This window comes from Cupriavidus sp. FW306-01-F10A (assembly GCF_058782785.1).
In genome coordinates this window covers 1-112,109 of the sequence record NZ_JBYSYA010000019.1, presented here as the reverse complement: position 1 = coordinate 112,109, position 112,109 = coordinate 1, and the positions used below count along the sequence as shown (strand labels likewise).

Sequence of the window (112,109 nt, the reverse complement as noted above, 5' to 3'; positions counted from 1 at the left end):
GTCGGCGCGCAGGCCGGCCACGTCCTGGCCCTTGAACAGGATCTGGCCGGAGCTGGGCGCATGCGTGCCAGCCACCAGGTTGAAGAAGGTGGTCTTGCCGGCGCCGTTGGGGCCGATGATGGCGTTGATATGGCCTTGTTCGAGGGTCACCGAGACATCGTGCACCGCGGTCAGGCCGCCGAATTTCTTGGTCAGGTTGCGGATCTCAAGCATGGTCGGCTCCGGCGCGGGTGGTCGGGACAGCGGTGGCGGGTTGTGCAGGGGGCTGCGCCGCCAGCTTGCCGCGCCGTTCGGCCGCGGCCTTGCGTGCCTGCTTCTTCAGCCAGGAACCCACGATGCCGTCCGGCACGAAGATGATCAGCAGGATCAGCACCGGGCCGAACACCAGCATGCGGTAGTCCTGCATGAACTGCAGCGACTGCGTGATCCACGGCACCAGCACCGCGCCCAGCAGCGGCCCGAAGATGGTGCCGATGCCGCCCACCAGCATCGACATCACCATGTCGAAGGTCAGGTCGGTGCGCGCGATGTCCGGTCCCAGGAAGCGCACCTGCCCGGCGTACAGCGCACCGGCAAAGCCGGCGTAGCCCACCGACAGCACGAACGACAGCACCTTGGTGCGCATCAGGTTGATGCCCAGCGCCTCGGCCAGGGCGTCGCTGTTGCGCACCGCCATGAAACTGCGGCCCAGCAGCGAGGTGACGATGCGGTGCATCAGGAAGGTGCCGGCCGCCAGGAAGAACAGCACCAGGTAGTACTGCGCCTGCACGCTGTCAAAGCTGAGCGGCCCGATCGCCGCCGGCACCGGGATGCCGATCAGGCCCACCGTGCCATGTGTCAGGCTTTCCCACTTCTCGATCAGCAGGTAGATGATGTAGCCCACGCACATGGTGAAGATCGAGAAGTAATGGCCCTTCAGGCGCAGCGACACCACGCCGATCACATAGCCCAGCACCATGCAGATCACGCCGGCCAGCACGAAGGCCAGCCAGAACGGCACCTGGTGGTCCACCGTCAGGATGCCCAGCGTATAGGCGCCGATAGCCATGAAGCCGCCATGGGCCAGGTTGAGCTGGCCGGTGTAGCCGGTGATCAGGTTCAGCCCGAGCGTGGCGATGGCATAGATGAAGGCCAGCGTCATCACGGTCAGGTAGTAGCTGTTGGGCGTGATCAGCGGGAAGGCGATGGCCAGCGCCAGCAGCAGCGTCCAGCCGGTTTTTCCTTGCAGTGCTTTCATTGTGTTGTGCTCCTCAGGCCGTCTTGCCGGCAAACAGGCCCTGCGGCCGGATCGACAGGATCACCACCAGCAGCACGAAGGCGATGATGTCCTTGTAGTCGGTGGAAACGTAGAAGCCGCCGAAGCTCTCGGCCATGCCGATGATCAGCCCGCCGACGATGGCGCCGGGGATGCTGCCCATGCCGCCCAGGATGATGATGACGAAGGCCTTGGTGATCACCAGGTTGCCCATGCTGGGGTAGACCAGGTTGATCGGGGCGTAGAGCGTGGCCGCGATTGCGGCCAGCGCGCCGGAGATGGCAAACACCAGCAGGGTCACGCGGGTGGCGTCGATGCCGACCAGCGCGGCGCCTTCGCGGTTCTGCGCCATGGCCATGATGGTGGCGCCGGTCATGGTGCGCGTCAGGAACAGGTGCAGCATCACCATCAGCGCAAAGGCGGCGCCGATGATCAGCAGGCGCTGCAGCGGTGCGGTCAGCCCGAACACGTCGACGATCTGGCCATAGGGCGTGGGCATGCGGTGGAAGTCCGCGCCCCACAGCGCCTGCGCGCCGGCTTCCAGGAACAGCAGGATGCCGATCGCGGCGATCATGTCGTGCAGCTCGGGCGAGTTGCGCAGCGGGTGGAACACCAGCCGGTCGGCAGCCATCGACAATACGGCCACCACCAGCGCCGCGCCCAGCATCGCCAGCCAGTAGTTCACGCCCAGCGATGTCATCAGGAAGTACGACACATAGGCGCCAGCCATGTAGAAGGCGCCATGCGCGAAGTTGGGCACGTGCAGGATGCCATAGACCAGCGTCAGGCCAAGTGCCACCAGGCTGTAGACGCCTCCCAGCGTCAGGCCGTTCAGGAACTGTTGAAGGAACAATGCCACAGGGGTACCTCGTGCGGTTCGGGAAACCAGGCACGCAGCGGCAAAGGCCGTGCGTGTTCCGTCGCGGCGGCGCCAGGCGCGGCCACGGTCAGGAAGTCGGGGGTGGAACTCAGGCGGGCGGCAGCGCCGGCTCGCGCGCGGTGATGCGCGGGCGGGATGGCCTGGCCCAGGGCGCGCCGTGGCGGTCACGGTGCGGGTGTGCAGATGCGTGTTGCAGGTACTGCATGGTTGTCTCCTGTGCGATGCGGCACGCTGGCCGCCCGGCAAGCCGGGGCACTTGGCCGCGTCGGCGTGGACGGCGGCGTTGCGACCCGGTGACGAGGTGTCGGGAGTATTCCCGCACGATCGTTCGTTTTCACTGACTTTTGCATAGGCGTCGCGGCATCGTCAAGGAAAGCGGCGGAGTATTCCGCACCGCGAAATAGCAGTTGGCGCGTCTCCGGGTAAGCCCGGAGGCTTGCCCCGCCATCCATCGACAAGGCCGATGACCCCTATGCGTTCCCTGCATGGAGAGCAGCCCGCCATTCCTTGGTTGCTGACTTCATTGATGCGACTGCGGATTGCGTGCCCAGCACGTCCTGCGTTCTTTTTGAGAGCATCGCGCAGGCTTCCGTCTGCCGTGGCGGTTGCCTGGTCGGCTTCCTTTATCGCGTGGGCGCTGGTGTAGAAAATCCTAAAAATCAAGAGGAAGGACAGTTCTGTAAAGAGGCCACCCTTCGCCGCTGGTGGCGAACGATGTTTTCGATCGGCCACTACGCTGGGTGCCCGCTGCAGCAATGTCGTGCTTCCTAAATTCCGAGTCTTGACGGGACGCTGCTGGCGGCCGCTCTCTGCAGCATCGCGACAGTTACCCCACGCAGCGCTCAAGGAGCGCCTGGCCGCTGGTTACCGGTGCAGCACAGGTGCGATGCCGGCACACGTAGGCCGCCGGCAGGCCGTTGACCGGGTGCCGCCCCTGGCCGACTGGAACGTCTTCGGCAAATGCGAGGACGCGTGCCGGGAGGTACGTGCGGTGAACGCTCTCGACAAGCGCGGCGGCAGCCGCCTTATCGCCGGCAAGAATGATCCCGAACGGGCCGCGCTGTGCGAAATCCCTGGCGGCCAGGAGGTGCACGAAGCCGGCCGGGGCCGCGGTGGCGGCAGTCCGGTAGTGCTGGAATTCGTGCTCGGCAAGCTCGTGGTAGCGATCCTGGCCGGTCAGTTCATGCAAGCGCAAGCAGGCAAAGACGCTGGCTGACATGCCGGACGGCCAGGCGCTGTCGTACGGCGCCCGGGGCCTGTGCACCAATGGCTCGCCATCATGGGGCGTAAAGTACAGTCCGTCGTCCCAGAACTTGTCGAGGATAAGCGCCACGAGTTCGACCGCGCGATCGAGGTATCGCTTGTCGAAGCAGGACTCGTAGAGGTCAAGCAGAGCGTTGGCCAGGAAGGCATAGTCTTCAAGGAACCCCGGCACCCTGGCTGTGCCGTCCTTCCAGGACCGGTACAAGCCGCCGTCCGGCATGGTGAGTTGGTCCTGGATAAAGCTGGCGGCACGCCTTGCGGCGGCGAGGTGTGCTCCGTTGCCGGTCGCCTGGTAAGCCGCACAAAGTCCCTGGATCATCAGACCGTTCCAGCCGGCGAGGATGTTGTCGTCGCGGCTGGGGCGCACGCGTTGGGCACGTGCTGCAAATAGCCGCTCGCGCCAGCGTTCGAGTCGCGCCTCCTCCTGGGGAGTCAGCGTGACCGCCCGGTGGAGCACCGATCTGCCGGCTTCAAAGTTCCCGCTGTCGGTCACGCCGTAGGCGCGACACGCGAGGGCGCCCTCGGATTCGCCCAGCACCGCCTTCACCTCGGCCGGTGTCCAGACATAGAAGCGGCCTTCCTCGCCTTCGCTGTCGGCATCTTCGCCGGCATAGAAGCTGCCATCGGGGTGCGTCATGTCGCGCAGGATGTACGCGATGGTTCCCTCGAATACACGGCGCCAGGCTTGCTTGCCGCTCAGCCTGTAGGCGTTGGCGTACAGCGCGACGAGCTGGCCGTTGTCGTAAAGCATCTTTTCGAAGTGGGGCACCGCCCAGCGTTCGTCGACGCTGTAGCGGGCGAACCCACCGCCGAGCTGGTCATGGATGCCACCGGCCGCCATGCCGTCGAGCGTGCGCTCCAGCGCTTCAAGCAAGGTGGGTTCACCGGTACGTTGATGGATGCGCAACACGAGGTCGTAGGCGCTTGCGTTGGGAAACTTCGGCGCTCCGCCCAACCCGCCATGGGTCGGGTCCGTATTCCGTGCCATGGCGCGGGCTGCTTGCGCGGGCAGGTCCTCGACCTCGGTGGCGGCACGGCCCGGGTCCGCTTCGTCTAGCTGTCGGAACCCCTGCCGAAACTGCTCGACAGTTTTGCTCAGCTCCTGGCGGCGATGCCTCCAGGCTTCGCTCAGGCTCAGCAGCACACGCTCGAACCCTGGGCGACCGTAGCGATCATCCGGCGGAAAGTAGGTGCCACCGAAGAATGGTTCTGCTTGCGGCGTCAGGAACACCGTGAGCGGCCAGCCGCCGCCCTGTCCCATCATCTGCGGGACCTTCTGGTAAATGTCGTCGAGGTCGGGACGCTCCTGCCGATCGACCTTGATGCTGATGAAGCGCTCGTTAATCAGGCCGGCGATCCGGGGATTCTCGAACGATTCGTGCGCCATGACATGGCACCAATGGCATGCGGCGTAGCCGACGGAAAGCAGAACCGGTTTGTCGTCGTCGCGGGCGCGGAGAAAGGCCTCTTCGCACCAGGGATACCAGTCGACCGGATTCTCTGCGTGTTGTCGGAGGTAGGGTGACGTTTCTGAGGCGAGCCGGTTTCCCATCACAGTCTCCAGCCTGGTGCGGTAGGACAACTGTGGCGCAGAACAAGGCCCCCGGCAAGCGATCAGCGCGCCACTGCCACGCCGGCGCCCGGGAGTGCCGGATCAGGCATTCCGTCGTTCAATGTCCGCATAGCCTGGGCGCGCATGTCGCTGGCTCACGCCGGCAGTGCCATTGCGTGGGGAAACCGATTTCAGCGCGTCTTGGCGACTCTTCAGCCAGCCAGCTCGCGGTGCAACGCCACGTATTCCTGCGCCAGCTTGTGGCGCGGATCCAGATGGATCATGGGGGTGGCATGCTGGTGCGATTCGCGGATCTTCACCGATGCAGACAGCCGCGATTCAAGTACTGGCAGGCCCTCGCTTACCAGTTCGTCGACCAGTTTCTGCGGCAAGCTCGCTCGCGGCTGGAACTGGTTGATCACGATCCCCTCGACCTGCAGCCCGTCGTTGTGGTCCTGCTGGATTTCCTTCACGTTATCGAGCAGCGTGTAGAGGGCACGGCGCGAGAAGTCATCGCAATCGAACGGGATCAGGCAGCGCTCCACGGCGATCAGTGCCGAGCGGGTATAGAAATTCAGGGCCGGTGGCGTGTCGATGTAAATGGCGTCATAGACTGCCTCCAGCTCGAGCAGGGCGTCGCGTAGCTTGTAGATCTTGTAGCGCGATTCGAGCTTGCCGTGGAGGGAATCCAGGTCAGGATGCGCGGGCATCACATCGAGGTTCTCGAACGGCGTCGGGTGGATAAAGGACGTAAATTCCACCGGCCTGAAGTTGTAGGTCAGGGAGGTCTCGAAAAAATTCGCCGCGGTCGGACTTGCCTCCGCGGCTTGCGCGCCAAGCAGGTACTGGGTGGAGTTGCCTTGTGCATCCAGGTCAATGACCAGGGTGCGCAAGCCCTCGCTGGCGCTGATCGCCGCGAGATTGCATACAATGGTCGATTTTCCGACCCCACCCTTCTGATTGAACACGACGCGCCGCATATGCCCCTCTGGAGAGAATCGATCCGAAGGCGGCAGCATACCTTAGCGTGAGGTTCTCGGCAGCACCCCGCCTGGCTATGACAACGATTCCGGGGCCGCGATGAGGTGGCGCCTGCGGGCAGGCGGGTGCCAGAGTCAGCCGTCCGATTCCTGCTCGCTGTACCATTGGCGCGTTGAGGTGGTCCCGCGCTTGGGCACCTCGTGGACCAGCCGTGAGCTGCACACCATGCGGCTCACGCCACCGAAAGCATCGACATGGTTGCCGACCTTGCCCGCTCCTGGTTGACCTTCAGTGCGCCCGTGGCCGCTGCACAGGCTGCCGGCCGCCCGCTCGTGGCGCTCGAATCCACCATCATCGCCCACGGCATGCCCTACCCGGAGAACGTTCGCACGGCGCGCGAAGTGGAGGCCCTGATCCGCGACCTGGGCGCCGAGCCCGCGACGATCGCGCTGATTGGCGGGCGAATCCGCATCGGGCTTTCGAACGACGAGCTGGAGCTGCTCGGGCGCTCGGAGCGGGTGCACAAGGTGAGCCGCCGCGACCTGCCAGCCGTGCTGGCCGGCGGCGGGCTCGGCGCCACGACCGTGGCCGGCACGATGATATGTGCCGCGCTGGCGGGCATCGAGGTCTTCGTCACCGGCGGGATTGGCGGCGTGCACCGCGGTGCGCAGGAGACCTTCGACATCTCGGCCGACCTGCAGGAACTGGCCAGGACCTCGGTGGCGGTGGTCTGTGCCGGGGCGAAGTCCATCCTGGACATCGGACTCACGCTGGAATACCTGGAAACACACGGCGTGCCGGTGCTCAGTTGCGAGCAAGACAATGTTGCTGCGTTCTACACGCGCGACAGCGGCTTTCGTGCTGACTTCAGGCTGGACGACGCGGCGGAGCAGGCACGCTTCATCCGCACCAAGTGGGACCTGGGCCTGGCGGGCGGCGTGGTGTTGAGCACACCGGTGCCGCAAGCGGCAGCGATGGCGTCCGGGGAGATCGACGCGCTGACCCAGCAGGCGCTTGCCGAGGCCAGGGCGCAGGGAATCACCGGCAAGGCCGTGACGCCTTTCCTGCTGGCTCGCATCAAGGCGCTGACGAGCGGACGCAGCCTGGCGGCAAACATCGCACTCGTGAAACACAATGCCGAGGTAGGGGCAAGGCTGGCGCTGGCATTGGCACGCGCGGGGCGCGGGGCGGACGCAGCCTAGCCAGGTGAGCAGGCCGGCATCCGCAGGGTGCGGGCGCGCACCTGGCAAGCTGTGTCTGTGCGCCAATGTCGCCTAATCTTGTGTCTTAGCGATCAGCGAGTGGAAGACTCGCCTGAAGTCGCAGCGCGTACACTTTCGATCCGGGGCTGACGGCAGGAGTCATCATCATGCGACTCTCACTAATAGTCAGCGGCGCCATGCTGGCGCTTTCGGCATGTACATTGGAACCGGCCGGAACAGGCGCCTTTACCGTCATGGGGCCGGCCAGCTTCGATCGCACCTTCACGGCGGCTGCCGGGGCCATGCGTGACCAGGGCCTGGCGATCAGCGTCGAGGACCCGGTCAATGGCGTGGTTGTCGGCAGCCTGGATACCAGGACGGTGATGGCCGGGGTTCACCAGCAGGCAGACGGCCACGTGCGCGTGGAATTCGACGGCATGGCTGCACACGATCCGGCGTTGATGGCGCGCATTTCGCGCAGCTACAACCGCCGCATGGGCCGCTGAAGGGCGTCAGAGGCGTCCAGAATCCGCCGTGCGATGCCGTCAAGGGCGCGACGGGATGGACGCCCAAATGACGGGCGCCATCGCGCGTCGCCGCGCTCAGTCGTGGTGGCGATGCTTCTTGTGGCCCTTGTGCTTGCCGCGATTGCCGTTCTTGTGGTCATCGGCATAGTTGTTGCGCGACACATTGCCGCCCAGCGCCGAGCCCGCTGCACCACCGGCCGCGGCACCGACGATGCCGCCGGTTCGGCCGCCCACGGCATTGCCTGCCGCCGCGCCGGCACCACCGCCCAGCGCGCCACCCACGATGGCGCCGGTTCGTTCCTTCTTGTTGGCAGTCACCGCGCCGCCCGCGCCGCCGCCCACCGCGCCGCCGACCACGGCACCTGTGCTGCCGCCCAGTGCGCCACCGACGGCCGCGCCCGCGGCGCCGCCCAAGCCGCCGCCAACGGCGTTCTTCAGGTCATCGGCCAGCGCCGGTGTGGTGGCAGCGGTCAGCAGCAGGGTCAGGCACAGCGCACGAAGTGGTTGTCGAGTCATGTTTTTCCTCAAGGGGGATGGTTGGCGATCCGCCGATGGGGGAGTTTACACGGAGCGGTCCGTGGCGCAGGAAACAGCGACCCCCGGGATGGAGCCGCCACGAGCCGGAAAACAGAAAAGCCCTTCACAATTCGTGGAGGGCTTTTTCAATTCAGGCCGTCATGCGGCGCAGGGCGACTATAGCGGGCGAATCTTTGACGCTTGTGGGCCTTTCTGACCTTGCGTCACTTCAAATTCCACTCTCGCACCTTCCTCCAGCGATTTGAACCCGGTGCCCTGGATTTCGCTGTGATGCGCAAACAAGTCCTTGCCGCCATCATCCGGCGTGATGAACCCATAGCCCTTTTCACTGTTAAACCATTTCACGATGCCAGTCGCCATCTCGTCCTCGAAATTTGGTGCACACAGGTTGCGTGTTGAGAAACCCCGCCCCGGAATCGCCGCGTCGCCAAAATATGGTTGAACGCGGTACGGCGCGCCGAAACCCTAGCATACCGAAGAGGAGGGCGGGCAGCATCTGCGGGTTAACCTCTGGGTCGGAGCGCAGATGATGAGGCGGGCGAGTCGCGGTATGGGCTGAGTGCGCAAATTTCCGACCGCGGAATCCGGGAAAATCCCCTCGATCCAGCCTTACTCAGACCAAACGGCATCGACGTCCCGCAGCAGGTGCCCGGCCAGGATGTAGTCGCCGGCCTTCATGGCCTTGGTCTCCAGGGCAACCAGCTCGTTGGCTGCGAGCTGGTCCAATGCAAACTGGCAGTAAAGGTTCCGTTGCCGGAAGGACACCTTCGGCCGGCTGAGGCCGGCAATGAGCGCCGCGAGGGACTTCACGGCAATGCTCTCGTGTCCGCGATATTCCACCCGTATCCCTACCTTGTTACCAAGGCGCCCGAGCTCAATCGCATCCTGCCAACCTGACTCATAGTCGAGCTCGACCAGCGCGACCCCCTCTGCCTCCAGGAGCCTGATGGCTTCCCCTTTGGTTCCAGCCCGAGCCGTTGTCATTTCTGCCTCCACTCACACCTTCCCGCGCGCGGGTCGCCGGTCTGGTTCAACGTGCTACTGAACTCAACTCAACGTCGCCCCGCTCACCTTGACTCTTGGCTTCAGATTTGGAGTCAAGATCCAGCTTAATTCTGACGTAAGAAAAATCTAAGTCAATATAGAATCGCCCTGTAGTCCTGCTACCACCCGCGCAACCGCTCCGGCGACGCGGGTTCTTTTTTTGACACCGAGCGGTCCCCATTCGGCCTGAAGCTCAACGCCTTTTCCCCAGTAGCGACATATTGGTAGCAGACCTCGGCGAGTGGTGCTAATGCAAGCCGTCCGGCCGGTCGGCGAATGGCTGCTCCTGAACCTGGATGCATATCATGTTGCGATATTCGTTGAGCCGCCGCCGCGCACGTTTTGGCAAAGGAAAAAATGCCGGGGATTACGGCAGACATGCTTCCAATCGTATTGAACACAAGGTGGCGAGCAACTAAGATGAACGTTCCGGGTGCGAGACCAAGCACCCGCCAGCCAGAACCTCGCGTCCGAGGCGAAACAAGCGGCCTGTGCAACTCAGGCCGACTGTCACGGACGGTAGTGAAGTCCCGTAGCAAAAGTACACCTACAGCTTGGGAGACGACTGTGCTGAGTCATCATGAATTCGCCACGCTTGTGCTGGTAAGCGGCAGCTCCGACCCAATGGAGCTTGACCGCGCGGATATGGACGCGCTGCTCGCGCATCAACTGGTTACGCTTGAGCGCCTCGGGCCAAACCACAGCCGCCCTCGGGTGACAATCCAGGGCTACGCTTTTCTGAAGGCCGTCGACCAAGTTCGCGCAAGGGAAGGTCGAGCTCGCCAGGCCTCCTTATGAGCGTATGCCTTAGCTGGTAGCGCCTGCCGGCGTTGGTGCGCTTTCGCCTGATCGGCGTGGCCTGCCAGAGTCGCGATGCAGCAATCGTTATCCACTCGATTTCCGTCCCGTCGGAGCTCCATCGGATGGCTCAGGTGGCGGGTCGCACTTAGGAGACGCAACATGACTCAGTGGTCCCCCGAGCAATTCATGAAGGTCCAGATGGCAGGTATCGAAGCCTTGACCGGGCTGACCGGCAAGGCCTTTGAGGGCTTCGAAAAACTGCTGGAGTTGAATCTGCAGACGATGAAGACGGCGCTGGCTGATTCACGAGAAGGCGCAAAGAAGGCGCTTTCAGTCAAGGACCCGCAAGAACTGGTCGAACTGCAAATCGAGCTATTCCAACCCGCGGCCGCCAATGTATTGGCGTATCGCCGTCAACTGTACGAAATCCTCGCCGCCACCCGGGCGGAGTTCGAGAAAGTCGCCGAGGTTCAATACACGGCAGGCAAGCAGGGTCTGAACGACTTCCTTGGCAGCGTGGTGAACCAAACACCTGCCGGCACGGCGGCGGCGCCATTTGCTGCCTGGCAGGAGGCCGTCAACGCGACCACGACGCTCTATGAGTCGATGCAAACGACGGTAAAACAGGCCGCGCAAGTGGCCGAGAGCAGTTTCAATACTGCTGCGCAGGTGGCCTCGAAAGGCATGCAACGTCGTGCATCCCACGCCTCAAAGGCAGCTGCGAACTAAGTCGGCCTTGGCTCCTGAGGGAGCCAGACGAGGTGGAGCGCTGGGGGCGGTCATGTGCTTTGCACCGCCGCCGGCCTAAACTTCCTTCGTGTCGAATATAAGCATGTCAACGCCGGCCTGGGCAAAATTGGCCAGGTCAGCTGCTGCTGCGGCGCCCTCAGGCGAAGCCATCGCCTGCTGGAGCGCCGGCAGCGAATCGAAGCTCAGCACCGCAACCAGGTGAAACGGCGAAGCACCGGCCGGGCTTGCAACCGGGCCGCTGCTGACCTCGTAGCGTCGCAGGCCGGTGATCTTCTTTGCGATCGGAATATGGGTCGAGAAGTAATATGAATCAAACGCCGCCGTGTCCGCAGGCTTCTTGTAAAGCACCATTAGCTTTGCCATCGTTGTTCCTCAAAACGTGGGTTTGATATAGCGCAAGCTTGCAAGTGTATCGTCCCTATAGCGGGTGAACCCATTTCTGTCAGAGGATCGGGCTGGCCAGTTTCTTCATGCTACGATTTTCCTATCTGAAGCGGAGGTCGTCATGACAATCGAAAGCTACCAGGGCTACATCGTCCGCGGCTTTGCCAAGCAGCTTGGCGACGGATCGTTCGAGGCATCCGGTGCGGTTGAGAAGGACGGCCGCATCGAGGAGGGATCGGATCCGTTGGGGTACTACCCCTCGTTTGAGCGTGCTGCGGCAGCCGGCATTGCCTGGGCGAAAGCGTGGGTAGATGATCACGGCTGAACCCCTCCGAACTCACCAAGGCCGGCTTGCAGCCTTTTGCGGCTAGGCCAAATCGTTTCGATCGTCCCACCTGTCTCAGAAGGTGGCCGGCGAGTTCACCCACAGCACCCTGGCCACCACGTCGCCCACATTGCGGTAGCCATGCGGCACCTGGCTGGAGAACGTGAAAGCATCGCCCGGGCCGATCAGGTAGACGTCGTCGCCGAGCATCAGTTCGAGCTGTCCTTCGAGCACGTAGCCCACTTCCTCGCCCTGGTGCTCGATCTGCCCGTCGCTGGCCTCGCCAGGCCAGACGATGTGGATGTTGGCTTGGAGCAGGCCGCCACGTTTGGGCAGCACCACGCGTTCGAGCGCGACGCCGCCGGCCCGGATCACAGGGCGTTCACCATGCCGCAGGATCGGCGACTGGTTTGGCTCCCCGTCGCTGGTCAGCGCGCCGATATTGGTGTCCAGCGCCACGGCCAGCCGGTGCAGCGTGGCAAACGACGGGGTGGCCAGCCCGCGCTCAATCTTTGAAATCAGGCTTTCCGAGCAGCCCGCCTTCCCGGCGAGCTGCAGCAGCGTGTAGCCGGCCACCAGCCGGGCGTGGCGCAGCTTGACGCCAAGCGTCAGGGTGGCCGACTTGCTGTCGGCCGCTTCAGGTGTGGGTTGCTCGGTCTTTGCCATGCAGGCTCGGAATTGATTGGACTTGGATCGGCCGCCAGGCGCCGTACGTCAATGTGTTCAGCGGCTGGCCAGTTCGGCGACAGTGTAAGCCAGTGCCTGGGCCCCAAGGAACAGGTCGGCACCTGCCGTATCTTCGGCGGCATTGTGGCTGATGCCCCCTTTGCTCGGCACGAAGATCATCGCCGTGGGGCAATGGTCGGCCAGGTACATGGCGTCGTGGAACGCGCCGGAGGTCAGCCGCATCGGCAGCGCGCGGCCGGCGTTGCCGCTGGCACGCGCGCAGGCGCGTTCGATGGTGCCCAGCATGGCCTCGGGGAAATGCGTCGGCTCGCGATGGAAGAAGCGCGTGACCGTAACCGCTTCGGGCGCATGCGCATGCCTGACGCACGCCGCGCGCAGTGCCGCTTCGGCGCGGTCCAGCGCGGCGTCGTCAAGGCAGCGCATATCGACCGTGAACGTGACGTGGCCGGGAATGGTGTTGACCGAGTTTGGCGCCACGCTCCAGCGGCCCAGCGTCAGGCGCAGTTCGGGAGTGCCGGGGGCGGCCGCATGGCGCGGCGCCAGCGCGTACAGGTCTTGCGCGATGGCCACGGCCGCGGCCATCGCATCGCATCGTACCGCCATCGGCGTGGTGCCGGCATGGGCCATCGTACCCGTGCATTCCACGCGGAACCAGCGCACCGCCTGGATGCCGGTGACCACGCCCAGCGGCACATTTGCGCCTTCCAGCACCGGCCCCTGTTCGATGTGCAGTTCGACGCATGCCGCCATGGGCCGCGCCATCGGCACCCTGTTCACGTCGTGGCTTTGCGCCAGCGCGGCATCGAGCGCCTCGCCGAAGCGGATGCCGGCCGCGTCGGCCACGTCGCGATAGCCTGCCAGCCGGGCCGGTTCGACGAAGGCGCTCGAACCCATCGCGCCGGGACCGAAGCGGCTGCCTTCCTCGTTGGTCCAGGACACGACCTCGATGGGGCGCAAGGTCTCGATGCCGGCCGCGTTGAGCGCAGCAATCACTTCCAGGCCGGCCAGCACGCCGTACGCGCCGTCGTACTTGCCGCCCACCGGCTGGGTATCGGCGTGGCTGCCGGTCAGCACCGGCGGCAGGTCTTCGCGGCCGGGGCGGCGGAAGAACAGGTTGCCGCAATCGTCGATGCCGACGGTGCAGCCCAGCGCGCGTGCCTGGTCGATCAGGTGGCGCCGGGCGGCCAGGTCGGTCGCGGTCAGCGTTTCGCGGGAAACGCCGCCGTCGTGGCGCAGGCCAAAGCGGGCCAGGGCTGCCAGCGATGCGGCCAGGCGCCCGGCGCCCACATGATCCTGCGCGCGTTCGGCAATGGCTTGTGCGTTGACGAGGGTGGGCGGGTTCGATACGGTCAATTTGGTCTCCAGATATCAGGCAAGGCTGGTGCCAAGCGCCTGCTCAAGGCGATGAGCCACGCCGAGCACGCGGGCATCGGCATGGCGCGGCCCGGTCACGGTCACGCCAACCGGCATGCCGGTGGCGCCGGTGCCCGTCGGCACATGGACGCACGGGGTGCCCAGCAGCGACCACATGCGGCAGAAGATTGGATCGCCGGTGGCGCCCAGGCCAGCTGGCGCTTCGCCTTCGGCGCTCGGGGCCAGCACGACGTCGAATCCGGCCATCGCCATGTTGAACGCCGTGCGCGCCGCTTCCGCGTGGGCCAGCGCGAAGTGGAAGCGCTGGCCGGTGACGGCGCGGCCCGCTTCGAGCTGGCGCGTGAAAGCCGCGCTGAAGCCTTCTGCGTGCTCGCGTGCTTCCGGCGCGAATGCGGCGAGTGCCTCGAATGCCATGATGTCCATTTGGGCTTCAGTCAGCCCGTGGCAAGCCTGAGGCAGGTCGAAGTCGCGCACCGTGCCACCGATGCATTCGAGCGCACGGATCGCGGTGTCCAGCGCGGCTTGGGTATCGGCACTGGCGCGTTCCCAATGCGGCGTGCGGCAAATGCCAATGCGCAGCGGCGCGTGGTGTAGCGTGGACGCGTCCGCTACCGCGGCATCGCGCGCCAGGGTGCCGATGAAGAGGGCCGCGTCGTCCACGCGGCGGGCCAGCACGCCCACCGTATCCAGGCTCGGTGCCAGTGGCTTGATGCCGGCCAGCGGCAGCGTGCCATGGGTGGGCTTGTAGCCCACCACGCCGCAATAGGCGGCCGGCCGGATGATCGATCCCGCGGTCTGTGTGCCGAAGGCCAGCGGCACCATGCCTGCGGCGACGGCGGCGGCCGATCCGCTCGACGAACCGCCGGGGGTGCGGGGCCTGTCCGCCGGCGCGCGCGGGTTGCGGGTCGGCCCCGGCTGAAACGTGGCGAATTCGGTGGTGACGGTCTTGCCGACCACGACCGCGCCCGCCGACCGGGCCAGTGCCACCGCCGCCGCATCCACGCCCGGCCGATGTCCGGCGTATATCGGCGAACCATAAGTGGTCGGCATGTCGGCGGTATCCATCAGGTCCTTGACGCCAAGCGGGACGCCCGGCAACGCGCCTGACGCGCCGCCGGCATCCAGCCGCCGCGCCTGCGCCAGGGCGGTGTCGGCACCCACATGCTGCCAGGCCAGAATGCCTGAGTCTTGCGCCGCAATGCGGGCCAGTGCCGCACGGACCACCGCTTCGGCGCTCAGTTCGCGCCGGGACACCATCTGCGCCAGGGTGCGGACCGGAAGATCGAGGAAGTCGTCCATCGCCTGTTCTCCAGGTCAGCCGAAATAGGCCGCGCGAACCTCATCGTTCTCGCGCAGCGCCTGCGCGGTGCCCTGGGCCACGACACGGCCCTGGCTCAGCACATAGCCCTGGTGTGAGATGGCCAGCGTCTGGCGCGCGTTCTGTTCCACCAGCAGCACCGTCATGCCCAGTTCGTTGATCTGCTGGATGACCTTGAAATTCTCCTTCACATAGAGCGGCGACAGGCCCAGCGACGGCTCGTCGATGACCAGCAGCCGCGGCTGCGCCATCAGTCCGCGCCCGATCGACACCATCGCCTGTTCGCCGCCGGACATGGTGCCGGCGAGCTGGCCCGCGCGCTCGCGCAGCCGGGGGAAGATCGTGTACACGCGCTCGATGCGCTCGCGCACCCTGGCCGGGTCCGCCTCAAGGAAGGCGCCCAGCGCAAGGTTTTCAGCCACCGTCATGCGCGGGAACACCTTGCGGCCTTCGGGAATGCAGGAGATGCCGCGTGCGATGATGTTGTGGGTCTTCTCTCCCGCGATGTCCGTGCCGTCCCACAGGATGCGCCCCTGGCGCGGCGGCGTCAGGCCCAGGATCGAGCGGATCAGCGTGCTCTTGCCGGCGCCGTTGGCGCCAAGGATGCAGGTGATCTTGCCCGGCGGCACCTCGATCGAGACATCGTGCAGGACGTTGACCTTGTCATAGCCCGTGGTCAGCCCTTCCACGCGCAGTGTGCTGTCGCTCATGCGGCTTCCTCCCCCAGATAGGCGGTCTGCACGTCGGGATCGGCGGTAATCTCGGCGTAGGTTCCCTCGGCAATCTTCTTGCCGTAATTCAGCACGATGCAGCGGTCGGTGATGCGCTCGATCACGTTCATTTCGTGCTCGATCAGCACCACCGACAGGTCCTGCAGCTTGCCGCGCACCTGCAGGATGTCGTCCATCAGCTCGTGGGTCTCGTCATGCGTCATACCCGCCGAAGGCTCGTCGAGCAGCAGCAGGCGAGGGCGGCTCATCAGGGCCCGGCACACCTCGATGCGGCGGCGGTCGATCATCGTGAACGTTTCCACCGGCTCGAACAGCCGCGCCACCAGCGGCGGGCTGAAGATGCCCAGCAGCTCGCGCACCGACTCCACGTAGCGTTCGTACTCGGCGCGGAACGCCTTGCGCCGGAACAGGTTGAAGACCAGCCCGTGCCGCATGTTCTGGTAATCGCCGATCACGATGTTGTCGAACACCGTCAGCGGCAGCGACAAGCGCGAACGCTGGAACGTCCGCGCCACGCCGCTGCGGTAGATCTGCTGCGGCGTCTTGCCGATGACGTTGTTGCTGTCATAGGTAATGGTTCCGGCGCTGGCCTTGTACAGCCCCGTCAGCACGTTGAAGAACGTGGTCTTGCCGGAGCCGTTGGGGCCCAGCAGGCCCAGGATCTCGCCACGGCGGATCTCGAGCTGGAGGTTGTCCAGCGCGGTCAGGCCGCCAAAGCGCATGGTCAGGCCGCGCACCTGGATCATTGCGTCGCTCATTGCGCATCCTCCCGGGGAAAGAACAGGCGGGTCTTGCGCGGCATCAGGCCGTCCGGGCGGAACAGCAGGATGGCGATGACCAGCGCCGCATAGAACAGGAAGCGGTATTCCTGGATGAACTGCAGCTTTTCGGGCAGCACCAGCACGATGATGGCCGCCGGCACCAGGCCCACCACGTTGCCGAGGCCGCCCAGGATCACGATCGACAGCATCAGCAGCGAGTCGGCGAAGGTGAAGTTGTTGGGCGCCACGAACGCAGTGACCATGCCGTAGACACTGCCGGCGATGCCGGCAAAGAAGTTGCCGAGCATGAACGCAATCACCTTCCACCGGGCGATGTGCAGGCCGAACGCGGCGGCGGCGGTCTCGTCGGTGCGCACCACGTCCATCGCCAGGCCTACCCACGAGCGCTCCAGCGCCTTGACCACGGCAAAGGTGCCCGCGCAGATCAGCAGGCTCAGCAGCGCATAGCTGGCGTAGAACGACACGTCCACGCCGAACAGTGTCACGCCCTCATTGAACGCGAAGCCGAACAGCGTCATCCCGGGAACCTGCAGGCCCTGCGGCCCGCCCAGCACGTCGTTGACCTCAAGGAAGGTCTTGAACAGGATGCCGAACGCGATGGTCACCAGCGCCGCATAGTGGCCGCGCGTGCGCAGCACGGGCGCAACCAGCACCGAGCCGATCACGGCCGCTGCCAGGCCGGACAGCACGATCACCAGCACGTGGGGAATGCCCGTGTGCGTGGCCAGCACGGCCGTGGTGTAGGCGCCGATGCCAAAGAACGCCGCGCCCGCGAAATTGGACACGCCGGAAAACCCGAACTGGACGGTCAGCCCCAGGCAGGCGGTGGTGTAGAGCAGCACCGCGCACAGCATCAGCAGGACGAAATGGCTCTCATGGAACAGCGCGACCAGTGCCAGCGTGCCGGTCAGCGCCCATAGCCTGGACTGGCCTGGCCGCCGCGCTGCTGCCTGCTCCACGGCCTGCGTCAGGCCCAGCCGGCCCGCCGCGAACAGCGCGGCCCCGGCCAGCGCCAGCAGCACGGCTACCGCCAGTTGCGATTCCGCATGCAGGAAGAAGTAGAGATAGGCCACCATGGCGATGGCCGAGATGGCCAGCACCATGGCCGGGCGCCGCTGCGGGCCCTCGGCCGTGGCGGCGGAGGCCGCCGGCAGCGGCTTCGAGACGTTGTCAGACACGTTCACTGGCTTTCTCCGCGATGAGTCCGGTCGGCTTCCAGGCCATCAGCACGATGACCACGGCAAAGGCAAATACGTCCTTGTAGGCGCTCGGGATGTCGGGCACCAGGGCCGGCAGCATGGCACTGCCCAGTACCTGCAGCGCCGCAAACAGGAAGCCGCCGAGGATGGCGCCGTAGATATTGCCGAGCCCGCCCAGGATGGCAGCGGCAAAGCCGATCACCCCGAGCAGCAGCCCGACGTTGAAGTTGATCTCGTTGTAGTAGAGGCCGTTCATCACGCCCGCCAGTGCCGCCATGGCGGAACCCAGCGCAAACGTGACCAGTACCACCACCTCGAAGTTGATGCCCATCAGCCGGGCCGTTTCGCCATCCTGGGCCACGGCACGAATGGCCATGCCAAAGCGCGTGCGGGTGATCAGCAGATGCACGCCGAGGATGATGGCCACGCCGGCGGCCAGCAGGATCAGGTTGTCCGCGCGGATGGAGAGCGCGCCGATGGTGAACTCGCCAGCGGGCAGCAGCGCGGGAAACGGCTTCGGGTTCGAGCCGTCCGGGTAGAACAGCCGGACCGCCTCACGCAGCACCGTGCCCAGCATCAGCGTGGCCAGCAGCGTGTTCAGCGGCGGCGCACGGCGCAGCGGCAGGATCAGGACGCGGGCGATGCCGGCGCCCAGCAGGCCGGTCACCGTCACCGCGCACACCACGATGGCCAGCAGCTGCAGCCACGGGGAATCCACGTGCATCGCCACCACGCCGGCTGATGCCGCCAGCCCGGCAAACGCGCCCACCATCAGCACATCGCCATGAGAAAACTTGATCACGTCGAGCACGCCGAAGAACAGCGTGAACCCTACCGCCACCATTGCGTAGATCATCCCGAGCATCAGCCCGTTAAAGACATACTGCCCTAATACACTCATCGGTATCCCCCGAATTCCGGATGCCCAGGCGGGCGCGGGGCCGGGCGGGGGGCAGGAGCACCCCGAACCCGGCCGCCATGCTTACAGGCCGGTCAGCTTCTTCTTGCCCTTGCCGTAGGTGCTGTCTTCCCAGATCACCCACTTGCCGTCTTCCACCACATACTTGGTGATCAGCGGCACCACGTTCTGGCCGTGGTCGTCGAAGGTGACCTTGCCGATGATGGTGTTCACGTCCCTGGTGCCGTTCAGCACATCACGCACCTTCTTGCGGTCCGGGCCCACCTTTTCCACGGCGTCCATGATCAGGTTGGCCGCGGCAAACGCAAACGGTCCGTACGCTTCGGGCGGTTCACCGTATTTCTGCTGCGTGTAGCGTTCCATGAAGAACTGGCCGCCCGCCAGCTTCTCTACCGGCGCGCCTTCGATGAACGCCAGCGAACCCTCCGACAGCGACTTGCCCACGCCTTCGATATAGGCATCGGACTTGATACCCGACGTGCCCTCGAACTGGGCCTTGATGCCGAGCTTGTCCATCTGCGTGCGGATGCGCACGCCCAGCGGCGTGAGGCCGCCGAAATACACCACGTCGGGCTTCAGTTCGCGGATCTTGGTCAGCTCCGTGGTGAAGTCCTGCTGATCGGCTGTGACGCCGAACGTGCCGACGATGGTGCCGCCGTCCTTCTTCAGGAACTCGCTGAAATACTTGTTGTGGCCCTTGCCGTAGTCGGTGGTGTCATGGATGATCGCCCACTTCCTGTAGCCCAGCCCGGTCATGAATTTGGCCGCCACTTCGCTCTGGTTGATCATCGTGCCGTTGACGCGATGGATCTCCTTGAACTTGTTGCCGTAGGTGACCTCGGGCAGCACGGCGCCCCACACCACGGCGGGCATGCCGAAGCGGCTGTAGACGCCCACTGTGCCCATGGCCACGGCCGAGCAGAAGTGCGTCACGCCGGCAACAATGGACTTGTCCGCCGCGATCTTGGTCGCCACCTGCACGCCGACGTTCGGCCGGCATTCGTCGTCCTGCACCACCAGTTCATAGGTGTACCTGGCCTTCGGGTCCGCATTGCGCAAGCGCACGGCCAGGTCCGCGGAATTGCGTCCGCCCAGGCCGATCGACGACACGCCACCGGTCAGCGGACCGACAAAGGCAATCTTGACGACATCCTTGGCCTGCGCCGGTGCTGCCGTCAGGACCATTCCGGTCGCCGCGGCTGCCATGGCGGCGGCTACTGCAGTGTGTTTCTTGCGCACTCTCTTTCCCCCTGGGTTGCATGGACAAATTGGACGAACCGCTGGCGCGGCGTCACGGACCCGAACCGATGCAAGGCGCCCGCGGACGCCCGGGAAAGCTCTTGGAAAGCTGCCTGCACCATATTCAAGTCACTTGAATACTATGCAACAGACATGCCAACCTTCAACGAGCGAAAACCCGTAGCTTGGATGGGGGGCTGGGGAAATGAGGGGAGCCCGTGCTCAATCTGGGCGCATGGGCGCACGGTTGCGGTGCGCCGGGGAGCAAAACAAGGGAAGAAACATAGGGCCGTACGTAGGTGCTGTTTGGAGCACTTCCATTGCATCTCGCAGGCACCCACACAGATGCAGGTAGCGGTAGGTAGTGATGGCCGCCAACCGCGCGTCTGGCCGACACCCGGCATCGGCCAGCCCTGCGGCAACCGCCGTGCGCTACTGGTCTGCCTTCGCCCCCGACCGCCGCACGATTTCCGCCCATTTCCTGCCTTCGGAAGCGTTGTAGCGGGCAAAGTCGCCGGGTGAAGAGCCGACCGGCTCGGCGCCCATGTCGGCATATTGCTGCCGCACATCGGGCCGTTTCAGCGCGCTGGCCGCATGCGCGGCCAGCTTTTCCACGACCGGGGCCGGCGTGCCGCGCGGCGCCCACAGGCCGTACCAGGTGCTGATGTCGAAGCCGGGCAGGCCGGACTCGGCGACAGTGGGCACGTTTGGCAGCGCGCTCGCGCGGCGCTCGGTGGTCACGGCAACGGCACGCAGCTTGCCGGACTTGATGAAGGGCATCGCCGACGGCATGGAATCAAACATCAGCTGGATCTGGCCGCCCATCAGGTCCGTCAGCGCCGGCGCGCTGCCCTTGTACGGCACATGCTGCATCGGCACTTTTGCCGCCAGCTTGAACGATTCGCCGGCCAGGTGCTGGGCCGAGGCATTGCCCGCCGAGCCGAAATTGAGCGCACCGCCCTGGCTATTGGCGTAGGCGATCAGGTCCTGCACGGTCTTCACCGGCGATGCGTTGTTGACCACCAGCACCAGCGGCACGTCGGCCAGCTGCGTGATCGGCACGAAGTCCCTGAATGAGTCATAGCGCATCTTCGGCTGGATGCTGGGGTTGATCACATGCAGCGAGGCATTGGCCAGGATGGTGTAGCCGTCGGCGGGCGCGCGCGCCACCGCTTCGGCGCCGATCATGCCGCTGGCGCCGGGTTTGTTGTCGACCACCACGCTCTGGCCCAGGCTTTCGCCCATCTTGACCGCGACCACGCGCGCGAGCAGGTCGGTGGGGCCGCCGGCGGGGTAGGGCAGCACCATGCGCACGGGATGCTGCGGAAAGTCCTGCGCGCCCGCGGCGGCCGGCAGCGCGGCAGCGGCTGCCGCCAGCATCAGTGCGGCGCGCAGCCGCGGCCACGCAGGAAGTCGTTTCTGGTATCGGGTGTTCACGTCTCTGTCTCCTTGATTTTTATCGCTACCTTGCCCACCACCTGGCGGGATTCCAGCGCGGCCAGGGCGTCGCCCAGGCCGGTGATCGGATAGACCGCGGATACGGTCGGATCCAGCTTGCCCCGCGCGGCCCAATCGAACAGCGTCGCCATGACCTCCTGCAGCGCCGTTGCATGCTCGGCCCGCTCGTTGGCGGGCGTCCAGCCGATGTAGCGGCCAAAGAAGAACCCGTGCAGCGTGAGGTTCTTGACCAGCAGCAGGTTGACCGGGGCCTGCGGGATGGTGCCGCTGGCAAAGCCGATGCTGAGGATGCGCGCGTTCGCCGCCGCCGCGCGCAGGGCCTGGTTGAACAGGTCGCCGCCGACCGGGTCCACCACTACGTCCGCGCCACGGCCGTGCGTCAGCGCCTTGACCGATGCCGCCAGGTCCGCCGGGGCCAGCGCGTGCGTGGCGCCGCGCCGCAGCGCGTCGGCACGCTTGGCCTCGGTGCTGGCGCAGGCGATGACGGTGGCGCCGAGCTGGCGCGCAATCTCCACGGCGGCCAGGCCGACACCGGCCCCGGCGCCAAGCACCAGCACCGTGTCATCCGGGCGCAGCGCGCAGCGCCACACCAGCCCGCAATACGCCGTGCCATAGGAAATCGGGATCGGCAGCGCAGCCTTTGACGGCAGCACATCCGGGACGCGGTAGACGGTGTACTCGGGCACGATGACCTGCTCGGCAAAGCAGCCCCAGTCCGCGATCGCCACCACCCGGTCGCCGGGACGCAGCCGCGTGACCGCGTCACCGCAGGCCACCACGCGGCCGACCGCTTCGGTGCCGGGCACGAAGGGCAACGGGGGGCGGCGCTGGTACTGGCCGGCGATCATCAGGCCGGTGGCATGGCTGACGCTGGCGTACTCGACGGCAATCGTGACCGCATGCGGGTCGGCCAGCGCCGGTTCCGGAATGGCCTGCAGCGCCACGTCCTGCACGCCGCCGAACTGCTTGCAGACAAGCGCCTTCATTGCGCACCTGCCTTGGCCGCCGGGGCCGCCGCCTGTCGCACCACACCCTGCTGCAGCCATGCGTCGATGGCCTGCTGGCCGAAGCCGGCCTCGTGCAGGACCTGCACGGTATGTTCGCCGTTGGCCGGCGCCGGGCCGGCTGGCCGGCGCATGTCGCGCGCCGGGATGCCGGCGAAGGGCAGCGGTCCGAGCCCCGGCTGCGTGATTGTCTGGAAGGTCTGCCGGTGTGCCGCCTGCGGGTGCGCCAGCACGTCGTCATAGCTGCGCACCGGGGCATGCAGCACGTCGTGCCGGCTGAGGATGTCTTGCCATTGCGCGGTCGTGCGCGTGGCGATCTGCTCGGCCATGTGCTGGTTCAGCAGCGCGGCGTGGGCCATGCGCGCCGCATTGTCGGCAAAGCGCGGGTCTTCCAGCCAGTCGGTGCGGTCCAGCGCATGACATAGCTTGGCGAACTGCGCGTTGTTCAGCGCCAGCAGCGTCACGCTGCCGTCGCTGCTGGCATAGACGCCATTGGGCGCGCTCACCGGCCCGGCGGCCGCCGGGCCACCGATGGCATGCTCGAGCAGGTTGTTGGCCTGCAGCGCACAACAGGCATCGAACAGGTTCAGCTCGACGTGGCCGCCGCGCCCGCCGCGAAAGCGCCGGCACAGCGCCGCGGCGCAGGCCTGGGCGGCATAGAGGCCGGTGGCGGCGTCGGCCAGCAGCATGCCGATGCGGCGCGCGCCACCGTCGGCGCCACGGTTGGCGAACATCAGCCCGGAGTCGGCCTGCATCACCGAGTCCGAAGCGGGATAGTCGGCATAGGGACCATCCGGGCCATAGCCGCTGATCGACACATAGACCAGCGCGGGCCGTCGCGCGGCCAGTGCCGCATAGCCCACGCCCAGCCGTTCCGCCACCTGGGGGCGGAAGTTCTGCACGACGATGTCGGCCTGCAGCGCAAGCCCGAGCAGCACTTCCTTGCCCGCGTCAGTGGTGGCGTCGACGCAGACGCTGCGCTTGCCGGCGTTATAGGCGATCGCCAGCGCGCTGGTATCGCCGCGCACGACCCCGACCTTGCGGCCCCAGTCGCCCGCGGGCGGCTCGACCTTGATGATTTCAGCGCCTTGCTGCCACAGGATGTGCGCGCAGTACGGGCCGGCAATGCCCTGGCTGATGTCCAGCACGCGCAGGCCGGCGAAGGGCAGGTGGGTGTCGGACAGGTCGGAAGCGGGCAGTGCGGACATGGCGTTCGAAAGGTGGGTAAGCAGGAGGTTTATGCTAGGGTTGGCTTCCTGCCAGGACAATCCCTCGATTTGTGCCTACGGTGTTGACTCATGATTGACAATAATTTCGATCTCAACCTGGTGCGGCTGTTCGTCACCATGGTCGAGTCGCGCACGCTGACCGCCGCCGCCGAGCGCAGCGGCATGACCCGATCCAACGTATCGCGCCGCCTGAAATTGCTGGAGCAGCACCTGGGCGCCCAGTTGATGCGCCGCACCACGCGCCATGTCGAACTGACCGAAGCGGGCCAGTTGCTGTACGCGCATGGCTTGCGCATGCTGGACGAGCTGCAGTCGGCCAATACCTCGATCGACAGCCTTGGCCAGGTGGTGCGCGGCGATGTGCGTATCCGCCTGCCCACGGGATTGGGTCATCTCTACCTGACGCCATTGCTGCTGGAATTCGCGCGCAACTACCCGCAGATTTCGCTGCGCGTCGTCATCAACGACAACATTGGCGACCTGATCCCGGCCGAGGTCGACGTGGCGCTGAAGATCACCTCGCAGCCGCCCGATGACCACGTGGCGCGGCGCATCTGCGATGTCGGCTGGTGCCTGTGCGCGTCGGCATCGTTCCTGGACAGCCACGGGCCGATCCGGACCGTGGCCGACCTGGAACGCTGTGACATGATTGCCCCCGCATCGCTGGGGCGCCGCTTTACGCTGAAGATATGGCTGGCGGGCACGCCGATGACGTTGCGCGTGTCGCCCCGGATCCAGTCAGGCGACTATCCGTTCCTGTTCGAGTCGGTGATGGGCGGGCTGGGCGTGGCCCTGCTGCCGCGCTATGCGGTCTGGCGGCAACTGCAATCCGGACAGATGCGCGAGGTGCTGGCCGAGTGCGAAGCCGAAGGCGTGGGCGACAGCGTCTACATGCTGACCGCGCCAAACCGCTATCCCACGCTGGCAACGCGAACGCTGATGGACTTTATCCGCCTGCACCTGGAGCGGCAGGCAGAGAACTGGGGGCGCCGCAACCTGCCTGCGGCAACGGCCAATGAAAGCCGTGCCGCCCCGGCGTCCTGACCGATGGGGCGGCATGGCGGGCGCAGCGATTACTTCTCCTGCATCCTGGCGGCCTTGACGATCTCGCCCAGCCGCTTGCGCTCTGCCTCGACAAACTTCACGAAGTCCGCACGCGTGCCGCCGACCGGCTCGATGCCCACGGCTTTCAGCTTGGCGGCGGCGGCCGGGTCCTTCATGGCCTTGTCCACCGCGGCGGCCACCTTGTCCAGGATGGCGTCGGGCGTCCCCTTGGGGGCATGGACGCCGGCCCAATGCGCGATCTGCAGGTCCGGGAAACCTTGCTCCACCGCGGTGGAAAGCTGCGGGTAGGCCGAGATGCGCTGCGTCCAGGTGGTGGCGAGCGCCTTGAACTTGCCATCGTGCAGGATATGCGGAAGGGCGATGATGCTGGCCTCGGAGGTTCCTTCCACCTGGCCGCCCAGCACTGCCGTAGTGCTTTCCGACCCGCTCTTGTAGGGCACCGGCTGCAGCTTCGCGCCGTACTTCACATTCAGGATCTCCGCCACGAAGTGCGGGGTGCTGCCGGTTCCCGCGGTCGCGAAGTTGAAACCGTTCCCCTTCTTTGACGCCTCGACGAAGTCGCGCAGATCCTTGTAGGGCGCGTTCTTCGGCACCACGATGACCGAAGGCGCAAGGCCGATCATGGCCACCGGGACCAGCGCGTCATCCTTGAACGGCATGGACTTCTTGATCATGCTGTTGGAGATGACGCCGGCTGCGCTGATCAGGAAGGTATAGCCATCCGGCGCGCTCTTGGCCACGATGTCGGCGCCCACGGTGCCGCCCGCGCCGGGCCGGTTCTCGATCAGCACGGTCTGGCCCAGCGCCTTGGTTGCGCCCTCGGCCGCGGCGCGCGCCATCAGGTCATTGGCGCCGCCGGCGGCAAAGGGCACGACAAAGCGGATCGTCTTTGCTGGCCACTGTTCTTGTGCGCAAGCCGGGGCAACTGGGATGAGGGCTGCTGTTGCCAACAGGCCCAGGGTGAATCGGTTTTTAATGGTCAAGGCATGTCTCCGTCCGTGGATGTTGATATGGGCTGGTGAGTGCTACGAGAACCAGTCCATGCCGTGCTCGCGATTGAATGCTGTGGCGATCTGCATTTTACCGGCGCTGCGCCCAGCAGGCTTGACCGCTTACGGAGGCCGTGATCCTTGGACTTGCGCCAGCACCGGGTGATGCCGATGCTGGCCATCGGCGCCGAGCATGCGATTCCTGGAGGCGGGGTGGGCAGGGCAGGCGCGTGGTGGTTGATGGGGATCTCGCTCGCGTCCCGGCCTGTACTGGCGATTGTGGCAACTACAATCAAGCGGGGAACGACCGCAGATAGGAGCGTGCCATGGCTGCATACCTGATTGCCGATGTTGACGTCACGGACCCCGCCGTTTTTGAAGAGTACAAACGAGACGTACCCGCTACCGAGGTGCGCTATGGTGGGAAATATCTGGGCCGTGGCGGTGCAACCAAAGTGCTCGAAGGAGACTGGCAGCCGCATCGTCTCGTCATCGTCGAGTTCCCGGACATGGATGCCTTGATAGCCTGGTATGACTCGCCAGAGTACGCGCGCCTCAAGGCGATACGGGAAAGGTGTGCGACAACAAGGATTATCGCGCTGGAAGGGGTCGCGGCCGTCACCGTCTAGGAAATCGGCGCAAGCGTTGCCGGGGTCTGGCCTCGACCGGGTCGGCCTGGTCGGCGGTTTCCTGTTCGCGCGCCCGCGTGCGGGTGCTGTCTGATTCGTTCCGTGGCGATGCAACCGCGGGCCTGGCGCCCTTCACGCTGCACTCAGGCGCTTCGCATTCGCCATCGCACGGCCGTGGATCGGCGCGAGGATCTGCTGCATCAGGTTTGTCGCCAGGTCTGCCAGCTGCAGCGGGTTGCCGGGGAACCCGGCGGCCAATTGCAGAAGGTCGGCGTGGCGTTCGAACCATTGCGCGGCGGATCGACTGGACGCCAGCGTCGCCGCGGCCGCGGAGGTCGCCCAAAGATGATCGCTGGTGTCCTTTGCGAGGGTCATGGTCAGGTTGATCCATCCCGAACCCATCGCAAGCAACGATTCAGACGCGGCCTCTCCCTTCTCAATGCTCATCAGGCTGAATTCGCGCTGGTCCTGCTCGTCAGGCGCCGGACCGGCGATCGCCATGCGCGTGGTGCGAATGCTGACGACATGCATTGCTGCCTGGAGCAGTTCGCACATGTCACTAAAGAGGCGGGAGGCGTTTGCGGAAACGTCGAGGACAGGCTGCGGAATAACGGAGGAGGGCACGCGGGTTTTCCTTCGGCATCCGCTGAAAAACGGACACCTGGCAAATTCTTGGGAGGCGAGCGGCGTCCGGGTCGCTTTTCGAAGGCGTGGCCGGCCGGCATTCCTCCAAGCATAGGTGCATTTATGTTGCATTGCACCATTTCTTTTGGTTTTCTGCGCTGGATCGGGCACGACACGACAGGACCCGGCTTCCTCCGAGCCGCGCCACGCCAAAGCGCTGATTGGTGTCGAAGCCTCAACAGTGTGGGTACCTTGGCGCGCCTACCGCGTTGCGCCGCTGCGGTCTACGATTTGCTCCATGCCGCGGCACGCGGTGGTGAGTGCCCCGTCATCCCTTCAATATTCTCCTTCCTCAGGAGCCGTCATGACCCAACGCGTGAATGCCTTGAAGCAGTCCCCCGAACTCTTCAAGAAGTACCTGGAGTTCAGCACCCTGCTGCAGGACAGCGCGATCGAACCAACCATCCGTGACCTGGTCGAGATTCGCGCTTCGCAACTCAACGGCTGTGCCTTCTGCCTGGACATGCACGTCAAGCAGTCGCGCATCCATGGCGAGCGAGAGCTCCGCCTTCACCATGTCGCGATCTGGCGCGAATCGACGCTGTTCCAGCCGCGCGAACGTGCCGCGCTGGCGTGGACCGAGGTGCTGACCAACATCCCGGCGCACGGTGTGCCGGATGACCTGTACGAGCGCGTGCGCGCGCATCTGTCGGAAAAGGAACTCTCGGACCTGACCTTTCTGGTCATGGCCATCAATGGCTGGAACCGGCTGAACATGGCCTTCCGGACCGTGCCGGGCTCGGCCGACAAGGCCTATGGCCTAGATAAGGCAAAGCTGGAGTGACATCATGAAGATCACCAGAACGCTGGGCATGGCCCCGCTGCTGCTTTCCGTCCTGCTGGTGGCGCAACCGGCCATGGCTGCGCCGCCGGAGCCCAAGGTGACGCTGCTGTCGACAGAGGCGCTTCCGGAATATCCCGGCAAGGAGGTGCAGATGATCGTGGTGGAATACCCGCCCGGCGGCGCCGACCCGGTGCATCGCCATGACGCGCACGGATTCGTCTATGTCCTTGAGGGCAGTATCGTGATGGGCGTCCGGGGCGGCAAGGAAGTCACGCTGACTGCCGGGCAGACCTTCCACGAAGGCCCTGACGATATTCATACTGTCGGGCGCAACGCCAGCAACACCAGGCCCGCGAAGTTCATGGTGCTGTTGCTGAAGAACAAGGGCGCTCCGATCCTGACGCCAACGAAGTAGCACATTGGCCGGCTGCGGATGCGATCCCGAAGGTTCAGGGATCGCATCCGCGGGCCCGTCGTTGCGCGGAACTCAGTCAACCACTGCCACGACGCTGACAATACCCTGCCTGGCCATCTTCACATAGGGGCAGAAGCGCTCGGTATTGCGCACCAGTTCTTCCGCCACCTGTCGTTGCACGCCAGGCATCCTGACCCGGATGTCCGCGGCCAGCGCGAAGCCGCCGTCAACGGGATCGCGGCCGAACGCTATCTCCACTTCCACTGCGACGTTGTCGACGCTGACATTGGATCGCTGGGCCAGCAGGTTCAGCGCCCCATGAAAGCAGGCGGCATAGCCCGCGGCGAACAACTGCTCGGGATTGGTGCCGTGGCCGGGGCCGCCCAGCGCCGCCGGCAGCCGCAGGTCGATGACAAGATTGCCGTCATCGGAACGGGCCACGCCCGAGGCGCGGCCGTGTCCGGTTTCCCCGCCCGAGACGGTGACGGTCGTGGTGTAGAGGGCGTGGAAGCCCTGCCCGCGATACTTGTCGAGCAGGCTCAGCGGGGGGGCTTGCAGCCCCTTGTTGTCCATACGGCCCGCCCGCGTTGTCAGGCCTTCGGCTTCTGGCTCTGTCGCAGCCACGCTTCGAAACTGGTCTTGCCCAGGCGTGCCGGGCCTTCCGGTACCAGCGTATCGTCTTGCAGTTCGGCTCCGAAATAGCGGGCCTTGCCATCGACGACAACCTTGCGCGGATCCTTGGTGGCATCGAGATAGCGTTGCACGAGGTCGCTCAGGTGGAAGCGTTCCGGCCCGGCGATATCGACGATGCCGTTGACGGGACCGGCAAGGGCGTGGTCCGCCACGGCCTCGGCCACGTCATCCGAGGCAATCGGCTGGATCGATGCGGAAGACAGGCGCACGGAATCGCCATCGGCGCCCGACTGGACGATGCCGCCAAGGAATTCGAGGAACTGCGTGGAGCGGACAATGGTGTAAGGGATGCCGGCGTTCCGGATCAGCGCTTCCTGCGCGATCTTGCCGCGGAAGTAGCCGCTTTGTGAGAGCTTGTCCGTGCCGACCACTGACAGCGCCACATGGTGCGCGACACCGGCTGCCTTCTCCGCCGCCGCAAGGTTGCGGCCCGACGTCTCGAAGAAATGCAGGACGGCATCATCCGCGAACGATGGCGAGTTGGCCACGTCCACGACAACCTGCGCCCCGGCAAGTGCCTGGCTCAGGCCTTCGCCTGTCAGCGCATTCACGCCGGTCTGCGGAGACGCGGCAACGACTTCATGGCCTTGCCCGGCAAGCCGGGCGACGACCTTGCTGCCGATCAGGCCAGTACCTCCAATCACAACGATCTTCATCATGCACCTCGATTCTGGTGGAAGGGATGGGCATTCAACCCATGTCCCATGCTAGGCGAAGGGGTGCAGTGACGGTAGCGCCGGCGGCGGACGCATGGTGTTTCCCGTTCGGCACCAATGGTGCGGCCGGGTTGTGGCGTTTTCTCAGCCGGTCACCCTCGACCGATACTCGCTGGGCGAGAAGCCCAGGTTGCGCTGGAACGTAAGGCGCATCCGTTCCTCGCTGCCGAAGCCGCACTGCCTTGCGATCTGCTCCACCGGCAGATGCAGGTCCTGGAGCAGCCGGCGTGCGGCTTCCAGCCGGAAATGCTCAACCCCCTTGGCCGGGGTGCGCCCGGTCTTCTGCTTGTACACCCGGGCAAAGTTGCGGGGGCTCATTCCGACCTGTTCGGCGAGCTGTTCCACTGACAGCCCTTCCCGCGACAGGTTTTCGATGATCCATAGATGGAGCGCCTCGAACAGCGGCACGTGCCGGCTCTGCGCCAGCAGGATCTCGCTGATCTGTGGCTGCGTGCCCGGCCGCTTGATGAAGACCGCCAGCTCCCTGGCCGCGCTCAGCGAGATATCGTGGCCATAGTCGTCCTCGACCAGCGCAAGCGCCATGTCGATGCCGGTGGTCACGCCGGCCGAGGTCCAGATGCGGTCCTGGCGGACGAAAATGGCGTCCCGGTCCAGTTCGACCGCGGCAAAGCGCGCGCGGAACTGCGCATGCATCGCCCAGTGCGTGGCAGCGCGCCTGCCGTCAAGCAAGCCCGCTTGCGCAAGCAGGAAGGCCCCGCTGCAGACCGAGGCAACGCGGCGTACCTGTCCGGCGGCCTGCTGCAGCCAGGCGACCAGCGAGGAGGCGCTGTCGAGCACCCTGACCATCTCGGGGGCACCGGGGAGGATGATCGTATCGATGTGCTGCAGATCGATTTCCGAGAGCGCGATGGCCTGCACGGCGGTGCCTTCGGCCGAGGCAACCAGGCCGCCGTGCTCGCTTGCCAGATGGCTCCGGTAGCCGGCGAATCCCCGCTCGCGTGCGTACCGGGAGGCAGCCCAGAACACGGTTTGCGGTCCGGTGAGATCCAGCAGGCTCATGTCCGGGAAGGCCACGAACAGAAGATTGCGCGGCGGGTCGTCAATTGTCCGGGAAGAGGGCGCAGGCGCAGAGGGAACCATGGCAGGGATCTTGAAAGTCGGTGGATGTTATGCCGCTGGCGCGATTCCGCGCAAGGCATGTTGCCGGCAGGCACCCGCGGTGCGACGCCATCGCCACGGATCGCACCCGAAGGCTTTGTGGGCCGGCTCGTTCCGCTCCTCATGTCTGCATTGTCGCCGTTCGCGCCGGGCCGGCTGGCAGAAAACCAGGGGCATCTGTCATTTACTCGGGCATGGCGTGTCACTACGATCATGCCATGGTTGTGCACCGCACAGCGTGGACTCTCATTCGTTGCGCCGCTCCGAAAGGCATTGACATGGACATCGTCGTTCCAGACGTTCGCCCGGCGTCCCCTGTCAACCGCGGGGGGGCGGATAGAGACGTAACCGGTATGCCGCAGCGGGGCTTTCGCCCCGGCCCGCCGGATCGCGCGGACGGATTGTCCGCCAGTTTCGCGGCAAGCTACGCCGGCATCATCGCCTTCATGGCGGTCGCCACCGAGGGCAGCTTCTCCAAGGCCGGAGAGCGGCTGGGCATCGGCCGCTCAGCGGTCAGCCGCAATGTCCTGAAGCTGGAAACGCAGCTGAGCACCCGGCTGTTCCTGCGCACCACGCGCACCACCCAACTGACCCGCGAGGGCGAGCGCTTCTTCGAGAACTGCCACCAGGGCGTGGCGCATATCGTCGAGGCCATGAACGACATGCTGGAACTGCGCCTTGGACCGCCAAGCGGCCTGCTTCGCATCAGCGCGACGGCCGGCTTCGGGCGCAAGGTGGTGGCGCCGCTGCTGTCGAGGTTCTCGGCGGCTTATCCGGACATTTCCCTGGACCTGGTGCTCGATGACCGGCCAACGGACTTCGCGGCCGGGAGCATCGACGTCGCGTTCCGCAATGGCCGCATCGAGGATTCAAGCATCGTTGCGAAGCAGCTGATCCCGATGCAGATGGCTGTGTGCGCGTCTCCTGCCTACGCGGCGCGGCATGGACTACCGTCGACGCTGGAGGATCTCGCCCGGCACGAATGCATCAACACCCGCATCGCCGGCGCGCGCATCCTTGAATGGGAATTCAAGGTCGAGGGGCATGTGCGCAAGGTTGTGCCTGCCGCAAGGCTGACGTTCAATGACCCTGAGCTGGTGCTGGCGGCGGTGCTCGACGGGCTGGGCATCGCGCAGATGGCGGGCTACCAGGCCTGCGACCGCATCGCCCGCGGCGAACTGGTCATCGCCATGGGACGGTATGCGCCTGACGACCGCGGGCATTACATCTGTTACCTCAGCCGCCAGCACCTGCCCTCGCGCATCCGCGTTTTTGTTGACTTCATGACTGAAGAGATCCGGGCGCTCAATCTGCATTGCCTGGCGGATTTCTACACGGACTACTCGACGACAAGCTACCGGTCCTTCAGATAGCGTTGTTGTAAGGGCGCGGGCAATCGAATGTCCCGCCTCAGCTCCCGCACGCGTGAATCAGGAACTCCCTCAGCGCATCCGCCGGCTTGCCCAGCTTGCGCCCGGGCTGCCACAGCATGCCGACCTCCATGTCCGGCACCGCATTGGCAATCGGGCGGGCCTCGATCTGCTTTCCTTCCAGTGACCACGGGCGATACACCATGTCGGACAGCACAGTGACGCCGAAGCCATGCGCCACCAGCCCGCGCAGGGCCTCCATCGAGCCGGTCCGGAATGCGACCTTGGGTGCGAGCCGGTGGCTGCGCCAGTAACGCAGCGTGGATTCCTCGGCCTCGTCCACGGTGATGAGGATATACGGATAGGCCGCAATATCGCGCAGCGAAGGCCGCTCCACGGCCAGCAGCGGATGGCTGGACGAAGTCCACAACTGGCGCCGGGATCGCATCAGCGTATGGCGCCGGAAGCGCTTGGGCCGCTCCAGGTTCGACAGCAGCGCGATGCCCAGCTCGATCTCCCCCGCCAGCACGGCCCGCTCGATATCGGGCCGGTCCATGTCGAGCAGATCCAGTTCGATGTCCGGGTAGTTGGTGCGAAAGCGCGCCAGCAGCCCCGGCAGGAAGTAGCCCAGCACTGTATAGGAGGCGGTCAGGCGCACGCTGCCCTGCAACCCATGCACCTGGAAGCGCGGCTCGCGCAGCGCATCCTCGACCGAATCCAGGATCTGGCGGGCGTGCTGGAAGAAGAGGTGGCCTTCTGCCGTCAGCGTCACCCCATGGGGCCGGCGCTCGAACAGGCGTACCGCCAGGCGCTGCTCAAGCGCCAGCACGGCATTGGTGATGGCCGACTGCGAGACATGCTCGGCGGTCGCGGCCATCGAGAATTGCCCGGTCTCCGCGGCCGCGACGAAGTAGCGGAACTGCCTCAGCGTGACTTCCTTGGCCAGTCTTTCCGAGCCTTCGCGCGCCTTGAACATGGGAATCTCCGAGTTATCCGTTTTTCGGATATCAGGTGTTTGAATTCATGATTTTACGATGACGGCACGGATTTCTAAACTGCTCCGGATACAAGAGAACAAGCACGGAGACTGAGATCGTGAATGCCCCGCTGAACCCCGCCTTGCTCGAAGCCCTGGCCAGCGCCAGCCTGGACGACAAGTACACCCTGGAGCAGGGCCGCGTCTACATGAGCGGCGTGCAGGCCCTGGTCCGCCTGCCAATGCTGCAGAAGGCGCGCGACCGCGCCGCCGGCCTCAACACCGCCGGGTTTATCTCGGGCTATCGCGGCTCGCCGCTGGGCGGCGTCGACCAGGCATTGTGGAAGGCCAAGCAGCACCTGGCTGCCAGCGACGTGGTGTTCCAGCCCGGCGTCAACGAAGACCTTGCCGCGACCGCCGTCTGGGGCAGCCAGCAGGTCAACCTGTTCCCCGGCGCCACGCGCGACGGCGTGTTCTCGATGTGGTATGGCAAGGGGCCGGGCGTGGACCGGTCCATCGACGTGCTCAAGCACGCCAATTCGGCCGGCTCGTCGCGCCATGGCGGCGTGCTGCTGCTGGCCGGCGACGACCATGCCGCCAAGTCCTCCACCGTGGCGCACCAGTCGGAGCACGTGCTGCAGGCCGCCGGCATTCCGGTGCTGTACCCCGCCAATGTGCAGGAGTACCTCGACTACGGCCTGCATGGCTGGGCCATGAGCCGGTATTCCGGCCTGTGGGTGGCAATGAAGTGCGTCACCGACGTGGTGGAGTCGACCGCCTCGGTCGAGATCGATCCCGAGCGCGTGCAGATCGCGCTGCCGCAGGACTTTGTCATGCCGCAGGGCGGCCTCAATATCCGCTGGCCCGATTCCCCGCTGGAGCAGGAAGCGCGGCTGCTTGACCACAAGTGGTATGCGGCGCTGGCCTATGTGCGGGCCAACCGGCTCAATCGCGTCGTGCTCGATTCGCCGAACGCACGCTTCGGCATCATGACCGCCGGCAAGGCGTACCTGGACGTGCGCCAGGCGCTCGCAGACCTGGGTCTGGACGATGACACCTGCGCCCGCATCGGCATCCGCGTCTACAAGGTGGGTTGCGTGTGGCCGCTGGAGGCGCACGGCGCCCGTGAGTTCGCCACCGGCCTGGAAGAGATCCTGGTGGTGGAAGAGAAGCGGCAGATCCTCGAATACGCGCTCAAGGAAGAGCTGTACAACTGGCGCGAGGATGTGCGGCCCAAGGTCTTCGGCAAGTTCGACCAGCGTGGCAACGATGGCGGCGAGTGGTCGGTGCCGCGTGGCAACTGGCTGCTGCCCGCGCACTATGAATTGTCGCCGGCGCTGATCGCCAAGGCCATCGCGCGCCGGCTGGAACGCTTTGACCTGCCGGAAGCGGTGCGCGCACGCATTGCCGCGCGCGTGGCGCTGATCGAGGCCAAGGAGCGCGAGGCCGCGCAGCCGCGCATCGCGGTGGAGCGCAAGCCCTGGTTCTGCTCAGGGTGCCCGCACAATACGTCCACGCGCGTGCCGGAAGGCTCGCGTGCGCTGGCCGGCATCGGGTGCCACTACATGACCCTGTGGATGGACCGCAATACCGACACCTTCAGCCAGATGGGCGGCGAGGGCGTGGCCTGGACCGGCCAGATGCATTTCACCGGCGACAAGCACGTGTTTGCCAACCTGGGCGACGGCACGTATTTCCACTCGGGGCTGCTGGCCATCCGCGCATCGATCGCGGCCAAGGCCAATATCACCTACAAGATCCTGTTCAATGACGCCGTGGCAATGACCGGCGGGCAGCCCATCGACGGCGTGCTGACGGTGCCGCAGATTGCGCACCAGGTGCTGGCCGAGGGCGCGAAGAAGCTGGTCGTCGTCACCGACGAGCCGCAGAAGTATGGCGACGGCGCCATGCTGCCGTCCGGCGTGACTGTGTTCCATCGCGACCAGCTCGACGCCGTCCAGGTCGAGCTGCGCGATACCGCGGGCGTCACCATCCTGATCTACGACCAGACCTGCGCGACCGAGAAGCGCCGCCGCCGCAAGCGCGGCACCTATCCTGACCCGGCCAAGCGCGCCTTTATCAACGACGCGGTCTGCGAGGGCTGCGGCGATTGCTCGGCCAAGTCCAACTGCCTGTCGGTGGAGCCGCTGGAGACCGAACTCGGGACCAAGCGCAAGATCAACCAGTCGTCGTGCAACAAGGATTTCTCCTGCGTCAACGGCTTCTGCCCGAGCTTTGTCACTGCCGAGGGGGCGCAGGTGCGCAAGCCAGCGGCAGCGGGCGGCAAAGGCACAGGCGCCGACTTCGAGGCGCTGCCGCTGCCGCGGCTGCCGGCCCTGGAGCGGCCGTACGGCGTGCTGGTCACCGGCGTGGGCGGCACTGGCGTGGTCACCATCGGCGGCCTGCTGGGCATGGCATCGCACCTTGAACGCAAGGGCGTGACCGTGCTCGACATGGCTGGCCTGGCACAGAAGGGCGGGGCTGTGATCAGCCACGTGCAGATCGCACCGGGCCCGGACGACCTGCATGCGACGCGTATCGCGACGGGTGAGGCACGCCTGGTGATCGGTGGCGACGCCATCGTTTCGGCCTCGCCCGAGGTGCTGTCGAAGGTCCGGCATGGCCTGACCGCCGCCGTGGTCAACAGCGCCAACACGCCCACCGCGGAATTCATCAAGAACCCGAAGTGGAAGTTCCCCGGTGCCAGCGCCGAGCAGGACCTGCGCGCCAGCGTGGGCGATGCCTGCGCGTTCTTCGACGCCAGCGCATGGGCGGTGACCCTGCTGGCCGACGCCATCTACTCCAACCCGCTGTTGCTCGGCTTTGCCTGGCAGAAGGGCTGGATCCCGCTGCAGCGTGAAAGCCTGCTGCGCGCGATCGAACTCAATGGGGTGTCGATCGACAAGAACCGGCTGGCATTCGAATGGGGACGGTATCTCGCGCATCATGGCGAGGCGGCGCTCAAGGCGCACTTGCCGGGTGCTCCGGCGGCCCCGGCCGCACAGGTCGTGGCAATCCCGCAGACGCTCGACACCCTGATCCGCAAGCGCGAGACGATGCTGGCCGATTACCAGAACACTGCATATGCCGGCCGCTACCGCGAGGCCGTCGAGCGCATCCGCGCAGCGGAGCAGCAACTGGGCCTCGACCGCAAGCTGCCGCTGACCGAGGCCGTGGCCCGCAACCTGGCCAAGCTGATGGCCTACAAGGACGAATACGAGGTGGCGCGCCTCTACGCCGATCCCGCCTTCCTGGACAAGCTGCGCGCCCAGTTCGAAGGGGAGCCCGGCCGCGACTACCAGCTCAACTTCTGGCTGGCGCCGCCGCTGCTGGCCAAGACCGACAAGGGCCACCCGGTCAAGCGCCGCTTCGGTCCGCGCACGATGACGGCATTCCGCTTGCTGGCGCGCCTGAAGGGGTTGCGTGGCACGGCGTTCGATGTGTTTGGCAAGACTGCCGAGCGCCGCGCCGAGCGGGCGCTGGTCAACGACTATCTGGCCATGGTCGACGAGTTCGCAGCGTCCCTGAGCGCGGACAACGTCGACACCGCGCTGGCGCTTGCCGCGTTGCCGGAGGATATCCGCGGCTACGGCCACGTGAAGGAGGCCAGCATGGATGCGGCGGCAGTACGGCGGGAGGCGTTGCTGGCGCAGTATCGCGGCGCGGCCCGGCGGGCTGCTGCTTGAGAGGCGGGCGGTTCGAGCCCTGCGCCGAACCGCCCCTGTCTATGCCTCGCGCCGGGCCAACGCCAGGAAGGCGCCCAGGCCCAGCATCGTGACACCCGACATCCGGGTCATCAAGCGGGCGCGAGCTTCGCGGGCGGCGCCGGACTTGAGCAGACGATGCGCGGCAAACACGATAACAACGTCGACCAGCGTATTGAGCGCGACGCAAATGCAGCCCAGCAGCACCAACTGCGGCACCAGAGCTTCGCTCGCCGAGACAAACTGCGGCAGGAACGCCAGAAAGAACAGCGCCGTCTTGACGTTCAGGACCTCGACCATGATGCCCTCGACCAGAGCGCGGCGCGCACCTCTGGATGGCATGGCTTCGAGCGTGACCGGCGCCTGCTTGCGCATCAGCATGCGAATCCCCAGGTACACCAGATAAGCAGCACCCAGATACTTGAGCAGGTTGAATGCCGCGGCCGACTGGGCAATGACCAGCGACAGGCCCAAGGCTGCCGCGAGCACATGAAGCAAGCCTCCGAGGGCGGCGCCGAAGCATGAAGCCAGGCCCTCGGATCGGCCGCCAGCCACCGTTCGTGCAACGACGTAGGCGATTCCGGGGCCGGGGGTGATCGCGAGAACGATGGCAGCGATCAGGAAGGGCAGGAATGACATGGTGTGGTGTTCGTCAATGGTGAGGAAAAGCTGAGCGCGGGCCGGGGGCAATTCAGCCAGCCTTGCGCATGGACTGCGCAAGTTCGCCATACCCCCGCGCCTCCAGGGTCTCGGCGGCACCGAGGCGATCCCGCAACTCCCTGTTCTGGCTGAGCTTGACCTTGCCCACCAGCGAAGTGACGGCGATCTCGATGCCCACGATGTTGCGCAGCATGCTGTCGATGTACTCCGGCGCGGAGTCCCCCATCTTCCAGGGCCTGGGTTCGGCTGCCTCGTGTCGCCGTGTCAGGCGCGCAACCAGGCGGCGAACAAAACGCTCGTCGTCATGCACGGTGATCGTGCCGTGCGCGTGTACCACCTCGTAGTTCCAGGTCGGCACCTGGCGGTGCGCCTCATGCTTGCTCGGGTACCAGTTGGGCGAGATATAGGCCTCGGCGCCCCGGAACACGACCATGACCGGCGAGCCGGTGGGGCAACGCTGCCAAAGCGGGTTCGCGCGGGCCACGTGGGCTGTGAGCACGCCGTGAGTTCCCTCGCCGGGATCGAACTCGAACGGGATGTGGTCGGCATCCAGTCCGGCGCTGCCTTGCGTAACCAGCATCCCCAGCGGGTGCACGCGGATGATGCGGCCCAGTTCCTCTGGCCGGTTTTCAGCAAAGTGAGCAGGAATATACATGGTGGGGAATCGGAAGCGATGGAATGCTCGATACTCTCGCCGACAACTGGCACAATCGGAAGGTCCGGTTTTCATGATTCTTTATGGGCCAGTCACGCCAGCCAGCCGGTACCCGTGCCGGAGCCACGGGCGCGGGGCGCCGCATCTACGATCTTCTGCGTGCCCAGATCGCGGACGGCACCCTGCCGCCGGGCGCCCGGGCGCCGTCCACACGGGCGCTGGCGTCCGAGTTGGGGGTGTCGCGTACCACTGTCACCGCCGCCTACGAACAACTTGCTGCCGAAGGCTTCCTCGTCACGGCGGTGGGGCGGGTGGCCCGAATCGCCAGCCCCCTGGCGGCACCGGCACCAGCCGCGATGAGCGCAGGCCGGCGCGCCAGGTCCGCCCCAACCCTGTCCGGATTCGGGCGCCGCGTGGCGGGACTCGGCATGCCGGCACCGCTGCAGGCTGAACCGGTTCGTTTCGACTTCCTGTATGGGGCGGTGGCTTCGCGGGACTTCCCAACCCTGGCCTGGCGGCGTGCCTACCAGGCCGAACTGCTGCGCCAGCAAAACAGCCTGTCCTATGCCCCGCCCGAAGGTGAGGCGTCGCTGCGACGCGCCCTCCAGGGCTATTTGCGGCGTGCCCGGGGACTGGCCTGCGAGGCCGAGCAGGTTCTGGTGGTGCATGGCTCGCAGCAGGCCATCGACCTGTGCGCACGGCTGCTGCTGGATGCCGGCGACGCCTTTGCCTTCGAAGATCCCGGCTACCTGATGGCGAGGCGCTGCTTCGAAGCCACCGGCGCCAGGTGCCAGGCCACGCCGGTGGACGGGCATGGCCTGGATACCGCCAGCCTTCCCCAGGACGATCGTGTGCGCCTGGTGTACGTGACACCGTCGCACCAGTTCCCACTAGGGGGCGTGCTGCCGATCGGCCGGCGCCTGGAGCTGCTGCAATGGGCGCAGCGCCACGACGCCTGGATCATCGAGGACGACTACGACGGGGAGTTCCGCTACGGCCAGCGCCCGATCGACACGCTGCGCTCGATCGACACCGACGGCCGCGTGATCTACGTCGGCACTTTCTCCAAGGCGCTCTCGCCGCAACTGCGGCTCGGCTACCTGGTGCTGCCGCCTGAGCTGGTGCCGGTGTTCCGGCAGGCCAAGCGGCTGGCCGACCGCCATGCGCCCGTGCTGGAGCAGCGCGTGCTGGCAGCGCTGATCGAAAGCGGTGCCTACGAACGCCATGTGCGGCGCATGCGCCGGGAAAACGAGCGCCGGCGAGCGGCCTTGCTGGATGGCGTCGCACGTTTCCTGCCAGCGGACGCGGAAGTCTGCGGTACGGCGGCGGGGCTGCATGTGGTGCTGTGGTTGCCGTCGCTGCGGCCCCGCGACGAGACAGCGCTGGTGGCCGCTGCGCGCAGCCAGGATGTGGGGGTCTACCCGGTATCACCGTTGTTTGCAGGGGCCCGGCCGCACGGACAGCGTCGAGCGGCCGGGCTGGTGCTCGGTTATGCGAGTTTGACGGTGGAGCAGATTCAGCGGGGGATGCAGATTTTAGGGGTGGTGATTGCGGCGATGGGGCGGGCGCAAGGCCAGCCAAATCAGCTTGATGGCCGCCTGCCTACTGGTCAGGAGGCTCCAGGCGGGGGCCGCATCAATAGTTCATCGTCACGTTGAGCATGGCCACCCGCGGATTGCCCACTGGTAGCACGTTGTTGTTCAGGCCGCCCGCGTAGTACATTTTGTCGAACACGTTCTTGACGTTGAACGCCGCGCGCCAGTGCGTTGCCACGTAGCCGACGGCAAGATCGGCCACCGCGTAGCCCGGCACGGTGTAGTTAAAGCTGTAGCCGCGCTTGGCGCTCTCGCCGCGCACGCCGGCACCGACGTACCAGCCGGCCAGCGCGCCGCGGAAGCGGTACTGGCTCCAGACCGAGAAGCTGTGCCGGGGCACGCTGTTGAGCGGCTTGCCGACGTTCGCAGCCGTGGTGTCTTCGGTGACTTCGCTTGCGATGTAGGCATAGGCGCCCGAAACGCTGAGGCCATTGCCGAGATCCTGCGTCAGCTCCATTTCCAGCCCGCGCGAACGCTGTTCGCCCACGGCCACGCTGAAGCCTGTGTTAACCGGATCGGTACTGAGCACATTGGTGCGGGTCAGGTCGAACGCGGCCAGGGTCAGCAGGCCGGTCTTGTCCGGCATGTCGAACTTGATGCCCACTTCGTACTGGCGGCCCTTCTCGGGCTTGAACGTGGCGCCGTTGACGTCGGTGCCGGCGTTCGGCAGGAACGAAGTGGCGAAGCTCAGGTACGGACGCGCCCAGTGCGTCAGGTCGTACATCACGCCCGCGCTGCCGGTGACGGCGTTGTCGTCGTTGCCGGTACGCGACCGCGCCAGCCGGTCCGTCGTGCTCGTCTGCGCGGATTCGTAGCGCACGCCGCCGGTCACGGTCCAGCGCTCGGCGATACGGATCTGGTCGCGCAGGTAGAGACCAACCGCGTTTAGCGTGTCGGTCGCGTCCAGGCTATAGGCGGACGGGCAGTTGATGCTGGCGCCATAGACCGGGTTATAGACGTTCAGCGCTGCCACGCGGCATGTCTTCTGCAGGCGGTCTTCCTTCGTATGGCGGTAGTCGATGCCGAAGGTCACGCTGTGGGCATGCCCCGTGAACGCGAAAGTCCGCTGCACGTTAGTGTCGACACCGAACGAGTCCCCCGAGAAGCTCTGCTGCGTGCCACTGCGGTTCATCGCCTGGCTGTTGACGGCCATGGTGCCGGCCGACACCAGCGTGCCGGTCAGCGACGACGTCTGGTAGCGCAGGTTCTGGTTCAAGGTCCAGCCGGAGTCGAAGCGGTGCGTCAGCGCGTAGCCGATGCGGTTCTGCTCGCCGTCATAAGACGGCGCATTCGGCTCGCCGATGAAGCGGTTGCCCGGCACCACGCCATTGCGGTTCGGCACCAGGGTGCCATTCACTGGCAGGCCCTGCTGGCGCACGTAGTTGCGTTGGCTGTGGCTGGTCAGGATCGTGAAGTCCGTGCGCGTGCCAAGGTCGAGCGTCAGCGATGGCGCGATCCAGCGGTTGCGATACCAGACGTAGTCGGTCGGATCGTCGCTGTTCATCATCAGCGCGTTCAGGCGGAACGCGGCCTTGCTGTCCTTGGCCAGCGGCGTGCCGACGTCGACCGTCGCCTGCCGGAAGCCGTAGTTGCCGACGGTCAGGCCCAGTTCACCGAACAGTTCGGCACGCGGGCGCTTGCTGACCATGTTGACCAGGCCGCCCGGCTGCACCGCGCCGAACAGGATCGAGGCCGGTCCCTTGAGCACTTCCACGCGTTCCACGCCGAACAGCTCCTGCGCCACGCGGTTGTTGCTGTCGACGAGCAATCCGTCGGCAAAGATCGATTCCGATGCACGCTGGCCGCGGATGATGAAGTCGTCCCAGCCGCGCCTGCCATAGACGTTGGTGACCACGCCGGCTGAGTTCTGCAGTGCGTCGCTGAGGTTCTGTGCCTGCTGGCTGTCGAGCAGCTCGCGTGTGATGACGGTGATCGACTGCGCGGCGTCGGCCGCTGACTGATCCGACTTGGTCACTCCGGCCGGCCGCCGCGTGCTGAAGCCGATGTCAGTTTGCCCGTCGGCGGCGGCGCTGACCGTCACGGATGGCAGCGTGGTGAGATCTTCGGCGGCGTGGGAAACAACGGGAGGCAGGAACAGGCAACTGACGGCGGCGGGTATGGCAAGACGGCGGACAAACATGGCGGCCCAGGGCGAAAGCAACGAAAGTGGCGCATCATAAATGAGAATGGTTTGTATTTACAAGAAATTCGTCCGGCAAAAGTCGCACTAACTTACTGATTCGTATCCATCAACGGCGTTTCTAGCGCACATGCTTTCCCTACATAGCGGTCCCTGCGCAGCCCCGTTGCTGCTATCAATGTTCTCTTCCCGGCCGCCTGCCCATGAAACGCACCACCACCATTCCGACCCCGCCGCCCGATGCCGCACATATCCTGGTGCCGGCCGACGCGCAGGCGGGCCATGCCTGCGCCGACGACCGCAACTTCGTCACCGCGCTGGCCCGCGGCATGGAGTTGTTGCGCGCCTTCGGCCCGCAGGACGATTACCTGGGCAACGCCGAGTTGTCGCGGCGCACCGGCATCCCGCGCCCGACCGTGTCGCGGCTCACCTACACGCTGGCCACGCTCGGCTATCTCACCTACATCGAAGCCACTGAGAAGTACCGGCTGGGGCAGGGTGCGATGGTGCTGGGCCACCGCTATGTAGGCGGCGCCGGCATCCGCGAGATCGCGCAGCCGCTGATGCAGTCGCTGGCGTTTGCCTCCGATTGCACGGTGGCACTGGCCATGCCGGACCGGCACGCCATGGTCTACCTGGAAAGCTGCCAGCCGCGCGGGGCGCTGGTGATCCGGCTGGCGCCGGGCGCGCGCCTGCCGATGGCCACCTCGGCGATCGGCCGCGCCTGGCTGGCGGGGCTCGATGCCGATCACCGCGAGGCCGCGCTGGCCGAACTGGCGCGCCACTATGGCTCGCGCTGGCCCGCCGTGCGCACCGGCATCGACCGTGCGCTGCGCGACCACGCACGGCGCGGCTTCTGCGTGGCGCATGCCGAATGGGACCGCACCGTCAGCGGCGCCGCCGCGCCGCTGCGCCTGGCGGGCAGCAGCGAGGTGCTGGCGTTGAATATCGGCGGGGCCGCGACACGGCTGTCGCCCGAGATCCTGGAAAGCAACCTGGGCCCGCGCATCCGCGAACTGGCCGAGACCCTGCAGGCGCGGCTGTGGCAACCCGGCGGCGCGCGCGCGACCGCCCGCTTTGCTTCCGCGCAGCCGGACCCTGATACCCATACCCACGCGTCCAACGCATGACGCGGGCACTGAATTCAACGAGGAGACAACCCATGGAAGTACGCAACAGGACCGTCGTGGTGACTGGCGCGGCCACCGGCATCGGGCGCGCGCTGGCGCTGGCCTTTGCGCAGGCCGGCGCGCGCGGCGTGGCCGTGGCCGACCTGAACGCGGCCGGGGCCGCCACTGTTGCCGCCGAGGTCCAGGCCGTGGCGCCTGCGTGCCAGGTGTTCGCCCAACCGGTCGACGTGGCCGATGCCGCCGCCGTGCAGGGCCTGGCCGACGAGGCCACGCGCCGCTTTGGCCAGGTCGACATCTTCTGTTCCAACGCCGGCATCATCCTGCGCAAGGGGCTGGATGCGAGCGCCGACGAGTGGCAGCGCATCTGGGAAATCAACGTGATGGCGCATATCCACGCGGCCAGGGCGGTGCTGCCGCAGATGCTGGAGCGCGGCGACGGCTACTTCATCAACACGGTGTCGGCAGCGGGCCTGCTGTCGCAGATCGGCTCGGCGCCGTATGCGGTGACCAAGCACGCCGCCATCGGCTTTGCCGAGTGGCTGTCGATTACCTACGGCGACCGCGGCATCAAGGTCAGCTGCATCTGCCCGCAGGGCGTGCAGACCAACATGCTGTTCGGCGAGAAGGGCGAGCGCAAGGGCTTCCTGCAGGAAGGCTCGGTCACCGCCGAGCATGTCGCAGCGGTGACGCTGGAAGGGGTGGCCGACGAGCGCTTCCTGATCTTGCCGCACCCGGAGGTGCTTGAGTACTATCGCCGCAAGGGCCAGGACTACGACCGCTGGCTGCGCGGCATGCGCCGCCTGCATGACAAGGTGATGCAGGAGTTCGGCGGCATCGCGGTCTGAAGGCACGAGTAGTCCTGGCAGGTTTCGGCGGCGGCGTTGGCCGCCGTCTTCACAATGCGGGCAGCCATGCAGCCGCCGGCAACAGGAGGAAAATCCATGCGTTTCGGTACCGTTGCCGCGGCAGTGCTCGCCGCGTCCGCCCTGGTGAGCGCGCCCCCCGCGCTGGCACAAGGCTACCCCGCCAAGCCGATCCGGATCGTAGTCGGCTTCCCCAGCGGCGGCGCGCCCGACACGCTGGCGCGCATCGTCTCGGAAAAGATCTCGCCCTCATGGGGCCAGCCGGTGGTGGTGGACAACAAGCCGGGCGCGGGCGGCAATATCGGCGCCGAAGCCGTGGCGCACGCGCCGGCCGACGGCTATACGCTGGCGTTGGGCACGGTCGGCACGCACTCGATCAACGGCGCGCTGTACAGCAAGATGCCATACGACATGGTCAAGGACTTCGCCCCCGTGGTCCTGATCGCCTCGACGCCGAACGTGCTGGTGGTCAATCCCGGCGTGCCGGCAAAGAGCGTGGCCGAGTTGATCGCGCTGGCAAAGTCCAAGCCGGGCGGCCTGACCTTCGGCACCCCCGGCGTCGGCACCTCGCCGCACGTGGCCGGAGAAATGTTCAATTCGATGGCCGGCGTCAAGATCACGCACGTGCCCTACAAAGGCCGCGCCATGGCCATCCCCGACCTGCTCGGCGGCCATATCACCATGATGTTCGACAACCTGCCGTCGGCCCTGCCCGTGGTGCGCGAGGGCAAGCTGCGCGCGCTGGGCATTACCAGCGCGAAGCGCTCGGCCTCGGCACCGGATATCCCGACGCTGGCCGAGCAGGGCTTGCCTGGATTTGAGGCCGATTCATGGTTCGCCGTGTTCGCGCCGGCCAATACGCCCAAGGATGTAGTGGCCAGGCTCAACACTGAACTCAACCGCATCTTCACGCTGCCCGATGTGCAGGCGAAGCTGAAGACGCTGGGGCTGGATCCGATCCTGGGCACGCCGGAGAAACTGGCGGCGTACCAGCGCCAGGAGATTGCAAAATGGGCGCGGGTGGTGAAGGAATCGGGGGCGAAGGCAGAGTAGGCCGTTAAACCCAGAGAGGGTTTGCTCCCTCTTCCGCTTGCCGGAGAGGGAGCACGCAATCGCTGATCAGGCGTCCGGCTCCACCGCCCCCCGCGCAGGCTCCGCGCCGCTGGCATCGCGCAACCTGCTCAGGCTGATCAAGGCCCCCAGCGCCGCCACCACCGCCGCCAGATACAGCGCAATGCGCGCCGCGCCGGTCGGCGTCAGGCTGAACAGCAGCGCCACCACCGCTGTGCCGCTGGTCTGCCCCAGCAGCCGCGTGGTCGCCTGCGCACCGCTGGCGCCGCCGCTGCGCTCGGGCGGCGTGGCGCCGATCATGGCGCGGTTGTTGGGGGACTGGAAGAAGCCGAAGCCCGTGCCGCACATTGCCATGCGCCAGACGATGTCCAGGCTGCCGGCGTCCGGGCCCAGCGTGGCCAGCCCGACCAGCCCGCCCGCCAGCATGGCCAGCCCGATGCCGGCGAGGATGCTGGCCGGATAGCGGTCCGACAGCCGGCCCGATACCGTGGCCATCACCGCCACCATCAGCGGCCAGGGCGTGATCAGCAGGCCGGTTTCCTGCAGGGAGCGGCCGAGCTGGTATTCGAGATAGAACGGCAGCGCGATAAAGGCCAGCATCTGCGTCATGAAAGAGCAGAACGAGGTGCCCACTGCCAGCGTGAAGGAGCGGCTGGCAAACAGGTCCACCGGCACCAGCGGCGCGGGGCGCCCGTGCTGGCGCCGCACCAGCAGCCAACCCAGCGCCACAGCGGCGGCCATGCCGGCGGCGCCTGCGATGCGCCAGCGGGCGTGGCCCAGGCCGTCGACGCCGAGGATGAACATGCCGAACACCAGCGCCGACAGCAGCGCGCTGCGGTAGTCGAACTCGCGCGGCTGCGGCGGCGTCGCCGGCAGCGAAGTGCGGCTCAGCACCAGCGCGACGATGGCCACCGGCACGTTGACCGCGAACAGCCATTTCCAGCTGGCGACCGCCAGGATCAGCGCGCCCAGCGACGGGCCCACGGCGATGGTCACGCCGACCACCAGCGCGTTCAGCCCGATGCCGCGGCCCAGGCGCGTGGGCGGGTAGATAAAGCGCACCAGCGCCGTATTGACGCTCATGATGCCGGCGCCGCCGATGCCCTGCAGCACGCGCGCGGCCACCAGCATCGGCAGGTTGACCGCCAGCGCGCACAGCAGCGAGCCCAGCAGGAAGGTGGCCAGCCCCGCCCGGTACACGCGCTTGTAGCCAAGGATGTCCCCCAGCGACGAGAGCGGCAGCAGGCACACGGTCACCGTCAGCTGGTAAGCGTTGACCACCCAGATCGTGCTGGACGGATCGGCCTGCAGCTCGCGCGAGATCGAGGGCAGGGCGATGTTGGCGATCGAGCCATCGAGCACGGCCATGATCAGGCCGAAGAAAACAGTGAGGATCGCCCAGGTCCGCTGTGGCTGGGGAAGGCCTTGTTCTGGCTGCATGGGGAGAGACATTGAAGACAATGCCGCGCCAGCATTGCTCAGGCATGGCCAGGACGGCCATGGCGCAGCGTTGCCATTATCGTCCCGCGTGGCGATGCTCGCAAATTCGCTAATTGTGGTAAGGCGCAGCGCGCCGCGTGCGCTATTCCGCTGCGGCGGCCTGTGCATAGCCGCCCAGCCGTTCAAGCAGGGCTTCGGCCGCGGCTGCCGCGGCCGGGGTCCACGCCTGCGCGGCCTCACACAGTGCTTCCAGTGCCAGGCATGCCTCGAAGATGGGCTGGCGGCGCACGATCATGAAGGCGCCGGCCGCGGCATGGGCCCAGTGCCGCAATGCCGGCAGGTCCTGCTGCGCAATGATGTGCGCCAATGCTGGCAGGTCTTGCTGCAGCTGCCGGCGCAGCATGGCTTCGTAGCGGCGGCGATCAGCAGCTTCGGCCTGCGAAGCCGCAGCCGGATCGTCATTGGTGCCAGGGGGCGGGGCCGCGGCATCCCTGCGACCGGGCAGGCCATGCAGGCACGCCTGCAGGTCCTGCAACGACGCCGGCTTGGCGACAAAGCCGGAAAAGCCGCGCAGGCGCCAGTCTGCGCATGGCTCGCTGCCAGTGAATGCGCTGAAGGCCAGTACCGGCATGTCGGGACGCTGCGCGCGCACCGCGCGCAGCAGCGCATGGCCGTCCATGACTGGCATTTGGATATCGGTCAGCACGGCGTCGATGTGCGTGCTCTCCAGCGCCGCCAGTGCCTGCTTGCCGTTGCCTGCAACGATCGGGTGGCAGCCAAGTGCCTGCAGCTGTTCGGCGATCAGGGTCTGGTTCAGCGCATTGTCCTCGGCGACAAGGATCGTCAGCGGCGCCGCGGCCGATGCCGGGAGTGCCTGCGCCGCCGGCGCGCTGGCGTCTGCCGTCGCAAGCGCCGGCGTGGCGCCTTCGGCCGCCTGGGCCACGCAGTCGAGCAGCGCGCGGTGGCTGTAGGCCGTGACTTCGTGCATGCCGGGGGCGCACTGGCGTGGCCGATGCGGGCCCTCCTGCGTCACCCACACGACCGGGACCTTCGCCGCATCGCGCAGGCCGGCCAGTGCGGCCAGGGGGTACTCTTCCGTGGCGACGATAACGCGTGGCACCTTGACCTGGAAAGACGCCAGCGCGGCCGCCTGCGATGCCAGCACATCGGCACGCCAGCCTGCCGTGGCGAGCCACGCGGCCAGGGCCTCGCCGGTACGCATGTGCTGGCACAGCACCACCACGTCGCCGCACTGCGCCGCGGCGGGCGGGACCGGCGGCAGCGGCGTGCCAGCGGCCGGGGCCAGCGGCACCGAGACCGTGAACGCGCTGCCCACGTCCGGCACACTGTCCACGCTGATGCTGCCGCCCATCAGCTCGCACAGGCGGGCGCAGATCGACAAGCCCAGGCCAGTGCCGCCGTAGCGGCTGGCAGTTGCGGCATCGCCCTGCACGAAGGGCTGGAACACGCGCGCCGCCAGCGACGGCGGCATGCCGATGCCGGAATCGCTGACGCGGCAGACCAGCCGCTGCGTGCCGTGGTGGTCCTGGCGCAGCTCGCCGCTTAAGGTGATGCGGCCGCTGGCAGTGAACTTGAAGGCGTTGCTCAGCAGGTTGTTGAACACCTGCGCCAGGCGCATGCGGTCGCCTGTGACCTCAGCATCCAGCGATGGCGACAGCTGCAGGTGGAAGCGGATGGGACGGCCGGCCACCATCGGCGCATGGGTCAGCGCCACGCTTTCCAGCGCCTCGACGGGGCGGAAGGGCGCGTTGACCAGCCTGAGCTTGCCGGCATCGATCTTGGAAAAATCCAGCACATCGTTGACGATCCGGCGCAGCGCCTCGGCGGCGCTGTCCAGCGCCCTGAGCCGGGCCGCATGTGCAGCCAGGCCGCTGCCGCGCGCGAGCAGTTCCAGGTTGCCCAGCAATGCATTCAGCGGCGTACGGATCTCGTGGCTCATCGCGGCGAAGAAGGTCGAGCGTGCGCGCATCATCGCCTCGGTGGTCTGCTGGGCGGAGCGCAGCTGCTCTTGCAGTGCCTGCTGCGCAGTGCAGTCCTGCACGGCGCAGAACAGCACTGCCTCATCGCGGTAGCGCGCCGGCGCGTAGGTGATTTGCAGGAAGTGCTGGGTGGCGTCGCCGTGGCCGGGTGGCTCATCCGCCGGCGCGCGCGGCGGTGCCGCGACGGTAAAGCTGGAAATGGACGCTTGCCCGCTGCCGCCACCGCATGGCTGTCTTTTGAATGCCTCCGCTACCGCATCGGGCAGGTGCCCATGGGGCTGCCATTGCAGCAGTACGCCGGCCAGCGGGTTCGACGTCAGGACGGCGTAGTCGTGCTGGCGCACGATGCACAGGCCGATCGGCGTGGCATTGACCAGCACCTGGTTCATCAGCTCGCTTTCCAGCGCACGCGAGGCTTCGGCGTGCGTACGCCGCAGCAGGTGCCGGCTCCAGTGGCGCGCGGCCAGCCCGATGGCGCCGGTCAGCAGCAGCATGGCGCCGGCGATCACGGCCAGCTCCGCTGCCAGCGCCGTGCCCAGCATGCGATACGGCAGGTGGTAGACCAGCTGCCCGAAGCCTGCCGGCAGCGGCTGCACCAGCCGCATGCCCGATGGCGTGACATCCAGCATGCTGTGCGACAGCAGGCGCGTGCCGGCTGCCACATCGTGGACGCTGGCCGAGGTTGCCGGCCAGTCGCGCGGCGATACATCGATGACCTGACCGGCTGGATTGAGCAGTGCCAGCAGCGCCGGATCCTCCGCGCGCTGCAAGTCGGCCAGGAAGGCGTGCAGGGGCACGCAGGCGGCCACCAGCATGGTGGGCGTGTCGCCGGCATAGGCGGCGCCGGCCAGCACCATGACCGGGGTGTCGTCCACCGGGTGGCGCAGCGGACCCACCCAGACCTGCTGGTCGCGCGCCGGCACGCTGCGGCCGCTGCGCTCCAGCAGCGCCTGGGTCAGCCATGTGCGCAGCAGCGGGATCAGCGCCGGGTCGAGCGCGAGCGGTGGCGCGCCGGCCTCGGGCTGGCTGATGACCACGGCGCTGTCTTCGTTCAGCGCGACCGCGTAGGCCCCGTGGTCGAGATCGAACGCCTGTTGGGTGGCCACCGCAGCCAGGGCAATCTGCCGCAGCCGCACGTACTGCGCCGGCAGCCCGGCGCCCCAGCCCTGCCGCGTTGCCTCGGTGGCAAGCAGGTGATAGTCCTTGCGCACGGCATCGACGTGGAGGCTGGCGGTGCCGGTGCGCCGGAAGGCCCCGAAGCCGGCATCGCGCGACGGCTCCGGTGCGGGCGCATCCAGGTTGTAGCGGATGCCCAGCACGGTGCGCCGCAGGAACGAGGACTCGTTGTGCAGCAACTGCGAGACCGAGCTGGCGTACCGCGAGACGTCGCTGCGCCGGTAGTCCAGGTGCTGTTCCGTGGCCAGGCCGGCAAGCAGCACGCCCGAGAACAGCACGATGGCGATCAGCACCGCGATGGTCGCTGAATACAGGTGTTGCTGGCGGCGCGCATTGTCGGCAAGCGCATCGAAGGCGCTGGCCAGGGTTTCACGGGTACGGTCGACGGTTTGCTGCATCGGCGGGTCCGGCCATGTCAGATCAGGCGGTTTTCATAGGCGTAGCGGATCAGCCCGGTATTGGTCTGCACTCCCAGCTTGCGCATGGCCACGGTCTTCTGGCTGGAGATTGTGCTGACCGAGCGGCCGAGCTTGCCGGCGATGTCGGTCAGCTGCAGGCCCTGCGCATAGAGCCGGATCACTTCCAGTTCGCGCTGCGTCAGTTCGGTGGCCGGTGCACCGGCGAGCGTGGCGTGTTGCAGGATGGCGTGCACCGCAGGCGAATAGAAGCAGCTGCCGCTGGATGCGACGTGAATGCAGGCGCGCACGACCTCGTCCAGGTGGTCTTCCTTGCTGACGAAGGCGCGCACGCCAAGCTTCATGGAGCGGCGGATGATGGCGGGATTGGACTGGGCGCTGATCACCACCACGCGCGTCAGCGGATGGCGGCGTGCCAGGCGGCCCAGCAGGTTGAAGCCGTCCAGCGAGGTATCGCCGTGGCCCATGCAGAAATCGGTGATGGCGATATCGGCGGGATGCTGGTCCAGCGCGCCGAGCAACTCGGTGCCGTTGCGGCATTCGCAGCTGATCTGGACGCTGCCGCTGCGCTGCAGGCAGTCGCGCAGGGCGGCCACGACCAGCGGGTGGTCGTCCGCCAGGGCGACACGCAAGACTCCGTCGTACATAGCTATCTCCGGATGGGCGGCAACCGGTACACGCCGGTTGCACTGGGCGATTGCGCCACCACAAATCCGAAATTCTGGCTATGTTCCGCGACCCATTGAATCGTAATTCTGCTAGTTCAGGGAACTTGCATGAGGCGGGCATGGACACGGCCAGTTCGGCAAATGCGTGACCTGTCCATTGAACAGCGCCATGCCGCGATGCTTGACCTGGGTTTGCGCAGCATTGCGGCGCTTGTTCCGCGGTGAGCGCGACCAGCTATTTGCCTCATGTCAATGCGTGGCGGAAGACGCATTCACGTAGCGGCAGGCAGGAGCACGGGGAGAGAAAGTGAATTCGCGGTGACTTCGCCGCGTGCGCGCAACGCGCCGGCTCCGGGCGGCGCGAACTTTCACGCTTCGGGGCGCGGACCGCTGTCCTAGAATGAAGCTGACACGCGCCCCGCGGCGCGTGCACCGCGTTGGGGAACGCCATGCCCGTCTACCAATATCGCTGCGAGAAGTGCGGCCATATGTTCGAGAAAACCGAGCATCTCGCAGAACACGCCTCTGCCCATCCGAACTGCCCGAACTGCGGCAGCCAGTCCGTCCAGCACGCACCGGCCCCGTTCGTGGCAGTGACCCAGCGCAAGAGCTGAGTCCGCTGAGTCCGAACAACTACCTCCCAGGAGGGTTTGCGGCCCGCCGCACTTGTGCGGCGGCCGCGCGGGTGTGCCGCCGGCCGACGGCCGCGGCATGTCTTTCCAGGCGTGGTGCCCGTGCACCACGTGCGTTAGCGCTGCGCGCAAGCGGCGATCTCAACCTTGACGGAGGATGCCATGGCAACGAGACCGTTCACCGAATTTCCCGCCGACGAGCAGCAACAGGTCCTGCAGGTATGCAGGCATGTCGGGCTTGCGGCCGAGATGTTCGAGATTTTCGAGGAAAGCCGCGAGGCCGGGGTGCGGCGCATCAGCGTGCGCCGGGTCGGCACGGACAAGACCAGTATCTACGAGGCAGGCCCCGATTCGGTCTGGGTCGAGGAATTCGAGAGCGACCTGGAGTGCGGCCTGTTCGGCCAGGTGACGGCCTGACGGCGCGGCTCAGTGCCGTCCGCGTTCGCCGGTGCGCGACACCACTGACGCGCCGGCGATCAGCTCCTTGAGCAACGCCAGCGACGCCGCACCGCAGGTGCGGTACGGATCCAGTTCGGCGCGCGCCGAGAACTTGAGCAGGGTGGCGGTGTTGATGCGCGCCGCATTGACCTGGCCCATCGCCCAGCCGGCAAAGTCGCGCGTGCAGGTTTCCTCGAAATGCAGCAGGGTCACGTCGTGGTGGCGCGGGTCGCGTGCGATCGCCTGAAACAGTTGTGACACGTCCTGGCGGTCGCCTTCCAGCGCCTGCAGGAAGATGCCGTTGCCGTGGCACAGCACCCCGGTGATGCCGTGGCGCGGATTGCGTTCCAGGCTGGTGGCCAGGATGGCGTCGAGCAGGGCGGCGTCGATGGCCTGGCGGGCACGGCTGGCATAGAGCAGGCGGACTAGCATGGTCGTGGCGCTCGGTTGTGGCGGCTGGTGGGCGGGGCGTGCGGCCTAGCCGCGGTTGTGGTTCAGCAGCGTGAGGAACTCGCGGCGCAGGCTGTCGTCCTTCAGGAACGAGCCGCGCATCACGCTGTTGGTCATCTTGGCATCGGTGTCGCGCACGCCGCGCCAGTGCATGCAGAAGTGCTCGGCCTCCATCACGATGGCGAGGCCGTCGGGATTCATCTTTTCCTGCAGCAGGTCGGCGACCTGTGCCACCGCCTCTTCCTGGATCTGCGGCCGGCACATGATCCATTCGGCCAGGCGCGCGTACTTGGACAGGCCGATCAGGTTGGAATGCTGGTTCGGCATCACCCCTACCCACAGCTTGCCGATGATCGGGCACAGGTGATGCGAGCAGGCACTGCGCACGCGCAGCGGGCCGACGATCATCAGTTCGTTGAGCTGGCCGACGTTGGGGAACTCGGTCACCGGCGGGGCCTTGGCGTAGCGGCCGGCGAAGATCTCCTTCAGGTACATCTTGGCGACGCGGCGCGCGGTTTCCTGGGTGTTGTGGTCGTTGTCGACGTCGATCACCAGCGCGCGCAGCACGTCTTCCAGGCGCGCCTGCACTTCGACCTGCAGCTGCTCCATCTCGCCCGGCTCGATGTAGTGCGCAATATTGTCGTTGGCGTGGAAGCGCTCCTGCGCGGCCTCCAGCCGTGCGCGGATGCGGGCCGAGACGCTGTGGGCGTGGGGGTGGCCGGCATCGTCGCCGGCGTTGCTGTCCTTCGCGCGGTGCGCCGCGTCCTTGCTGGTCATGGTTATGCGTGGTGGGATGGATGACTGCGCAGCGGGTGTGCCGGATTCACTATATGGCAGATGCCGTGGCCTCACAACCCGCGCGGGGCGCGGCAGGATGCGGCGCGGTGGGCCGATTACGCCACAAGCCGGCGTTGCTCCGTGAATAGTTCATGACATCGCTAAAGCCCGCGCCGCACAACGCCGACAAGCGCACATAATGTCTACACAACGCCAGGCAGCCCGCCATAAAGCCGCCGGCACCCGGCCGCTGCAGCGCGGCCTGACTCTTTGTCGGGAATAACGTCATCATGCCGATTGCCTTTCCGTGCAGCAGCCTGATGCTGCTCCATGTGGTCACAGTGCCGCTGCCGGCCACGCCGGTGGAAACTGGCGTGGCGGAACACCACGCCAGTGCCGTGCGCCATGGCGCGACCGGCCTGCGCCGGTCCCTGCTGCAGCCCGCCGACATCCCCGCGGCCAATGACGCCGCCACCAGCTGAGCCAGCTGTTCAAAGAAGCAAGAGCGCCAGTGCCGGCAGCATCGCTGCCGGCATCACCACGGCCCCCACGCGCAGGAACTGGCCGGCGCTGACCATATGCCCTTCGCGCCGCAGCGCCGTGAGCCACAGCAGCGTGGCCAGCGAGCCGGTGACGGACAGGTTGGGGCCAAGGTCAATGCCGACCAGCACGGCACCGGTCACGGCATGCGAGGCGTGTCCGCTCGCCAGCGCCGAGGCGGCGATCAGGCCGGCCGGCAGGTTGTTGGCGATATTGCCCGCCAGCGCCACCACCGCGCCCACGCCCAGCAGGGCCAGCGCGCCGCCGTCGCGCGACGCCGCTGCGACGGCATCGGCCAGCTGGCCGATCACCACGGTCTGCTCCAGTGCCGCGACCAGCACGAACAGCCCCGCCACCATCGGCAACACCCCCCATGACACCTCGCGCAGCGCCGACACCAGCAACTCGCGCCGGGTCGCGCAGACCAGCAGCAGCGTGGCCACGCCCGCCGCGCAGGTCGGCCAGCCCAGGTCGTTGCCGCGCAGCGAGGCCACCAGCAGGATCAGGCCGGTCAGCACGATGCCCAGCGCGGCCAGCCGGGCCTGCGGCGACAGCGGCGGCACCGGCACGTCATGTTCGATGGGCTCGGCCAGTGCCGCGCGCTGGGTCCACCACAGCGCCGCCAGCGTGGCCAGCACCGCGGCCAGCGACGGCAGCGCGAAGCTCGCCAGCCAGCCCGCCAGCGGCGGCATGCGTTCGCCGAAGATGACCAGGTTGGCCGGGTTGGAGATCGGCAGCACGAAGCTGGCGGCATTGGCGATGAAGGCGCACGCGTACAGGTAGGGCAGCGGATGCCGGACCCGCGCGGCGCGGGTGGCGGCCAGCACCGCGGGCGTCAGCACCACGGCGGTGGCGTCGTTGGACATGAAGGCCGTCACCAGCGTGCCGAAGCCGTACACCAGCAGAAACAGCCGCGGCGCCGAGCCGCGCGCCCGGCGCACGGCGAGCGCGGCGACGTGGTCGAACAGCCCGGTCTTGCGGGCCAGCTCTGAGACCAGCATCATGCCCGCGAGAAACAGGTACACGTCGTAGCCGCGCAGCACTGCCGCCAGCGCGTCGGGCAGCGTCATCAGGCCGGTGACGCACAGCAGCAGGGCGCCGGCGGCGGCCCAGAAGGCTTCGGGCAGGCGGAACGGGCGGAACAGGACGCCGGCCGTGGTCAGCGCGGCGACCGACCAGATCAGCAGCGGGGCGTGGCTGGACATCGGGATCGGGGACAGTGGAAAGCCGGAAGTCTACAGCCTGGCGTCCGCGGGGACGGCCGGCGTGGCAGCGCCGGGCGCCGGCAGGCCAGTTGCCTCGCTGGTGACGGGTGTCGGCGCGGGGGCAGCCGGGGCCGGGGCCGCGGTCCCGCCGAGGTTGCTGGCGACCGGATCGACCACCGGCGCCGCCGCGGGTGCCGGCGGCGGGAAGCCGATAGCGGCGATGCCGTGGCTGCCATCGGCATACTCCGCGTACATCCAGTCATCGCCCACGCGGACCACGCCGGCGGGCGCTTCGGCTTCAGGCACGGGCGCGCCCGCAAGGCGGCCCTCCATATAGGCGGCCCACACCGGCAGCGCGGTGGTGGCGCCGAATTCATGCTCGCCCAGGCTGCGGTTGTCGTCGTAGCCCATCCACGCCACCGTGACGACGCCGCCGGCGTAGCCCGCGAACCAGCCGTCGACCGAGTCGTTGGTGGTGCCGGTCTTGCCGGCCACGTCGGCGCGGCGCAGGTAGCGGCGCACGCCGGCGCCGGTGCCGTCGTCGACCACGCTGCGCAGCAGGCTGTCCATGACAAAGGCGTTGCGGGCGCTGATCACGCGCGGCGGGGCCGGGCTGTCCGCGGCGTCGTCCGGCTCGGCAGAGAACAGCACCTTGCCCTCGCTGTCGGTGATGCGCGCGATCAGGTAGGGCTCGATGCGGTGGCCGCCGTTGGCAAAAACGCCATAGGCCGCGGCCAGGCGCAGCGGCGAAGTGGTGCCGGTGCCCAGTGCCAGCGGCAGGTAGCGCGGCAGCCGCCTGGGCGCGAAGCCGAAGCGGCTGGCGAACTCCACCGTGTACGGGATGCCGATCGCCTGCAGTGTGCGGATCGCCGGCAGATTGCGCGATTCGGCCAGCGCCTGGCGCACGGTGATGGGGCCGACAAAGCGCCCGTCGTCATTGGACGGCTGCCAGCGCGAACCATTGGGCAGCGGCGCGTCGTTGATCAGCGTGCCGGGCGACACGCCGCGCTCCAGTGCCGCCGCATAGACGAAGGGCTTGAAGGTCGAGCCCGGCTGGCGCTGCGCCTGGGTGGCGTGGTTGAAGCGGCTGGTGGCAAAGTCGGCGCCGCCCACCATCGCCTCGATCGCGCCGGTGGCGCTGTCCAGCGATACCAGCGCACCCTGCGGGCCCTGCGGCAGGTCCTTGACGAACTTGCGGTGGCGCCGCGCGTAGCCTTCCAACCCGCCGTGCACCGCATCGTAGGCCAGCGTCTGGCGCACCGACGACACCGTGGTGTAGACGTTCAGGCCGCGCGTGTAGGCCTCGTCGCCAAAGCGCTCGCGCGCCAGCTGGCGCGCGAGTTCGGCCACGTACTCGGCATGCCCGGCAAAGCTGCCGGGGCTGTCGTCGGAGACCGCCAGGCGCGCGGCGCGGGCCTCGCGGTAGTCGTCCTGGCTGATCATGCCCAGCGCCAGCATGCGGCCCAGCACATATTCCTGGCGCCGCTTGGCGCGCGCGAAGTTGACCACCGGGTTGATGGACGAGGGGGCCTTGGGCAGCCCCGCCAGCATCGCCGTCTCGGCTAGCGACAACGACGCCAGCGGCTTGCCGAAGTACGCATGCGCGGCGCTGCCGAAGCCGTAGGCATGCTCGCCCAGGTAGACCTGGTTCATGTACAGCTCAAGGATGCGGTCCTTGGGCAGGGTCTGGTCGATGCGCCAGGCCAGCAGCATTTCATACCACTTGCGCGCCAGCGTCTTCTCGCGCGACAGGTAGAAATTGCGCGCCACCTGCATGGTGATGGTGGACGCGCCCTGCGCATAGCCCTGGCCCAGGTTGGCCAGCGCGGCGCGCAGCACGCCGGGCATGTCGACACCCTCGTGCTCGTAGAACTGGTCGTCCTCGGCTGCCAGCAGCGCCTGGACCATGCGCGACGGCATCTGCCCGAAGGGGATGAACTCGCGGTGCTCGCTGCCGAACTCGCCGATCTGCACGTTGTCGCTGGTGTAGATCCGCAGGGGCACGTCGGGCCGGTAGTCGCGCAGGGCGTCGACTGGGGGAAGCTGCCGCAGGCTTACCACCGCGGCAAAGCCGGCAAGCAAGGCACCGGCTGCAGCCAGCGCCAGTACGGCACCGCCTGCCTTGACTGCGATTTTTTTCATGCGCGCATTTTACCCGCTGCCTGACTGACCTTAGCGGCTGGCCGCCAGCGGCAACGGGTTGCCGAGCTCGTCATGATCGATGGGCGGCGTGCCGGTGGTGGCCGGCGGGGTAGGCGGGGCGGGCTGGGCCGTAGCCACGCGCAGCCTGGCCTGGCCGTGATGCCGGGCAAATTCGCACAGCGCCAGCCAGGTTTCCTCGCGTTCGATAATGGTGAAGTGATTCGTGGCTGGCACGGTCTGCAGCGCCACCGGGCCGGGCCAGGCGGCCATGAGCCGCTCCGAGCATTCATGGGGCACGACTTCATCGGTCTCGGCCAGCAGCACCTTGGTGCTCTGCACGACCTTCTTGCAATGCGAGATCGAATCGAAATGGTGGCGCATCAGCTGGCGCAGCGGCACCAGCGGGAAGCGCTTGCGCACCAGTTCAAGCAGCGAGTCGTAGGGCGTGATCAGTTGCAGGCTGTCGAAGTCCTGCAGGTCCGCCAGCTGGATCGCGACGCCGGTGCCCAGGCTGCGCCCCACCACATGCACGCGGGTGTCGGGGAAGACACGCCGCGCATGCAGCAGGAACTGGCTGGCGTCGGCCACTGCGGCGCCCTCGGACGGCAGGCCGTCGGAGTGTCCCAGGCCGCGGTAGTCATAGGTGGCGAAGGCCATGCCGGCGGGCAGCCAGCGCGCGTACTGCAGCGTTTCGAGCACATCCTCGCCACGCCCGGGCAGGTAGAACAGCAGGTCGCGCACGTTGTCGCCGGGGCTATGGTAGATGTAGCCGCGCACCACGCCGCCGGGGATCAGGTGCGAGTAGCCAATGATGCCGTCGGGCAGGTCGCGCGGCGGACGCCGGCGCGCATCGAACAGCAGCCGCTCCTGGTTGAGCGTCAGGTAGGTCCAGTAGCAGGCGAAGCCACTGGCAGTCATCAGCGCGGCTGCCAGCGTACGGCGGGTGATCAATGGCATGGCTAGTCTTCAGTGTCGCTGCCAGGCGAGGCGCACCAGCGCCGGCCTTGCCGCCCAGCCGCGCAGCCTACCTCATTTTTGTCAGGCGCGAGCGTGTAGCGCAAGCCGGCCGGCGCAGTTCTTGTACGATATACCTCATTCACGCGCGCGCACCCCCTCCCGAGACGGCGCGCATACGGAGCAAACAGGCATGAGCGAGCAGAAACACGAGCAATACCGCGCCGAAGAGGCGCAGGCGATGGAGCGCGTGGTCGCGGCCACGCGGCAGGTGCAGGTGGCCTTCACCGCCTTGCAGGCCCACTATCCGCCGCAGGGCAGCGGCAAGCCATCCAAGCTTGCGCTGCAGACGTTCGATGCGGCGCTGCAGGCGCTGGAAGATGCCCAGGCCACCTTCGACGAGATCCTGAACGACCTGCTCGACGAAAAACGCTGACCCCGGCCCGGCATGGCGCGGGGGCAATACATGGCCGGGAGCCTGTGATAAGGTTGCCGGACTACAGCCGCCCGGCCTGCCGCCGCACCTGAGCTGCACGGCACGCGCCACGGGACGGCAGGCAGCGGCCGCGACGCGCGCCGCCTGCTGATACAGGAGACCCGCCGCCATGCACCGTGCCGCCCATCCCGCTGCGCTTTCCGATGTTGCCCGCCAGGCTGCCCATGTCGACCCGGCCGATGCCGACCGCGCTGGCCTGATCGCCCGCGCGCATGCGCGTTCGGCCGGCTTCGGGCTGGATGTGCGCCATGCGCCCGGCTTCGATGCCGTCAGCCCGCGCGCGCTGGGTGAGCTGGTGGACGCCAGCCGCGACCTGTACCGCCATGCCTTGCCGGTGATGGAGACCCTGCACGCGCAGATCGCCAATACCGACAGCATGGTGCTGCTGACCGACAGCAGCGGAGTGATCCTGCACAGCCTGGGCGACGGCGAATTCGTCGCGCGGGCGCGGCGCGTGGCGCTGGCACCGGGGGTATCGTGGTCGGAGCCGAGCAAGGGCACCAATGCCATCGGCACCGCACTGGCCGAGGCCCGTCCCACCCTGATCCACGCCAGCGAGCATTTCCTCGAGTCCAACCACCAGCTGACCTGCTCCTGCGCCCCGATCGCCAGCCCGACCGGTGCCATCCTGGGCGCGCTCGATGTCAGCGGCGATCATCGCGGCTTCCACCGGCACACCATGGCGCTGGTGCGGATGTCGGCGCAGATGATCGAGAACCACCTGTTTGCGAACCACTTCCCGGACGCGCTGCTGGTGCGCTTCCATGCGCGGCCCGAGTTCGTCGGCACGCTGTTCGAGGGCATGGCGGCGTTCTCGCCCGACGGCGCCTTCCTGGCTGCCAACCGCAGCGGCCTGTTCCAGCTGGGGCTGGCCCCGCACGCGCTGGCGGCGGCCAGTTTTGCCGGGTTGTTCGGCCAGCCCGTGCGCGTGGCGATGCAGGTGCGCAGCGGCGCGGCGGGGTCGCTGCAGACGCTGACGCTGCCCAGCCGGGTGCAGGTGTTTGCCCGCATCGAATACCTGGCCGCGCCCATCGCGGTGCGCCAGCCCAGCGCCGAAGACCCGCTGCCGCCGGCACTGGCCGCGCTCGATACCGGCGACGCCGCCGTGGCCGCGGTGCTGCGCCGCGTGCGCAAGGTCAGCGGGCGCGATATCACCATCCTGGTCCAGGGCCGCACCGGCACCGGCAAGGAGTGGCTGGCGCGCGCCATCCACGCCGCCTCGCCGCGCGCCGGCGGGCCTTTCGTCGCGGTCAACTGCGCGGCCATCCCCGAATCGCTGATCGAGGCCGAACTGTTCGGCTATGAAGAAGGCGCCTTCACCGGCGCGCGTCGCCGCGGCAGCGAGGGCAAGGTCGTGCAGGCACACGGCGGCACGCTGTTCCTGGACGAGATCGGCGACATGCCGCTGGCACAGCAGGTGCGGCTGATGCGCGTGCTGCAGGAGCGCGCGGTCACCCCGTTGGGCAGCGCTCGCGCGCTGCCGGTCGATGTGCGCGTGGTCTGCGCCACCCACCGCGACCTGCGCGCGATGATTGCCGATGGCGCTTTCCGCGAAGACCTGTACTACCGCATCAATGCGCTGGCCGTGACCCTGCCGCCGCTATGCGAGCGCAGCGACCTGCCGCTGCTGGTCGATCGCATCCTGCAGCGGCAGTGCGAAGAAGCCGGCCTGCCGTCCCCGGTGCATGTCGACGCGCAGGTGCTGGCGCTGCTGCGCCGGCACCCGTGGCCGGGCAATATCCGGCAGCTTGCCAACGTGCTGCGCACCGCGGCGATCCTGGCCGAAGGGGAGGTGGAGATCGGGGTGGAACACCTGCCGGAAGGGTTTGAGCAGGAGTGCGGCGATGAGGCGGAGCGCTGTGACGCGGCGGCTGCCGTGCAGGCGCCGGCGCCATCAAAGTCCGCCCGCATGCGCGACTGGGAAGCAGGCCTGATCCGACAGGCGCTCGCCAGGCACGGCGGCAATGTCAGCCACGCGGCGCGTGAGCTGGGGGTGTCGCGCAATACGATCTATCGGAGGTTGAGGGAGGGGTTGGAAGGCGGCGAGGAAGCGGAGCGCTGAAGGACTTCCTATCCTGCTTGTTTGCTCCCTCTCCCGCTTGCGGGAGAGGGAGCACTCCGTCGGCAAGCAACTACCGACATCAGCAAGCAATCATCCTCACAACCCCGGCTGCGCCGCGAGCCACGCGGCCTCTTCATCGCTGAACAGCTCCGACCGGGTCAGGAACCGCTTCCCCGTCCGTCCCTCCAGCGAGAACATCCCGCCCGCACCCGGCACCACATCGATCACCAGCCGCGTGTGCTGCCAGTACTCGAACTGCGCCCGCGTCATGTAGAACTGCGCGCCGCTGATCTCGCCCAGGCAGACATCGGCTTGCCCCACCAGCAGTTCGCCGGCGGGGTAGCACATCGGCGCGCTGCCGTCGCAGCAGCCGCCGGACTGATGGAACATCAGCGGGCCATGCCGCGCGGCCAGTTCCGCGATCAGCGCGAGCGCGGCCGGGGTTGCCACCACGCGTGCGACCGGCGCGGTGGCGGGAGCGGACGTCGAGCCCGCCATGGTCAGAAGAACCCGAGCGCGTTGGGGCTGTAGCTCACCAGCAGGTTCTTGGTCTGCTGGTAGTGGTCGAGCATCATGCGATGGTTCTCGCGGCCGATGCCGGACTGCTTGTAGCCCCCGAATGCCGCATGCGCGGGGTAGGCGTGGTAGCAGTTGGTCCACACGCGCCCTGCCTGGATGCCGCGGCCCATGCGGAATGCGCGCGCCCCGTCGCGTGTCCAGACACCCGCGCCGAGCCCGTAGAGCGTGTCATTGGCGATGGCCAGCGCCTCTTCCTCATCCTTGAAGGTGGTCACCGATACCACCGGCCCGAAGATCTCTTCCTGGAAGATGCGCATCTTGTTGTGGCCGGCGAACACGGTCGGCTTGACGTAGTAGCCGCCCGCGAGATCGCCGTCCAGCACGTTGCGCTCGCCGCCGGTGAGGCACTGCGCGCCTTCCTTGCGGCCCAGGTCGATGTACGACAGGATCTTCTCCAGCTGTTCGGCGGACGCCTGCGCGCCGATCATGGTGCCGGTGTCGAGCGGATGGCCTTGGCGGATCGCGGCCACGCGCTTGAGCGCGCGCTCCATGAAGCGGTCGTAGATCGATTCCTGGATCAGTGCGCGCGACGGGCAGGTGCAGACCTCGCCCTGGTTCAGCGCGAACATGGCAAAGCCTTCCAGCGCCTTGTCGAAGAAGGCGTCGTCGGCGGCCAGCACATCCTCGAAGAAGATGTTGGGCGACTTGCCGCCCAGTTCCAGCGTCACCGGGATCAGGTTCTGCGACGCGTACTGCATGATCAGCCGGCCGGTGGTGGTCTCGCCGGTGAAGGCCACCTTGCTGATGCGGGGGCTCGATGCCAGCGGCTTGCCGGCTTCCAGGCCGAAGCCGTTGATCACATTGACCACGCCCGGCGGCAGCAGGTCGCCGATCACTTCCATCAGCACCAGGATCGAGGCCGGCGTCTGCTCCGCGGGCTTGAGCACCACGCAGTTGCCGGCGGCCAGCGCCGGCGCCAGCTTCCAGGTGGCCATCAGCAGCGGGAAGTTCCACGGGATGATCTGGCCGACCACGCCCAGCGGCTCATGGAAATGGTAGGCAATGGTGTCGGCGTCGATCTCGGAGATGCCGCCTTCCTGCGCACGGATGCAGCCGGCAAAGTAGCGGAAGTGGTCGACCGCCAGCGGCAGGTCGGCGGCGGTGGTTTCACGCACCGGCTTGCCGTTGTCGATGCTCTCGGCCACGGCCAGCAGCTTCAGGTTGGCCTCGATGCGGTCGGCGATGCGGTTCAGGATATTGGCGCGCTCGGTGGTCGAGGTGCGAGCCCACGCGGCCTTGGCGGCGTGCGCGGCGTCCAGCGCGGCGTCGACATCCTGCTGGCCGGAACGCGGCACGCGCGTGAACGGCTTGCCGGTGATCGGCGTGATCGATTCGAAGTACTCGCCGCCGGCGGGCGGCACCCAGGCGCCGCCGATGTAGTTCTCGTACTGCTGCTTGTAGGGGTTGCTGACGCCCAGCTGGGCGATTTCCGCCATGTTCATGTCTCGCTCCGTTCAGAGATTTCTGTGGTGTCGTCACGGCATTCCGGCCGTGCGCACGGCAGGCAGATCGCAAGAGCTGTGCCGGGGCGTGAATCGAACGAAAAAACGGGGAAAAGCGAGGGGCGAGTGCGCGTGGCACGGGTGGGAGATGTCACGCGCCGGCACGGCTGTGCCAGCGCGTGACACCGGGTGTTCCAGAATGGAACACCCGGGGCAGGGCTTCAGTGCCCGGAGCCTGCAGCGCGCAGCGCCTTGACCGCGGCGGGCGTCACGTCGGCCGGCTGGCCGCCCCAGGTGGCGCGCAGGTAGTTGGCCAGCTGCGCCAGTTCTTCGTCGCTCATGCGCGCGGCAAAGCCCGGCATGTCCTGCATGGCCTCCAGGCCGGGGAAGCGCTGCGCCTCGATGCCGTCGAGCATCGACACGATCAGGTTGCGCGCGTCGGTGTTGCGCACGGTCGAGTTGCCGGCCATCGATACCGCCACGTGCGGCTTGCCTTCGCCCTCGCGGCCGTGGCAACCGGCGCAGACCGCCACATAGTGGCGGCGGCCCGGCGCCAGTTGCGCGGCATCGGCGTTGACGGGCTTGACCGGCTGCGGTGCGGGCGGCTTGTCGCCCAGCAGGTAGGTCGTCATCGCCGCCAGGTCGCCCTGGTTCAGGTACTGGCTGCTCAGATGCACCACCGGGTACATCTCGCCGAAGGCCGAGCCTTGTGGCGCGATGCCAATGGCAAAGAACTGCTGCAGGTCGGCCGCGGTCCAGCCGCGTGCGGCCAGCCCGGCCGGGGTGATTTCCGGCGCGCCCACGCGTGCCAGCGCGGCGCCGGCCAGCGGCTTCGACAGGTCCAGCCGGCCGAACGCGGCGCGCGGCGTATGGCACTCGGCGCAATGGCCGAGCGCATTGGACAGGTAGCGGCCGCGCTGCCACGACTCGGAATTGCCGGCGGAGGCATCGGGCAGCTTGTCCTCCAGGAACAGCAGGTTCCAGCCCGCCAGCGCAAAGCGCAGGTTGTACGGGAACTGCAGGTCGTGCGGGCGGTTCGGCACCGCGGCCGGCTTCACCTGCATCAGGTAGGCATACATGGCATCGGTATCCGCGCGCGACAGCCCGCGGTACGAGGTGTACGGCATCGCCGGATAGAGGTGCTTGTCCGGGGTCTTGCCGTCATGCAGCGCGGTGTAGAAGTCGTCTGCGCTCCAGTTGCCGATGCCGTGGGTCTTGTCGGGCGTGATGTTGGTGCCGTAGAACTTGCCGAACGGCGAGGCCAGCTCAACGCCGCCGGCAAACGGCGCGCCCTGCGACGCGGTATGGCAGGCGGCGCAGTCGGCCGCGCGCACCAGGTAGCGGCCGCGCGCGATCTGTTCGGCGGGCGGCAGCTGGCCCTTGGGCGCCTGGTCGGCGGCAGGCGCGACGGCTTCGGTGTTGCCGCCACAACCGGCCACCAGCGTTGCGGCGGCCAGCGCGGCAAGGGCCGCGCGGGCGAAATTCAGGAAGGCGGGGCGCTGCATCACTTGGCGCTCCCGCTGTCCTTGACCAGTCCAGGCGTGCTGGTGATCACGTCCTTCACGGCCTCGAAGTAGCGCACATAGCCCGTGCAGCGGCAGATATGACCGTCCAGCGCGGTGGTGATGGTCTCGTCTACCTTGTCCTTCGCCACCGGCTTGCGCTTGAGCTGTTCCACCAGGATGGTGGCGCCGTTGACGAAGCCCGGCGTGCAATAGCCGCACTGGAAGCTGAAGTGGTCCAGGAACTTCTGCTGCACTGGCGTCAGCTCCACCACCTCGCCTTTCTCGTTGCGCTTGCCGTGGCCTTCCACGGTGCGCACCTTGCGGCCCTGGAACCAGTGCGCGCCGGTGATGCAGCTGCGCACTTCCTCGCTGGTGCCGTCGGCCTTGTCGTGGATCACCACGCAGGCATGGCAGATGCCCTGGCCGCAGCCCAGGCGCGAGCCGGTCAGGTCCAGGTATTCATGCAGGAAGTCGATCATCATCAGGCCTTCGGGCACGTCGAGCGGGCCGACCTCCTTGCCGTTGATGTTCAGGGAAAGCGGTTGGGTGGCGATGCTCATGCCAGTACCTCCTGGATCTTTTCGGCCGTGACCGGCAGGTCGGTGAAGCGGTGGCCGATGGCATGCGCGATGCCGTTGACGATGGCGCCCACCACCGGGATCATCACCACCTCGGCGATGCCCTTGGGCGGGTCGGTTTCAGAGACGGGCGGCAGCACCGTGCCGGTCTGGGTCCACACCGCCACGTCGCTGGCGCGCGGCAGGTGGTAGCGGTTGAAGTTCCAGGTGCCGTTGCCAGGGCCGTCCTCGTAGAGCGGCAGGGTTTCATGCAGCGCGTGGCCGATGCCCATGGCGATGCCCCCCTGCAGCTGGCCGGACACCAGTTGCGGCGACAGCTGCGTACCGCACTCCATGATGGAGTGGTGCGACAGCACCTCGACCTTGCCGCTGGCCTCATGCACCGACAGCTCGACCAAGGTGCCGACCGCGCTGTAGTACGTGACCGAGGCATTGTTGCGCTGGGTGGTCGCGACGTAGACCTTCTTTCGGTCGAGCACGTCGTAGCCGCCGCTGGTGCGCATGCGCGCCTTGCGCGCGCCGTCGGCGCCATCGCCGTAGCGTACCGACAGGCCATCCACCGGCAGCCGCGCGGCGTGCCCGCTGATGTCGAAATCGGCCTCGCTCCACTGCCAGCGGTTGAAGACGTGCACGGTGGCGCCGGTGACCAGGCCCATCTCATGCGCCTTGGCTGCCAGCTGCTCCAGCGGCAGCGCCTGCAGGCCGCCGGCGCTGAGCTTGCCCTCGACCCAGCGCGCGTCTTCCACGCGCACTACCAGCGAGGCCGCCTGGCCGCCGCCGATACCCTGGCTCCAGATCGCCATCGCCGCCGGCCACAGGCCGTGCATGAAGATCACGCGCGCGGCTTCGCGCGTGCTGTGGGTGAAGTAGTAGGCCGAGTTGGTGGCGCTGGCGGGCGAAGCGTACGACGGCGACCAGCGCGGGTTGGCGCACAGCCGGTCCTGCTCGGCCTGGCTCATCAGGTACGGGTCGCCCGAGGTCACCACCGGCAGGTCGGCCCAATCGGTGACCGAGGTACGCACCTCGGCCGCGGGCTTGCCCAGCCAGCGCGCCACCGCGGCGGCCTGCGAGGTCGACATGCCGGTGCCGATCTCGGCGCCGGAGTGGTGCAGCGCGATGCTGCCGTCGGCCTTCATCTCGACCCTGGCAAACGAAGCTTCGGCACCGGTGCCGAAGTCCTTCTGCACGCAGGCAAAGCCCACGCCGTAGCGGCGGCCGGGGTTGGCGGCTTCGTACTCCGCCTTCTTCTTCGCGCGGCCGGTCCACAACGGATGGACCTTCGCGGCTTCCAGCACTTCATCGACACGGATCGCGCCGGCCGGGATCGCGCCCTGCGTGTTCTTCATGCCCGAGCGCAAGGCGTTCTTCAGCCGGAACTCGATCGGGTCGAGCTTGAGCTGCTCGGCGAACTCGTCGACCATCATCTCGGTCGCGGCCATGCTCTGCAGCGTGCCGTAGCCGCGCGCTGAGCCTGCGTCGATGGCGCGCGAGGCGATTGCCACCGCGGTCAGGTCGTTCTTCGGGAAGTAGTAGATCGATTGCGCGGCGGTGGCGCCCACCATCGCCACCGAGGGCGAGAAGTTGGCGCGGCCGCCGCCGTTGGCCTCCAGGTCGCCCTGGAAGGCCTGGAACAGCCCGGTCTTGCGGTCCACCGCGATGCGGTAGCGCATCTTGAAGGCGTGGCGCTTGATCGAGGTCTGGAACTGCTCGTAGCGGTCGTTGGCCAGGCACACCGGCTTGCCCTCGGCATAGAGCGCCGTGACCAGGCCGTAGAACGGGAAGTTGTAGTGGTCCTTGGAGCCGTAGCCCACGGTGTAGCACGGGTGCAGGAACACCTGCTTCACCGGGAACGCGCCCTTGGCCTTCGCCAGCATCTCGGCCGCGCTCTCGGCGACCTCGATCGGGGACTGCGTCGGCACCACCAGGTGCAGCGCCTGCGCCGCGGCGTCGTACCAGCAGTTGGCGTTGTCGGGCTCCAGCGCCGCGGTATCGACCGACTGCGAGTTGTACTCACGCTCCAGCACCAGCCAGTCCTCGGGCGGCCTGGCCAGCTGCGCGCGGATCGCGTCGGCGTGGTACATGCCCTGTTCGCCGAGCTGGCCGTGGTCCTTGCCGTCCGGCCACACCGGCTGGTGCTTGCGCATCATGCTGGGGAACACCGGCGCGTTCTTCAGGCTGGAGAACACGTCGTCGTCATACGGCGTGGTGCCGCCCACGCGCACGAAGCGGAAGGTGCCCCACGGATCGCGTTCCAGCGCGCCGGTTTTGGCGCCGTAGCGGATCACGTCGTCGCGGAACTTGAGCTTGTCCTTGGCAAAGCGGAAGCGCGCGAAGTCGTGGTAGATCAGGATCGCCACCGCATGGCCCAGGTAGGCCGGAGTCTTGCCCGCGGGCAGCAGCATGTCTGCGCCGTAGAACGCGGGGAAGGCCACGCCGTCGCGGGCGAGGTCTTCCGCGGTGACCACGCGGTCAGGCATCAGGTCGTCGCCGAGCGCGGCGAGGTCGAAGCCCTCATAGGTGCGGTCGGCCTGCGTGGCGCGCAGGATGAAGGCGTGCGATTGCTGCTGCGGCCAGTGCGGCATGTCGCGCGAGCGGATATCGCGCGCGAACACCTTGGCGCCGGTGACCTTGGCAATGCCGTCGATGCGGAATTTCGGGACGCCGGCCTTGGGGTCCCACTGGACCGGGGTCAGGAGCTTGTCTTCGAACAATGCCGCGAAGGCTTTGCCGCCGATGGGTGCGATATAGACCGACACCCCGGCCACGACGCTGGCTTTCAGGAAAGTGCGCCGTGAAGGGTTGAAGCTGGGCATAAGGATTCCTCGGGAATGCGCTGCTACTGCAGCCGGCGCGCGACGTGTGGGATCAACGGGGATCGTGACAAGATGGCCGAAGCAGTGCCTGGCTGCATGCGGCGATGCCGCGTGCGTGGGCCTGGCTGCGTAGCCGTGGCGCCGGAGAGGGCTGGTGAGAGGTGGGGCAATGTCTTGTTATCTGTCGTGGCACGGCCTGGCGCGCTGACCGGGCGATTGTGCGTTGACGTCAGGGTATACCGCAAGTCGAGGTGTGGAATAGCGGTTATCAGCAGGGGTTGATACCCGCGGCCGCGCGGTTGTGCATTGCGTCATGGCGCGGGCCGGTGCCGCGAGCCATGCCTGGAGCCGTTATCTGCACGAAGAGACAGGCAGATCCATGCCGCGCGGGCGGCGGCAGGGATCGAAAGAATTCAGATCGCCGCCAGAATCATTCATATCCTGGCGTGCGGCCGGCCGTGCAAAGACCGGCCGGACAGGTGAAGGCGTCTAGCCCTGCCGCTGGCGCCGGCTGTCGGGCACGAAGTGCTGGAGCGAACCGTCGCCATAGGCGCGCTGCACTTCGGATATCACCACGTGATAGCCGTCATACCACTTGCGGTACTGGCGCTTGGCGTCCAGGTGCCGCGGGTGGGTGGCGAAGGCCTGCAGGGAGTCCTTGTCGCGCCAGTAGTAGCTGGCGTTGGACAACTGGCCATCCGGCGAACGCCAGGACTCGGCACCGACAAAGCCGGGTATGCCGGCGGCGATCTCGTCGATCAGGGCGCTAAGGCGGTGGAACTCGTCATCGGCCTGGCCGGGCCGGTAAATAAAGGCTGCGATATACATCAGGGGCTCTGCGTGGGAAAAGGCTTCAGGCCGGGCGTGAGGTCAGCACCAGCCGCAGCGCCAGCAGCACCAGCACGGCTGCCAGGCCGCGCGACTGCAATGTTGCCGCCTTGGGATGGCGTGACAGGAAGCGGCGCACGGTGCCGCCAGCCGCGCCGAGCAATGCGTGAAACACGGTGGCGATCACTGTCAGGACCAGGCCGAGCACGAGCAGCTGCCGGGCCACGCCGCCCTTGCCGGGATCCACGAACTGCGGCAGGAAGACCATGAAGAACAGCAGCGCCTTGGGATTGAGCAGGCTGTTGAGCATGGCGCGCACGAACACCGAGCGCAAGGAGGCCTGCGTCACCACTGCCTCTTTCAGCGCAAGCGGCTGCCGCAGCGCCTTGGCCGCCATCCACAGCAGATAGGCCGCGCCGGCATAGCGGATCAGGTCGAACGCCGGCGCCCACGCCATCACCAGGGCGGTGATCCCGGTGGCTGTCAGGACCGTGAGGATCAGGTCGGCCACGGCAATCCCCAGTGCCGTCGCAACGCCGCCCCGAAGGCCATAGGTGATGCCATGTGCCATCACGAAGGCCATGTTCGGGCCGGGTGACAGGAGCAGCAGCATCACTGCCGCGGCGAAGATCGACAGGGTGGTCAGGGCAATCATGTGCAGGAAATGGTTAGCGTTGACTAGGCATGCAGGCTATTCTTCTGGCCTGATACACGCAAAGCATTGTTCTAGATACAAAGCATGGCCCACGCGCGCTACAAGATCATTGTTGACGAGATTGCCGCGCGCATTCATCGCGGCGAACTGCCTCCGGGCACGCAACTGCCGACGGTGCGTGCGCTGATGAAGCAGTACGGCGTCGCGCTGGCGACAGCGGCACGCGTCTATGTCGAACTGGAGGCCGTCGGCCTGGTGGTCGGCGAGACCGGCCGGGGCACGTTCGTGCGCGATACCTCGCTGCCGCGCGGCCTGGGGCTGGAGCAGCATCCGGTGCGCGCCGGCGCGGTGGACCTGACTTTCAACTATCCGTCGCTGCCCGGGCAGGTTGAACTGTTGCGCGATGGCTTGCGCAGCATCGCGGCTTCGGGCGACCTTGACGCGTTGCTGCATTCCGCGCCGCAGGGCGGGCGCCCGCACGAACGGCAGGCCGTTGCCCGGCACCTGCGCAACCGCGGCATCCGGGTGCCGGGCAGCCAGGTGCTGATCGTCAACGGCGCGCAGCAGGGCCTGGCGGTGACGGTGATGGGGTTGCTCAATCCCGGCGACGTGGTGGCGGTTGACGCGCTGACGTACCCGGGCATGAAGGCGCTGGCGCAGTTGTACCGGCTCGACCTGGAGCCGTTGCCGGCGACCGCCGCGGGCCTGGACCTGGATCGCCTTGCCGCGCTCTGCAAGCGGCGTCCGGTGCGGGCGGTCTACACCATGCCGACCATGCACAATCCGCTGGGCTATGTCATGAACGAGGCGGACCGCGGCCGCCTTGCGGCCCTGGCGCAACGGCATGATCTGCTGATCATTGAAGATGGCGCCTACGCCTTCCTTGCCGAACCGGCGCCGAAACCGGTGTTCACCTTCGCGCCAGAGCGGACCGTCTACGTCTCGGGCTTGTCGAAAAGCGTGGCATCGGGACTGAGGATGGGGTTCGTCGCGGCGCCCGCGCCGCTGGTGCCGGCCCTGGAACGCGCCATTCGCGTGTCAACCTGGAACACGCCGTCGCTGACCGTGGCGCTCGGCTGCCTCTGGATCGAAGCCGGCATCGTCGATGACCTGGAAGATCGCAAGCGCAAGGACGCCCGGCGCAGGCAGAGCCTGGCGCGGCGCATCTTGCGCGGCTGCCGCGTCACGGCGCACCCGTCTTCATACTACCTGTGGCTTGAACTCGAGGAGGACCTGCGCGCCGACCAGGTCGTGGCCGCCCTGGAGCACGAGGGTGTGCTGGTGACGACGGCCGAGCCGTTCGCGGTCGGCGCGAGCGTGCCGCATGCGCTGCGGCTGGCGCTCGGGTCGATCTCGATGGATGCGCTGGAGCAGGCGTTGCGCAAGGTCCGGCGGGCGGCAGCCGGCTGAAGCGGCGGCAAAGGCTGCCCGTTCAGCGGAACACCAGCGTCCTGCCGCCGTTGCGCAGGACTCGATGTTCCGCATGCCATTTCACCGCCCGCGCCAGCGCCACGCATTCCACGTCGCGTCCGATGGCGGTCAGCTGCGCGGCGTCCATGGCATGGTCCACGCGCGCGACTTCCTGTTCGATGATGGGGCCTTCGTCGAGGTCGCCGGTCACATAGTGGGCCGTGGCGCCGATCAGCTTGACGCCGCGCTCATAGGCTTGCGCGTAGGGGCGCGCGCCCTTGAAGCTGGGCAGGAAGGAATGATGGATATTGATGGCGCGGCCCTCCAGGCGGCGGCACAGGTCGTCGGACAAGACCTGCATGTAACGGGCCAGGACCACCAGGTCTATACTGTAGTCGCAGACCAGATCCCACAGCCTCGCTTCCTGCGCGGCCTTGCCTTGCGGCGTGGCATTGAGCAGGGGCAGGTGATGGAACGGGATGTCGTAGCTCGCCGCAAGCTGGTAGAAGTCCTTGTGGTTGGAGACGATGGCCGGAATCTCGATGGGCAGCTGGCCAGTGCGGTAGCGGAACAGCAGGTCGTTCAGGCAGTGGCCGATCTTTGACACCATCAGCATCACGCGCGGCTTGCGCGCGGCGTCGTGCAGCGCCCAGTCCATCTCATGCGCGGCCGCCACGCCCGCCAGCGTGCTGCGCAGGGCGGCGAGCGCATCGCCGGCATCCTGGCCTTCTGGCAGCGGCCGCTGGAAGTGCACCCGCATGAAGAACCGTGCGCTGTCGCGATCGCCGAACTGCGCGGAATCGACGATATTGGCGCCGGCTTCCACCAGCAGCGCCGAGACGGCATGGACAATGCCGAGACGGTCGGGGCACGACAGCGTCAGGATGTAGCTGGCGGTTTCGGTCTGGACCACTGGCATGGGCACTCCGGTATCTGCTTGCATCATCAGGCCTTGGTCCGTTCGCTGGCCGGATCGTATGGCGCACGCAGGTGGATGCGTGCAGGCAGCAGTTCCCCGGCCAGGTCTACGTGATACTTGCCTGCCTCGATCCATGCCGCGTCGGCGGGACCATCGGCGCGTGCCAGAAGCCCCATGCCCACCGGACACCCAAGGGTGTGGCCGAACGCGGCCGATGTCACGAAGCCGGCGGGGCGCACGGTGCCGTCCGGGGCAGTGCGCAGGATCGCCTCGCCGCCCCAGAGCATGGCCTCGCTGGCACCGTCCAGCCTGACCACGGCAACGCGCCGCCGCACCTGCGCGGCACCGCCGGCAGCGCGCAGCTTCAGCAGCGCCTCGCGCCCGCGGAACGGGATGTCGGTGTTCAGCTTGCAGGCAAACGACAGTCCGGCCTCGAACGGATGGATGTCGGTGTTCAGTTCGCGGCTCCAGGCGCGGTAACCTTTCTCGATACGCAGCGATTCGATGGCGTAGTAGCCGGCGTTGACCAGTCCGAAGCGTTTCCCGGCCTCGTGCAAAGTGTCATAGACGCCGACGGCGAATTCCACCGGGACATACAGCTCCCAGCCCAGTTCGCCCACATAGGTCAGGCGCGTGGCGCGCACCGTGGCATAGCCGAGATCGATCTCTTTCGAGGTGCCGAACGGGAACGCCTGATTGGAGAAATCGGCGCGCGACACGCTCTGCAACAGCTCGCGCGAGCGCGGGCCCATCACCGCCAGCACAGCGTACTGCCCGGTGACATCGACGATCGCGCAGCGCTTGTCGGCGGGAATCAGGCGCTCGACATAGTTGAAGTCGCGCGTGGTCTGCGCCGAGCCGGTCACCAGCAGGTACTGGTCGTGCGCCAGCCGCGTCACGGTCAGGTCGGATTCATAGGTGCCGCGGTCGTTGAGCATGGCGGTGTACACGGTCTGCCCCGGCGGCACGGCCACGTCGTTGCTCATCACGTATTGCAGCACGGCCTCGGCATCGGCACCCTTGACGATGTACTTGGAGAACGAACTCATGTCGAACAGCGCCACCGCCTCGCGGCAGGCGCGGTGTTCCGCGCCGCTCCACGGCAGCCAGTTCTGCTGCCCGAACGAGTAGCGGATCTCGGGCGATTGTCCGGCAGGCGCGAAGAAGTTTGGCCGCTCCCAGCCCATCTTGCTGCCGAAATTGGCGCCGGCGGCGTGCAGGTGGGCATAGAGCGGCGAGCGGCGGAACGGCCGCGCCGTATCCAGTTCCCGGTTGGGCCATGGCATCGCGTAGTGCAGGCCCAGCGTTTCCCTGACGCGGTCGTGCAGCCAGCTTTGGTTGCCGTTGAAGCCGGCAAAGCGGCGGATATCGACCGGCCACAGGTCCATGGTCGGCTCGCCCGCGACGATCCATTCCGCCAGCGCCATGCCGGCGCCGCCGGCGGACGCGATCCCCATTGAGTTGAAGCCCGCGCCCACGTAGAAATTGCGCAGCTCGGGCGCTTCGCCGAGGATGAAGTTGTTGTCCGGCGTGAACGACTCGGGTCCGTTGTAGAACTGCTTGACCTGCGCCGACTCCAGTGCCGGAACGCGGATCAGCGCGTTCTCCATCAGGATCTCGAACTGGTCCCAGTCATCAGGCAGCAACTGGAACTCGAACGGCTCAGGAATGCCCTGCATGCCCCACGGCTTGGCATTGGGCTCGAAGCCGCCCATCACCAGCCCGCCCACTTCTTCCTTGAAGTAGATGAAGCCGTCCGGGTCGCGCATCACCGGCAGGTCAGGGTGCACGCCGGCAATGCGCTCGGTGACGATGTAATAGTGCTCGGCCGAGTGCAGCGGCACGGTCACGCCGCACATCTGGCCGACCTGGCGCGCCCACTGGCCGGCGCAATTGACGACGATCTCCGCCTCGATGCGGCCTTCGTCGCCGGCCTTGTTGCGCCAGCTCACGCCGGTGGCGCGGCCATCGCGGGTATGGATCGCGGTGATCTTCGTATCCTGCGCGATGACCGCGCCGCGGCTGCGCGCGCCGCGCGCCAGCGCCTGGGTCAGGTCGGTCGGGTTGGCCTTGCCGTCGCCCGGCAGCCAGACCGCCCCAAGCAGGTCGTCGGTGCGCATCACCGGCCACAGTTCGCCGGCCTGGGCGGGCGAGATCACCTCGCAATCCACGCCATAGGCCCGCGCCACCGCCGCGGTGCGGCGCAGTTGCGTCATGCGTTCCGCGGTGCGCGCGACCGACAGCGAGCCGCATTGCTTCCAGCCGGTGCCGAGGCCCGTTTCCGCTTCCAGTTCGCTGTACAGCTGGGTGGAGTAGCGGATCAGTTTCGTCATGCTTTCCTGCGAGCGCAGTTGCCCGACCAGCCCGGCCGCGTGCCATGTGGTGCCGCAGGACAGTTGTCCCTGTTCCAGCAGGACCACATCCTTCCAGCCGAGCTTGGTCAGGTGATAGGCGACGCTGCAACCGATGATGCCGCCGCCGATGATGACGACGCGGGAGTGGGAAGGGATGACAGGGGACATGGCGGGAAAACCTCGGCAGGGAAGTGGTTGGCGTTGCCTGCCATGTTATGCAAAAAAACGCCAACAAACAACACAAAATGCAACATGCATCGACGGATCAGCGCGCCAGTTGCAGTGTCAGGATCCCCGCCAGGACCAGCGCGGTCGCAATCAGCCGCCGCCGGTCGAAGGGCTCGCGCAGCAGGAAGTGGCCCAGCAGCGCGGCAAAGATCACGCTCGATTCACGCAGCGCCGCCAGCTTGGTCACTGGCGCCATGGTCATGGCCCACAGCATCAGCGCATACGAGCCCACCCGGTTGATGCCGCCGATCCACGCGCGCTTCCATTCCGTGCGCATCAGCGTGACCAGCGCGGTGCCGCGCCGGCTGAAGGCGTAGGTCGGCATGAAGATGTGCGACATCGCCTGCAGCCAGACGATATAGGTGAAGACCTCGCCGTAGCGCTTGACCGCGGTGCCGTCGATCACGGTACCGGCCGCCAGGCAGGCCCCGGCCAGCAGCGCAAAGCCGAGCAGGTCGGGCGATTGCCGGCGCCAGCGCACCAGGCTGACCAGCCCGCAACAGATCAGCGCGATGCCGGCATAGCCGCCTGGCCCCAGCCGTTCGCTGCCGGTCAGCAACAGCAGGATCGCCACCATCATCGGCGCCGAGCCGCGCATCAGCGGATAGGCCTGGCTGAAGTCGCCACGGTTGTAGGCGGCCACCAGCGACAGCTTGTAGCCGACTTCCAGCGCCACCGTGGCGAGCAGGAAGGGCCACACCTGCGGCGCGGGCAGCGGCACCAGGAACAGGAAGGGCAGCGCCACCAGCAGGCAGAAGGTGTCGATCAGCGCCATCGACGACAAGCGGTCGCCACCGATCTTGACGATGGCATTCCACGACGCGTGCATCAGCGCGGACAGCATCACGGCGGCAAAGGCGAGGCCGTGAAAGTCTGGGGGGAGGGGCATGAAGGAGGGGTTGTTCTTGCGGATTTCTGATGGGTTTGCAAGCCCGCTTGTCTGCACCCCTCTCCCGCCTGCGGGAGAGGGGTGCCTGTTGCCAGGCGCTGGAGGAAGGTGGCTTAAGCCGCTTCCGCCAGCGGCGCCTGCGCCTTGATCCCCATCTCGCGCAGCACCTCGCCAATCGCCGTCACCACATTGCGCATCTCGTTGTCATCGATCGCACCAATGCACCCGACGCGGAAGGTCTCCATCTGCGTCAGCTTTCCCGGATACAGGATGTAGCCGCGCTCGCGCACCCTGGCGTAGAAGGTCTTGAAGTCATAGCGCGCGTCGGCCGGCGCATGGAAGGTGACGATGATCGGCGCCTGCACCGCCGCCGGCAGGAAGGCGCGGAAGCCGAGCGCGGCCATGCCCTGCACCAGCGTGTCGCAGTTCCTGCGGTAGCGCGCGCCGCGCACCGGCTGGCCGCCTTCTTCCAGGAACTGGTCGAGCGCGGTGCGGAAGGCCGCCACCACATGCGTGGGCGGCGTGAAGCGCCACTGCGTGGTCTTCTGCATGTAGACGTACTGGTCGTACAGGTCCAGCGCCAGCGAGTGGCTGTTGCCCTGGCTGGCTTCCAGCACGTCTTTCCTGACTAGCACGAAGCCCATGCCCGGCACGCCCTCGATGCACTTGCCGGTGGCGGCCACCAGCGCGTCGAACGGCATGGTGCGGGCGTCGATCTCGATCGCGCCGAACGAGCTCATCGCGTCGACGATCAGCCCCTTGCCCAGCCGCTGGCACAGCGCGGCGATTTCCTGCAGCGGGTTGAGCACGCCGGCGCCGGTCTCGCAGTGCACCTGCGCCACGTGCGTGATCGACGGGTCGCGCCGGATGGCCTCTTCGATCAGCGCGGCGGTGGCGGGCTGGTCTTCGGGGATCGGCAGTTCCACGCTGGCGCGGCCCAGCACCTTGCAGATCTTGAGGATGCGCTGGCAGTAGGCGCCGTTCTGCGGCACCAGCACCTTGCCGTCGCGCGGCACCACGTTGGCGATGGCGGCTTCCACCGAGAAGGTGCCGCTGCCCTGCATCGGCACGCACATATGGGTGCCTTCGCCGTGGACGATGCGCACCAGGTCGTCGCACAGGCTGCGCGTGATGGCGTTGAAGGCGGCGTCCCACGAGCCCCAGTCGCGCAGCATGGCCTGCTTGGTGGCGAGCGAGGTGGTCAGGGGGCCGGGGGTCAGAAGGATCGGGTCGTTGCCGCGAATCATGGTGAGCTCCTGATTGGGAAGGAGTGGATACAAGGGAATGTCAGTCGTTGCCCTGGCGCCAGGCCTGGGTCTTGCGATCGAGCACGCGTTGCAGCAGGTAATAGAGCAGGCAGGCGAAGGCCGAGGTCAGCACCACCAGCGTCGCCATTGCCGCCGCGGGGCCGATGTCGCCGGATTCATCCAGGTTGACGATCTCGACCGAGGCCAGCTTGGTGTCGGCGCCGTACAGGAACACCACCGCCGAGACCGTGGTCATCGCATTGATGAACAGGTAGCGCGAGATCTCCAGGATGGCGGGCAGGCAGGCCGGCACCGTGACCTTGAAGAAGGTCTTGTAGAAGGGCACCTTGAGCGAGGCGGACACGGCCTCGAACTCGCTGTCGAGCTGCTTGAGCGCGGTCACGGCGGTCAGGTGGCACGACGCGTAATAGTGGACGATGGTCACCAGCACCAGGATCCCCAGCGTCTGGTACAGCCCGTGCATCGGGTTGGCCTGCGGCACGAAGAAGAAGATGTAGCCCAGGCCCAGCACCAGCCCGGGCACGCCCATCGGCAGCACCGCCATCAGCCGCACGAAGCTGCGCAGCCAGTCCATGCCGCGGGTCTTCTCCAGCAGGTAGGCGGTGGTGAAGATGAACACCGGCCCGATCACCGCGGCCAGTCCCGCCATGCGCAGGCTGTTCAGGTAGGAATCGACCACGCCGCCCTCGACCAGCCCCACCCGGTAGTGGTTCAGCGACAGCGAGAAGTTGTACGGCCACAGCTTGACGAAGGACGCGTAGATCGCCATGCCCATCACCGCCAGCATCAGCGCTGCCATCAGCCAGCAGAACACCGCCATGGCCAGGTCGAAGCGGCGGCTGCGGCGCGGCACGTAGGGCACCGAGCGTGCCGACATCAGCGCCATCTGGCGCCGTTGCACGCGCGCATCGACATAGTAGGTGACGGCCACCGGCACCAGCAGCATCAGCGACACCACCGCGCCCTGCGAGAAGTCCTGCATGCCGATCACCAGCTTGTAGATGTCGGTGGCCAGCATATGGAAGTTGCCGCCGATCACCTTGGGGATGCCGAAGTCCGAGATCGCATAGGTGAACACCACCATGGCCGCGCTGACCAGGCCGTAGCGCGCGCCCGGCACGGTGATGGTGAAGAACTTGCGCACGGTCGAGGTGCCCAGCGCATCGGCCGCCTCGTACAGCCGCGCGTCGGTCAGCGACAGCGCGGTGATCAGGATCATCAGCGCATGCGGGAAGGTGGCGAACACCAGCGAGGCCACGATGCCCAGCGGCCCGTAGATCTGCGTGCTGCCCATCCACGGCTTGAACAGCCCCTGGTTGCCGAACCAGAAGATGAAGGAGATCGCCGCCAGCAGCGATGGCGCCAGCAGCGGGATCAGCGCCAGGTTGCGCAGCAGGCCCTTGCAGGCGATGCGGCTGCGCGTCAGCGCATAGGCAAAGCTGAATGCCAGCGGCACGGTGATGCAGGTGGCCAGGGCAGAGACCCACAGGCTGTTCCACACCGAACGCAGCAGCGCGGGCGACTCGAGGTACGCGCGGAAGTGCGCGATGCCGGCCAGGCTGCCGTCGCGGTTCTGCACGCTCTTGGCCAGGATCATCACGATCGGCGCCAGCACGAAGCAGGCGAGCGCCAGCGCGGCCAGCGCCAGCAGCACGTGGGCGAGGCGGTCGGTCCAGTGCGCGCGCACGGCGGTGGCGACCAGGGCCGGCGGCGCGGGCTGCGCGCCGGGGTTGGCAGGCCCGGCCGGCGCGCTGGTGGCGGTGGCGGGGACGGTATCGGTGGCCGGCATGGTGGCAGACGTATTGGCCGGCGCCGCAGTGAGGCTCATGCGCATGCGTGGCGGAAAATGCGGATACGGTCAGCGGGAATGGCCAGGCGCAGCAGGTCGCCGGTGTTCGGGCGCAGCTCGTGCAGGTCATTGAGGGAGAGGTCGGCGTACAGGGCGCCGGACGCTGCGTCAGGCAGGCGCAGCGTCAGCCGCGAGAACGCACCGAGGAACTCGATCTTGTCCACGGTGGCCTCCAGCACGTTGGGGCCATGCTGTTCGATGCCGCGCACGCAGACGTCTTCGGGGCGGAAGAACACCTGCACGTCCTCGTCGGCGCAACAGCCCGGGGGCGCGGCGCAGCGCATGCGCACGCCACCCAGCTGCAGTTCGCCGTCGCCGCAGACGCGCGCGCCCAGCATATTGGTCTTGCCGACGAAGTCCGCGGCGAACGGCGTGGCCGGGCGCTGGTAGATCTGCGCCGGCGTGCCCACCTGCTCGATCGCGCCCTGGTTCATCACCACGATGCGGTCGGCCATCGACAATGCCTCTTCCTGGTCGTGCGTGACCAGGATGGTGGTGATGTTCAGCCGCTGCTGCAGCGCGCGGATCTCGCTGCGCAGCCGCACCCGCACGCGGGCATCGAGCGCGGACAGCGGCTCATCCAGCAACAGCAGGCCGGGCGAGGTGGCCAGCGCGCGTGCAATCGCCACGCGCTGCTGCTGGCCGCCGGACAGCTGCGCCGGGTACTGGTTGCCGCGCTCGGGCAGCCCCACCAGCGTCAGCAGCTCATCCACGCGGGCGCGGCGCTGGTCGCGCGGCATGCGGCGGTTGACCAGGCCGTAGGCCACGTTGTCCGCCACCGTCAGGTTGGGGAACAGCGCGTAGGACTGGAACACGATGCCGTAGTCGCGCTCCATCGGCGGCAGCGTGGAGATGTCGCGCCCGCCCTGGTGGATGGTGCCGGCGCTCTGCGATTCCAGCCCGGCGATGATGCGCAGCAGCGTGGTCTTGCCGCAGCCCGACGGGCCCAGGAAGCACAGCAGCTCGCCCTGGCGCACGTCCAGGTCGATGTTGTGGAGTGCCACGAAGGCGCCGCTGCTGCCGCCGAAGCGCTTGTGGATGCCTTTCAGGCTGAGGTAGGTCTCGGCCGTGGATGGGGAGGTCTGCATGGCGTGGGGCCCGGTGTGTTCTGTTGGGAGACCCGGCGTCCTCTGCCCCAGGTGGGGCGAGGGCGCAGGTACACGACGGCGCTCAGGCGCTCAGGGCTGCTTCTCCGACTTGCTGGCATAGCGCTTCTGCCACTCGGCCAGCACGCGCTCGCGGTTCTTGGCGATATGGCTGAAATCGTTCTTGACCAGCATCTGCTCGTAGTTGGCCGGGATGGTCTCGATCTTCCTCGCCACGCCCGGATAGGCGACGATGGCCCAGTCCCTGGCAAACAGCTGGTTGGCCTCCTTGCTGGCCAGCCAGTCCATATAGCGCTGCGCGGCCTCCATTTTCTTGGTGCCCTTGACGATGCCGGCAGCCTCGATGTCGTAGCCCAGGCCTTCCTTGGGGAAGATCATCTCGATCGGCGCGCCCGAGGCCAGCGTCTTGTGCGCGCGCAGCTCGAACGAGATGCCGATCGGAAACTCACCCGAGCCGGCCTGCTTGCATGGCTTGGAGCCCGAATGGGTGTACTGGGCGATGTTCTCGTGCAGTGCATCCATGTACTTCCAGCCATCCTGCTCGCCATAGAGCTGCAGCCAGGCGGTCACGTCCAGGAAGCCGGTGCCGGAGGAGGCCGGGTTGGGCATCACGATGGTGCCCTTGTAGACGGGCTTGGCCAGGTCCTTCCAGGTCTCGGGGCGCGGCAGGTTGCGCTTCTTGGCTTCGATGGTGTTGAAGCAGATGGTTGCGCCCCAGACGTCCAGCCCCACCCAGGACGGCGGCGTGGCCTTGTCGCTGTAGTCGCGCGTCAGTTTCTCGAAGCCCTTGGGCGAGTAGGGCGCCAGCATCCCTTCCTGCTTGAGCAGTTCCAGGCTCGACGCAGCCAGCCCGGCGATCACGTCGGCCTGCGGGTTGCCTTTTTCAGCGAGCGCCTTGGCGGTGATGACGCCGGTGGAGTCGCGCACGTACTTCAGTTCGATATCGGGCGCCACCTTGGCAAAGCCCTCGGCGTACGGCTTGAGGGTCTCGATCTCCCACGCCGTGTAGACGGTGAGAGTGGTTTTCTGGGCCAGCGCCGTACCGGAGGCGGCTAGCGCAAGCAGGGCGGCGGCGGTGCGCAGGGTGGATGTGAAGGACGGTTGCATGGGGACTCCTTCTGGCATTGTAGGTGGAGATATGTGTCGATTTGGTGAATATGTTGCAATGCCACGAGGCGTGCTGCACAACATTGAAACACCGATAAACCCTTGTGATACAACACTTGCAAGGCATATGCCTGGCTTTCAGCGCTCTGTTATTTACCCTGCGCGCTGTACCGATGCCTTGATTGTTGACAATATACAAACCGCTTGCTTTAATGGCAATAAGGATTTTCGATACTGCTTAATCCGTCACAAACGGGGAGTTTTCATGTCACGCCAAGCGCCGCTGGCGAGCGAAATCACCATCCTGCAGAGCCAGTCCCTGACCACCCTGGTGCAGCGTGAACTGGAACTGCGGATCATGTCGGGCGACCTGCCACCTGGCGCCAAGCTCAATGAGATCGAGGTGGCGGGGCAGCTGAACGTGTCGCGCGGACCGGTGCGGGAAGCCTTCCGGGCGCTGGAGCAGGCCGGCCTGCTGCGCACCGAGAAGAACCGCGGCGTGTTCGTGCGCGCCATTTCGGTGGAGGAAGCCGATGAGATCTATGAACTGCGCGCGGTGCTCGATGAATTCATCGGCCGGCAACTGGCCGCCCGCGTCACGCCCGAGAGCCTGCGCGAACTGCGCGCCCTAGTGGAGGCGCTGGACGCGGCCAGCCAGGCGCGCGATGTCGACGAATACACGCGGCTGAACCTGGCGTTCCACGACCGCATGGTCGAACTGGCCGGCAACCGCAAGCTGCTGGACACCTACCGGCGCCTGGTCAAGGAGCTGACGCTGTTCCGCCGCGAGGCGCTGTCCGGCAGCCACGCCGCCATGCCCGATTCCACCCGCGAGCACCGCGCCATCGTCTCGGCGATTGCCGCGCGCGACGGCGAACTGGCCGCGCGCCTGATGCGCGAGCACGTGGAGCGTGGCCGCGCCCGCATGCATGCCGCCGTGGACCCGGCCAGCGCCGACAGGGGTGCTGCCGCCTGAATCCGACTGAATTTACTGAAGCTGACGACCCCGATCGCGCCTACGCACAGGAACCCACCATGCCCGACACCAATACCCGCACCCTTACCGTCAACCAGCGCACCTACCGCTGGATGCAGCAGCCCGTCGTGGTGGTCTGCGTCGACGGCTGCGAGTTCGACTACCTGGAAGCCGCCGCCGCCAGCGGCCGCGCGCCCTACCTGAAGCGGCTGCTGGAAGCCGGCTCTGCCTTCCGCGGCGCCTGCGTGGTGCCCACCTTCACCAACCCCAACAACCTGTCCATCGTCTGCGGCGCGCCGCCGGCGGTGCACGGCATCTGCGGCAACTACTTCTTTGACCGCAGCGCCAACGGCGGGCGCGGCGAGGAAGTGATGATGAACGACCCCAAGTACCTGCGCGCCGGCACCATCCTGGCCGCGTTTGCCGATGCCGGCGCCAGCGTCGCCGTGGTGACCGCCAAGGACAAGCTGCGCCGCTTGCTGGGCCATGGCATGCAGGGCATCTGCTTCTCGTCGGAGAAGGCCGACCAGGCCACGGTGGAAGAGAACGGCATCGACGGCGTGGTCGAGCTGGTCGGCATGCCGGTTCCCGACGTGTACAGCGCGGAGCTGTCTGAGTTTGTCTTCGCCGCCGGCGTGCGCCTGATGGAAACGCGCCGCCCGGACCTGATGTACCTGTCCACCACCGACTATATCCAGCACAAGTTCGCACCCGGCTCGGACGGCGCCAACGCCTTCTACGCCATGATGGACAAGTACCTGGCGCGGCTGGACGAACTGGGCTGTGTGGTCGCGCTGACCGCCGACCACGGCATGAACGCCAAGCACGACGACGCCACCAAGGCGCCCAACGTGATCTACCTGCAGGACCACCTGGACGCATGGCTGGGCCGCGGCGTGGAAGACGGCGGCGCGCGCGTGATCCTGCCGATCACCGACCCCTACGTGGTCCACCACGGTGCGCTCGGGTCCTACGCCACCATCTATCTGCCCGACGATGCGGACCCGGCCGCGATCCAGGCCCGGCTGTCCGACCTGCAGGGCGTGGAAAGCGTGCTGACCAACGCCGAGGCCTGCGCGCGCTTCGAACTGCCGCCCGACCGCGTCGGCGACCTGGTGGTGACCAGCGACAAGCATGTGGTGCTGGGCACCAGCCACAGCCGCCACGACCTGTCCGGGCTGGACGCGCCGCTGCGCTCGCACGGCGGCGTGTCGGAGCAGACCGTGCCGCTGGTATTCAATCGCGCCACGGCCGGTATCCCCGGCAAGGCCCAGCTGCGCAACTTCGACATCTTCGATGTCGCGCTGAACCATCTGCACTGAGTGCATCGAGCCGTACCGAACCGTGTTGACCGGAGGAGACTTATGAACGCCCCCCAATTCCCCGCTGGCGCCGTCAGCCCCCATTTCCGCGCCGAGGCCCTGCGCATCGACGGCCAGAAGATCGTGCGCGAGCGCGTGATCGAAGTGTGCAACCCGTATGACGGCACGCTGGTCGGCACCGTGCCCAAGGCCACGCTTGACGATGTGCGCCGTGCCTTCGAAGTTGGCCAGGCCTACCGCTCCACGCTGACGCGCTATGAGCGCGCCGCCATCCTGAACCGCGCCGCCGCGCTGCTGCGCGAACGCACTGAGGAGGCATCGGACCTGATCACGCTGGAATCCGGCCTGTCCAAGAAGGATTCGCTGTATGAGATCGGCCGCGTCGCCGACGTGCTTGGCTTTGCCGCCACCGAGGCGCTGCGCGACGATGGCCAGCTGTTCTCGTGCGACCTGACCCCCCACGGCAAGAAGCGCCGCGTGATGACCCAGCGCGAGCCGCTGCTGGGCGTGATCTGCGCCATCACGCCGTTCAACCACCCGATGAACCAGGTGGCGCACAAGGTGGCGCCGTCGATCGCCACCAACAACCGCATGGTGCTCAAGCCGTCGGAAAAGGTGCCGTTGTCGGCGTTCTACCTGGCCGACCTGCTGTATGAAGCCGGCCTGCCGCCGCAGATGCTGCAGGTGATCACCGGCGACCCGCGCGAGATCGCCGACGAGCTGATCACGCACCCCGCCGTGGACCTGGTGACCTTTACCGGCGGCGTGGCGATCGGCAAGTACATTGCCAGCAAGGCCGGCTACAAGCGCGTGGTGCTGGAGCTGGGCGGCAACGACCCGCTGATCGTGCTGGACGACGCCGACCTGGACCGCGCCTCGGACCTGGCGGTGCAGGGCTCGTACAAGAACTCCGGCCAGCGCTGCACCGCGGTCAAGCGCATGCTGGTGCATGAAGCCGTGGCCGCGCGCTTTACCGAACTGGTGGTGGAGAAGACCCGCGCGTGGAAATACGGCGACCCGATGGACCGCGGCGTGGACATGGGCACCGTGATCGACGAGCAGGCCGCGCAGCTGTTCGAGGCCCGCGTCAATGAGGCAGTGGCGCAGGGTGCGCGGCTGCTGGTAGGCAACCAGCGCAACGGCGCCAGCTATTCGCCGACGGTGCTGGACCGCGTGGACCCGTCGATGACCGTGGTGCGCGAAGAAACCTTCGGGCCGGTTTCGCCCATCATCACCTTCCGCGACGTGGACGATGCCATCCGGATTTCCAATGGCACCGCGTTCGGGCTGTCGTCCGGGGTCTGCACCAACCGCATCGAGGATTTCACCAGGATCGCCAATTCGCTGCATGTGGGCACGGTCAACCTGTGGGAAGTGCCGGGCTACCGCATCGAGCTGACGCCGTTCGGCGGCATCAAGGACTCGGGGCTGGGGTACAAGGAGGGGGTGCAGGAGGCGGCCAAGAGTTTCACCAACCTGAAGACGGTCACGCTGCCCTGGGCGTGAGGGTGCTGAAGTACTTGGGGAGCTTGAGCTTGCCGCTGGTTGGCTCCCTCTCCCGCTTGCGGGAGAGGGGGCGCGCTGTCGGTCGGGGGCGGGCCCATGGTCCTTGGCAAACCACAGCAGCCGCTGCGCTAGAATCAGCCCCCAATACCTGACGCTCCCGGAGTCACCGTGCTCGCCGAACAACGGCAGAAATACATCCTCGACCAGCTGTCCGCCACCGGCGCGCTGGCCATCAGCGAACTGGTGACCGAGCTCGACGTCTCGCGCGAGACCATCCGGCGCGACCTGAACGCGCTGGCCGCGCGTGGCCTGCTGGTGCTGACCCACGGCGGCGCGCTGGCCTCGGACCGCACCGAGCCAGATACCCAGACCCGCGCCGCAGTCAATGCGGAAGGCAAGCGCGCCATCGGCGTGCGCGCGGCGGAGCTGGTGCGCGACGGCGCCTCGCTGATCCTGGATTACGGCACCACTACCCACGCGGTGGCGCAGGCGCTGCATGGCCACCACAACCTGCTGGTCTACACCAACGACCTTGCCATCGCCCAGCTGCTGGGCCGGCGCAACGGCAACCGGGTGATCGTGCTGGGCGGGGAGCTGCAGGACAACGAAGACGCCACGCACGGCTGGGACACCATTGAACAGCTGTCGCGCTACCACACCGACTTTGCCTTTGTCGGCATCGGCGGCGTCACGCCGCGCGGCGAGATCTGCGACTTCTCCCGCGCCGCGGCGGAGCTGCGCAGCCGCATGCTGCTGGCCGCCGACGTGGCCTGCGTGGTCGCCGACCACACCAAGTTCGGCCGCAATACCGGGGTCAACATCAAGCATGGGGAGCAGGCCGCCTGGCTGATCACGGACATGGCGCCGGAGCCGGAACTGGCCGCGGCGCTCAAGGAGCGGGGCGCCAGGCTGCTCATCGCCTGAAGGCCGGGGAACCCACTCGCTGGACACAACGCTGTCCGCTGATCGCACGGAAATCCCGCCACATGCACTAAAATGCGGCTTTCACGCCGCTGTCACAGGTGTTTTGACTGTCATGTGCCCCACGCTGGTGCTAAAGTGCTGCGTTGTCCGACAGGCACGGCCCGCCGTGAATGTGCGGACAACCGGAGGCCACCCACCTTCCATCGGCGCAACGCCCGACGGCACCACAGACCGGCACCAAGCCGGCAAGGCTGCCGGATCCAGCCACTCCAGCACAGCAAGAGACATCCGTGAATTCTCCCTCCCTTGACGCATTCCTGGCGGGGGTTGCCCGCCGCGACCCCAATCAACCTGAATTCCTCCAGGCCGTGAAGGAAGTGATGATGACGCTCTGGCCCTTTGTCGAGCGCAATCCGCGCTACGCCGACCAGGCCCTGCTCGAGCGGCTGGTGGAGCCCGAGCGCGTGATCCAGTTCCGCGTGGCCTGGACCGACGACCAGAACCGCGTGCAGGTCAACCGCGCCTTCCGCGTGCAGCACAGCTCGGCGATCGGCCCGTTCAAGGGCGGCATGCGCTTCCACCCGACCGTGAACCTGTCGGTGCTGAAGTTCCTGGGCTTCGAGCAGACCTTCAAGAACGCGCTGACCACGCTGCCCATGGGCGGCGGCAAGGGCGGCTCGGACTTTGATCCCAAGGGCAAGTCCGATGGCGAAGTGATGCGCTTCTGCCAGGCGCTGGTGACCGAGCTGTACCGCCACCTGGGCCCGGATACCGACATCCCGGCCGGCGACATCGGCGTGGGTGCGCGCGAAGTCGGCTTTATGGCCGGCATGATGAAGAAGCTGTCGAACCAGTCCGCCTGCGTCTTTACCGGCAAGGGCCTGGCCTACGGCGGCAGCCTGATGCGCCCGGAAGCGACCGGCTACGGCACGGTCTACTTTGCCCAGGAGATGCTGCACCGTCGCGGGCGCGCTTTTGACGGCCTGCGCGTGCTGATCTCGGGCTCGGGCAACGTGGCCCAGTACGCGGCCGAGAAGGCGATCGAGCTGGGCGCCACGGTGCTGACGCTGTCCGATTCCGGCGGCGTGCTGCATTACCCGCAGGGCATGACCACCGAGCAGCTGGCCGAAGTGATGGCCTTCAAGAATGAAGAGCGCGGCCGCCTGTCTGACTTTGCCGCCCGCCACGGCATGACCTTCGAAGCCGGCCGCACCCCGTGGCACGTGCCCGCCGACGTGGCGCTGCCGTGCGCCACCCAGAACGAGCTGGACGGCAACGACGCGGAGACCCTGCTCGGCAATGGCGTGATCTGCGTGGCCGAAGGCGCCAACATGCCGTCGACGCTGGAAGCCGTGGACCGCTTTGTCGATGCGAAGATCCTCTACGCCCCGGGCAAGGCCAGCAATGCCGGCGGCGTTGCCACTTCCGGCCTGGAAATGTCGCAGAACGCCATGCGCCTGTCCTGGCACCATGCCGAGGTCGACGAGAAGCTGCACGCGATCATGAAGGACATCCACCAGAACTGCATCCACCACGGGCAGAAGGCGGATGGCTATATCAACTACGTGGAAGGCGCGAACATCGCCGGCTTCGTCAAGGTGGCCGACGCCATGCTGGCGCAAGGCGTGATCTGACCTGAAGTTCCGGCCGGCGCAATGCCGGCCGTTGCCGGGCGGGTGCACGCACGCACCCGTCTGGCGCATCTCCCCCCGATTCCCCCCAGGCAGTAGTACCCACCCCGCAGCGCTGGGCAGCGCCCTCACGCCCGCCATTTCCCGCCACGGCCCGCCGCCCGACTGCATCTTCCGATTATTCGCAAATCGCGAACACTGTCCTCGGACTTTGCTCCGTAGTCAGTGCACGGCGCCTTGCCTACTATGCACGCACACCAGACGAATGCTACTGGTGAACGAATGCAGCGGTAGCGGCCACTAACTTCTTAGCCTATCCAGGCGCCCCCTGACCGGAGATCATCATGACGAACCCCAAGCTCGAAGTCCTGACCCCGCAAAACAGCCAGCTGATCTTTATCGACCACCAGCCGCAGATGGCCTTCGGGGTGCAGTCGATGGACCGCCAGGCCTTGAAGAACAACACCGTCGGCCTGGCCAAGGCGGCGAAGATCTTCAATATCCCGACCACCATCACCACGGTGGAAACGGAGTCGTTCTCGGGCTTCACCTACCCGGAACTGCTGGATGTGTTCCCGGACCACAAGCTGCTGGAACGCACCTCGATGAATTCCTGGGACGACCAGAAGGTGCGTGACGCCCTCAAGGCCAACGGCCGCAAGAAGGTGGTGGTGTCCGGCCTGTGGACCGAAGTCTGCAACAACAGCTTTGCCCTTTGCGCCATGGCCGAAGGCGACTATGAGATTTACATGGTGGCCGATGCCTCCGGCGGCACCTCGAAGGAAGCCCACGACTACGCCATGCAGCGCATGGTCCAGGCCGGCGTGGTGCCGGTCACCTGGCAGCAGGTGCTGCTGGAATGGCAGCGCGACTGGGCCCACCGCGACACGTATGACGCGGTGATGAAACTGGTCAAGGAGCACTCGGGCGCCTACGGTATGGGAGTGGATTACGCGTACACCATGGTCCACAAGGCCGCGCAGCGCACCGCCACGCCGCATGAGGCGCTGGCCGCCGTGCCTGCCCGCTGAGCCGGCACCGAACCCGCCGCAAGCTCACCCGATTCCCCTTCATTGCATCCAGGAGCCCCATCATGAGCATCATTACGACGCAGGACGGCACACAGATCTTCTACAAGGACTGGGGCAGTGGCCAGCCCGTGGTCTTCTCCCACGGCTGGCCCCTCAATGCCGACGCGTGGGACGCGCAGATGCTGTTCCTGGTGCAGCAGGGGTTCCGGGTGATCGCCCATGACCGCCGCGGCCACGGGCGATCGGACCAGCCGGCGCAGGGCAACGACATGGATACCTATGCCGACGACCTGGCCGCGCTGCTGGACGCGCTGGACCTGCGCGATGCCACGCTGGTGGGGCATTCCACCGGTGGCGGCGAGGTGGCGCACTACATCGGCCGCCATGGCACCGCCCGTGTCGCCAAGGCGGTGCTGATCGGCGCGGTGCCGCCGATCATGCTCAAGACCGCGGCCAACCCCGGCGGGCTGCCGATCGATGTGTTCGACGGCATCCGCAAGGGCGTTGCCGACAATCGCTCGCAGTTCTACCAGGACCTGGCGACGCCGTTCTTTGGCTTCAACCGGCCGGGCGCCAAGGTCTCGCAAGGCACCATCGATGCCTTCTGGGCGCAGGGCATGGCCGGCGGCATCGTGGGCCAGTACGCCTGCATCAGGGAATTCTCGGAAGTGGACTACACCGAGGACCTGAAGAAGTTCGACGTGCCCACGCTGATCCTGCATGGCGATGACGACCAGATCGTGCCCATCGACGCTTCGGCGAAGCGGTCGGTGGAACTGGTCAAGGGCGCGACCCTCAAGGTGTATCCGGGCGCTTCGCACGGCATGTGCGTGGTCAATGCCGACCAGGTCAACGCCGACCTGCTGGCCTTCCTGAAGGCCTGAGCCCGATGTCAGTCACCCGCCGGCAATTTATCGCCTCGGCCGCCGCGCTCGGCGCGGCGCCTCTCTCGGAGACCTTCGCCATGTCGCCTGGCAGCCAACCCAGCCTCATCCTCGTCAACGGCAAGTTCGCCACGCTCGACAAGTCCAGGCCGCAGGCGGATGCCGTTGCGATCCGCGACGGACGCTTCGTCGCCGTCGGCACGCGCCAGGACATCATGAGGCTGGCCGGCGCGCAGACCAAGGTGGTCGACCTGAATGGCCGGCGGGCCATTCCCGGGCTGATCGACAGCCATATGCATATCATCCGCGGCGGCCTGAACTACAACATGGAACTGCGCTGGGACGGCGTGCGCTCGCTCGCCGACGCCATGCGCATGCTGAAGGAACAGGTCGCGCGCACGCCGGCGCCGCAATGGGTGCGGGTAGTGGGCGGCTTCACCGAGCACCAGTTCGCCGAGAAGCGGCTGCCGACCATCGAGGAACTGAATGCCGTGGCGCCCGACACCCCGGTCTTCATCCTGCACCTGTACGACCGCGCCATCCTGAACGGCGCCGCACTGCGTGCCGTTGGCTACACCAAGGACACGCCGAACCCTCCGGGCGGCGAGATCGTGCGCGATGCACGCGGCAATCCCACCGGCCTGCTACTGGCCAGGCCCAACGCGACGATCCTCTACGCCACGCTGGCCAAGGGGCCGAAGCTGCCGCCCGAGTACCAGAAGAACTCGACACGCCATTTCATGCGCGAGGTGAACCGGCTCGGTGTGACTGGCGTGATCGACGCCGGCGGCGGCTACCAGAACTATCCCGAGGACTACAACATCATCGAGGAGCTGCACAAGGCAGGGCAGCTCACGGTGCGCCTCGCCTACAACCTGTTCACGCAGAAGCCCAAGGAAGAGCTGAGCGACTTCAAGACCTGGACGTCGACCGTCAAGCCAGGCCAGGGCGACGACCTCTACCGCCACAACGGCGCCGGCGAGATGCTGGTCTACACCGCTGCCGATTTCGAGGACTTCCGCGTCGAGCGCCCCGAGATGGCGCCGTCGATGGAAGCCGACCTGGAGCCGGTGATCCGCCTGCTGGCCGAGAAGCGCTGGCCGTGGCGCCTGCATGCGACCTATGACCAGACCATCACGCGCGCGCTCGACGTCTATGAAAAGGTCGCCAAGGACATCCCGTTCAACGGCCTGAACTGGTTCTTCGATCACGCCGAGACCATCTCCGACCGCAACATCGACCGCATCGCCGCGCTTGGCGGCGGCATCGCCGTGCAGCACCGCATGGCCTACCAGGGCGAGTACTTTGTCGAGCGCTACGGTGCCAAGGCCGCCGAAGCCACGCCGCCGATCAAGAAGATGCTCGAGAAGGGCGTCAAGGTCGGCGCCGGCACCGATGCCACGCGCGTGGCCTCTTACAACCCGTGGGTGTCGCTGTACTGGCTGACCACCGGCAAGACCGTGGGCGGCATGTCGATGTACCCGCAGGCCAACCTGCTCGACCGCGAGACCGCGCTGCGGCTGTGGACCGAGGCCAATACCTGGTTCTCTTCCGAAACCGGCAAGAAGGGCCAGGTCAAGGCGGGCCAGCTGGCCGACCTGGCGGTGCTGTCCGCGGACTATTTCAGCGTGCCGGGCGACGAGATCCAGGACATCACCTCGGTGCTGACCATCCTCGGCGGCGAAGTGGTCTATGGTGACGGCGACTTCGGCAAGCTGTCGCCCGCCATCCCGCCGGCCATGCCGGACTGGTCGCCGGTGCGGCACGCGGGCGGTTACCAGCCGCGCCCGCAAGCCCAAAAGCTGGCCCTGAACACCGCCTGCGGCTGTGCCAGTTCGTGCGGCGTGCACGGCCATGCGCATGCCAGGGCCTGGACGGCCGGCGTGCCCACCTCGGACGAGAGTACGTTCTGGGGCGCGCTGGGTTGCTCATGCTGGGCGTTCTGATGCCGCTGCATTGCCGATACCAGGAGGCCCGATCATGACTGCCCATCCCATCCTCCCCACGGCGGGCGCGGCGACCCAGCCCGGCGCGCCTTCGGCCTGGCTGCGCTGGCTGGCGCTGCTGGCACTGTCCGCGCCCTACCTGCAGGGTGGACTGGTCAAGGCGGCCGACTTTGGTGCCGCCATCGCCGAGATGCAACACTTCGGCCTGGCGCCGGCCGTGCCGCTGGCGGCAGCCGTGATCGTGCTGGAACTGGGCGCGGGCGCACTGATGCTGAGCGGGCGGCTGCGGTGGCTGGGCGCGCTGGCGCTGGCCGTCTTCACCGTGCTGGCGACCTTTGTCGCCAACCGCTTCTGGCAGGCGCCGCCGGATGCGCGCTTCGGGCAGGCCAACGCCTTCTTCGAGCATATCGCGCTTGCCGGCGGCCTTTGCCTGGTGGCCTGGGAAGACTTGCGGCAACGCCGCGCGGCCAGGGGCCAGGCATGAGCCCGGCCGCCAAGCCCGCGCCCGTCCCCGGTGCCGCCGCCCCGGCCGGCGGCAGCTTCGCGCCGCTGGCGCATGGCACCTTCGCCGTGCTGTGGGCGGCGACGGTGCTGGGCAATATCGGCAGCTTCATGCGCGATGTGGCTAGCGCCTGGCTGGCGACTGACCTGTCGGGCTCGCCCGCCGCTGTCGCCATGATCCAGGCGGCCGGCACGCTGCCGGTGTTCCTGCTGGCGATTCCCGCCGGCGTGCTGTCTGACATCCTCGACCGGCGCCGTTTCCTGATCGTGATCCAGGTGGGGCTGGCAATGGTCAGCGGTTCGCTGATGCTGCTGGCATGGCAGGACGGGCTGACCATCGAACTGCTGATCGGCCTGGCATTCCTGGGCGGCATCGGCACCGCGATGATGGGGCCGACCTGGCAGTCGATCGTGCCGGAGCTGGTGCCGGCCGGTGAACTGAAGCCGGCGGTGGCGCTGAATTCGCTGGGCGTCAATATCGCGCGCGCCATCGGACCGGCCGCGGGCGGCCTGTTGCTGGCCGCGTTCGGCGCGGCGGCAACCTATGGCGCGGACGTGGCCAGCTATCTGTTCGTGATTGCCGCGCTGCTGTGGTGGAAGCGCCCGGCACGCGCCGAAGACCCGCTGCGCGAGCATTTCTTCGGTGCTTTCCGCGCCGGCGTGCGTTTTGCCAGGGCGCACAGCAAGCTCCATGTGGTGCTGCTGCGCGCGGCCTGCTACTTTGCGCTGGGCAGCAGCATCTGGGCCTTGTTGCCGCTGGTGGCGCGCCAGATGCTGCACGGCGGCGCATCGCTGTACGGCATGCTGCTTGGCGCGGTCGGCGTGGGTGCAATCCTGGGCGCGCTGGTGATGCCGCGCCTGCAGAAGCGGCTGGACCTGGACCAGCTGATGCTGGCCGCGGCGCTGGCTACCGCGGCGGTGATGGCGGTGCTGTCGGTGGCGCCGCCGGCATGGGTCGCCATGCTGGCGCTGCTGCTGCTTGGCGCCGCATGGATCCTGGCGCTGACCACGCTGGCCGGCACGGCCCAGGCGATCCTGCCCAACTGGGTGCGCGGCCGCGCGCTGGCGGTCTACCAGATGGTGTTCAACGGCGCCATGGCGCTGGGCAGCCTGGTGTGGGGCTTTGTCGCGCAGGGGCTGGGCACGCCGGCGGCGCTGATGATCGCCGCGGCCGCGCTGTGCGTGGCCGCCTTCGTCATGCACCGCGTCAAGCTGCCGCGTGGCGAGGAAGACCTGGGCCCGGCACGGCACTGGCCTGCGCCCGAAGCCGCCGAGGAGGTGGCGCACGACCGCGGCCCGGTGATGATCCTGATCGAATACCGCGTGCGCGCGGCCGACCGCCAAGGCTTCCTGCAAGCCATCCACAAGCTGTCCGAGGAACGGCTGCGCGACGGCGCCTTCAACTGGGGCGTGATGGAGGACCCGGCCGATGCCGAGGCCTACACCGAGTGGTTCCTGGTCGAATCCTGGGCCGAGCACCTGCGCCAGCACGAGCGCGTGCCGCACGCGGACGCAGACCTGCAGCGCGAGGTCGCGCGCTTCCACACCGGCGAAGGGCCGCCGCGGGTGCGGCACCTGCTGGCAGCGGGGCGGCCACTGGAATAAGCAAGCCATAGCGACGGCCTTCCGATCTGCCGCTGCGGAACTCCCCTCTCCCGCTTGCGGGAGCGGGGCAGGGGTGAGGGCAGGCGTGGCGCACCGACACCGCCCTTCAGGCAATGCCGCCACCCTGCCACCTACGCGTTCCCCGTCCCCAAGGATCCCGATGCACAACCAGCTGTTTATCGACGGCCGCTTCGTCGACGCCCTTGACGGGGACACCCTCGACGTCGTCAATCCGCACGACGGCAGCCTGATCACGCGCGTGGCCGCGGGCGCGCAGCTCGATATCGACCGCGCCGTGGCCGCGGCGCGGCGCGCCTTTCCCGCATGGTCGCGCCTCGCCGCCGGCGAACGCGGCAGGCTGCTGGCACGGCTGGCCGACGCCATCGAGGCCGACACGGGTCTGGCCGAGCTCGAAAGCGCCGACACCGGCCACCCCATCCGCGATGCGCGCGGCCTCGACGTACCGCGCACCGCGGCGTGCTTCCGTTACTTCGCGGGCATGGCCGACAAGATCGAAGGCACCGTGGTGCCGGTCGAACCCGGTTTTCTCAACTATGTGCAACGGGCCCCGGTCGGCGTGGTGGGGCAGATCGTGCCGTGGAACTTCCCGCTGATGTTCACCGGCTGGAAGCTGGGGCCGGCACTGGCGGCGGGCAATACGGTGGTGCTCAAGCCGTCGGAGCTGACGCCGCTGTCCGCGCTGCGCGTGGCGGCGCTGGCGGCTGACGTCGGTTTCCCGCCGGGCGTGATCAACGTCGTGCCCGGCTTCGGCAACGTGGCCGGGCAGCGGCTGGCCAATCATCCCGACGTGGACAAGATCGCCTTCACGGGGTCCACTGCCACCGGCCGGCGCATCGTCGAGGCCTCGCGCGCCAACCTCAAGCGCATCCAGCTAGAGTTGGGCGGCAAGGGCGCCAATATCGTCTTTGCCGATGCCGACCTGGATGCCGCCGTGGCGGGCGCGGCCTGGGCCAGCTTCCACAACCAGGGCCAGGCCTGCATCGCCGGCTCGCGCCTGCTGCTGCATGAGGACATCGCCGATGCCTTCCTCGAGCGCTTCGTGGCCCTGGCGCAATCGATCCGCGTGGGCGATCCGGCCGATTCTGCCACCGAGATGGGGCCGCTGACCTCGGCCGCCCACCGCGACCGCGTGCTCGAGTCTGTGGAGATGGCACAGGCCCAGGCTGGCACCGTGCTGGCCGGAGGCAAGGCCCCTGCCGACCCTCGCCTGCGCCAGGGCTTCTATGTCGAGCCCACCGTGGTCGCTGCGCGCCCGCAGGACCGCATCGCCCAGGAAGAGGTCTTCGGCCCGGTCGTCACGGTGCTGCGCTTTGCCAGCGACGAGCAGGCGCTGGCCATCGCCAACGCCACGCAATACGGGCTGGGCAACGGGCTATGGACGCGCGACCTGGCCCGCGCGCACCGCCTCGCGCGCGATATCCGCGGTGGCATGTGCTGGGTCAACTGCTACAAGCGCGTCCATCCGGGCAGCCCCTTCGGCGGCGTGGGTGAATCCGGCTACGGGCGCGACATGGGGTTCGAGGCGATGCACGGCTACACCGAGTCGCGCTCGGTATGGATCAACGTGGATGCCGGCATTGCGCCGCACTTTGCGCGCTGAAGCCCGCGCGGCACCACCAATCATTTCAGGGAGAAGGCAATGAAGCTCTATCTGGTATCACTGGCCGCCGGCATCCTGGTCGGCATCATCTATGCACTGCTGCAGGTGCGCTCGCCGGCGCCGCCGGTGGTGGCGCTGATCGGCTTGCTGGGCATGCTGATCGGCGAGCAAGTGGTGCCGCCCGTCAAGCGCCTGCTGGCGGGCGAGCCGGTCACGGTGGCCTGGTTCCGTGGCGAGTGCGTGCCGAAGATCACCGGCGCACCGTCGGCGCCGACGGCGGCTCGCCCGGCTGCGGAAGCAGCACGGGACGAGCCGCAGGCGCACTAGGCATCGCGCTAGCTCAGCGCCAGCGTGCGTTGCCGCGCCAGTTCCGCCCAGCGCGCCGCTTCGGAAGCGACCAGTGCATTCATCGCCTCGCGTCCGCTGGCCACGACTTCAAAGCCATTGTCGTACAGGTACTGCGTGACGGCCGCTTCGCGCAGCGTCTGGCTGACTGCGGCGGCCAGGCGGTCGAGCTGCGCGGCCGGCGTGCCGGCCGGCGCGATCATGCCGACCCAGGAATAGGTGACCAGGCCTGGCCAGGTGTCGGCCAGCGTGGGCACCGTCGGCAGATGCGCATTGCGCGCAGAAGAGCTGACCGCGAGCGCCCGCAGCTTGCCGGCCTGCAGTTGCGCCAGCACCAGCGGCAGGCTGGCGAACATCGAATCGACATGGCCGCCCAGCAGGTCTTTCAGTGCCGGGGCGCCGCCGCGGAACGGCACGTGCAGGCCATGGGTGCCGGCGGCCTGGTGGAACCATTCGGCGGTCAGGTGGTTGGAGCTGCCGATACCCACGGAGGCATAAGACACCTCGCGCCATTGTCGGCATGCCCGCACATAGTCCTGCAGCGTGCGCCACGGCGACGCTGCCGGCACCACCAGCGCCATTGGCGCGCGCACCATATACGACACGCCGGTCAGATCACGCCCGGCGCGGTAAGGCAGGTTCGGGTAGGCCAGCGGCTCGGTCGCATACGAGTCATAGACCAGGCCGATGGTGTGGCCGTTGGCCTTGCTGCGCGCCACGATGCCCGTGCCGATGGTGCCGCCGGCGCCGTCGTGGTTCTCGATCACCACGGTCTGGCCGAGCCGCCGTCCGAGGCCAACATGGACTGCACGCGCGGTCTTGTCGACCACGCCGCCTGGCGCAAACGGCACGACCAGCATCAGCGGGCCGTTGCTGCGCGCTTGTGCGCCGGCGCGGCCGGCCAGCAGCATGGCTGCGGCGCCGCCCAGCACCAGGCGACGGCGATGCAATGCACGGATCTGCATGACGGATCTGCCCCTCGTTCGCTATGATTGCCGTCGAACTGTCTTCTGATCGCGGCCGGGATGTCGCCGCGCCCCACCGTTGTGCAAGCAACCGCGGTACGTTGTCGGCCTTGCTGGCCCGGCGAGGGCCAGATGGTAGCACTGCGGTGGGTCATGATCCTCTTCGCACGGGTTTGCCATGGACCGTTTTCTCAGTATCGAAGCCTTTGTCAGGGTCGCGGACACGTTAAGCTTTGCCGAGGCCGCGCGCCAGCTCGGCGTGACCAATTCCGTCGTCAGCCATCGCGTGCAGCAGCTCGAGAAGTACATCAACGCGCCGCTGTTCCATCGCAGCACGCGGCACGTGCGCCTGTCGGAAGTGGGCGAGACCTACTACCGTCAATGCGCCGACGTGGTCGCCAACCTGGCCGACCTGACCGACCAGATGCGCGACCTGCGCGCCACCCCGGCGGGGCGCCTGCGCATCCAGGTGCTGCCCGGCTTCGCCATTGGCCACTTCGCCGATATCCTGGCCGGCTTCAGCCAGCAGTATCCTGATATCGAACTGGACGTCGTCGTCAACGACCGCGTCATCGACCCGATCGAGGAAGGCTTCGACGTGGCCTTCCAGATCTTCGCGCCCCAGAACGATTCGCTGATCGCGCGGCGCCTGTTCACGCTGCGCCGCATCTTCTGCGTGGCCCCGGCGTTCATTGAGCGCTGGGGCAAGCCGGAGCGGCCGGCGGACCTGATCTGCAGCAAGGTGGCGCTGTACTCCGCCTACCCGACCCGCAACAAGTGGACCTTCTCGCGCGATGCTGAATCGGTCGAGATCGACCTGGCCCCGCGCATGCGCACCAACTCCGTCCACCTGCTGCGCGACTATGCGGTCAGCGGTGCCGCCGTGGTTTGCCTGCCCACGCTGGTCGCCAGCGAAGACCTGCTGGCCGGCCGGCTGGTCCCGGTGCTGCACGACTATGCGCTGTCATCGTTCGAGTTCGCCGCCGTGTATCCGGCCACGCAGCGGCAGGCGCTGAAGGTGCGGGTGCTGGTGGACTACCTGGCGGATAGGCTGCAGGGCGAGCCGCCGTGGGATGTGCCGTTGATGGAGAGGGGGTGGGTGCGGTGAGGGGGGCGCGGCAAAGTCAGCGGGACTTGCCCGTCTTCTCCGTTTCGTGAACAACGCCCGTTCGCATGGCCTTTGCTTTGGCCCTGGCGGGGGGCGGGCTTTCCGGCGTTCGTCCTGTCGATCTGGCACTGGAGTAACGACACCCATATGCTCACCAACAGTGCGCCGAACGTTTGAAAATAGGCCAGCCCCAGCTTGCCGTGTAGCAGCAACGCCAGAATTGCGAAGTTTGCGAGGAAGATGCCAAACATCGCGCCGATGAGCGCCTGATAGCGACGCCGCCGGATAAGTGGACACAGAAAATACCGGGGAACAAGTGCAACGAATACGATGCCCAAGTAAAAGATTTTGGTAATGTCAGAAGTACTGAGTTGTATATCCGGCATGGCGGGGACTCGCGAAATTAACGGCGATCAAGGTCCTTGTAGTAACCCGGATACGCTTGTTCGATGATGCACAAGACCACTGCCATCCAGAAGCTCATCACCGGATTGAACATCGCTTCATAGAAGGGTGGAATCCGGGATCCCGGGAAATAGAAGGTAAGGACAAACAAATTCCCTACAAAGCAGCACAGAAGATGTATCGCAACCGTCAGGTACCGCTCCTTAAATAGCTGCGGAAACAGCAGGTATCTCGGTACGAGCATGAAGAAGACCACCGAGTTGTACAAGCCTTTTACTTTGTCGAAATTGCTGACGCCTAATTCCATAGTCATATTCACCTTGCCCGGCGATGGCGATCCCCGGGCTGTCGGATCAAGGTGTCAGCACGCGCGGACGGCGCAGTCGTCCGGGTTGAAGTCCCGCGGCGGTGGCGGGAGCAAGGGCAACAGGGCCCCTCCTAACGTAGTGATGCTGCCTGCAACAGGCGGCATCGTTGCGGCAATGGCTGCCAATGTCCCGCCGGTAAAGCCCAAGCCGGTGTACCAGGCGAAATCTCTGGCGTTGGGGTTGTCCGCGGCCATAAGATATCCTGCGCCACTGGCAACGGCTGCCCCCGCCACTCCTGCAGCGACCACTATTGGAGCAAGAGATCCTTCGATAGTATCCATCTCCATGCTCGACAACTGGCTGATATGCAGTCCTGGTGTGCTATCCATCCGCTCGATATCGCTGAATGTCACGGGCGCCTTGGCCCACGCGCCGCAGCACAGGCACGCCAGGACAATGGCGGCAGAAGCTCTTGGTACGACTTGCATCGGTAGCTCTCCTTGAAGTCAAAGGTCAACACTCACTGAAAACGTTCCCTTTCGGGCATGGCGCCCAGCTTCACTACTGTGCTGAGCGTTACCTGTGCACCGCCGCGGCCGCTGATATTGGCGTTGCCGCTCAGTGAAATGGTGGTCCGGTCGCTGGCCCGGTAACCCAGCCCGAAGACCAATGCGGTTTGCGTGTTGCGTTGCGAGGGCAAGCCCTGCGGGTCGTCTTCGGCCTGCTGCAATTGCCACTTGATGCCGCCATAGAGCGTCACGGTCTCGTTGACGGCAAAGCCGACCTGTGGCGTCAGCAACAGCACGTTGCCCGGTGTGGGCGAGGCGCCATCATGGCGCGGCAGGTTCAGCCGATAGGCAGCATTCAGGCTGAGCACGACAGGATCGATGGTGCGATAGAGCGTGCCGCCGGCGGTGAAGCTGCTGAAGTAGGTGGTGGCATCGCCGGTGTGTTCCACGGCACCGGTTTCCAGATAGGCCACCAGCCCAGGACTGCCTCGTTCCTTAAGGAAGCGATGGCTGATGGCCAGCGACAGGCTGGAGAAGTTGGTGTTCGTGCTCGAGCGGTTGCCGACGCCCTCGAACAAGGTGCGCTCGCTGGTATGCGAACCGGTACCGGAGAACGAGAGTTCCGTGTCGGCCGAGTAGCCATAGCGTAGCCCGGCATAAGCGACCAGCGAATCCACATTCCGCGTTTTTGGGATGACACCCGTCGCTACCGGGATGATGTTCTGCCCGACCTGGATATAGATCGGCCCACTAGCCGCGGTGCCATTGGCTTCATGGTTGAAGTACGAAAGCCCCAGGTTTGCGCGCCAGCGGTTCTGTGCCGTCAGCAAGTCCTCCAGCGTCGGCACGATCTGCGCCGACGCGGAACACGGGGCGAAGGCGGTGGCGGTCACCGCGACCATTCTGCGCAGGCGCCACTTCATGGCTGGATGGGCCTCAACGGCAGCCCGCCGAATTTCGCGGGAATTGGCCGCATGAACGCCGCATTGCCGGCCTGCCCCGCCTTGCGCGGCAGCACCACCAGCGCACGGCCGGGATAGTCGCGGCTGGGCCGGGTGGTCCACAGGCGCAGGAAATCGGGGATGGCGTAGATGCGGTTGCCGTACGACGGGTCGGCAAGCTCCACCGAATGCGCGTCGATGCTGCGCAAGACAGAGAAATGGTTGTCGTTGCCTGCGTAGAGAAAGACGATCGCAGGGAGCGCGAGCTGCCGCAGCGCGTCCAGCGACAGCGAATAGCCGCGCGCCTCATAGCCGAAGTGGGCCGCCGCCGCGGACAGCGCGCTGAAGGTGGCAGGGCCCGTCGCGGCGATCTGCTGCAGGACCGCGGCTTCGTCTACCGGATCGCCGTAGTAGTGGTGCAGCAAGGTCGCCAGCGAAGCGGCGCCGCAGGAGTAGTCGAATTTCTGCTTGATCACGCCGGTATCGCGCAGTGCCGTCCATGAGCGCACTGAGGGCGTGCCTACCGCGGTCGCTTCGCAAACCTGGGCTAGTGTCAGAGCGAGAAAGGAAATGGCCTTGCGTTTCATGTCGGGGCGTCTGGAACAAGTTCTGCGAAGTCCGGAGCAGCGCTGAGATGAAAATAGTTCTCATTACTTCCGATATGCCGCAGGTTAGCCACGCCAGCGGGCTTGCGGAGACGGCCGATTCTGCAAGGCCATGCAGTTCTGGCCGTTTGGGGCAGAGAGATGTCTGCGGGACGCGGGGAATTTTCGCGATCAGCACGCTGCGCAAGCGGCCCGCCCCGCGCGAATGGCTGGGCATCGCGCTGGTGGGGGCTGGCGTTATGGTGCTGAGCCTGCGGCGGAAGGGCCATCGGTCACGACCCAGCGCACCTCGTGCCGCGTGGTCAGCGCCAGGATGCGCTGGCGCAGGAAATCGGCGTTGAAGGGCGTCAGCGGCGATTCGAAGCGGTAGATCAGCAGCCCCGGCAAGGGCCGGGCCTCGGGGTAGTGGGCCAGTTCGTAGAAGCCAAGTGGCCTTGCCACAGGCCCGGCTGATAATCCTTGCGGTGGTAGCGCAGCAATTCGGCGGCGCCGGGCATCAGGCCGGGGCCGGCTGCGATGCCGCGCGGGAACGGGCGAGCCCCGCCACCGGAAATGCGGCTACGATAGCGTCGATCCCCAATCGTTCACCCACACAGGAAGCAAGCGATATGCTGGAACTCAGACCGGGCTGCGAGCATTGCAACAAGCCCCTGCCACCCGCATCGACCGAAGCCCGCATCTGCTCGTACGAATGCACCTTCTGTGCAGACTGCGTGGATAGGCTCAGCAACGTCTGCCCGAACTGCGGGGGTGGCTTCGTGCCGCGGCCGGTGCGCCCGGTACGCGACTGGAAGAACGGTAACTACCTCGGCAACAACCCGGCCAGTACCAGGGTGAAGCACCGGCCGGTCGACCTCGAGGTGCATGCCCGCTTTGCCGGAGCGATCGCCCCGGTCCCGCCCGAGCAGCGCTAGCGGTGGCCTGGGCTAGCCCTTGGATTTCGGCTTGAGCAACTCGCCAGCCTCCTTCACATTCTGCTCGGCGCGCTTGCTGATCACGGCCAGCGCTTCGGCCTGCGCCTTCTGCGCGGTTTCGGCCAGCGCGCGCATGTTCTCCAATGCCTGGTGCAGCTGCTGCTGCACGAATTCGCTGTGCTTGGCCATGGCCTCGGCAGGATTGCCTGCAGTGCTGTACTGCTGAGCGGCCGCCTGCAGCTGCTGCATGGTCTGGGCGAAGATCTCCTGCTGCTTCTGCACCAGGGCCTGGATACCCTCATAGGCCAGCTTGTTGGCCTCGGTCAGGGCCTCGATGTCCTTGCGGCGCGCTTCCATTACCGCGCTCATGTCCACGCCCGGCAGGCGGAACTGTTCCATCATCTTGGTGAAGTCTGCAAAGGGATTGGGAGGCGTGGCCATGCTGGGTCTCCTTCTGGAAGGACTGGCAGGGTGGCCGGCGGCGGGGATGGAGCGTGCCCTTCGGCCGGGTTCCTGTCCACTATAGCCGGTATCCGCACACTTCTGGCCGTCAATCGAGGAAGACCCTAAAGTTTCCGGACCCCATGCCGTTGGCATCCATAGCCCGCAAGTGCGTCGGCCCGACCGGGCGCGTCCGCGGACGATGAGAGCGAAGAACGCCGCGCCGTCCCAGGCGCGGACCGGCACTTCGCCGTAACCAGTGCTAATCAGGTAGAAGACATGAAGAATCTAGGCATCGGGGTCCGCCTCGGCATCGGCTTTGGGGTGGTATTGCTGCTTTCTGCGCTCATGACGGTATTCGGCATGATGCGCCTGCAACAGGTGGCTGAGCGCACGCACGCGATGATGCAGCAGCCGCTGACCAAGGAGCGGCTGGTCAGCGACTGGTACCGCCTCATGCACACCAGCGTGCGCCGCACCACGGCGGTGGCGCGCAGTGCCGACCCGTCGCTCGGCGCGTTCTTCGCGGCCGAGACCAAGGCGTCGATCGAAGGCATCGCCGCCTTGCGCGACAAGCTCCAGCCCATGCTCAGCTCGGCCGAGGAAAAGGCCGCATTCCAGAAGATCCTGAGCGTGCGTGACCCGTACAACAACGGCCGCGACAAGATCACCAAACTCAAGCAAGAGGGGCTGACCGAAGAGGCCAACCAGGTGCTGGAGAAAGAGTTCGTCCCGGCCGGCGACGCCTATCTGGGCGAGATCCAGAAGCTGCTCGACATCCAGCGCGCCAGCATCGACGCCACCGCGCGCGAGATCAACGGCATCTACGTCAACGCGCGCAACAGCCTGATCGGGCTGGGCGTGGTGGTGCTGGCGATCGGCATCGCGTTTTCGGTATGGCTGACGGCGGGCATCACGCGGCCGCTGCATCGCGCCGTGGCGGTGGCGCGCACCGTGGCGTCGGGCGACCTGACCAGCCGCATCGATGTCGACAGCCGCGATGAAACCGGACAGCTGCTGCAGGCACTGGCGGACATGAACGCCAATATCCTGCGCATCGTGCGCCAGGTGCGCGCGGGCACCGAGTCGATCGTGTCCGGCACCAGCCAGATCGCGGCCGGCAACACCGACCTGTCGCAGCGCACGGAAGAACAGGCCTCGTCGCTGCAGCAGACCGCGGCCAGCATGGAAGAGCTGACCAGCATCGTGCGCCAGAACGCCGACAACGCGCGCCAGGCCAGCACGCTGGCGGTCAATGCATCGGACATCGCCGAGAAGGGCGGCGACGCGGCGGGCAAGGTTGCCGAGACCATGGAGGAGATCAACGGCGCGTCGAGGAAGGTGGTCGACATCATCGCCGTGATTGAAGGCATCGCTTTCCAGACCAATATCCTGGCGCTCAATGCCGCGGTGGAAGCCGCGCGCGCCGGCGAGCAGGGCCGCGGTTTCGCCGTGGTCGCGGGCGAGGTGCGCACGCTGGCGCAGCGCAGCGCTTCCGCCGCCAAGGAGATCAAGGCGCTGATCGGCGATTCGGTCGATCGCGTCGAGAAGGGTTCGATGCAGGTGACGCAGGCCGGCCAGACCATGGTGGAGATCGTTGCCGCGGTCAAGCGCGTGACCGACATCATGGGCGAGATCAGCGCGGCCTCGGCCGAGCAGAGCGCCGGGATCGAGCAGGTCAACCAGGCGGTGACGCAGATGGATACCGTGACGCAGCAGAATGCCGCGCTGGTGGAAGAGGCCGCCGCTGCAGCAGGCTCGCTGGAGGAGCAGGCGCAGCGGCTGAAGGAGGCGGTGTCGACGTTCAGGCTGGCGGCGTAAGCGTAGGCTGTTTGCTTGCTCCCTTCTCCCGCAAGCGGGAGAGGGGAGCATCTCCATCGCAGCGGACGCTCACCGCGCCTTCAGAAACTCCCCCACCTCCAGCAACACCAGCTCGTTGTCGTCCGCCTGGTTCGGCTCGCGGCTGCTGCTGAAGGGCAGGTTGTTGTCGTTGCCCACCACGATATGCGTGGCGTCGACCACGTCGACGTTCTCGATGGTGAAGAACGGGAACGCCAGCACGCCATCGGTCAACGGCTTGCGCGCAAGCTTGGCCGGGTCGGCAATGCGCAGCAGGTCGATATAGCTGATCTTGCGCAGCGGCCCGCCGGCGTTGGCATCGCTCAGCTCGACCTTGTACACGCGCTTGAACTTCGCCACGTCGTCAAAGCAGTCCGGGCGCTTCTGCCCGGCCGGACAGGCCTTGTCCGGCGTGCCTTCGCCGTTGTCGCGCTCGATGATAAGGCCGGTGGTGGCGTCGATCATGTTGAAGTCGCCGATGGCGTGGCTGGCGCCTTCCAGTACGTACTTCCAGTGGCGGCCGGTCCAGGCCTGCTGCCTGACATCAAACTCCAGCACGCGCAGGTAGGGCTTGCCGCCATCGTTCTCGTAGCCCTTGGCGGCCTCGTCCCACAGCGCGCCTTCCAGCAGCGCGTACAGCTTGCTGCCATCGGGCGAGGACGCCATGCCCTCGAAGCCCTTGGAGCGCCGCACCTGGAACTTCACGCTGCCGTCCGGCGCGCCGGGCGCGGTGACGGCGGGATGGTCGGGCGAGCGCACCACCTTGCTGTCGACCTTGGTGTCGAACACGGCCAGCACCTTGCCGTCCATGTCAGCCTTGATCAGGAACGGGCCGAACTCGTCGCCGATCCAGACCGCGCCATCGGCGAACTGGAAGCTCTCCGTATCGAAATCCGACCCCGTCAGGTAGCGCTGCCTGGTGCCCTCGTGGACGATGCGGAACGGCACCTTCTTGTCGGGGTCGTGCAGGAAGATGGTCTTCAGGCGCTGCAGGCGGCCGCTGCCGAAGTCCACCTTGTAGCGGTTCAGGTACAGCATGAAGTCCGGCGAGTTGGCCTTGGCGCCGGCGCCGTTGTCGGTCAGCACCCAGAAGCTGCCGTCGGCCATGCGCTTGATGCCGGAATGCCCCTGTGCCGGCTGGCCGCGGAACGGCAGCGACACGCCGGTGGGGCGGCCATTGGACTTGCCTTCGACCGTGCCCGGCGTGTCCACGCGCTGCGCGGTGGTGAACTTGCCGCTGACCTGCAGGTCAGCGGGCGCATCCTTCGGCACGGCAAGCAGGGTCTGGGCCGGCAGCACTGCGTGGCCGGCCAGCGTGGCGGGGTAGGCGGCAGGGGCCTGCGCCCACGCCTGCGCCGCGCCCAGGCAGCCCAGTGCGATGGCCGCCGGGGCCAGCAGCAAATGACGAGACATTGTGGTTTTCCTTGGCGTTCAAGATGACAAAACCCTGCATTGTCGGCGCCAAGTTTGACAGAACTGTGATCCGTGGGACGCATGGCCCGGCATGTTGCACTGCAGCGTAGGTGCCATATGGGCACCGTGCCGGTGCAATCTGCGAACGATCATGCTGCGAGGACGGCCCAACGCGGCACCGGCGTCCGGATTTCTGCCGATAGCCGCGCAAAAAGCAGTGGGTTTTCAGGCCCCTGAAAGCAAACTGAGGCAAAATTCTATTTTTCGCCTAGTATGCCGCCGCGCTGTGACCCAGCAGGCGGATGTCCTACCACCCGTTCGAGGATCTGAGAGAAGCAATGAGTACCCAGCAACCCACCATCATCTACACGCTGACCGACGAAGCTCCGCTGCTGGCGACCAGTGCGTTCCTCCCGATCATCCAGACCTTCACCAAGCCCGCCGGCATCAACGTCACCACCAGCGACATCTCGGTGGCGGGCCGTATCCTGGGCGAGTTCCCCGAATTCCTGACCGAAGCGCAGCGCGTGCCGGACAACCTGGCCGAGCTGGGCAAGCTGACCCAGCTGCCGGACACCAACATCATCAAGCTGCCGAACATCAGCGCCTCGGTGCACCAGCTGGTCAGCGCCATCCGCGAACTGCAGGGCAAGGGCTACAAGGTGCCGGACTATCCGGAAGACCCGAAGAACGACGAAGAAAAGGCGATCCAGAAGCGCTATTCCAAGTGCCTGGGCTCGGCCGTGAACCCGGTCCTGCGCGAAGGCAACTCCGACCGCCGCGCACCGGCAGCGGTCAAGAATTTCGCGCGCAAGCACCCGCACAGCATGGGCGAGTGGAGCATGGCTTCGCGCACGCACGTGGCGCACATGAAGCATGGCGACTTCTATCACGGCGAAAAGTCCATGACCCTGGACAAGGCGCGTGACGTCAAGATGGAGCTGGTCACCAAGAGCGGCAAGACCATCGTGCTCAAGCCCAAGGTCTCGCTGCTGGATGGCGAGATCATCGACAGCATGTTCATGAGCAAGAAGGCGCTGTGCGACTTCTATGAAGAGCAGTTCGAAGACGCGCGCAAGACCGGCGTGATGCTGTCGCTGCACGTCAAGGCGACCATGATGAAGGTGTCGCACCCGATCGTGTTCGGCCACGCCGTCAAGATCTTCTACAAGGAAGCCTTCGCCAAGCACGGCGCGCTGTTCGACGAACTGGGCGTGAACGTCAACAACGGCCTGGTCAACCTGTACGAGAAGATCGAGGCGCTGCCCAGCTCCAAGCGCGAAGAGATCATCCGCGACCTGCACGCCTGCCACGAGCATCGCCCGGAACTGGCGATGGTGGATTCGGCCAAGGGCATCTCCAACCTGCACGCGCCCAACGACGTGATCGTGGATGCCTCGATGCCGGCCATGATCCGCATCGGCGGCAAGATGTGGGGCGCCGACGGCCGTCCGAAGGACACCAAGGCCGTGATCCCGGAAAGCACCTTTGCCCGCATCTACCAGGAGATCATCAACTTCTGCAAGACCAACGGCAATTTCGACCCGACCACCATGGGCACCGTGCCCAACGTCGGCCTGATGGCGCAGAAGGCCGAAGAATACGGCTCGCACGACAAGACCTTCGAGATCGCCGAAGACGGCGTCGCCAACATCGTCGACCTGGCCACCGGTGAAGTGCTGCTGACGCAGGACGTCGAGCAGGGCGACATCTGGCGCATGTGCCAGGTCAAGGACGCGCCGATCCGCGACTGGGTCAAGCTGGCCGTCACGCGCGCGCGCAACTCGGGCATGCCGGCCGTGTTCTGGCTGGACCCGTACCGTCCGCACGAAGCCGAGCTGATCAAGAAGGTCGAGACCTACCTGAAGGACTACGACACCAACGGCCTGGACATCCAGATCATGTCGCAGGTGCGCGCCATGCGCTACACGCTGGAGCGCGTGATCCGCGGCCTGGACACCATCTCGGTGACCGGCAACATCCTGCGCGACTACCTGACCGACCTGTTCCCGATCATGGAGCTGGGCACCAGCGCCAAGATGCTGTCGATCGTTCCGCTGATGGCCGGTGGCGGCATGTATGAAACCGGCGCCGGCGGTTCGGCTCCGAAGCACGTCAAGCAGCTGGTGGAAGAAAACCACCTGCGCTGGGATTCGCTGGGCGAGTTCCTGGCGCTGGCGGTGTCGCTGGAAGACGTTGGCATCAAGACCGGCAATGCCAAGGCCAAGATCCTGGCCAAGACGCTGGATGCTGCCACCGGCAAGCTGCTGGACAACAACAAGAGCCCGTCGCCCAAGACCGGCCAGCTGGACAACCGCGGCAGCCAGTTCTACCTGGCGATGTACTGGGCGCAGGAACTGGCCGCCCAGTCGGAGGACGCCGAACTGGCCGCGAAGTTCGCGCCGCTGGCCAAGACGCTGACCGACAACGAGCAGAAGATCGTTGGCGAACTCGGCGCCGTGCAGGGCCAGCCGGTGGATATCGGCGGCTATTACATGCCGGAAGCCGACAAGCTCAGCGCCGCTATGCGCCCGAGCCAGACGCTGAACGCCGCGCTGTCGACCGTGACGGCCTGACCGGACTGGCCCGCCTGGCGGGCCGGCAGGCATCGCAACCCCGGGCCCTGGCCCGGGTTTTTCTTTGCGCCGCGGAAGGCGTTATGGCTGCTGCGCTTCCATATGGATGTCCCACCCCTGTTCCGGGCCGCTCTTCTGGTCCCGGTAGGTCCAGAGCGCGCCGCAGTCCTGGCAGACGAAGCTGCTGATGGTGACGGCGGCGGAGCCGGCGGGCTTGATGCGTCGGGTATCGGTGATGCGCAGTGCCGCGTGCCCGGGGGCGCCGCGCACGTGGCGTTCAATGGCCTGGCAGGCAGTGCAGAGTGTCATCCGTGTCTGTTCCGTTCGATCGGCCACTGTAGCATGCCGGCGCCTTCGGGGCCGGAAGTGGGCAGGAACATGCGGCGCACTCGAGAATTCGCTCGGCGAGAACCTCAACCCGCACTTTCCATGTGATTTGGGCCCGATCCGGTGAAGTTCGTTGACATGCCTGGGTGGGGCCTGTATAAGGATGAGTGCAGGATCTTTCAAGCAGCAACCTAGAAGTCCAGGTGCTTGCCCACACGGCGCCACTTTTTCTCCTTGTGTCTTCCTTGATCGTCATGCCTTGCCGGCGCTTTTGCCGGTGAGAAAAAACTTATTGAGGAATCCAACATGGAAACCGGTACCGTCAAGTGGTTCAACGATTCGAAGGGTTTTGGCTTCATTACGCCTGATGCAGGCGGCAACGACCTGTTCGCGCACTTCTCCGAAATCCAGGGCAACGGCTTCAAGTCGCTGCAAGAAGGCCAGAAGGTGCGTTACGTCGCTGGCGTCGGCCAAAAGGGCCCGGCCGCGACCAAGATCGAGCCGATCTGAATCGCACCGACCTGAGTTGAGCTGAGCGCCGAGGCGCCAGTCCAATGAAAAAAGCTCCGCCAACGCGGAGCTTTTTTGTTTCCGTTGCCGCTATTCCCCGCAACCGTGAAATAAAGCCACTGCTGACGCGGCAACAAGCGTAGAGTGGGGGCAGGATCACCACACGGCGGAGGCTGCCATGGATATCTATCCGGCTGCAACTTACAAGGGCTACGACCTCTATCCCCTTGTGTACAAGCACGCCGCCGAGCGCGTGTGGCCCGAGCCGCGGCCCGACCGTTCCTTCGATGCTGCCGTGGTGATCTGCCTGGAAGGCGAGTCACCAGAAGGCATGCAGGCGCGCACGTTCCGCCTGGACGCCGCACCGTGGGATAACGTCGGTGGCGCGCGACGCGGTGCGTTGCGCTATGCCGAGGCCATCATCAATGGCGCGGTGCCGGGGGTATCGGTAACAACGGCCGGCGCGCCGATGGCGTCCTGAAGGTCCGACGACGGACCCTGGCGCCGCGGTGCATTTGCGCCGCTGACGCCTGCGCGGGGTCATGGCCCATGCCGTGCGCGTGATCCACATGAGTTCAGCAATCCTTCCCATCAGCGCGGCACGATGCCGCATGGAGATGTCGTGAGCGACAGCAGTCCCAGCCGCAGTCCCGGCAACACTGTTCCCGGCAGTACGCCCTTTGCCAGCTACAAGGGTTTCGATCTGTATCCCCTGGTTTATCGCCATCGGCCTGAGCAGGCCTGGCCGCGCACCAAGCCCGACAGCAGCTTCCTCGCGTCGATCGTGATTTGCCGCGAGGGCTATCGCCCTGGCAGCGACCATGCGCGCGTGTACCCCATGAGCGAGTCGCGCTGGGAGAACATCGGCTCGGCGCGCCGCGGCGCGCTGCAGTTCGGCGAAGACATCATCAATGGCCTGGTCGCCGGCGAATCCGTGGCGTCGATCTAGGTATTTTCGGTTCCGCAGCGGCCTGGTCACAGGCCAGTTGCGGAGCGGGGAAACAGGCGCGGCGCTATCCGTCAGACTGCAAGGAGTCCGTTCATGGACATGCGTTCGGGATCATCCGGTTTTCTGTGCACGTTGCCCGGTGAGGGCAAAGGCATCACCTATCACGTTGCGGTCTGCTTTATCGATGCGGAGCGCCCCACCGGGGTGTTGTTCACCAGCTTCGTGGGTGTGGGGCGGCGGTCGTTCGGCGTGCTGGCCGAGCCAGGGGCCCTGCAGGGCCAGCTTGCCGCCAGCGGCGAGGCGCTGTGCCGCCTGGCCATCGGCCAGGTGGTGCGCGACCAGCTGCACGACAAGGCTCGCGAGGGCGATGCGGTGCTGGACCTCGCCGCCTCGCCATGGGACGGCGAGCTGAGGACGGTCGGCGCGGGGCTCAGGACGGCCCGGCCGCATGTGCGCGTGCTCGGCTGAGGCCGCACGCAATCGTCAAGCCAGGTCAGGTCAGATCTGGAATACCGGATTGCCGTGGCGCTCCAGCAGCGCCTCGATCAGCGCCATGTCGGCGATCTCGGGAGTACGGTCTTCCACCGCGCGCGACGGCCCGCAATAGGTGGCAGTCACGTGGCGCCTGACGGTCAGCACGCCGGATGCGGGCGGTGCGACTTCAACCGCCTGCCACGGTGCATGCCGGTAACTGCCTGCCTGCCAGCCTTCGGGCGTCAGGTGCACGGCTTCCCATTCTTCGATGACGGACATGATCGGTTCTCCTTGATTGAGGGATGAATCGTTAGCGGGACGGCACGCGCCGGCGCGGCGCATGCCATGACGCCGGCCTACGACTTGTGCCGGTAGTTGATGCGCCCCTTGGTGAGGTCATAGGGCGACATCTCCAGCGTGACGCGGTCGCCCGCCAGCACGCGGATGCGGTTCTTCTTCAGCCGCCCGGACGAATACGCCCAGACTTCGAAGCCGTTTTCCAGGATCACGCGGAAACGGTTGTCGGGCAGGACTTCCGACACCTTGCCGCCAAATTCGACCAGTTCTTCTTTTGCCAAGGGGGCTCCTTGCTGTAGCCGCGCCGCTTGTGCGCGAGCTGTTGTGACGGCCAACTGGACACCAACTGGCCGATGGGATGGGGCTTGCGATGCCTGGCTTACGGCTGGCGCAGGCGTGCTGCGGCGCGTTCGCCGGCACGGCGGGCGGACTGCCTGGCGCGGGCTTCAGAGCGGTGCGTGTCGTGGCGCATTGCCACGTTGGCGACGATGCGTTCGGCGCCATTGCGGTATTCCGCAATCATGTAGGTCGCGAACCAGAGGCCGGGTTCCTGCTGGATGGGATAGACGGAAACGGTGTAAGGGGTAGGGTTGACTCGATTCAATGTGATGCCTGTTCTAAGGCGCGGCCGCAGGGGCGCGGAGCATCGTTCCGATGCAGGCGTCGCGCGGTGGCGGCCGTTCGCCGTTGCTGTAGGCCAGCGTCGGGCCCGCGCGGCTGCGCAGGCGTTGCATCTGGCGTGAAGTGGACCATGCCTGCGCAAGCCGATGCGCCAGGTACAGGGGCGATCGTTGCGGAGCGGACGTGCCGCTGGTCGGATAGGGTGGTGGGCCGTTCTGCATAGGCTGGCCCAAAGACGCATCGGGTGTACGCCCGATATGCCGCCGCTGAATGCTTCTTGTGGGATTGTCTTGCGGCTGGCGCACAGATGTCGGGCGTTGCCGATCCGTGCATAGGATCCCGGATGATACCACTTCCGGGTCAATCCTGCCCGCGTGACGGGCAGTGCCCCTGGAGGGGCCGCCTTGCGGTGCCTAGAGTTCGCTGATCTGCGCGAAGCGCCGCGACAGGAAGTCGATCAGTTCACGCACCGAAGGCAGCAGCCCGCGCCGTGACGGGAACACGGCGTGGATCACGCCGCCCCTGACCGACCAGTCCGGCAGGACTTTTACCAGCTGGCCATCGCGCAGCTCGTCGGTCATCATCATGACCGGCAGCTGCACGATGCCGGCACCGGCCACGGCCGCGGTGCGCAGCATGATCATGTCGTCGGTGACCAGGCGGGGCTTGTGGTGCAGCTCGGCGCTGGCGCCATCGGGGCCGTACAGCGACCAGGTGTGCGAGGGGCGCGGCGGCCCCAGGTCCAGCGTTGGCAGCGCGTTGAGGTCCGCGGGCGCCAGCAGCGGCCCATGGCCGGCCAGCAGCGCCGGGCTGGCCACGAAGCACCAGGCGCGCTCGGCCAGCACGCGCATCACCAGGTCGCTGTCTTCCAGTGGCGGCACGCGCACGCGGATGGCCAGGTCGATCCCCTCCGCCACCACGTCCACGCGCCGGTTGGTGGCTTCCAGGTGCACGATGACCTTGGGGTTGGCCGCCATGAAATCCGCAATCATGTCTCCCACCCGCGCGTGCAGCAGCGCCACCGGGCAGCTCATGCGCACCAGGCCGCTGGGTTCGGCGCGGCTCTGCGCGATCGCGCTCTCGGCCGCTTCGGCCTCCACCAGCATGGCCTTGCAGTGGGCGTAGTAGGTCTGCCCCACTTCTGTCACGGAGAAACGCCGCGTCGAGCGCTGGATCAGGCGCACGCCCAGGCGTTCTTCCAGCATGGCCACGCGCCGGCTCAGCTTGGACTTGGGTATGCCGAGCACGCGCCCGGCGGGCGCAAAGCCCTGGTGATCGACTACCTGCGCGAAGTAATACAGGTCATTCAGGTCGGGATGCAAGCGGGCGGCTCCTGTCGTCCTGCCAGTAGGACGCTGAGGGCAGATTTTCCCTCCTAGCGATGCGATCTGCCAAGACCTATGCTTGCGCCACACGGTCGGCTTGGGGATTGCCCAGAGTCGCCGGTTTCGCCAACCGCATAGGAGAAAGCCAAATGACCACACCCGCGAATTTCAACGGCAAGCGTCCGGTACTGGATCCCGCCGATACGGCCATGCTGCTGATCGACCACCAGAGTGGCCTGTTCCAGACCGTTGGCGACATGCCGATGCCTGAGCTGCGCGCCCGTGCGGCCGCGCTGGCCAAGATGGCGACGCTGTGCAAGCTGCCGGTGATCACCACGGCATCCGTGCCGCAAGGCCCGAACGGCCCGCTGATTCCGGAAATCCACGAAAACGCCCCCCATGCCAAATATGTTGCGCGCAAGGGCGAGATCAACGCCTGGGACAACCCCGACTTTGTCGCCGCGGTGCGCGAGACCGGCAAGAAGACCCTGATCATCGCCGGCACCATCACCAGCGTGTGCATGGCATTCCCGTCGATCAGCGCGGTGGCTGACGGCTACAAGGTGTTTGCCGTGGTGGATGCATCGGGCACCTATTCGAAGATGGCGCAGGAAATCACCCTGGCGCGCATTGTCCAGGCCGGCGTGGTGCCGATGGATACCGCCGCCGTGGCCTCTGAGCTGCAGCAGAGCTGGAACCGCCCGGACGCGCAGCAATGGGCCGAGGTCTACACGCAGATCTTCCCGGCCTACCGCCTGCTGATTGAAAGCTATCTCAAGGCGCAGGACGTGGAGAAGAACCACGAGGTGCTGGACTCCAAGCGCTGACGCCTTGCCGGCAACGCACGGCATACCCAGGGGTACGCACGCGTGGCAGACGCCACGCGTGCGTACCTTTTTTTGTTGACAGGAGCACACCATGAGCAAGCCCTACAAGCGCCTTGACAAGAGCCAGGCAGCCGTCCTGATGGTCGATCACCAGGCCGGCCTGCTGTCGCTGGTGCGGGATATCGAGCCCGACAAGTTCAAGAACAACGTGCTGGCACTGGCCGACCTGGCCAAGTACTTCAAGCTGCCGACCGTGCTGACCACCAGCTTCGAGGATGGCCCCAACGGACCGCTGGTGCCTGAGCTCAAGGCCATGTTCCCTGACGCACCGTTCATTCCGCGCCCGGGCCAGATCAACGCCTGGGATAATGAGGACTTCGTTGCCGCGGTGCGTGCCACTGGCAAGAAGCAGCTGCTGATCGCCGGCGTGGTCACCGAAGTGTGCGTGGCCTTCCCGGCGTTGTCGGCGATCGAAGAGGGTTTCGAAGTTTTTGTCGTGACCGATGCCTCGGGCACCTTCAATGAAATCACGCGCGATTCCGCCTGGCAGCGGATGTCGGATGCCGGCGCGCAGCTGATGACGTGGTTCGGCGTGGCTTGCGAACTGCATCGCGACTGGCGCAACGACATCGAGGGCCTGGGCACGCTGTTCTCGAACCATATTCCGGATTACCGGAATTTGATTACGGCGTACACGACGGTGAAGGGCAGCAAGTAAGCTACGTCCTTCAGCGCTGCCGGTTCGCTCCCTCTCCCGCAAGTGAACTGACCCCGTAAAGTTGGAGAGTCAAAGCTAGGTGGAACCGAACTGAGCCCTGTACTGTACGGGGCTCAGTCC

Annotated in this window: 106 protein-coding genes (1 of these 106 running past the window's edge); 42 read left to right on the top strand and 64 right to left on the bottom strand. The window is 66.7% G+C overall.

All coding sequences use genetic code 11. The features are described 5' to 3' along the window. The 5 genes from AC3WLF_RS23800 to AC3WLF_RS23780 all read right to left on the bottom strand — a co-directional run. Window positions 1-213, bottom strand: the 5' end (the start) of a protein-coding gene (locus tag AC3WLF_RS23800) for an ABC transporter ATP-binding protein (protein WP_492317315.1). It extends 552 nt beyond the left edge of the window; 213 of the gene's 765 nt are visible here — the first part of the coding sequence; it begins with the start codon at window positions 211-213; its stop codon lies beyond the left edge, outside the window. After that, on the bottom strand, window positions 206-1,237 hold the full coding sequence (locus AC3WLF_RS23795) for a branched-chain amino acid ABC transporter permease (RefSeq protein WP_492356035.1): 1,032 nt from the start codon (window positions 1,235-1,237) through the stop codon (window positions 206-208). Before AC3WLF_RS23795 ends, AC3WLF_RS23800 begins: the two co-directional genes overlap by 8 nt. Window positions 1,238-1,250: 13 nt before the next feature. Continuing rightward, a complete protein-coding gene (locus AC3WLF_RS23790; RefSeq protein ID WP_492317317.1) occupies window positions 1,251-2,114 on the bottom strand; it encodes a branched-chain amino acid ABC transporter permease in 864 nt (287 codons plus the stop codon). Between the two features lie 847 nt (window positions 2,115-2,961). Continuing rightward, on the bottom strand, window positions 2,962-4,950 hold the full coding sequence (locus tag AC3WLF_RS23785; RefSeq protein ID WP_492358912.1) for a thioredoxin domain-containing protein: 1,989 nt from the start codon (window positions 4,948-4,950) through the stop codon (window positions 2,962-2,964). 212 nt (window positions 4,951-5,162) lie between these two features. Further along, complete coding sequence (locus AC3WLF_RS23780) at window positions 5,163-5,930, bottom strand: ParA family protein (RefSeq protein WP_492317437.1); 768 nt, start codon at window positions 5,928-5,930, stop codon at window positions 5,163-5,165. 255 nt (window positions 5,931-6,185) lie between these two features. Here AC3WLF_RS23780 and AC3WLF_RS23775 point away from each other — a divergent pair, with 255 nt between their 5' ends. Continuing rightward, a complete protein-coding gene (locus AC3WLF_RS23775; RefSeq protein ID WP_492317319.1) occupies window positions 6,186-7,133 on the top strand; it encodes a pseudouridine-5'-phosphate glycosidase in 948 nt (315 codons plus the stop codon). 167 nt (window positions 7,134-7,300) lie between these two features. Then, the gene (locus AC3WLF_RS23770) at window positions 7,301-7,639 is read left to right on the top strand and encodes a penicillin-binding protein (RefSeq protein WP_492317320.1); all 339 of its coding nucleotides are present in this window, start codon (window positions 7,301-7,303) and stop codon (window positions 7,637-7,639) included. A gap of 96 nt (window positions 7,640-7,735) precedes the next feature. Here the strand turns inward: AC3WLF_RS23770 and AC3WLF_RS23765 are convergent, their stop codons facing one another. The 3 genes from AC3WLF_RS23765 to AC3WLF_RS23755 form a co-directional block, all read right to left on the bottom strand. Further along, on the bottom strand, window positions 7,736-8,176 hold the full coding sequence (locus AC3WLF_RS23765; RefSeq protein WP_492317321.1) for a hypothetical protein: 441 nt from the start codon (window positions 8,174-8,176) through the stop codon (window positions 7,736-7,738). Between the two features lie 177 nt (window positions 8,177-8,353). Beyond that, window positions 8,354-8,557 (bottom strand): cold-shock protein, encoded by a 204-nt coding sequence (locus AC3WLF_RS23760; protein WP_010812734.1) that lies wholly within the window; start codon window positions 8,555-8,557, stop codon window positions 8,354-8,356. A gap of 249 nt (window positions 8,558-8,806) precedes the next feature. Beyond that, entirely contained in the window at window positions 8,807-9,181 is a 375-nt protein-coding gene (locus AC3WLF_RS23755; protein WP_492317322.1) for a PHA-granule associated protein 4, read from the bottom strand. 1,020 nt (window positions 9,182-10,201) lie between these two features. Between AC3WLF_RS23755 and AC3WLF_RS23750 the strand changes: the two genes are divergently transcribed. Continuing rightward, window positions 10,202-10,771 carry a phasin family protein gene (locus tag AC3WLF_RS23750; RefSeq protein ID WP_492317323.1) on the top strand — a complete coding sequence of 190 codons (570 nt, stop codon included), beginning with the start codon at window positions 10,202-10,204 and terminating at the stop codon, window positions 10,769-10,771. A gap of 75 nt (window positions 10,772-10,846) precedes the next feature. Here the strand turns inward: AC3WLF_RS23750 and AC3WLF_RS23745 are convergent, their stop codons facing one another. After that, complete coding sequence (locus AC3WLF_RS23745) at window positions 10,847-11,155, bottom strand: EthD family reductase (RefSeq protein WP_492317324.1); 309 nt, start codon at window positions 11,153-11,155, stop codon at window positions 10,847-10,849. 142 nt (window positions 11,156-11,297) lie between these two features. Here AC3WLF_RS23745 and AC3WLF_RS23740 point away from each other — a divergent pair, with 142 nt between their 5' ends. After that, window positions 11,298-11,501 carry a hypothetical protein gene (locus AC3WLF_RS23740; RefSeq protein WP_010812739.1) on the top strand — a complete coding sequence of 68 codons (204 nt, stop codon included), beginning with the start codon at window positions 11,298-11,300 and terminating at the stop codon, window positions 11,499-11,501. Window positions 11,502-11,576: 75 nt separating this feature from the next. Here AC3WLF_RS23740 and AC3WLF_RS23735 read toward each other — a convergent pair whose 3' ends face one another. The 11 genes from AC3WLF_RS23735 to AC3WLF_RS23685 form a co-directional block, all read right to left on the bottom strand. Then, entirely contained in the window at window positions 11,577-12,167 is a 591-nt protein-coding gene (locus AC3WLF_RS23735; protein WP_492317325.1) for a helix-turn-helix domain-containing protein, read from the bottom strand. Between the two features lie 57 nt (window positions 12,168-12,224). Next, on the bottom strand, window positions 12,225-13,541 hold the full coding sequence (locus AC3WLF_RS23730) for a M20 family metallo-hydrolase (protein WP_492317326.1): 1,317 nt from the start codon (window positions 13,539-13,541) through the stop codon (window positions 12,225-12,227). A 15-nt stretch (window positions 13,542-13,556) separates the two neighbouring features. Continuing rightward, complete coding sequence (locus AC3WLF_RS23725) at window positions 13,557-14,861, bottom strand: amidase (RefSeq protein WP_492358911.1); 1,305 nt, start codon at window positions 14,859-14,861, stop codon at window positions 13,557-13,559. 15 nt (window positions 14,862-14,876) lie between these two features. Next, on the bottom strand, window positions 14,877-15,590 hold the full coding sequence (locus tag AC3WLF_RS23720) for an ABC transporter ATP-binding protein (protein WP_492317328.1): 714 nt from the start codon (window positions 15,588-15,590) through the stop codon (window positions 14,877-14,879). Continuing rightward, window positions 15,587-16,369: an ABC transporter ATP-binding protein gene (locus AC3WLF_RS23715; RefSeq protein ID WP_492317329.1), complete on the bottom strand. Its 783-nt coding sequence runs from the start codon at window positions 16,367-16,369 to the stop codon at window positions 15,587-15,589. The genes AC3WLF_RS23720 and AC3WLF_RS23715 overlap by 4 nt, the downstream gene beginning before the upstream one ends. Then, window positions 16,366-17,577, bottom strand: coding sequence for a branched-chain amino acid ABC transporter permease (locus tag AC3WLF_RS23710; protein WP_492358910.1), 1,212 nt, complete (start codon window positions 17,575-17,577; stop codon window positions 16,366-16,368). The genes AC3WLF_RS23715 and AC3WLF_RS23710 overlap by 4 nt, the downstream gene beginning before the upstream one ends. Continuing rightward, the gene (locus AC3WLF_RS23705) at window positions 17,564-18,493 is read right to left on the bottom strand and encodes a branched-chain amino acid ABC transporter permease (protein ID WP_013953596.1); all 930 of its coding nucleotides are present in this window, start codon (window positions 18,491-18,493) and stop codon (window positions 17,564-17,566) included. The genes AC3WLF_RS23710 and AC3WLF_RS23705 overlap by 14 nt, the downstream gene beginning before the upstream one ends. 81 nt (window positions 18,494-18,574) lie before the next feature. After that, window positions 18,575-19,750: a branched-chain amino acid ABC transporter substrate-binding protein gene (locus AC3WLF_RS23700; RefSeq protein WP_492317331.1), complete on the bottom strand. Its 1,176-nt coding sequence runs from the start codon at window positions 19,748-19,750 to the stop codon at window positions 18,575-18,577. Window positions 19,751-20,182: 432 nt separating this feature from the next. Further along, the gene (locus AC3WLF_RS23695) at window positions 20,183-21,130 is read right to left on the bottom strand and encodes a tripartite tricarboxylate transporter substrate binding protein (protein WP_492317438.1); all 948 of its coding nucleotides are present in this window, start codon (window positions 21,128-21,130) and stop codon (window positions 20,183-20,185) included. 53 nt (window positions 21,131-21,183) lie between these two features. Next, entirely contained in the window at window positions 21,184-22,194 is a 1,011-nt protein-coding gene (locus AC3WLF_RS23690; RefSeq protein ID WP_492358909.1) for an NADPH:quinone oxidoreductase family protein, read from the bottom strand. Next, on the bottom strand, window positions 22,191-23,420 hold the full coding sequence (locus AC3WLF_RS23685) for a CaiB/BaiF CoA transferase family protein (RefSeq protein ID WP_492340408.1): 1,230 nt from the start codon (window positions 23,418-23,420) through the stop codon (window positions 22,191-22,193). The genes AC3WLF_RS23690 and AC3WLF_RS23685 overlap by 4 nt, the downstream gene beginning before the upstream one ends. A 90-nt stretch (window positions 23,421-23,510) precedes the next feature. Between AC3WLF_RS23685 and AC3WLF_RS23680 the strand changes: the two genes are divergently transcribed. Continuing rightward, a complete protein-coding gene (locus tag AC3WLF_RS23680; protein ID WP_492340409.1) occupies window positions 23,511-24,485 on the top strand; it encodes a LysR family transcriptional regulator in 975 nt (324 codons plus the stop codon). Window positions 24,486-24,514: 29 nt separating this feature from the next. On the opposite strand, the gene AC3WLF_RS23675 is transcribed toward AC3WLF_RS23680, so the two are convergent. Next, window positions 24,515-25,489: a Bug family tripartite tricarboxylate transporter substrate binding protein gene (locus AC3WLF_RS23675; protein WP_492351572.1), complete on the bottom strand. Its 975-nt coding sequence runs from the start codon at window positions 25,487-25,489 to the stop codon at window positions 24,515-24,517. Between the two features lie 332 nt (window positions 25,490-25,821). Here AC3WLF_RS23675 and AC3WLF_RS23670 point away from each other — a divergent pair, with 332 nt between their 5' ends. Continuing rightward, window positions 25,822-26,124: a DUF1330 domain-containing protein gene (locus tag AC3WLF_RS23670; protein WP_492317333.1), complete on the top strand. Its 303-nt coding sequence runs from the start codon at window positions 25,822-25,824 to the stop codon at window positions 26,122-26,124. Between the two features lie 132 nt (window positions 26,125-26,256). Here AC3WLF_RS23670 and AC3WLF_RS23665 read toward each other — a convergent pair whose 3' ends face one another. Then, entirely contained in the window at window positions 26,257-26,748 is a 492-nt protein-coding gene (locus tag AC3WLF_RS23665) for a polyhydroxyalkanoate granule-associated phasin (protein ID WP_492317334.1), read from the bottom strand. Window positions 26,749-27,112: 364 nt separating this feature from the next. On the opposite strand from AC3WLF_RS23665, the gene AC3WLF_RS23660 reads away from it, so the two are divergent. Beyond that, window positions 27,113-27,592 (top strand): carboxymuconolactone decarboxylase family protein, encoded by a 480-nt coding sequence (locus AC3WLF_RS23660; RefSeq protein ID WP_492358908.1) that lies wholly within the window; start codon window positions 27,113-27,115, stop codon window positions 27,590-27,592. A 4-nt stretch (window positions 27,593-27,596) separates the two neighbouring features. Next, window positions 27,597-28,007 carry a cupin domain-containing protein gene (locus AC3WLF_RS23655; RefSeq protein ID WP_035820949.1) on the top strand — a complete coding sequence of 137 codons (411 nt, stop codon included), beginning with the start codon at window positions 27,597-27,599 and terminating at the stop codon, window positions 28,005-28,007. Window positions 28,008-28,079: 72 nt separating this feature from the next. Here AC3WLF_RS23655 and AC3WLF_RS23650 read toward each other — a convergent pair whose 3' ends face one another. The 3 genes from AC3WLF_RS23650 to AC3WLF_RS23640 all read right to left on the bottom strand — a co-directional run bounded on the left by AC3WLF_RS23650 (window position 28,080) and on the right by AC3WLF_RS23640 (window position 30,517). After that, on the bottom strand, window positions 28,080-28,580 hold the full coding sequence (locus AC3WLF_RS23650; RefSeq protein WP_035820946.1) for an Ohr family peroxiredoxin: 501 nt from the start codon (window positions 28,578-28,580) through the stop codon (window positions 28,080-28,082). 17 nt (window positions 28,581-28,597) lie between these two features. After that, on the bottom strand, window positions 28,598-29,356 hold the full coding sequence (locus tag AC3WLF_RS23645; protein WP_492358915.1) for an SDR family oxidoreductase: 759 nt from the start codon (window positions 29,354-29,356) through the stop codon (window positions 28,598-28,600). 144 nt (window positions 29,357-29,500) lie between these two features. After that, entirely contained in the window at window positions 29,501-30,517 is a 1,017-nt protein-coding gene (locus AC3WLF_RS23640) for a GlxA family transcriptional regulator (protein WP_492317337.1), read from the bottom strand. A gap of 371 nt (window positions 30,518-30,888) precedes the next feature. Here AC3WLF_RS23640 and AC3WLF_RS23635 point away from each other — a divergent pair, with 371 nt between their 5' ends. Then, the gene (locus tag AC3WLF_RS23635) at window positions 30,889-31,908 is read left to right on the top strand and encodes a LysR family transcriptional regulator (RefSeq protein WP_492317440.1); all 1,020 of its coding nucleotides are present in this window, start codon (window positions 30,889-30,891) and stop codon (window positions 31,906-31,908) included. 37 nt (window positions 31,909-31,945) lie between these two features. On the opposite strand, the gene AC3WLF_RS23630 is transcribed toward AC3WLF_RS23635, so the two are convergent. Next, on the bottom strand, window positions 31,946-32,881 hold the full coding sequence (locus AC3WLF_RS23630) for a LysR substrate-binding domain-containing protein (protein WP_492358907.1): 936 nt from the start codon (window positions 32,879-32,881) through the stop codon (window positions 31,946-31,948). A gap of 119 nt (window positions 32,882-33,000) precedes the next feature. Between AC3WLF_RS23630 and AC3WLF_RS23625 the strand changes: the two genes are divergently transcribed. Next, window positions 33,001-36,567 carry an indolepyruvate ferredoxin oxidoreductase family protein gene (locus AC3WLF_RS23625; RefSeq protein WP_492317339.1) on the top strand — a complete coding sequence of 1,189 codons (3,567 nt, stop codon included), beginning with the start codon at window positions 33,001-33,003 and terminating at the stop codon, window positions 36,565-36,567. 39 nt (window positions 36,568-36,606) lie between these two features. Here the strand turns inward: AC3WLF_RS23625 and AC3WLF_RS23620 are convergent, their stop codons facing one another. Both AC3WLF_RS23620 and AC3WLF_RS23615 read right to left on the bottom strand, forming a co-directional pair. Next, complete coding sequence (locus tag AC3WLF_RS23620; RefSeq protein ID WP_492358906.1) at window positions 36,607-37,224, bottom strand: LysE family translocator; 618 nt, start codon at window positions 37,222-37,224, stop codon at window positions 36,607-36,609. A 52-nt stretch (window positions 37,225-37,276) separates the two neighbouring features. Beyond that, window positions 37,277-37,900, bottom strand: coding sequence for an FMN-binding negative transcriptional regulator (locus tag AC3WLF_RS23615; protein ID WP_492317341.1), 624 nt, complete (start codon window positions 37,898-37,900; stop codon window positions 37,277-37,279). Between the two features lie 83 nt (window positions 37,901-37,983). On the opposite strand from AC3WLF_RS23615, the gene pdxR reads away from it, so the two are divergent. After that, window positions 37,984-39,558 (top strand): MocR-like pyridoxine biosynthesis transcription factor PdxR, encoded by a 1,575-nt coding sequence (gene pdxR / locus AC3WLF_RS23610; RefSeq protein WP_492356025.1) that lies wholly within the window; start codon window positions 37,984-37,986, stop codon window positions 39,556-39,558. Here the strand turns inward: pdxR and AC3WLF_RS23605 are convergent. Beyond that, complete coding sequence (locus tag AC3WLF_RS23605) at window positions 39,536-41,635, bottom strand: TonB-dependent siderophore receptor (protein WP_492340411.1); 2,100 nt, start codon at window positions 41,633-41,635, stop codon at window positions 39,536-39,538. The genes pdxR and AC3WLF_RS23605 overlap by 23 nt on opposite strands. 203 nt (window positions 41,636-41,838) lie before the next feature. On the opposite strand from AC3WLF_RS23605, the gene AC3WLF_RS23600 reads away from it, so the two are divergent. From AC3WLF_RS23600 to AC3WLF_RS23590, 3 genes are all read left to right on the top strand, one after another. After that, window positions 41,839-42,765 carry an IclR family transcriptional regulator gene (locus tag AC3WLF_RS23600; RefSeq protein ID WP_492317344.1) on the top strand — a complete coding sequence of 309 codons (927 nt, stop codon included), beginning with the start codon at window positions 41,839-41,841 and terminating at the stop codon, window positions 42,763-42,765. 32 nt (window positions 42,766-42,797) lie between these two features. After that, window positions 42,798-43,610, top strand: a complete 813-nt coding sequence (locus AC3WLF_RS23595) for an SDR family oxidoreductase (RefSeq protein ID WP_492358905.1) — start codon at window positions 42,798-42,800, stop codon at window positions 43,608-43,610. 96 nt (window positions 43,611-43,706) lie between these two features. Further along, the gene (locus tag AC3WLF_RS23590; protein WP_492317346.1) at window positions 43,707-44,681 is read left to right on the top strand and encodes a Bug family tripartite tricarboxylate transporter substrate binding protein; all 975 of its coding nucleotides are present in this window, start codon (window positions 43,707-43,709) and stop codon (window positions 44,679-44,681) included. A gap of 66 nt (window positions 44,682-44,747) precedes the next feature. Here the strand turns inward: AC3WLF_RS23590 and AC3WLF_RS23585 are convergent, their stop codons facing one another. The 3 genes from AC3WLF_RS23585 to AC3WLF_RS23575 form a co-directional block, all read right to left on the bottom strand. Continuing rightward, window positions 44,748-46,139 carry an MFS transporter gene (locus tag AC3WLF_RS23585; RefSeq protein ID WP_492353288.1) on the bottom strand — a complete coding sequence of 464 codons (1,392 nt, stop codon included), beginning with the start codon at window positions 46,137-46,139 and terminating at the stop codon, window positions 44,748-44,750. A 142-nt stretch (window positions 46,140-46,281) separates the two neighbouring features. After that, complete coding sequence (locus AC3WLF_RS23580) at window positions 46,282-49,713, bottom strand: ATP-binding protein (RefSeq protein WP_492317348.1); 3,432 nt, start codon at window positions 49,711-49,713, stop codon at window positions 46,282-46,284. A 17-nt stretch (window positions 49,714-49,730) separates the two neighbouring features. After that, on the bottom strand, window positions 49,731-50,378 hold the full coding sequence (locus AC3WLF_RS23575) for a response regulator (RefSeq protein WP_492317349.1): 648 nt from the start codon (window positions 50,376-50,378) through the stop codon (window positions 49,731-49,733). A gap of 470 nt (window positions 50,379-50,848) precedes the next feature. Here AC3WLF_RS23575 and AC3WLF_RS23570 point away from each other — a divergent pair, with 470 nt between their 5' ends. Both AC3WLF_RS23570 and AC3WLF_RS23565 read left to right on the top strand, forming a co-directional pair. Then, complete coding sequence (locus AC3WLF_RS23570) at window positions 50,849-51,013, top strand: FmdB family zinc ribbon protein (RefSeq protein ID WP_010812787.1); 165 nt, start codon at window positions 50,849-50,851, stop codon at window positions 51,011-51,013. Between the two features lie 180 nt (window positions 51,014-51,193). Then, a complete protein-coding gene (locus AC3WLF_RS23565) occupies window positions 51,194-51,448 on the top strand; it encodes a hypothetical protein (RefSeq protein ID WP_492317350.1) in 255 nt (84 codons plus the stop codon). A 9-nt stretch (window positions 51,449-51,457) separates the two neighbouring features. Here the strand turns inward: AC3WLF_RS23565 and AC3WLF_RS23560 are convergent, their stop codons facing one another. Further along, entirely contained in the window at window positions 51,458-51,901 is a 444-nt protein-coding gene (locus tag AC3WLF_RS23560; protein WP_010812789.1) for a BLUF domain-containing protein, read from the bottom strand. Between the two features lie 45 nt (window positions 51,902-51,946). Beyond that, window positions 51,947-52,696, bottom strand: coding sequence for a GTP cyclohydrolase I (gene folE / locus AC3WLF_RS23555; protein WP_492317351.1), 750 nt, complete (start codon window positions 52,694-52,696; stop codon window positions 51,947-51,949). A 290-nt stretch (window positions 52,697-52,986) separates the two neighbouring features. Here folE and AC3WLF_RS23550 point away from each other — a divergent pair, with 290 nt between their 5' ends. Next, window positions 52,987-53,178: an arsenite efflux pump ArsB gene (locus tag AC3WLF_RS23550; protein WP_492317352.1), complete on the top strand. Its 192-nt coding sequence runs from the start codon at window positions 52,987-52,989 to the stop codon at window positions 53,176-53,178. 9 nt (window positions 53,179-53,187) lie between these two features. On the opposite strand, the gene AC3WLF_RS23545 is transcribed toward AC3WLF_RS23550, so the two are convergent. The 3 genes from AC3WLF_RS23545 to AC3WLF_RS23535 are packed head-to-tail and all read right to left on the bottom strand — an operon-like array spanning window position 53,188 to window position 57,540. After that, window positions 53,188-54,441 carry an arsenic transporter gene (locus AC3WLF_RS23545; RefSeq protein WP_492358904.1) on the bottom strand — a complete coding sequence of 418 codons (1,254 nt, stop codon included), beginning with the start codon at window positions 54,439-54,441 and terminating at the stop codon, window positions 53,188-53,190. Window positions 54,442-54,471: 30 nt separating this feature from the next. Continuing rightward, window positions 54,472-56,583 (bottom strand): penicillin-binding protein 1A, encoded by a 2,112-nt coding sequence (locus AC3WLF_RS23540; RefSeq protein ID WP_492356023.1) that lies wholly within the window; start codon window positions 56,581-56,583, stop codon window positions 54,472-54,474. Between the two features lie 30 nt (window positions 56,584-56,613). After that, window positions 56,614-57,540, bottom strand: coding sequence for an alpha/beta hydrolase (locus tag AC3WLF_RS23535; protein WP_492317355.1), 927 nt, complete (start codon window positions 57,538-57,540; stop codon window positions 56,614-56,616). A gap of 190 nt (window positions 57,541-57,730) precedes the next feature. Here AC3WLF_RS23535 and AC3WLF_RS23530 point away from each other — a divergent pair, with 190 nt between their 5' ends. Both AC3WLF_RS23530 and AC3WLF_RS23525 read left to right on the top strand, forming a co-directional pair. Further along, window positions 57,731-57,973: a hypothetical protein gene (locus AC3WLF_RS23530; RefSeq protein ID WP_010812795.1), complete on the top strand. Its 243-nt coding sequence runs from the start codon at window positions 57,731-57,733 to the stop codon at window positions 57,971-57,973. 169 nt (window positions 57,974-58,142) lie between these two features. Further along, on the top strand, window positions 58,143-60,095 hold the full coding sequence (locus AC3WLF_RS23525; protein WP_492353067.1) for a sigma-54-dependent Fis family transcriptional regulator: 1,953 nt from the start codon (window positions 58,143-58,145) through the stop codon (window positions 60,093-60,095). A gap of 96 nt (window positions 60,096-60,191) precedes the next feature. Here AC3WLF_RS23525 and AC3WLF_RS23520 read toward each other — a convergent pair whose 3' ends face one another. The 7 genes from AC3WLF_RS23520 to AC3WLF_RS23490 form a co-directional block, all read right to left on the bottom strand. Then, complete coding sequence (locus AC3WLF_RS23520; RefSeq protein WP_492317357.1) at window positions 60,192-60,593, bottom strand: DUF779 domain-containing protein; 402 nt, start codon at window positions 60,591-60,593, stop codon at window positions 60,192-60,194. A 2-nt stretch (window positions 60,594-60,595) separates the two neighbouring features. After that, on the bottom strand, window positions 60,596-62,116 hold the full coding sequence (gene adh / locus AC3WLF_RS23515; RefSeq protein WP_492317358.1) for an aldehyde dehydrogenase: 1,521 nt from the start codon (window positions 62,114-62,116) through the stop codon (window positions 60,596-60,598). A 221-nt stretch (window positions 62,117-62,337) separates the two neighbouring features. Beyond that, on the bottom strand, window positions 62,338-63,621 hold the full coding sequence (locus AC3WLF_RS23510) for a c-type cytochrome (RefSeq protein WP_492317441.1): 1,284 nt from the start codon (window positions 63,619-63,621) through the stop codon (window positions 62,338-62,340). After that, complete coding sequence (locus AC3WLF_RS23505) at window positions 63,621-64,181, bottom strand: (2Fe-2S)-binding protein (RefSeq protein ID WP_114135696.1); 561 nt, start codon at window positions 64,179-64,181, stop codon at window positions 63,621-63,623. Before AC3WLF_RS23505 ends, AC3WLF_RS23510 begins: the two co-directional genes overlap by 1 nt. Next, window positions 64,178-67,012 carry a xanthine dehydrogenase family protein molybdopterin-binding subunit gene (locus AC3WLF_RS23500; RefSeq protein WP_492317359.1) on the bottom strand — a complete coding sequence of 945 codons (2,835 nt, stop codon included), beginning with the start codon at window positions 67,010-67,012 and terminating at the stop codon, window positions 64,178-64,180. The genes AC3WLF_RS23505 and AC3WLF_RS23500 overlap by 4 nt, the downstream gene beginning before the upstream one ends. Before the next feature lie 489 nt (window positions 67,013-67,501). Further along, a complete protein-coding gene (locus AC3WLF_RS23495) occupies window positions 67,502-67,840 on the bottom strand; it encodes an antibiotic biosynthesis monooxygenase family protein (protein ID WP_035820889.1) in 339 nt (112 codons plus the stop codon). Window positions 67,841-67,865: 25 nt separating this feature from the next. After that, complete coding sequence (locus AC3WLF_RS23490; protein ID WP_492317360.1) at window positions 67,866-68,495, bottom strand: LysE family translocator; 630 nt, start codon at window positions 68,493-68,495, stop codon at window positions 67,866-67,868. An 84-nt stretch (window positions 68,496-68,579) separates the two neighbouring features. Between AC3WLF_RS23490 and AC3WLF_RS23485 the strand changes: the two genes are divergently transcribed. Beyond that, window positions 68,580-69,905: an aminotransferase-like domain-containing protein gene (locus AC3WLF_RS23485; RefSeq protein ID WP_492317361.1), complete on the top strand. Its 1,326-nt coding sequence runs from the start codon at window positions 68,580-68,582 to the stop codon at window positions 69,903-69,905. Between the two features lie 22 nt (window positions 69,906-69,927). On the opposite strand, the gene purU is transcribed toward AC3WLF_RS23485, so the two are convergent. The 7 genes from purU to AC3WLF_RS23450 form a co-directional block, all read right to left on the bottom strand. Then, window positions 69,928-70,824: a formyltetrahydrofolate deformylase gene (purU, locus tag AC3WLF_RS23480; RefSeq protein WP_492358903.1), complete on the bottom strand. Its 897-nt coding sequence runs from the start codon at window positions 70,822-70,824 to the stop codon at window positions 69,928-69,930. Window positions 70,825-70,850: 26 nt separating this feature from the next. Next, a complete protein-coding gene (locus tag AC3WLF_RS23475) occupies window positions 70,851-73,346 on the bottom strand; it encodes a GcvT family protein (RefSeq protein WP_492357448.1) in 2,496 nt (831 codons plus the stop codon). 97 nt (window positions 73,347-73,443) lie between these two features. Next, window positions 73,444-74,295, bottom strand: coding sequence for an EamA family transporter (locus AC3WLF_RS23470; protein ID WP_492317364.1), 852 nt, complete (start codon window positions 74,293-74,295; stop codon window positions 73,444-73,446). A gap of 113 nt (window positions 74,296-74,408) precedes the next feature. Beyond that, window positions 74,409-75,542: a 2-aminoethylphosphonate--pyruvate transaminase gene (locus AC3WLF_RS23465; protein ID WP_492358902.1), complete on the bottom strand. Its 1,134-nt coding sequence runs from the start codon at window positions 75,540-75,542 to the stop codon at window positions 74,409-74,411. A 40-nt stretch (window positions 75,543-75,582) separates the two neighbouring features. Next, window positions 75,583-77,397: a putative 2-aminoethylphosphonate ABC transporter permease subunit gene (locus tag AC3WLF_RS23460; protein WP_492317366.1), complete on the bottom strand. Its 1,815-nt coding sequence runs from the start codon at window positions 77,395-77,397 to the stop codon at window positions 75,583-75,585. Further along, window positions 77,388-78,500: a putative 2-aminoethylphosphonate ABC transporter ATP-binding protein gene (locus tag AC3WLF_RS23455; RefSeq protein WP_492317367.1), complete on the bottom strand. Its 1,113-nt coding sequence runs from the start codon at window positions 78,498-78,500 to the stop codon at window positions 77,388-77,390. Before AC3WLF_RS23455 ends, AC3WLF_RS23460 begins: the two co-directional genes overlap by 10 nt. A 90-nt stretch (window positions 78,501-78,590) precedes the next feature. Then, window positions 78,591-79,625: a putative 2-aminoethylphosphonate ABC transporter substrate-binding protein gene (locus AC3WLF_RS23450; RefSeq protein ID WP_492358901.1), complete on the bottom strand. Its 1,035-nt coding sequence runs from the start codon at window positions 79,623-79,625 to the stop codon at window positions 78,591-78,593. 265 nt (window positions 79,626-79,890) lie between these two features. On the opposite strand from AC3WLF_RS23450, the gene AC3WLF_RS23445 reads away from it, so the two are divergent. The 12 genes from AC3WLF_RS23445 (at window position 79,891) to AC3WLF_RS23390 (ending at window position 93,899) form a co-directional block, all read left to right on the top strand. Continuing rightward, window positions 79,891-80,601: a phosphonate utilization associated transcriptional regulator gene (locus AC3WLF_RS23445; protein ID WP_492358900.1), complete on the top strand. Its 711-nt coding sequence runs from the start codon at window positions 79,891-79,893 to the stop codon at window positions 80,599-80,601. Window positions 80,602-80,660: 59 nt separating this feature from the next. Then, the gene (phnA, locus tag AC3WLF_RS23440) at window positions 80,661-81,923 is read left to right on the top strand and encodes a phosphonoacetate hydrolase (protein WP_492317370.1); all 1,263 of its coding nucleotides are present in this window, start codon (window positions 80,661-80,663) and stop codon (window positions 81,921-81,923) included. A gap of 42 nt (window positions 81,924-81,965) precedes the next feature. Next, entirely contained in the window at window positions 81,966-83,429 is a 1,464-nt protein-coding gene (gene phnY / locus AC3WLF_RS23435) for a phosphonoacetaldehyde dehydrogenase (protein ID WP_492340414.1), read from the top strand. Between the two features lie 168 nt (window positions 83,430-83,597). Further along, on the top strand, window positions 83,598-84,353 hold the full coding sequence (locus AC3WLF_RS23430; protein ID WP_018308927.1) for a DeoR/GlpR family DNA-binding transcription regulator: 756 nt from the start codon (window positions 83,598-83,600) through the stop codon (window positions 84,351-84,353). 290 nt (window positions 84,354-84,643) lie between these two features. After that, window positions 84,644-85,987, top strand: coding sequence for an NADP-specific glutamate dehydrogenase (gdhA, locus tag AC3WLF_RS23425; protein ID WP_492317372.1), 1,344 nt, complete (start codon window positions 84,644-84,646; stop codon window positions 85,985-85,987). A gap of 341 nt (window positions 85,988-86,328) precedes the next feature. Then, on the top strand, window positions 86,329-87,015 hold the full coding sequence (locus tag AC3WLF_RS23420; protein ID WP_010812814.1) for a hydrolase: 687 nt from the start codon (window positions 86,329-86,331) through the stop codon (window positions 87,013-87,015). Between the two features lie 62 nt (window positions 87,016-87,077). Further along, window positions 87,078-87,899 (top strand): alpha/beta fold hydrolase, encoded by an 822-nt coding sequence (locus tag AC3WLF_RS23415; RefSeq protein WP_492317373.1) that lies wholly within the window; start codon window positions 87,078-87,080, stop codon window positions 87,897-87,899. Window positions 87,900-87,904: 5 nt separating this feature from the next. Continuing rightward, complete coding sequence (locus AC3WLF_RS23410; RefSeq protein WP_492317374.1) at window positions 87,905-89,845, top strand: amidohydrolase; 1,941 nt, start codon at window positions 87,905-87,907, stop codon at window positions 89,843-89,845. A 34-nt stretch (window positions 89,846-89,879) separates the two neighbouring features. Then, window positions 89,880-90,329: a DoxX family protein gene (locus tag AC3WLF_RS23405; protein ID WP_492317375.1), complete on the top strand. Its 450-nt coding sequence runs from the start codon at window positions 89,880-89,882 to the stop codon at window positions 90,327-90,329. Beyond that, window positions 90,326-91,951: an MFS transporter gene (locus tag AC3WLF_RS23400; protein ID WP_492352887.1), complete on the top strand. Its 1,626-nt coding sequence runs from the start codon at window positions 90,326-90,328 to the stop codon at window positions 91,949-91,951. Before AC3WLF_RS23405 ends, AC3WLF_RS23400 begins: the two co-directional genes overlap by 4 nt. Window positions 91,952-92,111: 160 nt before the next feature. After that, a complete protein-coding gene (locus tag AC3WLF_RS23395) occupies window positions 92,112-93,572 on the top strand; it encodes an aldehyde dehydrogenase family protein (protein WP_492358899.1) in 1,461 nt (486 codons plus the stop codon). Between the two features lie 39 nt (window positions 93,573-93,611). After that, complete coding sequence (locus tag AC3WLF_RS23390; RefSeq protein WP_492317378.1) at window positions 93,612-93,899, top strand: XapX domain-containing protein; 288 nt, start codon at window positions 93,612-93,614, stop codon at window positions 93,897-93,899. Window positions 93,900-93,907: 8 nt separating this feature from the next. On the opposite strand, the gene AC3WLF_RS23385 is transcribed toward AC3WLF_RS23390, so the two are convergent. Next, window positions 93,908-94,882, bottom strand: coding sequence for a tripartite tricarboxylate transporter substrate-binding protein (locus tag AC3WLF_RS23385; RefSeq protein WP_492317379.1), 975 nt, complete (start codon window positions 94,880-94,882; stop codon window positions 93,908-93,910). 178 nt (window positions 94,883-95,060) lie between these two features. On the opposite strand from AC3WLF_RS23385, the gene AC3WLF_RS23380 reads away from it, so the two are divergent. Continuing rightward, on the top strand, window positions 95,061-95,990 hold the full coding sequence (locus AC3WLF_RS23380) for a LysR family transcriptional regulator (protein WP_492358898.1): 930 nt from the start codon (window positions 95,061-95,063) through the stop codon (window positions 95,988-95,990). A gap of 403 nt (window positions 95,991-96,393) precedes the next feature. Here AC3WLF_RS23380 and AC3WLF_RS23375 read toward each other — a convergent pair whose 3' ends face one another. The 5 genes from AC3WLF_RS23375 to AC3WLF_RS23355 form a co-directional block, all read right to left on the bottom strand. Then, window positions 96,394-96,708, bottom strand: a complete 315-nt coding sequence (locus tag AC3WLF_RS23375) for a hypothetical protein (protein WP_492317381.1) — start codon at window positions 96,706-96,708, stop codon at window positions 96,394-96,396. Window positions 96,709-96,756: 48 nt separating this feature from the next. Next, window positions 96,757-97,191: a hypothetical protein gene (locus AC3WLF_RS23370; protein ID WP_492317382.1), complete on the bottom strand. Its 435-nt coding sequence runs from the start codon at window positions 97,189-97,191 to the stop codon at window positions 96,757-96,759. A gap of 32 nt (window positions 97,192-97,223) precedes the next feature. Continuing rightward, window positions 97,224-98,135, bottom strand: a complete 912-nt coding sequence (locus AC3WLF_RS23365; RefSeq protein WP_492357244.1) for a hypothetical protein — start codon at window positions 98,133-98,135, stop codon at window positions 97,224-97,226. Continuing rightward, entirely contained in the window at window positions 98,132-98,740 is a 609-nt protein-coding gene (locus tag AC3WLF_RS23360; RefSeq protein ID WP_492317384.1) for a C39 family peptidase, read from the bottom strand. Before AC3WLF_RS23360 ends, AC3WLF_RS23365 begins: the two co-directional genes overlap by 4 nt. Window positions 98,741-98,995: 255 nt before the next feature. Then, window positions 98,996-99,199, bottom strand: a complete 204-nt coding sequence (locus tag AC3WLF_RS23355) for an STAS domain-containing protein (protein ID WP_492352884.1) — start codon at window positions 99,197-99,199, stop codon at window positions 98,996-98,998. A gap of 167 nt (window positions 99,200-99,366) precedes the next feature. Here AC3WLF_RS23355 and AC3WLF_RS23350 point away from each other — a divergent pair, with 167 nt between their 5' ends. Then, entirely contained in the window at window positions 99,367-99,672 is a 306-nt protein-coding gene (locus tag AC3WLF_RS23350) for a DUF1272 domain-containing protein (RefSeq protein ID WP_492317386.1), read from the top strand. Window positions 99,673-99,684: 12 nt separating this feature from the next. On the opposite strand, the gene AC3WLF_RS23345 is transcribed toward AC3WLF_RS23350, so the two are convergent. Next, on the bottom strand, window positions 99,685-100,113 hold the full coding sequence (locus tag AC3WLF_RS23345) for a phasin family protein (protein WP_010812825.1): 429 nt from the start codon (window positions 100,111-100,113) through the stop codon (window positions 99,685-99,687). Between the two features lie 279 nt (window positions 100,114-100,392). Between AC3WLF_RS23345 and AC3WLF_RS23340 the strand changes: the two genes are divergently transcribed. After that, window positions 100,393-101,934, top strand: a complete 1,542-nt coding sequence (locus AC3WLF_RS23340; RefSeq protein WP_492317388.1) for a methyl-accepting chemotaxis protein — start codon at window positions 100,393-100,395, stop codon at window positions 101,932-101,934. Window positions 101,935-102,003: 69 nt separating this feature from the next. Here the strand turns inward: AC3WLF_RS23340 and AC3WLF_RS23335 are convergent, their stop codons facing one another. Then, window positions 102,004-103,365 (bottom strand): esterase-like activity of phytase family protein, encoded by a 1,362-nt coding sequence (locus tag AC3WLF_RS23335; RefSeq protein ID WP_492358897.1) that lies wholly within the window; start codon window positions 103,363-103,365, stop codon window positions 102,004-102,006. 338 nt (window positions 103,366-103,703) lie between these two features. Here AC3WLF_RS23335 and AC3WLF_RS23330 point away from each other — a divergent pair, with 338 nt between their 5' ends. Next, window positions 103,704-105,941 (top strand): NADP-dependent isocitrate dehydrogenase, encoded by a 2,238-nt coding sequence (locus tag AC3WLF_RS23330; protein WP_492317390.1) that lies wholly within the window; start codon window positions 103,704-103,706, stop codon window positions 105,939-105,941. Window positions 105,942-106,022: 81 nt separating this feature from the next. On the opposite strand, the gene AC3WLF_RS23325 is transcribed toward AC3WLF_RS23330, so the two are convergent. Next, a complete protein-coding gene (locus AC3WLF_RS23325) occupies window positions 106,023-106,250 on the bottom strand; it encodes a hypothetical protein (RefSeq protein WP_010812829.1) in 228 nt (75 codons plus the stop codon). A gap of 324 nt (window positions 106,251-106,574) precedes the next feature. Here AC3WLF_RS23325 and AC3WLF_RS23320 point away from each other — a divergent pair, with 324 nt between their 5' ends. The 4 genes from AC3WLF_RS23320 (at window position 106,575) to AC3WLF_RS23305 (ending at window position 108,195) form a co-directional block, all read left to right on the top strand. Beyond that, complete coding sequence (locus AC3WLF_RS23320) at window positions 106,575-106,778, top strand: cold-shock protein (RefSeq protein WP_010812830.1); 204 nt, start codon at window positions 106,575-106,577, stop codon at window positions 106,776-106,778. Window positions 106,779-106,956: 178 nt separating this feature from the next. Further along, on the top strand, window positions 106,957-107,259 hold the full coding sequence (locus tag AC3WLF_RS23315; RefSeq protein WP_492317392.1) for a hypothetical protein: 303 nt from the start codon (window positions 106,957-106,959) through the stop codon (window positions 107,257-107,259). Between the two features lie 141 nt (window positions 107,260-107,400). Further along, on the top strand, window positions 107,401-107,727 hold the full coding sequence (locus AC3WLF_RS23310; RefSeq protein WP_492317393.1) for a hypothetical protein: 327 nt from the start codon (window positions 107,401-107,403) through the stop codon (window positions 107,725-107,727). Window positions 107,728-107,820: 93 nt separating this feature from the next. Beyond that, entirely contained in the window at window positions 107,821-108,195 is a 375-nt protein-coding gene (locus AC3WLF_RS23305) for a hypothetical protein (RefSeq protein WP_492317394.1), read from the top strand. 30 nt (window positions 108,196-108,225) lie between these two features. On the opposite strand, the gene AC3WLF_RS23300 is transcribed toward AC3WLF_RS23305, so the two are convergent. From AC3WLF_RS23300 to AC3WLF_RS23285, 4 genes are all read right to left on the bottom strand, one after another. Then, complete coding sequence (locus tag AC3WLF_RS23300) at window positions 108,226-108,480, bottom strand: hypothetical protein (RefSeq protein WP_018308947.1); 255 nt, start codon at window positions 108,478-108,480, stop codon at window positions 108,226-108,228. A 77-nt stretch (window positions 108,481-108,557) separates the two neighbouring features. After that, window positions 108,558-108,779 (bottom strand): translation initiation factor IF-1, encoded by a 222-nt coding sequence (gene infA / locus AC3WLF_RS23295; RefSeq protein ID WP_008646230.1) that lies wholly within the window; start codon window positions 108,777-108,779, stop codon window positions 108,558-108,560. A 98-nt stretch (window positions 108,780-108,877) separates the two neighbouring features. Further along, window positions 108,878-109,102 carry an isochorismatase gene (locus AC3WLF_RS23290; RefSeq protein WP_492358896.1) on the bottom strand — a complete coding sequence of 75 codons (225 nt, stop codon included), beginning with the start codon at window positions 109,100-109,102 and terminating at the stop codon, window positions 108,878-108,880. Window positions 109,103-109,532: 430 nt separating this feature from the next. Further along, window positions 109,533-110,441, bottom strand: a complete 909-nt coding sequence (locus AC3WLF_RS23285; protein ID WP_492317396.1) for a LysR family transcriptional regulator — start codon at window positions 110,439-110,441, stop codon at window positions 109,533-109,535. A 152-nt stretch (window positions 110,442-110,593) separates the two neighbouring features. Here AC3WLF_RS23285 and AC3WLF_RS23280 point away from each other — a divergent pair, with 152 nt between their 5' ends. Together AC3WLF_RS23280 and ycaC are read left to right on the top strand one after the other, a co-directional pair. Beyond that, on the top strand, window positions 110,594-111,271 hold the full coding sequence (locus AC3WLF_RS23280; RefSeq protein ID WP_013953523.1) for an isochorismatase family protein: 678 nt from the start codon (window positions 110,594-110,596) through the stop codon (window positions 111,269-111,271). A gap of 91 nt (window positions 111,272-111,362) precedes the next feature. Then, window positions 111,363-111,989, top strand: coding sequence for an isochorismate family cysteine hydrolase YcaC (gene ycaC / locus AC3WLF_RS23275; protein WP_010812838.1), 627 nt, complete (start codon window positions 111,363-111,365; stop codon window positions 111,987-111,989). Window positions 111,990-112,109: the final 120 nt, after the last annotated feature.

Coding starts and splice junctions, on each gene's coding strand:
- AC3WLF_RS23795 (WP_492356035.1), bottom strand. CDS start 1,237: ATGAAAGCACTGCAAGGAAAAACCGGCTGGACGCTGCTGCTGGCGCTG.
- AC3WLF_RS23785 (WP_492358912.1), bottom strand. CDS start 4,950: ATGGGAAACCGGCTCGCCTCAGAAACGTCACCCTACCTCCGACAACAC.
- AC3WLF_RS23780 (WP_492317437.1), bottom strand. CDS start 5,930: ATGCGGCGCGTCGTGTTCAATCAGAAGGGTGGGGTCGGAAAATCGACC.
- AC3WLF_RS23775 (WP_492317319.1), top strand. CDS start 6,186: ATGGTTGCCGACCTTGCCCGCTCCTGGTTGACCTTCAGTGCGCCCGTG.
- AC3WLF_RS23770 (WP_492317320.1), top strand. CDS start 7,301: ATGCGACTCTCACTAATAGTCAGCGGCGCCATGCTGGCGCTTTCGGCA.
- AC3WLF_RS23765 (WP_492317321.1), bottom strand. CDS start 8,176: ATGACTCGACAACCACTTCGTGCGCTGTGCCTGACCCTGCTGCTGACC.
- AC3WLF_RS23760 (WP_010812734.1), bottom strand. CDS start 8,557: ATGGCGACTGGCATCGTGAAATGGTTTAACAGTGAAAAGGGCTATGGG.
- AC3WLF_RS23755 (WP_492317322.1), bottom strand. CDS start 9,181: ATGACAACGGCTCGGGCTGGAACCAAAGGGGAAGCCATCAGGCTCCTG.
- AC3WLF_RS23750 (WP_492317323.1), top strand. CDS start 10,202: ATGACTCAGTGGTCCCCCGAGCAATTCATGAAGGTCCAGATGGCAGGT.
- AC3WLF_RS23745 (WP_492317324.1), bottom strand. CDS start 11,155: ATGGCAAAGCTAATGGTGCTTTACAAGAAGCCTGCGGACACGGCGGCG.
- AC3WLF_RS23740 (WP_010812739.1), top strand. CDS start 11,298: ATGACAATCGAAAGCTACCAGGGCTACATCGTCCGCGGCTTTGCCAAG.
- AC3WLF_RS23735 (WP_492317325.1), bottom strand. CDS start 12,167: ATGGCAAAGACCGAGCAACCCACACCTGAAGCGGCCGACAGCAAGTCG.
- AC3WLF_RS23725 (WP_492358911.1), bottom strand. CDS start 14,861: ATGGACGACTTCCTCGATCTTCCGGTCCGCACCCTGGCGCAGATGGTG.
- AC3WLF_RS23720 (WP_492317328.1), bottom strand. CDS start 15,590: ATGAGCGACAGCACACTGCGCGTGGAAGGGCTGACCACGGGCTATGAC.
- AC3WLF_RS23715 (WP_492317329.1), bottom strand. CDS start 16,369: ATGAGCGACGCAATGATCCAGGTGCGCGGCCTGACCATGCGCTTTGGC.
- AC3WLF_RS23705 (WP_013953596.1), bottom strand. CDS start 18,493: ATGAGTGTATTAGGGCAGTATGTCTTTAACGGGCTGATGCTCGGGATG.
- AC3WLF_RS23695 (WP_492317438.1), bottom strand. CDS start 21,130: ATGCTGGCGGCAGCCGCTGCCGCGCTGCCGGCCGCCGCGGGCGCGCAG.
- AC3WLF_RS23690 (WP_492358909.1), bottom strand. CDS start 22,194: ATGAAGGCGCTTGTCTGCAAGCAGTTCGGCGGCGTGCAGGACGTGGCG.
- AC3WLF_RS23685 (WP_492340408.1), bottom strand. CDS start 23,420: ATGTCCGCACTGCCCGCTTCCGACCTGTCCGACACCCACCTGCCCTTC.
- AC3WLF_RS23680 (WP_492340409.1), top strand. CDS start 23,511: ATGATTGACAATAATTTCGATCTCAACCTGGTGCGGCTGTTCGTCACC.
- AC3WLF_RS23670 (WP_492317333.1), top strand. CDS start 25,822: ATGGCTGCATACCTGATTGCCGATGTTGACGTCACGGACCCCGCCGTT.
- AC3WLF_RS23660 (WP_492358908.1), top strand. CDS start 27,113: ATGACCCAACGCGTGAATGCCTTGAAGCAGTCCCCCGAACTCTTCAAG.
- AC3WLF_RS23655 (WP_035820949.1), top strand. CDS start 27,597: ATGAAGATCACCAGAACGCTGGGCATGGCCCCGCTGCTGCTTTCCGTC.
- AC3WLF_RS23650 (WP_035820946.1), bottom strand. CDS start 28,580: ATGGACAACAAGGGGCTGCAAGCCCCCCCGCTGAGCCTGCTCGACAAG.
- AC3WLF_RS23645 (WP_492358915.1), bottom strand. CDS start 29,356: ATGAAGATCGTTGTGATTGGAGGTACTGGCCTGATCGGCAGCAAGGTC.
- AC3WLF_RS23640 (WP_492317337.1), bottom strand. CDS start 30,517: ATGGTTCCCTCTGCGCCTGCGCCCTCTTCCCGGACAATTGACGACCCG.
- AC3WLF_RS23635 (WP_492317440.1), top strand. CDS start 30,889: ATGCCGCAGCGGGGCTTTCGCCCCGGCCCGCCGGATCGCGCGGACGGA.
- AC3WLF_RS23630 (WP_492358907.1), bottom strand. CDS start 32,881: ATGTTCAAGGCGCGCGAAGGCTCGGAAAGACTGGCCAAGGAAGTCACG.
- AC3WLF_RS23620 (WP_492358906.1), bottom strand. CDS start 37,224: ATGTCATTCCTGCCCTTCCTGATCGCTGCCATCGTTCTCGCGATCACC.
- AC3WLF_RS23615 (WP_492317341.1), bottom strand. CDS start 37,900: ATGTATATTCCTGCTCACTTTGCTGAAAACCGGCCAGAGGAACTGGGC.
- pdxR (WP_492356025.1), top strand. CDS start 37,984: ATGGGCCAGTCACGCCAGCCAGCCGGTACCCGTGCCGGAGCCACGGGC.
- AC3WLF_RS23605 (WP_492340411.1), bottom strand. CDS start 41,635: ATGTTTGTCCGCCGTCTTGCCATACCCGCCGCCGTCAGTTGCCTGTTC.
- AC3WLF_RS23600 (WP_492317344.1), top strand. CDS start 41,839: ATGAAACGCACCACCACCATTCCGACCCCGCCGCCCGATGCCGCACAT.
- AC3WLF_RS23595 (WP_492358905.1), top strand. CDS start 42,798: ATGGAAGTACGCAACAGGACCGTCGTGGTGACTGGCGCGGCCACCGGC.
- AC3WLF_RS23590 (WP_492317346.1), top strand. CDS start 43,707: ATGCGTTTCGGTACCGTTGCCGCGGCAGTGCTCGCCGCGTCCGCCCTG.
- AC3WLF_RS23585 (WP_492353288.1), bottom strand. CDS start 46,139: ATGCAGCCAGAACAAGGCCTTCCCCAGCCACAGCGGACCTGGGCGATC.
- AC3WLF_RS23580 (WP_492317348.1), bottom strand. CDS start 49,713: ATGCAGCAAACCGTCGACCGTACCCGTGAAACCCTGGCCAGCGCCTTC.
- AC3WLF_RS23575 (WP_492317349.1), bottom strand. CDS start 50,378: ATGTACGACGGAGTCTTGCGTGTCGCCCTGGCGGACGACCACCCGCTG.
- AC3WLF_RS23570 (WP_010812787.1), top strand. CDS start 50,849: ATGCCCGTCTACCAATATCGCTGCGAGAAGTGCGGCCATATGTTCGAG.
- AC3WLF_RS23565 (WP_492317350.1), top strand. CDS start 51,194: ATGGCAACGAGACCGTTCACCGAATTTCCCGCCGACGAGCAGCAACAG.
- AC3WLF_RS23560 (WP_010812789.1), bottom strand. CDS start 51,901: ATGCTAGTCCGCCTGCTCTATGCCAGCCGTGCCCGCCAGGCCATCGAC.
- folE (WP_492317351.1), bottom strand. CDS start 52,696: ATGACCAGCAAGGACGCGGCGCACCGCGCGAAGGACAGCAACGCCGGC.
- AC3WLF_RS23550 (WP_492317352.1), top strand. CDS start 52,987: ATGCCGATTGCCTTTCCGTGCAGCAGCCTGATGCTGCTCCATGTGGTC.
- AC3WLF_RS23545 (WP_492358904.1), bottom strand. CDS start 54,441: ATGTCCAGCCACGCCCCGCTGCTGATCTGGTCGGTCGCCGCGCTGACC.
- AC3WLF_RS23540 (WP_492356023.1), bottom strand. CDS start 56,583: ATGAAAAAAATCGCAGTCAAGGCAGGCGGTGCCGTACTGGCGCTGGCT.
- AC3WLF_RS23535 (WP_492317355.1), bottom strand. CDS start 57,540: ATGCCATTGATCACCCGCCGTACGCTGGCAGCCGCGCTGATGACTGCC.
- AC3WLF_RS23530 (WP_010812795.1), top strand. CDS start 57,731: ATGAGCGAGCAGAAACACGAGCAATACCGCGCCGAAGAGGCGCAGGCG.
- AC3WLF_RS23525 (WP_492353067.1), top strand. CDS start 58,143: ATGCACCGTGCCGCCCATCCCGCTGCGCTTTCCGATGTTGCCCGCCAG.
- AC3WLF_RS23520 (WP_492317357.1), bottom strand. CDS start 60,593: ATGGCGGGCTCGACGTCCGCTCCCGCCACCGCGCCGGTCGCACGCGTG.
- adh (WP_492317358.1), bottom strand. CDS start 62,116: ATGAACATGGCGGAAATCGCCCAGCTGGGCGTCAGCAACCCCTACAAG.
- AC3WLF_RS23510 (WP_492317441.1), bottom strand. CDS start 63,621: ATGCAGCGCCCCGCCTTCCTGAATTTCGCCCGCGCGGCCCTTGCCGCG.
- AC3WLF_RS23505 (WP_114135696.1), bottom strand. CDS start 64,181: ATGAGCATCGCCACCCAACCGCTTTCCCTGAACATCAACGGCAAGGAG.
- AC3WLF_RS23500 (WP_492317359.1), bottom strand. CDS start 67,012: ATGCCCAGCTTCAACCCTTCACGGCGCACTTTCCTGAAAGCCAGCGTC.
- AC3WLF_RS23495 (WP_035820889.1), bottom strand. CDS start 67,840: ATGTATATCGCAGCCTTTATTTACCGGCCCGGCCAGGCCGATGACGAG.
- AC3WLF_RS23490 (WP_492317360.1), bottom strand. CDS start 68,495: ATGATTGCCCTGACCACCCTGTCGATCTTCGCCGCGGCAGTGATGCTG.
- AC3WLF_RS23485 (WP_492317361.1), top strand. CDS start 68,580: ATGGCCCACGCGCGCTACAAGATCATTGTTGACGAGATTGCCGCGCGC.
- purU (WP_492358903.1), bottom strand. CDS start 70,824: ATGCCAGTGGTCCAGACCGAAACCGCCAGCTACATCCTGACGCTGTCG.
- AC3WLF_RS23475 (WP_492357448.1), bottom strand. CDS start 73,346: ATGTCCCCTGTCATCCCTTCCCACTCCCGCGTCGTCATCATCGGCGGC.
- AC3WLF_RS23470 (WP_492317364.1), bottom strand. CDS start 74,295: ATGCCCCTCCCCCCAGACTTTCACGGCCTCGCCTTTGCCGCCGTGATG.
- AC3WLF_RS23465 (WP_492358902.1), bottom strand. CDS start 75,542: ATGATTCGCGGCAACGACCCGATCCTTCTGACCCCCGGCCCCCTGACC.
- AC3WLF_RS23460 (WP_492317366.1), bottom strand. CDS start 77,397: ATGCGCATGAGCCTCACTGCGGCGCCGGCCAATACGTCTGCCACCATG.
- AC3WLF_RS23455 (WP_492317367.1), bottom strand. CDS start 78,500: ATGCAGACCTCCCCATCCACGGCCGAGACCTACCTCAGCCTGAAAGGC.
- AC3WLF_RS23450 (WP_492358901.1), bottom strand. CDS start 79,625: ATGCAACCGTCCTTCACATCCACCCTGCGCACCGCCGCCGCCCTGCTT.
- AC3WLF_RS23445 (WP_492358900.1), top strand. CDS start 79,891: ATGTCACGCCAAGCGCCGCTGGCGAGCGAAATCACCATCCTGCAGAGC.
- phnA (WP_492317370.1), top strand. CDS start 80,661: ATGCCCGACACCAATACCCGCACCCTTACCGTCAACCAGCGCACCTAC.
- phnY (WP_492340414.1), top strand. CDS start 81,966: ATGAACGCCCCCCAATTCCCCGCTGGCGCCGTCAGCCCCCATTTCCGC.
- AC3WLF_RS23420 (WP_010812814.1), top strand. CDS start 86,329: ATGACGAACCCCAAGCTCGAAGTCCTGACCCCGCAAAACAGCCAGCTG.
- AC3WLF_RS23415 (WP_492317373.1), top strand. CDS start 87,078: ATGAGCATCATTACGACGCAGGACGGCACACAGATCTTCTACAAGGAC.
- AC3WLF_RS23410 (WP_492317374.1), top strand. CDS start 87,905: ATGTCAGTCACCCGCCGGCAATTTATCGCCTCGGCCGCCGCGCTCGGC.
- AC3WLF_RS23405 (WP_492317375.1), top strand. CDS start 89,880: ATGACTGCCCATCCCATCCTCCCCACGGCGGGCGCGGCGACCCAGCCC.
- AC3WLF_RS23400 (WP_492352887.1), top strand. CDS start 90,326: ATGAGCCCGGCCGCCAAGCCCGCGCCCGTCCCCGGTGCCGCCGCCCCG.
- AC3WLF_RS23395 (WP_492358899.1), top strand. CDS start 92,112: ATGCACAACCAGCTGTTTATCGACGGCCGCTTCGTCGACGCCCTTGAC.
- AC3WLF_RS23390 (WP_492317378.1), top strand. CDS start 93,612: ATGAAGCTCTATCTGGTATCACTGGCCGCCGGCATCCTGGTCGGCATC.
- AC3WLF_RS23385 (WP_492317379.1), bottom strand. CDS start 94,882: ATGCAGATCCGTGCATTGCATCGCCGTCGCCTGGTGCTGGGCGGCGCC.
- AC3WLF_RS23380 (WP_492358898.1), top strand. CDS start 95,061: ATGGACCGTTTTCTCAGTATCGAAGCCTTTGTCAGGGTCGCGGACACG.
- AC3WLF_RS23375 (WP_492317381.1), bottom strand. CDS start 96,708: ATGACTATGGAATTAGGCGTCAGCAATTTCGACAAAGTAAAAGGCTTG.
- AC3WLF_RS23370 (WP_492317382.1), bottom strand. CDS start 97,191: ATGCAAGTCGTACCAAGAGCTTCTGCCGCCATTGTCCTGGCGTGCCTG.
- AC3WLF_RS23365 (WP_492357244.1), bottom strand. CDS start 98,135: ATGAAGTGGCGCCTGCGCAGAATGGTCGCGGTGACCGCCACCGCCTTC.
- AC3WLF_RS23360 (WP_492317384.1), bottom strand. CDS start 98,740: ATGAAACGCAAGGCCATTTCCTTTCTCGCTCTGACACTAGCCCAGGTT.
- AC3WLF_RS23350 (WP_492317386.1), top strand. CDS start 99,367: ATGCTGGAACTCAGACCGGGCTGCGAGCATTGCAACAAGCCCCTGCCA.
- AC3WLF_RS23345 (WP_010812825.1), bottom strand. CDS start 100,113: ATGGCCACGCCTCCCAATCCCTTTGCAGACTTCACCAAGATGATGGAA.
- AC3WLF_RS23340 (WP_492317388.1), top strand. CDS start 100,393: ATGAAGAATCTAGGCATCGGGGTCCGCCTCGGCATCGGCTTTGGGGTG.
- AC3WLF_RS23335 (WP_492358897.1), bottom strand. CDS start 103,365: ATGTCTCGTCATTTGCTGCTGGCCCCGGCGGCCATCGCACTGGGCTGC.
- AC3WLF_RS23330 (WP_492317390.1), top strand. CDS start 103,704: ATGAGTACCCAGCAACCCACCATCATCTACACGCTGACCGACGAAGCT.
- AC3WLF_RS23325 (WP_010812829.1), bottom strand. CDS start 106,250: ATGACACTCTGCACTGCCTGCCAGGCCATTGAACGCCACGTGCGCGGC.
- AC3WLF_RS23320 (WP_010812830.1), top strand. CDS start 106,575: ATGGAAACCGGTACCGTCAAGTGGTTCAACGATTCGAAGGGTTTTGGC.
- AC3WLF_RS23315 (WP_492317392.1), top strand. CDS start 106,957: ATGGATATCTATCCGGCTGCAACTTACAAGGGCTACGACCTCTATCCC.
- AC3WLF_RS23305 (WP_492317394.1), top strand. CDS start 107,821: ATGGACATGCGTTCGGGATCATCCGGTTTTCTGTGCACGTTGCCCGGT.
- AC3WLF_RS23300 (WP_018308947.1), bottom strand. CDS start 108,480: ATGTCCGTCATCGAAGAATGGGAAGCCGTGCACCTGACGCCCGAAGGC.
- AC3WLF_RS23280 (WP_013953523.1), top strand. CDS start 110,594: ATGACCACACCCGCGAATTTCAACGGCAAGCGTCCGGTACTGGATCCC.
- ycaC (WP_010812838.1), top strand. CDS start 111,363: ATGAGCAAGCCCTACAAGCGCCTTGACAAGAGCCAGGCAGCCGTCCTG.